The sequence below is a fragment of the Bacillus sp. SIMBA_154 genome, assembly GCF_046536015.1.
GTDB lineage: Bacteria > Bacillota > Bacilli > Bacillales > Bacillaceae > Bacillus > Bacillus pumilus_P.
The window spans coordinates 229,826-345,168 of sequence record NZ_JAWJBV010000003.1 but is presented as its reverse complement, the minus strand read 5'-3'; the positions used below and the strand labels follow the sequence as shown (position 1 = coordinate 345,168).

The window sequence follows — 115,343 nt, the reverse complement described above, 5'->3', positions numbered from 1 at the left end:
CGTCTCCGGCTTCCGTAATGCTGACCGCCTCGTGTATTCAAGTGACTGGCTCATCTACAAAACAACGGACCACTATGCGACATTTACACGTATTCGTTAATCTGAGACAGCCCGCTTTTATAGGCTGTCTTTTCTATGATGTTGGCAAAATGAGGGTTTGTTTCAAAAGGCGATGGAAGCGAATTTTTAAATACGAAATATAGATATATGGGAATGTCAGTTGTCATGTAAACTTCAGGAATGCTATTTAAACCGTTTCATATCTTTCAACAATCATTGATCTTGATCAATTAGATAGCCATTATATCCTTTGTGTTAGATTTTAATATTTTATATCGTTTATTTTATTCATGTTTATTTGTTCATCTTCAATCATATTTTCACTACGTGCAATACATAGTGTACTTACTACGTCACCTGTAACGTTAAGTGAGGTGTGTCCCATATCGATTATTCTATATATCCCAGCAATCACCCCAACTATTTCCATAGGAAGTCCTAATGTAGTTAACAGCATAATTGTCATAACGATACCACCTCCAGGAATACCGGGCGATCCAACTGATATTAAAGTTGTCATTAATATCACTAATAATTGCTGACTAATTGGCATGTCAATCCCATATATTTGGGATACAAATATGATGGCAGCAGAGTAATAAACAACGGCACCATTCATGTTCATAGTTGCTCCAATAGGAAGTGTGAATTGCGCTAGTTCCTCTTTTACCTTAAAGTCTTCTTTCGTCACAGAGATAGTAACAGGTAAAGTTCCCGAACTACTTGTCGTACTCGCAGTCACTACCCAAATCTTACCGATTGACTTAAAGAACTTTGATAATGGAATTTTAGCTATGAATTTTAACATAAACAAGTACATCAAAATGATTACAGAAATCAAACCTATATAATCAACTAAAATAAATTTGCCCAAAGGTCCAAATATTTTCAAGCCGTATTCCCCAATGGTACAAGCCATTAATGCAGCTACACCTATAGGTGAAAATGCCATGATGATTCCTGTCAATTTATACATTACCTCTGTACCCTCTTCAAAAAATTTTCTAAGGGTTACAGATTTGTTTCCTATTAAAACGATGGATATCCCCAAGAACAAGGAAAAGATGATAATTTGTATGAGATTTCCTTCTGCTAGAGCCTGAACAGGATTTGATGGAAATAGCCCTAATATTGTCTCTCCAAACGTAGGAATATTTGCAGCTTTATATTCAGACGATGTCTTTATACTATCAATCTCTATTCCATTTCCTGGTTTAAATAAATGTGCAATCAAAAGACCTATTCCACCTGCTATTAAAGTCGTTCCAATATAATAGATTAAAGTTTTTGTTCCGATTCTCTTTAATTTTTGAACATCACCAATACTAAAGATTCCAGAAGTTATGGAGAAAAAAATAAGCGGAACAACAATCATTTTAATAAGTGTTAAGAATATATCCCCAATAGGTTTAATGATTAATATTTTTTCTTTAAAAATTAAACCTAGTACTATACCGATGACAAACCCAATAAATACTTTTGTACCGAGACCTAATTTCTTCATTAATCGTTATCCCCCTATTTTATGAATTTGCTAATCTCTTAGTGGTAGTAGTGGCAGATAATTCTTTTGTGACACATAAAAAATGATCGATATCATTTTCTGTATGACAATGGAAAGGCGAAACTCTTATAGCACCTGTTAAGCCAATGGCTTCAAGTATACGTTTTGAATAAACACTAGTATTCACTCTTTCATATACAGTAACTCCTCGATCTTGATAATCCTTTCTAAGTTGTTCATCATCTCTTCCCTGAATTCCAATCGCAACAATGAGATCTCTTTTCGTTAAATCTGGATAATCTGCAAAAACTTTTACGTTATCCATGTATCTCAATCCTTCGATCTTATCACTGCCTTCAAGCAGTCTATGCAGTAGTGCTCTTTCATGTAGAACTATTTTTTTCATACCCTTTAGATACATATCTCTTCTAGACAATTCTCCAATACTGTCGTATGAACCCAGCCAGCATACATAATCGATAACAGCTGACACGGATGCAAAAAGGGAAGGTGTTGGTGAACCAAGTTCCCATACACTGTCATCCTTTGCTATTAGTTTTTGATGCGGAAGTTTCGATAATCTTTCTGAAACATAAGCAAATCCAATACCTCTTGATGCCATAAACTTATATGGTGCAAAATTTGCTCCATCTATACCGAGTTTTTCCACATCAAGGGTTCCATGAGGCATATGCTGGACAGCATCCACAATGATATATAAATCTGGTTTTATCTCTCTGGCGGCTTTTATAATTCCCTCAAGATCCATTATATTTCCTGAAATATTACTAGAAGCAATAACGCTTAACAAAATCGTATTCTCGTCAATTTTATCAGCAATAGATGCTGGATCAACAAACCCTGTATTTACATTTGCCTTAGCAACTCTAAATTCTTTATTGTTCTTTTTACAGTAAAATTCTAATGAATCGTAAGCAGAAGGATGTTCAATATTAGTAGTGACTGCATTAGTTCCCTCAACATTTTCAATAATAGTTGAAACCATTTTAAACATTGTTTGAGATGCTGTTAGATCCGTTATTAAAGAACCGGATTTTGATCCGAACATTACATTCAATACATCATTCTTACATTTGTCCATAATGTCATTCAAATCTGTTGCTCTTTGATGATATCTTTCCGGACAATCAGGTAACAAATCAATTTTTTCTTTCACTTTAATAGCTTCCTTTAACCTTAAAGAGCCACCTGAATTTTCAAAAAATAGTCTTTCTCCATAGTCTGGATCGAAGGAAAGAAACGAAAATTTTTCACGTAATTCCTTTAATAGATGCCGATCCATTAATTTCCCATTTTTATTATCATTCAAAATTTTTCCTCCTCTACAAACACCAAAATGTTTTCTTTGTGTTCATAAATATTTTATATTGAATTAATTTCTTCGTCGTTAATATTATCAAAGGTAATTCGTCTGTCAGTTATTTTGTAAAAAAACATGACACGCTTCTTTAGAGTAAACATCTCATCCACAGCAATTGATTTACCTTTTAAGTCATGTTTGATCTTTACAATCATAAAAAATTAACTAATATCGAATGACAGATTCTTTCTTTTTGTATTTGGTTTAATAACAAATCGATCTTCTCTTATATCAGTTTGTAAATTTGACATCAATCATAATTACATATCCCTCCATAATAGTAAGCGTTTTCATTTCTTCTTTTTTTAAAAAATATGAAGAATTTATTTCATTATGATTTTATCATACGCCTTTTAATTTTCATAATATTTTTTAAAAATATTATGAAAATTAAGAGCTGAGCTTAGAAAATGATAAATGAAAGGACATAACAAATAGAGCTTTGATTGAGATTGCCTTTTTCACTATAGTACGCCGTAACACATGAACAGTTTATCAGAGGAATTTACCCACAATTAGGATATTGCTAAATATTAAATCTTCCTTTACTACTTAGAATGCTGAATTAAAAAGACCGGCTTGTAGTTCTAGCCGGTCAGTAGATGTCTAATGAAACAGCCCCTAAGATTCAAGTAGTTTAAAATAGACATCTGACAACATAGGGTACATTCAGTTTCATATAAATTTTTCTAGTTATTTAAAATCTAAAATTTATTTATATTCACACCCAATTTCCTTTAATTTTTCATCAACCCAAGGGCGATCATAGATTCCTTCTTCTAGTATTTTTTCCATGATGGAGGTTTCTTTCTCACTTACATTACTTGTCTGTTCTGCTAATTCTCTAGCATATTCAGGTTGAATAACAACAACACCATCTTGATCACCAACAATGATATCTCCAGGACAAACAACCTTTCCACCTATGGAAATTGGTGTATTGATTTCACCGGGACCATTTTTATAAGGGCCATTTGGAGTAATACCTTTTGCATAAACAGGTATATTCATTTCTCCAAGTGCCTCTGCATCTCTTACACTTCCATCAATAACAACACCAGCGATACCTCTTGATTGACAATATGAAATCATTAATTCACCAAATATAGCTCTATTTGTATCCCCACCGGCATCAATCATAATAACGTCGCCAGGTTGGGCCATATCCATAGCTTTATGAAACATTAGATTATCGCCTTCTGGGACCTTTACTGTAAAAGCAATACCTAATAACGTTTTTTTATTCATAGGAAAAATTTGCGGATCAATAGCCCCAATTCGATTCATACAATCATCAATATTTGCTACTGGCAACCCTTTAAATAAGTTCACTAATTCGATATCTGGCCTATTAATTTCACTTACTATTACACATCCTGCATTTTTCATTGTTTCAGTCTCCTATCCAAAAATAAATTCAGTATTTACATTACAAATATCTTTGTTTGCAATAAACTTCTTCTGTATCTTTTTTTCATTTAATGCTTGATTAACAAGTTCAAAGGCCAAGTTTAGTTGTGTTTTTTTAGAACCTTCTCCGTAAAATGCACTGTGACAAGTAAGGATGACATTATCCATTTTTCGAAGAGGAGATTCTCCATCCAATGGCTCACTTTCAAATACATCTAATCCTGCAAAACGAATTTCGCCTTCTTGCAAAGCTATTATTAAAGCCTCTTCATCAATTAAAGGGCCGCGTGCAATGTTTACAATCATTGCATCATTCTTCATTTTCTTGAATGCTTCGCGGTTGAATATGTGTCTTGTCTCATTATTAAGCGGGGCATGGATAGAAATGACATCAGACTCATTTAACATCGTATCAAAGTCAACGAATTCAACATCAAACTGTTCTCTAACTGATTCGGGTACAAATGGATCGCAAGTTATGACTCTTGAATGAAAGCCTTTTCTAAAAATTTCATACAAAGGTTTTGCGGAGCCGCCAAACCCATAAAGCCCAAGAGTAATCTCTGATATAGACTTGGGGGCATAATACTTGGCCTTTGGCCAATTTCCATTTCTAATTTGACGGTCATAATAGGCTGTATTCCGAATCAGACCAAGAATTAGTGATGCAGCATGCGCTGCCAGCTCTTCTACACAGAACCCAGGCATATATAATGCAACTGTATCAGCTTTTGTTGCAGCTGATAGATTAATAGAATTAACACCTATACCAAACCTTTGAATAATTTTCAGGTTGGGCAGTGCTGATAAAACTTTTTTTGTCATCGGAGGATTACCCGTCCCTAAAATTGCCTCAGCATCTTGACATCCTGCAATAATCTCATCCTCGGAATGAAAATGTGCTAATTCTAGTTCAATACCAGCATTTGCAAATCTTTTTTGTAGTACAACTAAATCTTCGGCAGTCACACTTCCATAGTCTTTATCAATGACAATAGCTTTTTTCATATTAATTGAAACCTCCAAATTATTTTGGCATTACAATGGCCAGAAAATCGGAATAATCACCATAGAACCTATTAACACAACAGCAGTAAGTCCAATGCCTGGCACGAAGAAATCTCTAAATGTAAGATTTCCGGGTTTAATAATTAATGTATTAGTACCTGATCCTACAGGTGTTAGAAAAGGTGCAGAAGCAGCTACACAAATGGCTACTCCCACTGCGACTGGATTTACACCCAGTGTTATAGCTATCGGGATAAATAGAGGTGTAACTAGAAGTACTGTCGATGTATTCATCATCATGTTAGTTAGAAGAATTGTTAATAGTAGAACAAGGAATAAGAAAACAAGTTTATTTGGGTGATCCCCTAAAATACTGACTACACCATCGGCAATCATGGCACCTGCACCACTATCTGTCATTGCCTTCGATACAGCACTCATTCCACCCACAATAAACAAAGTTGGCCAATCGATTGCTTTTATTGATTCTTTCTCAGTCATGCAACCAGTCAAGATAAGTAATGCTGCACCGACCGCTGCCACGAAATACATTGGAAAACTGTCACTATCAATGGCCATGGCGACTAACACTGCGACTAGGATGACACAAGCTATTGTTGCCTTGACAGGACTAAACTTGCTATTCTCATTCCTTTTCCGAGTGAATTTTTTTATATATTCTGGGTCAGAAGAGTCACCTTTAGTCAGCATCTTCTTTCCAATCGTAAGAAAATAAATCAAGAAAAGAATACATAAAGGTAAACCTACTTTACCAATCTCAAAGAAAGTTAAAAACGGAATTCCCATATTTTGAATTAGCCCGGCTGTACTTACATTACTTGCAGCACCGGCTAGAGTCAGATTGGAACCGATACTAGAAGCAAATGCAAGAGGGATTAACTGTCTTGAAACAGATATTTTTGCATTCATGCTCATTGCCATTACAATAGGGAGCATCATTGCCACTACTCCAAGACCACTTGCGATGGATGAAAGTAACAATGCAACCAAAATGGTGGCTACCATAATTCCATTTTCTGATTTTCCTGTTAATTTAGTAATTCCAATACTTAATTTTTCAGCTATTCCAGTATGGAATAGAGCAGACCCTAAAATCATCATGGCTGCCAACAAAACTATCGTTGACCCTCCCATGGAATTAAAGACATCTGACTTATCAATAATCCCTAGTGAAGCAAGAGCTAAAGCTCCAGTTACTGATACTACTGCCAACGGTATCTTCTCTGTTACAAAGAAGAAAACCATTATGACTAGGATTACTAGTGTAATGATAGCTTCAATATTCATAATTCCCTCCTCTTAGTTCTACTGCAGATTTAAATCCGTACAGAAAATTAAAAACAACATTCAAATTTCCTCACAAAATAGAATACGCTTACATTTTGAGTTGATTTAATTTACTGACTTGTTTTTATTTTATACCAGCAACTGCTTGAATTGTGATGAGAATAGTTCTATAGTTGATATAGACTTTTGGCTATATTATACGGGTGGGATCATGATGTTTTTTAAAAACTATGAATATTTTTTGGCTATTGTAGAAGAGGGAGGATTATCTAAGGCTGCAAAACGACTTTACATCTCACAACCATCTCTCAGTAAATATCTAAAAAGATTAGAAATGAATCTGGGGGTGGAATTGTTTGATCATAATAGTTCCCCACTAAAGCTGACTTATACAGGGGAACGTTACTATACATATATCATGCAAATTATTACTTTGGATAAACAGCTGCAAAAAGAGTTTTCAGAGATACAAAATAATGAACGAGGAAAAATTCGAATTGGACTGGCATTATGGAGAGGATCCTGCCTTTTACCAGATATCCTACCATCCTTTATAGACAAGTATCCCAATATTGAGGTATGTATTACAGAAGGTAAGTCTAATTTCCTTGTGTCTGAATTGCTCACAGAGAAACTGGATTTTGCTGTTATGAATCTGCCAACTAATATGGATTTTTCAAAACTAACCTATGATACTATTATGCAGGAACAGATATTGTTTGCAGGAAATAAAAACCACCCATTGGTAAAACAATCAAGTCGTACTCAGGATCATTCTAACGAATACCCTTCAATTGACATTACCGAATTGGAAAATGAACTCTTTATTATGACAAAAGCAGGCCAAAATTTAACCTCTGCCATTTTACACTACTTTAGTAAACGTCATTTAGATCCAAAAAAGATATTAGAAACTGAAAATTTAACTACAGCTATTAATTTAGTATCTGCTGGAATGGGATTCACATTTATTCCTGAAGCGGGTATAAAAAAGGCACAACCCCCAGAAAACATTACTCTCTTTTCATTAAATGATCCAGATCTCATCTGGCCATTAGCGGTTGTTTATAAAAAAAACACTTATATTACAAATTATGCTCATTTATTTATTGAAATTCTCAAGGATTATTATCAAAATTAAATTTTTATAATTTATATACTAACTAGTAGTTATATATAGTAGGACATCAGAAGGTCATTGTTATTTCGGCTTTCTGATGTCCTTTTTTATTAATACATACCAAACTGGCTAATATGTTTATTAATTCTTTCTAATTTTTCCTCACTACGAGTAACTGTCGCTCGACTTACATGTGTACAAATTAACTCAGCTAAGAATAAGACAGGAGTGTAAGAATTGAAGAATGCATTACTATCCACTGAGACTAAAAGTAAGACGTCAGCAAAATGTGCTATAGGTGCTGTGGCTTTATCAGTAATAATGACAACTTTTGCATTGATTTCTTTTGCCATTTTGGCTGCTGCAAAGTCTACATCAGAGTATCTTGGGAATGAAAAAATAAGGACACAATCATCCTTACTACATGAAGCTAACGTATCAAACGGGGTAAACGAGTGATGACTATTAATAACGACATTATCAATAATCTGATTTAGGAAAACTCCCATTATCTCTGTTAAACCAGTTCTAGCTCTACTCCCTAAAATATAAACTCTTCTAGCATCAATGATATATTTGATTGCCTTGTTAAACTCTGCAGATGAATTTTTCTCTGATATAGAATATATATTTTTTTCAAGGATTTTTAAGTTGTCATCCAGTAAATCAGATTGTATCACTTTATCATAACTTAATTTTAATCTTTCAGAAGGGACGGTGACATCATCAGATATTGCTAGGCTTCCTTCATAGTACTGTTCTCTAAGATATTTTTGAAATTCACTATATCCAGAAAAGCCTAACTTTTTCGGAAATCGAATAATCGTAGCATTACTCACTTTTAATCTATGAGCTAGTTCTATTGAAGTTACAAGACATGCTTCTCTTAAATTATTTAAAATGTATTCTGCTATTTCTTCTTCCTTTTTGGTTAGTTTAGAGTTACTTATCATTGTTTTCAAGGACTTTTGCGATAAATCCATTTGATATACCTCCATGTTCTTCTATTGGTTCATTATATTAAGGGAATAGAATGATTAAAAGCACAAAGTATTTTCATATGAAGTTCTCAATTCAATGATAAAGCAAGGGGCGATAGATAGCTTTTTATGTAAATACAAATATTTTTGTAGCAATGATGAGTAGTGAGTCATACGCATTAAAAGGGATTTGGTATGGCGATTCAGCCAGGCAAGCTATTATATTTCCCCCATTATTTGATTCGTAGTAGCCCAAATTGCTCCTGATCAAAAAAATAAATAAGGTTATGCTATCACAAAATACCCTGATCAATGCTACTAGGGTATTTTGATTGTTTTAAAACCCTTGAAGCTTAGAAAGGAAGGTCTACTCATGGGGAGCAAATTTAACATTCGTGAGTACCGGAGCACAGGACTGACAGCCAATACGAGGGTTTGTCTACACATGGAGACAGCCGATCTAATGGGCTGTCTTTTCTATGATGTAGGCGCAATATGGGCTTGTACGTATGTCTCAAAAGGTTGCGGAAGCGGCTTTTTTGATACCTCTTCATATTCATATATGGTCACATGTTCCCCAGTGACGACAACACGCCCTGTCAGCGTCAGCTTTGAAGCAAGCGGTCTTTTGTTAAAAGGGGATGCTTCATTTTCATAAATCTCCTGCCTCATTTGGACCAGAGTGTGCTCGTTGACTTCTTTTAATGTATAAGCATAGCCTGTTTCAGCACCTTCTCCTCTGTCTAATTGGAGCAGGTGTGTCCCTTTTTCGGTTTCCTCTGCTTTGACGCGAAAACGAATAGACGGTGCTTCTACCCATTCACCTGTAAAGGGTACAGGCTGAAGAGGTAAATTGACTCCGAAGCCTGCATCAATGAGAAAGCGTTTGTTGTGATGTTTCAGGACTATGGCTACGTGCGTGCCATCAATTGCCCATGCGCCCGCTTCCTTGTTATACACTGTCCCTTGAACGAGCTGTACAGCGAGTCCTGCCTGTTTTAACACATAATATAAGAGAGGATTGAGGTCATAACAAAGACCCCCTCTCTTTCCTTCAAGAAGATGCTGCTTCAACCCTTCTTGATTCAAGTCATAGGATTGTTTATTCAGCACAGATCTGTTTTCGAATGGAAAAGTATACGCCATCTTTTTTAATAAAGCAGGCAAGTGATCAAAGGTGATGGACTGACCTTCGTATCCGATCTTCTGTAAAAAGGCTGATTGAATCATCCACATTCCCTCCTAAAAAAACTGAGCCTGTGAAGAGACTCAGTTTTCTTGATTGATAAAATCCGTTAACGCATCAATGGCTTCCTGTTCATCCGCACCATCTGCAATCAGTTTGACAGTGATCCCAGAGCTGATCGCAAGACTCATGAGACCCATAATGCTCTTCGCATTGACCTTTTTCCCATCTTTCTCTAGAAAAATATCCGCACCAAAGCGATTGGCTTCTTGTACGAATAAAGCAGCTGGACGTGCCTGTAAACCTGTTTTCAGCTGGATTGTGACCGTTTTTTCCACCATATGATCTGCCTCCCTTTTTTATTTCCCTATTTAAGTGTAACAGCTTGTCCGTTTCGTAATTGTTCTGCAATTTGATCTAGCTTTCTTAAGCGATGGTTAATGCCTGATTTGCTGATCTTGCCGCTTTCCACCATTTCGCCAAGTTCCTTCAGCGTGACTTCTTGATAGTCGACTCGCAGTTTCGCAATTTCACGCAGTTTATCCGGCAGAGCATCCAGTCCAATTTTTTCATCAATGAATTGAATGTTTTCGACCTGACGCAGTGAGGCACCGATCGTTTTATTCAAGTTTGCTGTTTCACAATTGACGAGCCGGTTCACGGAATTCCTCATATCACGGACGATTCGCACGTCTTCAAAGCGAAGCAATGAGTTATGGGCGCCCACAACACTTAGAAATTCCGTAATTTTTTCAGCTTCTTTCATGTACGTAATATACCCTTTTTTGCGCTCAAGTGTTTTACTGTTGAGATGAAATTGATTCATCAGCTCACAAAGGGCATCATTATGTTCTTTGTATAGCGAAAAAATCTCAAGGTGATAGGAAGACGTTTCTGGATTATTCACAGAACCGCCTGCTAAAAAAGCACCTCTCATATAGGAGCGCTTGCAGCATCTTTTCTTCACAAGTTCTTCTGAAATATTGCGCTCAAATACAAATTGTTCACCTAATATTTTCAAATCCTCTAAAATGGTTTTCGCTCGTTCTACCAGTCTGACAATATACACATTATTCTTTTTTAATCTCATTTTCTTACGGACGAGCAGCTCGACTGTCACGTCATATTTCTTTTTAAGCAGCGTATAAATGCGTCTTGCAATGGCTGCGTTCTCTGTCTGTATATCTATAATCAATTTTCGATTAGAGAAAGATAATGAACCGTTCATATGGATGAGGGCAGAAAGCTCTGCTTTTGAGCAGCAGTCCTTCACGTCCAGATTAGTCAGCTCTTTTTTTGTTTCGGATGCAAATGACATCCTTGCCACCCCCATTCCTATTTTTTCTGATGCAGCAGGTCGACGAGCAGTGAGGCCACCTTGAGCGTGTCGTGACGAATCACATGTTGGTCATATGTAATGATTTCTCCAGGGATGACTTCCAGACCCATTGCTTTGAGTACATCGGTGTCGAACTGTACAGGCTGCGCCTGTTCTTCTGCATATTTTGCTTTGATTTCTTCTGGAATTTCTTTATTGTTCACAAAAATGATATCAATGAACGGTCGATCCATATGATCGTTTAATGCCTGCACATGATCAGCTGCACTGTAGGAAAGCGTTTCCCCCGGCTGCGTCATGACATTACAAATATACACTTTTTTCGCCTTAGAGCGAATCACTTCTTCTCCAATATGCGGTACAAGCAAGTTCGGCAAAATACTCGTATATAAGCTGCCAGGTCCAATGACGATCAAATCAGCTTCACGGATGACTTGAATGGATTCTTGGAGCGGCTCAATCGTATTTGGTGTGAGGAACACTCGTTTAATCCTTTCCCCATAGGTTGGGATTTTAGATTCTCCAGTCACCACTTGCCCATTTTCTAATTCCGCGTGAAGAACAACACTTGAATTCGCTGCTGGCAATACTTTTCCTCTCACATTTAAGACCTTGCTCATTTCTGTGACGGCATGAAAAAAATCACCGGTTATATTTGTCATAGCCGCAAGAATGAGGTTGCCGAGAGAGTGGCCTGTTAAGTCATTCCCTTTGTTAAAACGGTGCTGAAATAAATCTTCTACAAGCGGTTCAACATCAGAGAGTGCCGCAAGTACATTTCGAATATCGCCTGGAGGCGGAATATTCAAATCATGGCGCAGTCTGCCTGAGCTGCCCCCATCATCAGCAACCGTTACAATGGCGGTAATATCCACTGGTTTTGTTTTTAGCCCTCTGAGCAATACAGATAAGCCAGTACCGCCGCCGAGAATGACAACCTTTGGTAGTGTCGTCATCTATTTTCTGCTTCTCTTTTCAATGTCCCGGTGAGTGACATGTGTATAGTAATCGTTTTTAAAATACTCCGCTAAATAGTTAGCGAGCGTAACAGATCGATGCTGGCCGCCCGTACAGCCAATGGCGATCACAAGCTGGCTTTTTCCTTCTCGTTTATAGGAAGGAAGCATAAAGCTGAGAAGATCAATTAATTTCTCTGTAAACCTTTGCGTTTCACTCCATTTCATCACATAGGAGCGCACTTCTTCATCGTTTCCAGTCTGTGGACGCATGCTCTCAATATAGTAAGGGTTCGGTAGGAATCTCACATCAAATACAAGATCAGCATCAATCGGCAGACCATATTTAAAGCCAAATGACATCACATTCACTGTAAACACCTGCCCTTGATTGGTGGCAAAGTGTGTGACAATTTTTTCTCGAAGCTGTTTTGGTTTCAGATCCGATGTGTCAAAAATCATTTGAGATCGGCCTTTTAACTCCTCTAACAGCTCGCGCTCCATTGCAATACCTTCGAGCGGCAGTCCTGTTGTTGCAAGGGGATGCGAACGTCTCGTTTCTTTGTATCTTGAGACAAGCACCTTATCGTTTGCATCTAAAAATAGAATCCTTGGTGTGATCCAGCCGATATCATTCATTTCATCTAAGGCAGCAACTAAGCTATCAAAGAATTCGCGGCCGCGCAAATCCATCACAAGAGCCACCTTGCTCATCTTTGAATTCGATTCCTTCATAAGCTCTAGAAACTTAGGTAAAAGTGATGGTGGTAAGTTATCCACACAGAAGTAACCTAAGTCTTCAAAGCTTTGAATGGCAACGGTTTTCCCTGCACCTGACATTCCTGTAATAATCACAAGCTGAATATCATCTTGTTTGTGCGTATTCATGCCTGCTCCCTCTCCTTCTTTATGAAAACGGTTCATTTATTAGTCTCCTTGAGGATCTAACCGATAAGCAATTAGTTCAAAATCGGGTGTATACGTAAAAGTGCCGTGGAGAAGTCCTTTTCCCTTTAGCATGAAGTCAAGAATATGGGAATCTCCAGGAGCCATCGGCAAACTAGGCACATCCTGTACGTCATGCCATTTTAAAATACCTTCCTCTGATTCTGTCACGTTTTTCCCGGTAAATGAATCTGCCATAAAGGTGAACATCATCCACTCTTGAACGATTTGATCGCCTTCTTTTATGATAAAGGTAAAAACACCTTTTAGCTGCGGATTTAAAATATAAATGCCTGTTTCTTCTCTATACTCTCGAACGACTGAATCCTTGACCGATTCTCCGCTTTCCATTTTGCCGCCGGGTGCTACCCACCAGCCGCGTCTTGGCTTTTGCAGCAAGAGAACTTGATCTTCGTGATGCAGCACACAATTGGTTACTCGTTGCATCAGCTGTCACCTACTCTTATATGTCTTTTTCTTATTATACAGGTTCATCCTGACTCCCACAATGAACATGCCCGTTCTTCACCGAAAATAGACAGGTTTTCGTCTGAATGATGTCACGTCCAATTTCTCTACTCTTTATTTTACAACATCTAACGGTTCTCCATGCGTCATTTGTGAACATCTCGTGAATTTCTGATTTTATGCAAAAAAAAGGACACGGATTCACATCCGTGCCAAACATATATTCCTTATAAAAGGGGGTCAATTACTAGTTTTATCATAACGGATAATTGTTTCACCCGTGTTACATTCCAGTTAAAAGCCCGTGACGCTATATTAAGGATTTACGACAGCCGTTTATTTCGCTGCTTTTAGCTTTTCAGCAAGCTCTTCTACATAATGCTGTGCGCTCTGTGCTGCAATACTTCCGTCACCTGTTGCTGTGACAATTTGACGAAGTGTTTTTTCACGAATGTCACCAGCTGCGAAAATGCCTTCTACTCTTGTTTCCATTCTTTCGTTTGTCTCAATATAGCCTTCTTTATTTGTAATCCCTAGGTTTTCAAATGGTTTAGAAAGTGGCAGCATACCGATGTAGATAAAGACGCCGTCTGTTTTGAAGTCTTCTTCTTCACCTGTCACGGTATCAATTAATGTCACACTGCCGACTTTTCCGTTTTCTTCATTAATCTGTTTTACGGTTTTATTCCACATGAAGTCGATTTTTTCGTTATCAAAGGCACGTGCTTGTAAGATGCTTTGGGCACGAAGTTTGTCGCGTCTATGGACAATCGTTACTTTTGATGCAAAGCGTGTGAGGTAAACACCCTCTTCTACCGCAGAGTCTCCGCCGCCAATCACAACAAGTTCTTTGTTTTTAAAGAAGGCACCGTCACATACTGCACAGTATGATACGCCGCGGCCGCCAAGCTCTTTTTCACCTGGTGCACCGATTTTTTTGTATTCAGCACCTGCTGCAATAATGACAGAGCGTCCTTTGTATTCTTTTGAACCGGCTTTGACGATTTTGTACTCTTCACCGTCAACAATTTCTTTAATATCGCCATACGCATACTCCGCACCGAATTTCTTCGCATGCTCAAACATTTTATTTGAAAGTTCCGGCCCTAAAATGCTTTCAAAGCCAGGATAGTTCTCAACATCTTCGGTATTCGCCATTTGTCCGCCTGGAATTCCTCTTTCAATCATTAATGTTGAAAGATTTCCCCGTGATGTATAAACAGCGGCTGTCATTCCGGCAGGACCCGCTCCAATGATGATCGTATCGTAGATTTTTTCTTCTGACACAACTGTCACTCCCTCTTCAATTGCTGCTAGCATTTCCTATTAGAATGCCCTTGGGTGATGCTTCCATTCATGACAGAAAGCATCATTTCCATTCTTAGCTTTTATTCCTTACCCATATCCTATTAAATCTGCGGGGAATAAGCGAATCATTTGCTCATATCTTCAAAAAAAGAAAAAGCTTCCTTAAACTGCTGTTTAAGGAAGCCTGTTTACGGTTATATACAAAGTAGTGATTTATTCAACGACTCTTCTTACAACGCCTTTGAATGCTTTTTTCCAGTATACGTTACTCATTGAGTCAACTGAAACACCGCTAGAGCTGTTATCGTTCAAGAATGTACCGTTTCCTAAGTAAATACCAACGTGTCCATTTACTTTATACGTATCGAAGAACACAAGGTCTCCGCGTTTCATGTCAGATGCACTTACAGCTCTTCCTTTACCTACAAGCGTATCTGTTGTTGTTCCGCCAACTGGTCCAAGGTTGATGCCTGCTGATGCGAATGCCCAGCGGACGAATGAAGAACAGTCAAAACGACGTGCGTTAATATCGGCTTGTGATCTGCCGCCGCCCCATTTATATGGAGATTGTCCAACAATGGTAGAACCTGTGCTGATGGCACCTTCGATTCCGCCTACGTTATTGCTGACAGGTGATCCACCACCAGAAGATGGCTTCTTGCTTGGTGAACTGCTGTTGTTATTAGATGATCCACTGTTATTTGAAGACGGGCTGCTATCGTTATTTGAGCTGTTGTCTTCTGTTTGAACACTAGCTTGACGCTGCTGTCTTTGTGCTTTTTCTTCTTTTGCTTTTTGAGCTGCTTCTCTTGCGTCTTTTTCAGCTTGCTTTTGTGCAGTAACTGTTGCGTCTTTTTCAGATGCAATGCTGTTAGCCTGGCTGTTTAATTCACTGATTTCAGAAGAAGCACTTCCTTTTTGCTTTTTCACTTGCTTGAATAGCTTGTCTTTTTCATCAAGCTGTTTATTCAAGTCCGTTTGAAGTGTTTCAAGCTTTGCAAGTGTCTTTTGAACATCTTCAAGCTTTGTGTTTAATTCGTTTTCAGACTTTTGGAGTTCAGCTTTGTCTCTTTCTTGCTCTTTAATGATTTCGCTGTCTGCGTTGATTAGTGTAGATACAGCACCTGCACGGCTGATGAAATCGCTAAAGCTTTTTGCTCCTAGTAATACATCTATGTATTTCGTAGAACCGCCGTTTTCTTGAAGCGCACGTACACGCTTTTTCAAAAATTCGTTTCTTTCTTCGATACGTTTTTCTGTATCAGCAATTTCTTTTTTCAGTGCTTTGATTTCTTTTTTTGTTTTTTCATTTTCTGCTTGTTTTTCTTCGATTTGATCACTTGTTTTTAAAGCTTTCTCGTCAATTTCTTTCAGCTTTAGTGCAAGTGCCTCTTGTTTTGCTTCAAGTTTTGAAAGCTCTTCTTTTTTCTTTTGAAGATTCTTGTTTACCTCAGATTGCTTGCTGTCTAGTTCTTGTTTCTTTTGTTCAAAGTCCTGTGCATTTGCTTCATGAGTAAATGGGATAAATAAACCGCTCGCTCCGATCACCGAAGCTAAACCGAAAGTGATAAACTTTTTCACGAATAGTTCCTCCTTTGACAATTTCCCAAGCGACATTAGAAAGCAGCAAATTCTCTGCGACCAATCTGTGCTCTCTATGTCTTTCTTCCTGATTGATCAGTCAGATGTTGACCAGATTGTTTCTATCACTAGGTGTTTCATTATGTATAGTAAAATATCTAAATATATGTCTTTGTTTTAATCCACGATTTTCATTATACATGAGACATCGACAAAATGAGCTAATATTTTTATTACATTTATGTTTCAAAAACATGTCGTGATTGTCATACTTCGCCAAATCCTTGCAAATCCCACCTTTTTATCCAAGAAAAAAGCATGACCTTTAGGTCATGCCAGATTGTTGACAAAGGGCTAAAATGATCTTCATTTTAGCCCTTTGTCTTCTTTTCAGCGTGATAGAAAACCTTTGCAGTCTAGGAAAGACGAGTACCGGAGCGGAGCGAATTTGACATTCGTGAGCACCGGCACGCAGGACTGACAAAGAATGCGAGGGTTTGTCTACACGCTGACATGACCTTTTGGGTCATGCTGCTATTCTATGAATCTATTTACCTATTAGTCGATGAACGTATAAATGACATTTTCATATTTAGACAGTGTCTGAACGCTGATCTGAAAAGAGGACGCTACCTCTTTTTTACTGACGGGTGATTCTTCTTGTTCATTCATCCATAGGTAATAAGAAGCTGCTGCCCATGCAGGCGCATTTTTCTTATCTACACCAGAAGCACGTGCCTGCTGAATAATATGGAATAACCAAAAATATGGCATGTGGTTATCAGGCTGCACGGCTTTTTCCAAAGCGGATGCCGCCTGTTTTGCGAAGAGCGCATCTCCTGAAAAAGACCGTTCTTCCATTTGATCTTCATATAAAAGCAGCTCGATGAATTGCTGTTCAAAGGCTGTTTTCGCTGCGCGGGCATCAAGGACAGACTGCAGAACGTCTCGTTCACCTTTTTGTTTACTGACATAGTACGCAGTTAGTCGTTCCTCAATTGAGACCATTGGTTCAGTCTCCTCTGGTTTATCCTGCCACGGCTTGATTTCATCTGCATCTATATCTTCTTCTACCATCTTATTCCAAACGGTTTGTGCCAGCGTTTTGTGGCCCGTTTGATAGGCTGCACTGGCAAGCCAGTATAAAAATGTACTATCTCCCTGAAAGCCTGTTTTATACAAAGAATAAAGCCATTTAAAGGCCCATTCAAATTCTCCAACGAGGGCAAATGTCGCACCAAGCTTATAACGCTGTTCACTTAATATTGGATACACGTGCGTTAATTGCTTCGCTAACACGTTGACCTTCTCTTCTTCTTTTTCATAATGATAGAACACGAGCTGGTTGCAAAGGGCATGCAGATTACCGGGATTTTCATGAAGGACCCGGTTCAACGTCTCTTTCGCTTGATGAATCTGACCAGAATAAAAATAGGCCAAAGCGAGATTATTATAAGCTGACCAAAATTCTGGATACTCAACAATCATCTGTTCTAGCATCTCAATAGCTTCGTCAAGCCTGCCGCTTTCTAACAAATGATTCGCTTGATCCTGCTTCACAATCAGGTCATCCTGATCATAAGGAAAATCTTCGTCCTCTTCGTCACTCATATCGAGCAGGTCGAGAAGATCATCATTTTCATCCGTAAATTCCCCATCCTCTTCCAAAGCGGCATAAGCAGTGGCTGACTTATAGGCCTCTTGAAAAAGTCCGAGATTGGCATAATTATTCGCTTTAAAATAGTGACACTCTGACATGTTTTCATCTACGTGTTCGAGGATGAAATCAAGCAGTTCATTTGATTGTTGGTAATGACCCATTTCAGTATAAATAATGGCAAGCTGTGACAGCATTTCTACATTTTCAGGCTCAAGTACAATAGCCCGCTGTATCAGCTTAACTGCCTTTGGCAGATTTCTTTCTCTATATGCTTTTAGACCTTTATGAAAAAAGTAATGCCCATCTTGGAATAGCTGGACGACTTGTGTGTGATGATTTTGAGAAGTGTATTTACTCACCGATACCCTCCATTTCGAACAGTGTACCGTGTGTAGTATAACATACTTCACGAGTCGTCACATAGAACAAAAGAAAAGGAAGGATTTGTTTTTCACTCAAAAGCAAAAAGCCAGGAGTGTCCCCGGCTTTTCATTCACCTTGGTGACGCTTTTTTAATACCTTTAATACATCATCTAGCGGCAATTGCTGCTCACGTAATAACACAAGAAGGTGATATAGGAGGTCGGCTGTTTCCCATTTCAACTCTTCTTGATCACGGTTTTTCGCTGCGATGATGACCTCGGAAGCTTCTTCCCCTACCTTTTTCAGGATTTTATCGACCCCTTTTTCAAATAGATAGGTTGTATAAGCTCCTTCCGGCATTTCTGCCTGACGCTTTGCAATGACCTGTTCAAGCTCATTTAAAATGGCAAAGCGGTCCTGCTTTTCGCTTTGGGGCTTCACGCCTTCTTCCGAAAAACAGCTATAGCTGCCAGTATGGCACGCTGGGCCACTTGGTGCCACGAGTACAAGCAGAGCGTCCTTATCACAGTCATAGCGAATGGATGTGACTTGCTGAGTATGTCCAGATGTGGCGCCTTTGTGCCAAAGCTCATTTCGCGAACGGCTAAAAAACCATGTTTCGCCTGTTTCCAACGTTTTTTCATAGGATTCTTGATTCATATACGCAAGCGTCAGCACTTCCTTGCTCTGTTCATCCTGTACAATCGCAGGAATCAGGCCTGCCTCATTAAAAGTTAATTCGTTTGCCTGTTTCATCTGACCTTCACCCCGTGTTCTCTCAAGTATGTCTTCACCTCTTGAATCGAGGTCTCTTTATAATGGAATATGGAGGCTGCTAATGCTGCATCAGCTTCTCCTTTTGTAAAAGCCTCCAGCATATGCTGCGCATTGCCCGCGCCTCCAGAGGCAATGACTGGCACTGTGACTGCTTCTGACACAAGCTTCGTCAGACGATGATCAAAGCCTGTTTTCTCACCATCGGCATCCATGCTTGTCAGCAAGATCTCCCCTGCTCCTCTCAGCACTGCTTCTTTCGCCCAGTCGCTGACTTCTATTTCCGTTTTACGGCGCCCTCCGTGGGTATAGACCATGTATGCTTTTTTCTCTTCATCGTACTTCGCATCGATCGCGACGACGATGCATTGAGAACCAAAAAAATCGGCTCCTTTTGAAATCAGCTCTGGCCTTAAAACAGCCGCTGTGTTCACCGATACTTTGTCTGCACCCGCTCTTAATATACGCTTCATGTCATCAAGATGGTTAATCCCGCCGCCCACCGTAAACGGTATAGCAAGAGTGGACGCTACTTGCTTGACCACATCCACCATCGTTTTTCGTCCTTCATGAGAGGCTGAAATATCAAGAAAGACGAGTTCATCCGCGCCTTCCTCATCATAGATCTGCGCTAATTCTACAGGATCACCTGCATCCTTTAAGCCTAGAAATTGTACACCTTTGACAACACGCCCTTCCTTCACATCGAGACATGGGATGATACGTTTTGTCATCATATGCTGTCAATCCCTTCAAACGCTTCTGCTAAAGTAAACTGCTTCGTGTAAAGCGCCTTACCAATGATCGCACCAGAAACACCGGCATGCTTTTGCACTGACAGCTTTTGAATATCAGCGACAGCACTGACTCCACCTGAGGCGATGACTTGTTTTCTGGTCGCTTCTGCTAATCGGACCGTACTTTCCACATTGGGACCAGAGAGCATGCCATCCATTTGAATATCGGTGAAAATAAAGACCTCTGCACCTTCCTTAGCCAGTTCCTTGCCAAGTTCCTCTGCCTTCACTTTCGACGTTTCAAGCCAGCCTTCAGTCGATACAAAGCTATTTCGTGCATCAATTCCAATCGCTATTTTCTCACCATATTGTGCAAGCATTTTTTTCACAAAGGCTTGGTTAGAAACAGCAGAACTGCCAAGAATGACTCTAGATACGCCATTGCTCAAATAAAATTCAACGTCCTCTTCTGTCCGAATGCCGCCGCCTATTTGTACATTCACATCTAAGGAGGAAGCAATCGCCAGCACATGCTCATGATTGACGCGCTTTCCAGCTTTTGCACCATCTAGATCAACGAGATGAATCCATTTCGCTCCTTCATTTGCAAACCGCGCGGCCATATCTAGCGGTGAATCTCCATAAATGGTTTCTTGATCATAGTCTCCTTGCACAAGTCGTACACATTTGCCATTTCTCATATCAATCGCTGGATACAGTGTAAATTCACTCATTTGTTCACCCTCTGTTCTTTTGCTAATTGAATAAACTGTTTGAGCAGTGCCATTCCCGTTGTACTGCTTTTTTCAGGGTGAAACTGTGCCCCAAGCACATTCCCCTTTCCAACAACTGCTGGTACTTGTACGCCATAATCCGCACTTGCCAATTGCTCTTCTACATTCATGTCACTCACATAATAAGAGTGAACAAAGTACGCAAATCCTTCCGGCACACCGTCAAATAATGGAGACGGCTGATGAAATGCGAGCTCGTTCCACCCCATATGAGGTACCTTCAGCCTTTGTCCGTCCTGATCGCCATCCTTTAAAAGAACGACACGTCCTTTTAACAGCCCCAATCCTTTTGTCATTCCTGCCTCTTCACTTTCTTCAAACAACAGCTGCATGCCGAGACAAATGCCAAATAACAGCTTTCCTTCCTGCACGACTTGGTGGATAAACGCCTCTAGCCCTGTCTGTCTTAGCAGCCGCATCGCATCACGAAACGACCCCACCCCTGGCAAAATATAAGCATCTGCCTTGTTGAGCTCCTCCACTTCAGAGGAAACAATATAAGGGGCGCCAGCTCGTTCCAGCGCTTTTGATACACTAAACAAATTTCCCATCCCATAATCAATGACTCCGATCATTAGAGCATCCCCTTTGTCGAAGGAATCCCTTTCACACGCGGATCAATGGTTGTTGCTTCATCTAGGGCACGTGCCATCGCTTTAAAAATCGCTTCAATCATATGGTGCGTATTGGTTCCGTAGTGAACGATCACATGGAGGTTCATACGGGCTTCAAGGGCAAATTTCCATAGAAACTCATGAACGAGCTCCGTATCAAAGGTGCCGACCTTTTGACTCGGGAAGACCGCTCTCATTTCCAAATGAGGACGATTGCTTAGGTCGACTACGACCTGGGCAAGGGTTTCATCCATTGGAACAAAGCTAGATCCGTACCGCTTGATTCCTTTTTTATCACCTAATGCTTCCTTAAACATTTGCCCAAGCACGATGCCGATATCTTCTGTTGTGTGGTGATCATCGACATCTGTATCTCCTTTCGCATCTACAGTCAAATTAAAATGTCCATGCTTCGTAAATAAATCAAGCATGTGCGTCATAAAAGGGACATCTGTCTGAATATCCGCTTTTCCTTCTCCATCAATCTCTAACGCTAACGAAATGTTCGTTTCATTTGTTTGTCTCGCAGTTTCCGCCTGTCTCATTTTGATTCCTCCCCTTTCTCGCTTCAATCGACCTTGCATGCGCTTCAAGCCCTTCTAATCTTGCAAAAGCCGCAATGCTTTCCCTATGTGTCTCAAAGGCTTCTTTACTATATGAAATAATGCTCGTTTTCTTTTGAAAATCGGTCACGCCTAGCGGGCTTGAGAATCTAGCTGTTCCATTTGTTGGCAGCACGTGATTCGGTCCTGCGAAATAATCTCCCACTGGCTCTGGACTATAACGCCCTAAGAAAATCGCCCCTGCATGCTTGATTTGACCAAGAAACGATTCTGGATAAGCGGTCAGCACTTCTAAGTGCTCTGGCGCTAATTGGTTCACGACATCTACTGCACGATCAATTGATTCTGTCACGTAAATACGGCCATGATCTTGTATGGATTGTGCTGCGATTGATTTTCTTGGCAAAGTGTCCAGCTGTGCCTGCACCTCAGCCTGCACTTTTTCAGCAAGTGTCTTAGACGGTGTCACCAAAATACTGGATGCTAACGCATCGTGCTCTGCCTGCGAAAGCAAATCAGCCGCCACCTCATGCGCAAGTGCCGTTTCGTCTGCCAGGACAGCAATTTCACTTGGACCCGCAATCATATCGATATCAACCTGACCAAATACCTCTCGCTTTGCAAGTGCTACATAAATGTTTCCTGGACCTGTGATTTTATCAACAGGCTGGATGTTGTCAGTTCCATAGGCAAGAGCCGCAATCGCCTGCGCACCGCCCATTTTGTACATTTCTGAAATACCCAATTCCTTTGCGGCAACTAGTACAGCGTCAGACAGACGGCCGTCTTTCCCTGGTGGTGTCACAAGGACAATTCGTTCAACGCCAGCGACAAGTGCCGGGATCACATTCATTAAAACCGATGAAGGATAGGCGGCTGTTCCGCCGGGGACATACACACCGACCGCATCGAGCGGCGTCACCTTTTGTCCGAGCATCGAGCCGTCCTGCTGGTGATAAAACCAAGAGGATGTCAGCTGACGCTCGTGGTATGTTCGAATATGACGGATAGCCGTTTGGATAATCTGAATCATCTCCTGCTCCAAACGTTCGTAGGACCTTGCCATTTCATCCTCTGTCACAAGCGGCTCTTCAATGGATACACCGTCAAATTGTTTCGTAAATGACCGTACAGCTTCATCACCATTTGTTCTCACTTCTTGAATAATGCGCTGAACAGCCTGACGCTGCTCTCCCGTTCCTGTATCTAAAGACCGCTTAAGTGAGAGAGTGTCTGTCTCACCTTCTTGTATATAGGTGATGTTCATGATGACTCCTCCCCTTCCCCTTCAATGATTCTTGCCAGACGCTGCGCCATTTCATCGATCACCGCATCCTTCATCCGGTAGCTCACAGGATTGACAATAAAGCGTGACGTAATATCACAAATATGTTCAGTTTCGACAAGTCCATTTTCCTTCAGCGTTTGACCTGTGGAGACAATGTCAACAATTCGATCGGCAAGGCCGATGAGCGGTGCTAATTCAATGGAACCATTCAGCTTAATGATTTCTACCTGCTCACCTTGCTCTCTAAAATAGGACGAGGCTACGTTTGGGTACTTCGTTGCCACACGCGGCGCGACACCGCCCCAGCTGGCTCCTGGTAATCCGGCAACGGCTAAATGACATTTGCTGATGTTTAAATCGAGCACTTCGTATACATCACGAGCTTCTTCGAGCATGACATCCTTCCCTGCAATACCAACATCCGCCACACCGTGCTCTACGTAAGTCGTCACATCCATTGGCTTGGCTAAAATAAAGCGGAGGTTTTCTTCCGGTACATCAATGATTAACTTTCTTGAATCCTCGAATTCCTCTGGCAGCTGATACCCCGCCTGCCTTAACAGCCCTGCTGCTTCTTCAAATATCCGGCCCTTTGGCATCGCCATCGTCAACACTTTACCCATTTTGCTCTTCCTTTCTAGCGCCGATAAAATAAGTCACTTGCTCAAATGCCTTGGTCATCGCGTCAATATTTTCAATACCGGCTAAGTCTTGCAGGACGATCTTTTTCCCCTTTGACCGCTCCTTTTCTGCAAAAGCAAAAGCTTCCAGTCTTTGTTCTTTACTAAAAATCACAGCCTCCTGCGGTTCATTGGTTTCTTTTGCATCTAGCGCTTCAAGAAGGCGGTCTAATCGAAGACCGAACCCTGTAGCTGATGCAGGTGCATCAAAATGAGCAAGTAATTGATCATACCTTCCTCCACTCCCGATGACAGACCCAACATGATCTGCAAATACTTCAAACAAAATGCCTGTGTAGTAGCTCATATGACTGACCATGCTTAAATCTAAACGGATATATTCTGTACAGCCGTAATCTTCAAGTGTCTCCCAAAGTGCCTTTAACTCAGCGAGCACCTCTTTTCCCTCTTGTGAAACCACGATTTCCTCTGCCTGCTGCGTGACTTCCTCGCCGCCGCGTAAATCTAAAAGCTGTAACAGCCTCATTTTATCGATCGATGAGAGGGGTAATTGCTTTACATGCTGCCGGTATCCCACATAATTCTTTTCATATAAAAATCGCCGAAGGACGTTTGCACGCTCTGTATTTCCCAGTACATCTACAAATAACGTCTCGGCTAAAGCAACATGCCCGATCGCTATTTTGAAGGATTGAAGCCCGGCATTTTTTAATGCAAATACGACAAGCGCAATGACTTCAGCGTCTGCGCTAATTGAACCATCACCAATCAATTCAATTCCGACCTGCTCAAATTCAGATGGTCTTCCGCCTTCTCTTTCCTGAGCCCGGAACACATTGGCTGCATAACCAACCCGAAGTGGATACGCCTGCTCATGAAGCTTTGAAGCCGCCACTCTTGCAATCGGCCCCGTCATATCAGGTCTCAGCACAAGGGTTTGACCGTTTTGATCAAGGAGCTTAAATAGCTGTGTATCTGTAATCGCCGATTGAACACCGACTGTATCGTAAAATTCAAGCGTTGGTGTCTCCATCAAACGGTAACCCCAGCCATTCATGACCTCTGTTAATGAATGTCTCACTTTTTTCTTCGTCTCATACAATCCTGGCAATGAATCCCGCATACCATATGGTTTCTCAAACATAAACATGTTCTTCCGCACCTCCAACACATTAAAACGAAAAATTCCGAATCCTTTAGTTCGCTAATATGATAATATGCTAACAAAATAAAGTGATTAAATCAATCATTTTTATTTTCTCTCTATTTTCATTAAAATTTTGTGGAATTATTACATTCAAGTGACACCTGAACCTTTTCTACATATTCAATGAAGGAACGTGCTATAATACATAAAAATATTGAATAACACAGGAGATTACAGTGAAGTTCATCCAGACATTAACCTTAACTTTATTGTGCGCATGTCTTGTTTATTTCGGCTTTATTTATATTTCACAAATCGACCAAGTCAAAAAAACAGCTTCGCTACACGAAGCAGCAAAAGAAAACGAAACCGCACTTGCGGCAGAAGAGACACGTTCAACGAAAAAAACGGATGCCACACACCAGTCTTTAAAAGGAAGCAAAAAAGCCATGGATGTCATCCTCTATAATCAAATGGATGCACCAAAGCTATATAACGGCTGCGAAGTCACAAGCTTAGCGATGCTGCTTCATTACAGCGGCTATGAGCGAGTGACAAAAAACACATTGGCAAATGAAATCAAGCGCGTTCCACTAAATTATGAGAATGGTTTAAAAGGAGACCCGAATGATGGGTTTGTAGGCGATATGGAGAATGGGCCAGGTCTTGGCGTATACCATGAACCTATTTATCAACTTGCGAAAAAATATGCGGGTGATCAAGTCGTCGACTTAACTGGAAAGCCTGTCAAAAAGGCCATCTACCAATCACTTGAAAAGGGCTACCCTGTATGGGTGATTACGACATCCACCTTTGACAAAACAGATAACATCGAAACATGGAATACACCAAATGGCAAAATAGATGTGAGCTTTAATGTGCATAGCGTCGTCATCACAGGCTACGACGAGGAGTACGTCTACTTGAATAACCCATACGGAGAAAAGAATCAACGAGTCGATCGTGACCAGTTTGAGGATTCTTGGAAACAGATGGGCAGTCAAGCGATGATCATTAAAGCATAGAATACATTTCTCATTGATTGATGAGAGGGAAACGCTATAAAAAAACAGCCTCTATATGGGGGACTGACCCCCGTTTTTGAGACAGGGATCAAAGCACCTTTATACAGCCAATTGCCGATAGTTTATCGTTGATTGGTTGTTTTTTAGTTTCGTTTCGTTTCGTTTGAATACGAATGTTGTTATAATAATGAATGTATTCTTTGACAGTGCGTTCTACGATGGTTGTCGTCGTTCGATCAATGCTGTTAAGATAGAACGTTTCAGACTTTAGTGAGGAATGAAACGATTCGATGGAGGCATTATCAGCGGGCGTCCCTTTGCGGGACATGCTCATGATAATGCCTTTTATATGAACAGCTTTCTGATACTCGTAAGATGTATACACAGAACCTTGGTCGCTATGTAACACGCAGTTCTCAGGCAGTGCTGGGAGCTGATGAAGTGTGTTTAAGACAAAGTCTGTGTCCTGCTTATCACCTATCGGAAAAGCAATCACTTCTCCATTATATAAATCCAGTATACTGGAAAGGTACAATTGTTTCTGTCCATAAGGTAAATACGTGATGTCCGTTACTAGTTTTTCAAGAGGGCGATCAGACTGCAAGTTCCGATCCAGTATATTACCGGCCACGGCATAGGGTTGCCCATTCTTCTTACGCTTTTTCATTTTAACCCGGCACTGCCGCTGGTTTTTCTTCATGATACGTTGAACAGTTTTATGGTTAATACGCATTTTCATTTTTAGTATGGCTGTGATTTTTCGATTAGATGCCTAAAGGGACACAGATGTCCTGTACCGTCATCGTTTTGCGCAATTCTTCTACCAGTTCGATTGACGTTTCCTTATCAACTTCCTTTCCAATTCGTTGTACTTTTTTAAAACTTCATTCTGTTGTCTCAGATAGCGATTTTCTGCCTGTAGTCTCTCTAATTCGGAAGAGTACTCGGGACCCTTTCCATAGGTATATTGTTTTCCAACAGGCTGTTCGAATTGGTGTATATCCCCAGCCTTATACCACCTCATCCATGTCTGAACCTGCGTCTTATTCCTGATATTCAATTCCCGCATGATCTCTTTCATAGGTATGCCTGCCAATCTCATTTCTACAGCCTTCCGTTTGACTTCAACCGGATAACTCACTCTTGTCCCCATAGAAAAAACACCTCCACGTCTTATTTCGGATAACAACGATCCGTTTTCAAACTTGAAGGTGTTTATTATTTGTCTCACATTATGGGGTCAGTCCCATGGGTTAGAGGCTGTTTTTTTATTGATCTATTTTCTCTAGAATTTCCTTCAGGCGGCCTTCAAGCTTTTCAGCCGTCATCGCACCTCCGCCTAAGCTGAAGTATTCATCACCTTTTTTTAACAAAAGTGTAGGATAGCCATTCACGTTTAGTTGCTGAACCTTCGCAAAGTCGGCATACGCATCATTGATTGTTTCTTTTTCCTTCAACCGTTCAATCACTGCATCAGGATCAAGATGATGAGCCATAGCAATCTCTCGATAAGTTTCTTCATCACTCAGGCTTTTTCCATCTTGATAAAAAGACTTTTGCATGGATGAAGCCAAATACAATACCCGCTCTGGCGCGATCGATCTTAATGCTGAAAACCCAATGGCCGCAGCCTCAGAGTCTAAAAGAAATGTGCCGTTTGCTAGCAGTTCCTCGTAACGTTCACCAAATTCAACACCAGTCAACTGACTGATACGCTGATTTGCTTCTGAAATGTGTGGATAATCCTTTATCGGTAGACTTCTATCTCCTACAAATAAACCGCCCGACACAAGTGTCAGTGGTATTTCCGGGTGAATTTCGTGTAAAGTACGGATACTGTTAGAAAATCCATAACACCAGCCACAATATGCATCCCATACATATATAAAAGACACTTCTTGATCATTCATATGAAAGGCTCCTAACTCAGCGTTCCTCATTCGACAGCGAAACGCTTGTTTTTTCTCTTTATTCAGCTTCAGATACAACAGTAAATCGTTCTCCAACATGGGCAGCCTGCTCAATTTCATCAACTAGCGCAATGGCATAGTCAGCATAGCTCACATAGCTGTCACCCTTTGAATTGACAATTAGATGGTCTTTTCCTTTCACATAAGAACCTGTGCGTTTGCCTGCTGGGTCAAAGAATGCAGCTGGACTGAGGAATGTCCATTTTAATCCTTCGGTCTTTTGAAGATCCTTTAGGTTTTCTCCTTGCTGTGAAGCAGTGGCGAAATATTCTTTTGGAAACTCTGGTGTGTCAACAAGCCTCATTGTTTTGGCGTCATCTACAAATAGACTGCCTGCTCCGCCCACAACGATTAAACGAGTGTCTGGTGCCTCTTTCAAGATATCAATGAGCTTTTTCCCAGCCTCTACGTGAAGATGCTCTTGTCCAGCAGGTGCGCCAAATGCATTCACGATGACATCAAAACCTTTGATGTCTTCTGCCTCCAAGTGAAACACATCCTTCTCTAAAACGGCTACTGATGTATCTGTCACCTTTTGTGCATCTCGGACGATTGCCGTCACTTCATGTCCTCTTGATTGAGCCTCTTTTAAAATTTCTTGTCCTGCTTTACCTGTTGCGCCAATGATTCCAATTTTCATGTTAACTCCTCCTACAATATGGTTTTATTTTTATAACGAGAGGTGTAACTAATTAAGTTACAACAGAGGTAAAAAAAATTGAATAGATCATCCAATTTTTTTGATTAACACCTGCGTTAGTTCACTTAATTTGATCTCAGCAAGCACTTGCTCCATCGCACTTTGGGCGCGGCACAAAATTAATTCGAGTACCGCTTGAATATTTGCCCCGATCGGACAGTCAGGATTTGGGCTTTCATGGATTTGAAACAATTCCCCCTCATCCACGACTTCAACCGCTTTATACAAATCGAGCAGTGTGATGTCGTCTTCACTGCGGTTCAACTGAGAACCACCTTTGCCAAGACTCGTTGAGATTAGGCCTGCTTTTTTTAATTTACTCATAATGCGGCGGATGACCACTGGGTTTGTATTCACACTTCCTGCGATATCCTCCGATGTCTGTAATGATCCTTTTTCAAGTGATAGCAAGGCCAGAATATGGACAGCGACAGTAAATCTGCTGCTGATTTTCATGTTTTCTCACCTCTGTTGTAATCATTATAGTTACACCGTGTCAGAATGTCAACAAAAAAGTCTGCCGAGCTACTCAGCAGACGTAGATTGACGTGCTTCCATTTGTTCTTTCGAATAAATCATGCGCATTGGATTTCCTCCAACAAAGGAGCCTGCTGGGACATCCTTATGAACAAGTGTACCCGCCGATACGATCGCACCATCACCGATCGTCACTCCAGGCAGAATGGTTGAATTTGCTCCAATTAAGACTTCATCACCAATATAGACTTCCCCAAGTCTGTACTCTTTAATCAAATACTCATGGGACAAGATGGTCGTGTTATAGCCGATCACACTATTTCGACCGACAGTAATTTTCTCAGGAAACATCAGATCAACCATAACCATTAAGGCAAACGCCGTATCCTCGCCGACTTTCATACGAAGGAAAGTCCGATAAATCCAGTTTTTCATTCCCATAAAGGGCGTGTACCTTGCCAATTGAATAAAGATAAAGTTTTTCACAACTTTGAAAAAGGGGACCGTCCGATAGACTTGTCTAAGCGAATTGACCCCTTTTACAGGATAACGATCTGTTTTTCTCAACTTAATCAGCTCCAACAATCGCCAAGAGATCATTCATTTTCTTCAGCATGAAATCAGGGCGATGCTTTAAAAGAGCCTCTTCTCCCTTAATGGACCAAGCGACACCTGCCGTTTTTGTCCCTGCCGCTTGACCAGACAAAATGTCGTGATAATTATCACCGACCATCACCGCTTCATGTGGATCACTGCCAAGTTTGGATAAAGCCAGCTGGACTGGTTCCGGATGCGGCTTCTCATTTTGTACATCATCCAGTGTCACAATCACCTCAAAGAATGGCTCTAAACCTGTCAGCTTCAATCCCATTAAGACCGTATCACGTATCTTCGTTGTAACAATTCCGAGCTTAAATCCTCGATCCTGAAGGATTTTCAACGTATCTATAACCGTCTCATACTCAGTCACAAGCAGATCATGCTGTTCATGATTAAACGTCCGATACATCTGAATCATGTCATCCGTCAGGTTCGGGTCCATCGCAGAAAATGTATCAAACAGTGATGGACCAATAAAATGAAGGATATCCTCACGACTGTACTGACCAGGATAATAATGATCCAGCGTATGCTGAAATGAAGCAATAATTAATTCATTTGTATTGATTAACGTGCCATCTAAATCAAATAGCACTGTGTTGATAGTTGATTCGTTCATATAGCTTCCTTTCTAACAGCTGCATGTTCCCGCTTCCGCCAAATATAGCTAATGGCAGCTGTCAATAAAATGGCAGAAATCAGGCGGATGACAAGAAGCGGCCATACTGGAATGCCAAGTGGAATAAAAATCAGGGTATCTTCAACCACCGCATGACAAGCAACAAGGAAAATGAAGGCAAGGGTTAAATCCTTTTTGCTCACACCGTCCTCTTCCACTGCCTTCATCATCACTCCCGCTCCATAAGCTAGACCAATGGTTAATCCAGCCACCATCGTCATAGACGTATTTTCTTTCATTCCAAGCATTCTAGTAAAAGGAGACAGCCACTTAGACAAAGTATGCAGCCACCCTAAATCTCTCATGAATTGAATGATGATCATGAGAGGGATGACGATACAAGCCAGCTGGAGTACACCAAGAAAGGCTTTCTGTACAGCAAGAAGAACGATCATATACCAGCTTGAAGGCACATCAGCCGTCTGAGCTGCTGTAAGCAATCCATATTGCGCAGTTTCTTGGCCGCCCTGCCAAACGAGATGAATGACAATAGCTGAAACAACGGCAAGACTGATTCTGACTAACAAAATTACAGACACCCTCAGTCCAACCTTTGCCGCCACTGTCGATTCGATAATCAGGTTATGACAAAAGGATAGCATCACCGCTAAAATGAACACTTCCTTCACAGGAAGCTCTAATGTCAAGATAGCGGCAATACCCGCATACAAGTTCAGCATATTTCCTAATACAAGCGGAATCGCCGCTTCCCCCGAAAGACCAAACAACCCCATAAATGGCCGTATGAATTGTATAATCCAATCCATAACAGGCGTATGCTGCAAGATACTGACGAGAATAGTAACCGGAAAAATGACTTTTCCAAGTGTCCAAGTCGTCGACAGCCCTGCTTTAAAGCCGTTTTTCCATGTCTCCCCCATCTCTTCTGATCCCCCCTGCTTAATTCGATGAGTTGTTCTCTTTATACGGAATGGATGCGTAGCCTTTGATTCTTCTAAAGACAATCAGCAAAACAGCTGCTACCAATATCGCAATTGAAATCATCTGTGCGATTCGAAGATGGTCTGTCAGCATTAAGCTGTCCGTTCTCATTCCTTCAATGAAGAAACGGCCAATTGAATACCAAATTAAATAAGACAAGAAAATTTCGCCTCTACGCAGTGATGTTCTGCGTAATAAAATCAAAATCACAACGCCGGCAAGATTCCATAATGATTCGTATAAAAACGTTGGGTGATAATAGGTCCCATCAATATACATTTGATTAATGATAAACTCAGGCAGATGCAAATTTTCTAAAAAGGCTCTTGAGACAGCCTCACCATGCGCTTCCTGATTAATAAAGTTGCCCCAGCGCCCGATAGCCTGCCCTAGTAAAATACTAGGTGCTGCCACATCGGCGATTTTCCAAAAGGATACCTTTTTCACTTTTGTAAATACAATGGCTGTCAGCACTGCACCTATCAGCCCGCCGTGTATTGCAATTCCGCCATTCCAAATCTTAATGATTTCATTTGGATGCTGCTGATAGTAGTCCCATTCAAAGGACACATAATAAATTCGTGCACAAATAATGGCGATTGGAATCGCAAATAAGATTAAGTCAATAAACGTATCTTTATTGATTCCTCTTTTTTCACATTCTCTCAGTGCGAGCCAGAGTCCAAGCAAGGCTCCGACCCCTATAATCACACCATACCAATGAACCGATATAGGTCCGAGCTGAAAAGCAATCGGATCAATTGGTTGAATTGCTTCGTTCATATAGACAACTCCTATTCATCCTGGCCATTGTCTTCAATGACATCGGCAAGTTTACTTGTAAATTGTTCCGCTGCATTATGCCCCATTCGTTTCAATCTGAAGTTCATCGCAGCCACCTCAATAATGACCGCTAAATTTCGTCCTGGACGTACAGGGATGGTCAGCTTCGGTACATCTGTATCAATGATCCGCATTTTTTCTTCTTCAAGCCCTAAACGATCATACTGTTTGCCTTGTTCCCAAAGCTCAAGGTTCATCACAATCGTAATTCTCTTATAGCTTCTGACGGCGCCTGCTCCAAATAAGGTCATCACATTAATAATACCTAATCCACGAATTTCCAGAAGGTGTTCAATCAGCTCTGGTGCGCTTCCAACTAACGTATCCTGATCCTCTTGACGGATTTCCACGCAATCGTCTGCGACCAGCCTGTGTCCCCTCTTTACTAGTTCTAAGGCTGTTTCACTTTTTCCTACTCCGCTTTTCCCAATTAACAAAACACCTACACCATATACATCTACGAGCACGCCATGAATGGCAGTCGTTGGTGCAAGCTTACTTTCTAAAAAGTTGGTTAATCGACTCGAAAGTCTTGTCGTTTTTAAGCTTGATCGTAAAACCGGCACCCCATTTTCATTTGATGCTTCAATTAATTCCTTCGGCACTTCACGATCTCGTGACAAAATAATAGCAGGGGTAATATCTGTACAAAGAGACATCATTCTCTGCTTTCGTTCGCGTTCTGGAAGTTGTTCAAAAAAGGAAAGCTCTGTTTTCCCTAAAAGTTGAACTCTTTCTTTTGGGTAATATGTAAAATATCCAGCCATTTCAATACCTGGTCTGGAAAGATCACTGATTGTAATGGGACGATTAATCCCTTCTTCCCCACTTACCAGTTCAAGATGAAATTGTTCCATTATGTCCTTCGTACGAACTTTCGGCACGCTTCTTCCTCCTTTTATCACAGGCGTTTCAGAAATACAGCTCTATTTTATCACTTTCAATGATGAACCCAAAATAGTATTTTATCCTGATCCTGTCTCACCCCCTCCACTGGTATAGACAACTATACATAAAAAGGGTAAACTAAAGATAAAGATAACGAATAAGGGGGCACAACCATGAGCAGCTCTTTATTGCTCTCCAATATTCATATTGTGACAAAGGCACAGATCATTGAACACGGTTTTGTCGGTTTATGCGATGGCAAGATCGACTATATTTCAACATCACCACCGACAGGAAATTATGAAAAAGTATATATTTCCCGGGAAAACTTTTATTTACTTCCCGGAATGATTGATATTCACATCCATGGCGGATATGGTGCAGACATGATGGATGCGACACCAGAAGCCATGAATACACTTGCTGACAATTTACCGTCAGAAGGAACGACAAGCTTTTTAGCGACAACCATTACCCAAAACCATCAAGAGATTGAGCAAGCACTTAAAAATGTCGCTCATTGGAAACAGTATAATGAAGAACAAGCAGGAAGTCAGGCACAATGTTTAGGTATCCACCTCGAAGGTCCATTTATTTCTAAGGATAAAGCAGGTGCACAACCTGCTCAATGGATTAAACAGACGGATCTCCCGCTTTTCGAGAAATGGTTAGATGCATCTGAACAGCTCATTCAAGTTGTCACGTTTGCACCTGAGGAAGACCTTGAATTTGCTTTTCTTTCCCTGTTGCAAGAAAAGAACATCATCCCTTCTATTGGACATACGAATGCTCATCATGACATGATTGAATTAGCAGCAAAGCATGGTGCACGCCATGTGACGCACCTTTATAATGCAATGAGTTCGTTTCAGCATCGTGAGCCAAATGCTGTAGGTGCTGCTCTTACAAACGAGAACCTTCATATTGAGCTGATCACAGATGGTATTCATTCACACCCTCTTTCTATAAAGCTTGCGTATCTCGCAAAAGGAAGTGATCGTTTGATAATGATCACAGACTCAATGCGTGCAAAAGGTCTAGGGGATGGAACATACGAGTTTGGCGGTCAGACTGTCACAGTCAGCGGTGAAAAGGCATTGCTGTCAGATGGGACACTTGCAGGGTCGATTTTACGAATGAAAGATGGCGTCAAACGAATGAGACAGATCACTCATTGTGAGTGGACCGAGATTGCAAAGATGACCTCAACCAATGCAGCCACTCAGCTAGGGCTTGATCATCAGCTCGGTTCTATCGAAGTTGGAAAACTGGCGGACTTGGTCATTTGGGATCAATCTGGCGAACTAATGATGACGATCTGCCGCGGGCAAATCGTCTTTGAAAAAAAGGAGGCCAACCACTGATGAACATCATCGAATTTGAAGATAAAGATCAATTAGGAAAAGAAGCAGCTGCCCTCATTGCACGTACAATCGCATCTAAACCAGATGCAGTGCTCGGCCTAGCAACTGGCGGTACACCTATCGATACCTACAAAGAATTAATTCAACTTCATCAAGCGAAGCAACTGTCTTTCAAACAAACAAGAACAGTCAATTTGGATGAGTATGCAGGACTTCATCCCGATGATGAAAATAGTTATATGACCTATATGAAACGTCATTTATTTGATCATATTGATCTCCCTCAGGATCAGTATTTCCTGCCAAATGGCGCTGCACCTAATTTGGAAGAAGAATGCTTAAGATATGATCAGCTCATTCAAGATGTAGGGGGCATCGACCTTCAGCTTCTTGGAATCGGACAAAATGGACATATTGGTTTTAACGAACCAGGTACCTCTTTCGACTCAAAGACTCATGTTGTTCAATTAGATGAAAACACCCGTCAAGCAAATGCAAGATACTTTTCTTCTATTGATGAGGTACCTACACATGCCATCACAATGGGAATTGCGAGCATTCTTTCAAGCAAAAAAATTCTCCTTCTTGCATCAGGAAAATCAAAAGCGAAAGTGATACAATATTTAGAACAGACAGAGATTCACCCAGACTTCCCTGCATCTGCCCTTAAACATCATCAAGATGTGACGATTTTCATTGATCGAGAAGCTGGTTCACTACGCTAAACACGAGAGGATTTTCACATGTTTATTGATAAACAGTCACCTATTCCGATGTACCATCAGATTATGGAGAACTTGAAAAAGCAGATTGAGGATGGAACATTAGCACCTGATACACTCATTCCTTCTGAAAGAGAGTATGCCGAACGCTTTGATATTAGTCGAATGACTGTCAGACAAGCCTTATCGAACCTTGTGAACGAAGGATATTTGTATCGCCAAAAAGGAAAAGGCACCTTTGTTAGCCGAAAAAAGTTTGAACAACCGCTTCAAGGCTTAACAAGCTTTACAGAAGATATGCGCCAGCGAGGGCTCAAAGCCTCAAGCCAGCTGGTTGATTTCAAAAAAACCGTATGTCCAGAGCACTTGCTGCCAGTCTTACAACTTTCTAATAGCGATGCTGTATATGAACTAAAACGAATACGTCTTGCAAATGATGAACCAATGGCGATTGAAACGAGCTATATACCCGAAACATTCGCTGGAGAATTAACCAAGAAACATTTAACTGGCTCTTTATATGAATATATAGAAAATCACACTGGCCTTGCAATTGCCCATGCAAAACAGGAGCTTGAAGCCAATGTTGCCTCAGAGCAGGAAGCACACGTGCTGTCTATTTCAACTGGCTCGCCTGTGCTATCAATTGCAAGAACAACGTATTTTCAAAACGACCTTCCATTCGAGTATGTTCTTTCCGTTTATAGAGGGGATCGTTACAAACTCATTCATACAATGGAAAGATAAACTGTGCTCCTACATCGAAGCACAGTTTCTTATTTCCGAAGATATGTTGTTTCGTCATCATTTTTTGTATGAATTTTCCATATAGGTGAAACAGCTTTCCCTTGAAAACGATCTTTTGCAACAGTATACCAATAATAGTCTTGATTTGGCTTTAAGCCTTTCCACTTAAAGCTTGCTTTTTTGCCGCTTTTTACGCCTCGTGCTTCTCCTAGAAGGACGTTTGTATATACATTGAGTTCAAAATAATTGGTTTTGACGGATTTCATTTTCGGCGTCAAATCCACATCAATTGAAAACTCATCCTGATCTCCATACGTTTTAGGATCATAGAAATGCTCTTGATTCATGTAAGGTGAGTATGTTGTAAAATGAAGTTGATTTTTTTCTTGATCCGCTGTAATCAACCTCATAAATCCTTGACCGCCCTCAGGACCTGACTGATAATCAGCAAGGATTTGATATACTTTCCGGTCCACTTTTCCATCATGGTCATCATCAAGCTCATCTACTTTCCTGCTCGCTCCGTGGTAGTGCCCGCTAAATACTGCCACAATATTAGGGTGACGTTTTACCACTTGGTGGAAGATGAGGTCGCCTATCGGACTTCGGTTGCCACTCACTAACAAATACTCGTGAAAGTTTAAAATGACGATACGATCTGGATGCTCAGAAATGACACGGTTTAACCAATCGATTTCATTTTGCTTAATCCCCCAGCCCATGTACACCATCATATAATCATTGCCACCGGCAGAGATGAGATCATAATGACCTCGATTATTTTGATAGGATTCACCATAATAAGGTTTTTCTGCAAAGCGTTTCGCTCCAAAGTATCTCCCATATTCCGCATAAAAACCATCCTTGTGTCTGACATCATGATTTCCTGCTAAAACACCATAAGGAATATGATGATCATCTAACACACGCATAAATGTATCGGCACGATTCCATTGCTTATCCTTTGAATCATCCACAATATCGCCTGTATGGAACACATATTGAATGTTTAACTTATCTCTTTGATCTCTGATCCATTCGACCATTTGTTTAAAGATATGAGGATAGCTCTTTGCATAGTATTGTGTGTCAGACATCCATACCATCCTATATGGCTTTTGCACTTTGCTGATTTCATCCTGTACAAGCAAATCAAACGTTTGATTCTTCATGTACTGTCTCACTGACAGCAGGCCTTTAAGGTAAAATTCCTTTTGATCCTTTGCAAAGTGATGAGTGATTTTATCCCATTTTTCATGCTGATGATTCCATGCGTACATTGTCACCTTTCTCCCTGACAATGATCCTCCTTTCCAAACAGCCTCGACGACATCCTTTTCACGTACATGATGATGCACCTTGATTTGAAAACGATGGTAGGGAAAACGCTGTAAATCCTTCGTCTCGACTGCCTTACCATCAGCAAATGCAATGCGATTCCTTTCTTGATCAGAAAAGATCATTTCCCCCGTTTGGTTAAAACTCTTTGGCGGTTCAGTCTCAGCTGCATATTTAAAAATCTTCATTGATGGATGCAGCGATGTATATTGGTAGGCACGATAAAATGAGTAATCTAACTTATCATTTGTTGGGTCCTTGGTTAACACGGTTTGCTTAGACGATTCCACTTTTGTCTTATCTGACACTCGTTCTGGTATCTCGGGGTGTTCATGTACCGTCTTGAATTCTTTTTTCAAAGTAGACATGTTCCCTGCGGCATCTTTTGCTTTGATTGTAAACGTGTGCTCTCCAGGGTCTAATTCACTAGAAGATGTCTGATAAGGCAAGGAAACCGGTTTACCATCTAAAAATGCCTTCATGTCCTCTATGTCACTCCAACGATCAGTTACCTTTGCCTTTAACGTAAAGGCTCCTTTATATTGTTCATTTGCTTGTATGTTGGTCTTGATTTTCGGACCTGTGTTATCGACTTTTACACGTACAGATGCATGCTCGCCTGCGGTTTTGGCCTCAATAAGATGCGTTCCTTCTTTCAGCCTTCTTGTATCCCACTGAATATAGGTTGAAACATAAGCCTCTTTTGGGATTTCAAATTGAAACGTTCTTACCTTTTTGGCGTTACCACCGTCTCCCATCTTCCATTCTTTTTGCGGCTTGGAATTCACTGGAGCAATTTGTGTTCCATTCGATAAAATCATCCTGACATTTTTCAATTCAAAATCATCGTGATTCTCCCCAGGCAGCCGGTCAACCGGGGAAGACTTCGTTCCAGCATGAATAGAAATCGTTTGTGAACCTGACTGATTCATCTCTGCTTCTGGTATTGGCATTGTATAGGTACGATACACTTTTGTCGAATCATCAAAAATAGAAAGTAAGTGCTTACCTATGGACACTCCATTTCTAAAATATAAATTTGTCCCTTTGACATCAAATGCAATATATGGATCTGCTTCAAGGGCCGAAAATGCTTGTCGACTTCGCTTTCCATCTATCATCAATTGGATGTTTTTTTTCTGATCAGATGTTGCCTTTAATGAGAATATACCTGAAACTGTATCTCCCTCTTCTACATTGAATCGCAGACCGTGGGTTTTGCTGACCTGCTCCACATCAATCGTTTTCTTCATCGTCATTGCTTGATTTTCGCCGTCTGACGCTTCAAGCTGATATTCCAACTGTTCTTTACCAATCAGCTCAGGCGAATAAATAATATGATGAAATAGCCGGTCATTATGATCTTTTTGAAGCAGAATCTCTTTAAAATCATCTTTCCGATTCGTTCGATAACGCAGCTTGACGGTTTTGACGAACTGATCATCCTGTACATCTGCTTTAATCTCTATACTTTCAGTTGGTTTCACCGGTTTCTTGTCCGTCATATCTTCAATGACAGGTTTATGAATATCTTGAGAAATTTCCTTTTTTTCAGATGGAATTTGTGCTTTTAACACTTTTCCAGGTGTTGGCTCTTCCTCAATTTTCGAGATCAGCTTCATTTGCGGCGTACCATCCATCGGATACTTGAACAGCAAGGATTTATGCTCGCTAAACAATGATGGCTTTAAACGAAATGCTGCTGAAGAAATCTCCTCACCTATATTTGTTGTGATCGAGACAAGACGAGATTTGGAATTGGACAGCCCTTTGCTCTCGATCACTGAGATATGCTCTCCTTCTTTTAATTGGCTTTTGTACATAGCATTAAAGTCCGCTACTGTTAAATGCTCCTGCCCTTTTTTTCTTAACCAGAAAACATAAGGCTTTCCAGGTGAAAGGGTGACTGGATTTGTGTGAAATGAATAAACATCATCCATCTCGGTGCCTTGTGCAGGATTGCGGTAGCGCAGCTGATAATGCTGAAGAGAGATAGGAGCATGCGTCGTGTTATAAACTTCTATAAATTCAAATGCATCTTTGCCTTTTCGATTTTTTGAATTAACGACAATCTCCGTGATGAGTAAGTCCGGAATATGTGAGAGATCCTCTTCAAATCCGTTTAAGTGAACAGATTGTTCCGCCGTTTTGATCACAGATTTCTGCGTAAGAAACTCTGTATAGTAATGAACCGTTGAATTCCATAATTGATCTGGCGGGATTTTCGCTGTAAATTCTGGCTTCATTCCAGGTAACCGTTCCATTGGAATCAATCGGTACCCCAGTTCATCACTTTGTTTATAGTACAAGTTTGCAGACAAAATTTGTTCTGACTGACTAATAGACGCCCGAAACTGAAGATCACGGCTTTTTCCTTGAACTGGACGAACGTCCACATGAAATTGGTCAAAAATAAAAGGTGAAAACGGCTTGTCCGGTATATTCACTTGTGTTTGGATAAAGGGCCCTGCTGAAGCAGGCTGACTAAAACAAAAAAGAATGATAAAAAAACATAAAAGCATGATTTGTCTGCTCACATTCACCATCTGCACCACCTCCCTTCGGATTATTGTGTCTCCTGAAGGTGGTTTTTATGACAGATGGAACGGGAAAATGAGACAATTTTACACAAAAAACCGTTAGCTTTTTTTCGCTAACGGCTCCACGATTCCTTTTTGTATCAGCAGATGGAAAATGGATAAAATGACAGCCATCCAAATGGCCGTTCCAAACCCATCAATGTTAAAACTATCGCCCATAAAGCTCGATGTCATCATCAGTGTGATGGCATTAATGACAAATAAGAACAATCCTAGTGAGAGTACGGTCACTGGCAGCGTTAAAATGATCAAAAACGGCTTCACTAAAATATTGAGCAAGGACAAAATGATACTTGCCACAATGGCTGCACCAAATCCTTCAATATACACACTTCCGAGCCCCGGCAGAATGCCCGAATCAAAATATCCAGCAATGACAATTAAAAGTAATGCATTTACTAAAATACTGACGATCCATCTAAGCATTTAGTTAGTGCCTTCTTCCGGAACAACAAAATACCAGATGAAGTAAACAAGGAAGATCGGCATAAATGCTGTCATAAATCCGATAATCACTGTTAAAATGCGAAGCAGGGATGCATCAACACTTAAGTATTCGGCAAGTCCACCAACAACACCCGCTATTTTTTTATTTGTTGCTGAACGATAAAGCTTCTTCATGTAGAATCACTCCTTGTCTGATTGGTGCTTTACTTGTATTGAACCTGTTTTTGTTTCTGCAAAAATGGATATACTGTGCACTGCCTGTTGATTGGCTTTGATCATTTTCTCTTTTTGCAACGTTTCATTTTTCTCTTTCACCATATCTGCATCAAGCAAATCGTGAGAGATAGACCCGAGATTGCTTTTCAGCTCAGCGGTCACTGCACATGCACGCGGGATCTGAACGTCCACACTGCCTGTTGTGGTTTTCGCATAGATCGAACGGCACTCATCCGACAGCTGGACAGCAATGTTCCCGTTAAAGCTCTGGGCATCAATTGATTCACTTTTCCCACGCAGGTCAATGAGCCCATTGATGGTTTCTACTTCAATCATACCACACTCGTGATCAGCCAGTTTAATTTGTCCGTTTGCTGTTTCAATTCCGACTTTATCTGCCTGTAAAGAGGCAAAAGAGACAACACCATTTGTGGTTTTCGCAGCAAGTTCTTTTGTCATTAGCTTTTCCCCGCGAATCGGTCCATTAAACAGCTTGACCTTGATCTTATCGTATTGGATACGCGGTACATATAAGGTGACATTGACTTTCATCGTCTTCTTTTCGGTTCGAATAAAAAATTTATCCCCTTCAAGCCCGCAGTCCAATTGATTGAGAAATTGCTGTCTTGCCTGCTCTCCATCCTCTGCGCGGTAGATTTTCGCATGGCACTCTGCTCGAATATCTCTATCGTCCCAAGGCATCACATTGAGACTGCCGTTAGCCAATTGAATATCTAAATGAGAGAGTGAGGCATCTTTGAACTGAAAAATGTGATCAACATCGACTGACTGTCCAAAGTTCAAATCAAGATCCACATCTTTTACCTTTTTCACCGCAGAATCTAACCAGCCAAACAGCTTTGCCCCAAGATTCTCGGTGGCGTTTCCGTTACTTTCTGCTCCAGCTTTTTCTTCATGAAAGGTATGATCGGCTGTAGACTTCTCTAATGATACAGACTGACTTTCTTCTAGCTTTTCTAAAAGCGTAATCGCTTCTTTTGCTGATAATGTCCCGTCTTCTACTAATTTTAAAATTCGTTCTTTTTCATTCATACAAAGCCCTCCTACGATTTGATGGATTGAAGTACTTTAATACCTTGAATGATATTCCAAATGACAGAGATCAAAAAGCCAATAGCTACTAAAAAACACAAAATAAGCATCGTCATGCCTGGAATGAGAGAGTCACTCGCCTGCGTCGCAAGTAAAAATGGGATAGACCCAAAAACCAAAATAATGCCCGCTGCAATTGGCAGCAGATGTGACCAAAATGCCCGCATCGCATGCCGTTTCGTTTCCTTTTGGTCTACTACAAAATACGCCACAATCGGTAAGATAAACGGCATAAAAAATACACTAAAATAACAAATAGATGCAATGATCGACTGATCTCTATTCATATATATTCGCTCCTTCATGACGAAAATTCCTTTCTAAATCATACGTTTATTGCGTATAAAAAGTTTCAAAATCATCCGAATTACATATGACCTTAGACACAAATTATTTCTTTTTCCCCCTAAGTGTAGATTCTTCACGGATTACCCTTTAAAATATGTTGAAAAGATGGTGATTATCATTATAGGGGGTAATTATTTTGACAGATCATCATAATTCTAACCACACAGTCCAAACGCTTTTAGACCTTATACAGAAACAGAAAAGCATGAACAGCGAAATGATCAAGGAGCTGGAGACGATTCATCCGTCTCATCCGAAATATGGTGATATCCGCTATTTAAAAGTACTGCTCGACAGCAGCAGCACCCATATCTTAAAGGATTTAACGCACCTCAGTAATTTAATGCCGAAGGAAGATGCGCAATAAAAGGAAAACCCCTCGGATAAAGAGGGGTTTAGACCGGGGAGAAAGGGCTAAAATGATCTTTATTTTAGCCCTTTCTCTTCTTTTCAGTGTGATAGAAAACCTTTGGCGAATACCGGAGCGCAGACCTGACAAAGAGTGCGAGGGTTTGCCTACACGCTGAAACCCCGATAAAGAGGGGGTTTTTCTTATGATGATGTCACACTTTCCGTTTCTTTGACCAACTGTTTCATTCGTTCGCGGTCACGTTCTAAAATAGGCTTCAAGTATTGGCCTGTGTAAGAAGCTTCTTCTTTTGCAATGTGCTCAGGTGTTCCAGTGGCAATGATCGTTCCGCCGCCTGCACCGCCTTCTGGTCCTAAATCAACGAGGTAATCAGCGGCCTTGATAATATCAAGGTTGTGCTCAATGACCAAAACCGTATCCCCGTTTTCGACCAAACGCTGAAGCACTTTTAATAAACGGGCAATATCATCGACATGCAGACCAGTTGTCGGCTCGTCTAAAATATAAAGAGACCTTCCGTTTGAACGGCGGTGAAGCTCAGATGCCAATTTCACACGCTGCGCCTCTCCCCCAGACAACGTCGTCGCAGGCTGTCCAAGTGTAATGTATCCTAGCCCAACATCATAAATCGTTTGTAGCTTTCGCTTAATTTTCGGGATGTTCTCGAAAAATTGCAGTGCGTCCTCCACAGTCATTTCAAGAACATCAGCAATGTTTTTTCCTTTATACGTAACCTCTAGTGTCTCTCGGTTATAACGTTTCCCGTGACACACCTCACAAGGTACATACACATCAGGTAAAAAGTGCATTTCAATTTTAATGATTCCATCTCCACGACACGCCTCACAGCGGCCGCCTTTGACGTTAAAGCTGAATCTGCCTTTCTTATAGCCTCGTACCTTTGCTTCATTGGTTTGTGCAAAGACATCCCGCACGTCATCAAATACACCTGTATAAGTGGCAGGGTTGGATCTTGGTGTACGGCCAATTGGAGATTGATCAATATCAATGACCTTATCTAAATAATCCATTCCTTTGATTTCTTTGTGCTGTCCTGGCTTCGCCTTCGCTCTATGCAGTTTTTGCGCAAGTGATTTCAATAGAATTTCATTCACAAGCGTACTTTTCCCTGAGCCAGACACACCTGTCACCGCTGTAAAGACGCCTAAAGGAAACTTCGCATTAACGTTTTTCAGGTTGTTTTCTTTTGCACCTTTTATTTCGATGTAGCGGCCGTCAGGCTTTCTTCTTTCAATTGGAAGCGGGATAAATTTCTCACCAGATAAATATTGGCCTGTCAAAGATTTCGGGTCCTTCATGACTTCTTCTGGCGTTCCAGCCGAAATCACTTCTCCTCCATGAACGCCTGCTCCCGGTCCAATATCAATCAAATAATCAGCGGCAAGCATTGTATCTTCATCATGCTCCACGACAATCAGCGTATTCCCGATGTCACGCATGTTTTTCAAGGTTCCAATCAAACGGTCATTATCCCGTTGATGCAGACCAATAGATGGTTCATCTAATATATAAAGAACACCTGTCAGTCTTGACCCGATTTGAGTCGCAAGACGAATCCGCTGCGCCTCACCGCCTGATAGTGTGCCAGCTGATCGGCTTAATGTCAAATAATCTAAACCTACATTATTTAAGAAGGACAAACGTTCTTTGATTTCTCGTAAAATGAGCTGGGCAATCTGCAAATCTTTCTCAGATAACTCGATTTTTTCATAGAGATCAAGTGCATCAGAGACAGATAAATCGGTAATTTCTCCGATGTGCTGGCCATTGATGAGAACCGCAAGCGTTTCTTTTTTCAAGCGATACCCTTTACATGTCGGACAAGGCTGATTGGCCATATATTTTTCCATTTGCTCACGGATATAATCAGAGCTTGTTTCCTTGTAACGTCGTTCAATGTTACGAAGGACACCTTCGAACTCAATTTCATTTTCACGAACCTGACCAAAATCATTTTCATATTTAAAATAAATCAGCTCAGAGCCGCTGCCATATAAAATTTTATCGAATAAATGCGGCGGTATATCTTTGACTGGAATGTCCATGTCGATTCCATAGTGTGTACATACAGCCTCAAGAAGCTGCGGATAGTATTGTGAGCTCTGCGGCTCCCATGGTGCAATGGCATGCTGACGTAAAGTCAAATCCTTATTAGGAATCACAAGCTCAGGGTCGACTTCTAGTTTAGAACCGAGTCCATCACAGCTCGGACAGGCACCGAAAGGACTGTTAAACGAGAACATTCTCGGCTCAAGTTCACCAATAGAGAACCCGCAGTGCGGACAAGCATGATGTTCACTAAATAACAGCTCTTCTTGTCCAATCACATCAATCATGACCCGGCCTTCTCCTAGACGAAGTGCCGTTTCAAGGGAATCAGACAGCCTAGCGGCAACGCCTTCCTTCACCACAATCCGGTCAATGACGACTTCAATGGAATGCTTTTTATTCTTTTCGAGCTCGATATCTTCTGAAAGGTCTTCCATCTCTCCATCGACTCTCACTCGAACATAGCCCTGCTTCCGAATTTGATCAAGTACTTTGACATGTGTTCCTTTGCGACCAGATACGACCGGTGCAAGCACTTGCAGCTTCGTTCTTTCTGGATATTCTAAAATGCGATCTGTCATTTGCTCAATCGTTTGTGACGTAATTTCAATCCCATGTATAGGACAAATAGGTTTTCCGACTCTAGCATATAATAGACGTAAGTAATCATAGATTTCAGTGACAGTTCCAACCGTTGATCTAGGGTTCCGGCTTGTTGTTTTTTGGTCAATACTAATCGCCGGAGAAAGACCTTCAATGGCATCTACATCTGGTTTATCCATTTGACCGAGAAACTGGCGTGCATATGCTGAAAGAGATTCAACGTACCGGCGCTGACCTTCTGCATAAATGGTATCAAAGGCAAGCGACGATTTTCCTGAACCAGATAAACCCGTAATGACCACTAGCTGGTCACGCGGGATATTCACATCAATATTTTTAAGGTTGTGGGCTCTAGCACCTTTCACCTCTATTCGTTCCATAGCCATCTGGCAATCATCCTTCCGCTTTTAGCTCTAGCAATAGATCTCTTAATTCTGCTGCTTTTTCAAAATCAAGCGCTTTTGCTGCTTCTTTCATTTCCATCTCGACTTTTTCGATCACTTTTTCTCGTTCTTTTTTGCTCATTTTCGACAGCTTTGGTGCTGCTTTTGTTTCATATTCTTCCGATTCCTCATGTATCTTTGTTGCCTTAATGACATCTCGGATTTTCTTATGAATCGTTTGCGGGGTAATCTCAAATTTCTCGTTATATGCTTCTTGCTGTTCTCGTCTTCGCTTCGTTTCTTGAATCGCAATGTCCATTGATTTCGTCATTTTGTCTGCATACATAATGACCCGGCCTTCTGAATTTCTTGCTGCACGGCCTATCGTCTGGATGAGGGATCTTTCAGAACGTAAAAAGCCTTCTTTATCCGCATCTAAAATAGCCACGAGCGACACCTCTGGAATATCGAGCCCTTCACGAAGAAGGTTGATTCCAACGAGTACATCATATTTACCGAGGCGTAAATCACGAATAATCTCAATCCGCTCAAGAGTCTTAATTTCTGAATGCAGATAATTGACCTTGATCCCAATTTCTTTTAGATAATCTGTGAGATCCTCAGACATTTTTTTCGTCAAAGTGGTCACAAGCACACGCTCATTTTTCTCCATTCTTGTATGAATTTCTCCAATTAAATCATCGATTTGTCCTTCAATCGGACGGACTTCAATGATCGGATCCAGTAAACCAGTTGGGCGGATAATTTGTTCCACGACCTCTGGCGTTTTCTCAAGTTCGTACGGCCCTGGCGTTGCGGATACATGTACAATATGATTGATATGCTTTTCAAACTCATCAAAGGTGAGCGGTCTATTATCAAGTGCTGATGGCAGACGGAATCCGTGATCAACCAACACTTGTTTTCTTGCTTGGTCCCCGTTGTACATTGCTCGGATTTGCGGGATGGTCACGTGTGACTCATCAACAACAATCATAAAATCATCCAGGAAATAATCAAGCAGTGTGTAAGGTGTTGAACCAGGAGGACGCAAGGTCAAATGTCTTGAATAGTTCTCGATTCCTGAACAAAAGCCCATCTCCCTCATCATCTCAAGGTCATATCTTGTCCGTTGCTCAAGACGCTGCGCTTCAAGCAATTTGCCGTTTTCACGAAGCTTTTCCAGCTGTTCCTCAAGCTCTTGTTCAATATTGATAATCGCTTTTTCCATTTTTTCTTCTCTTGTGACGAAGTGGGATGCTGGGAAAATAGCGACATGCTCACGATCACCGAGAATTTCTCCAGTCAGTGCATCCACTTCACGAATACGTTCAATTTCATCACCGAAAAACTCCACTCTGATACAATGCTCATCTCGTGAAGCAGGAAAAATTTCAACGACGTCGCCCCGTACTCGGAAGGTTCCGCGCTGAAAATCTATATCATTACGAGAATACTGAATATCCACCAGCTTACGAAGAAGCTGATTGCGTTCAATCTCCATTTCAGTGCGCAAAGACAGTACAAGCTCTCGGTATTCCTCAGGCGAACCTAAGCCATAAATACAGGATACACTAGCAATGATGATGACATCTCTCCGCTCAAATAACGAGGATGTGGCGGAGTGTCTCAATTTATCTATCTCATCATTGATGCTGGCATCCTTTTCAATAAATGTATCAGTCTGAGGCACATACGCCTCTGGCTGGTAATAATCATAGTAACTCACAAAATATTCGACAGCATTATTCGGAAAGAATTCCTTGAACTCGCTGTATAGCTGACCGGCAAGTGTCTTATTATGCGCAATGACAAGTGTCGGTTTGTTCACTTCTTTGATCAGGTTTGATACAGTAAAGGTCTTTCCCGTACCTGTAGCACCTAACAGCGTTTGATGCTGTTTCCCCTGATGGATCCCCTCCACGAGCTTTTCAATCGCCTTTGGCTGATCTCCTTGGGGCTGATAGTTAGAAACTAATTCAAAGCGGTCACTCACATCAAAGCCTCCGTTTCGTTACGAAATCTATCTAATGAATATATTATCATAAAAGAACACAAAAATACGAACTAAAGTTCGTGTATCACTTGATTTTTATTTCCAATACAGTCATACCCTCTCTCCCATAGCAAATAACCCTCTAAAGAAACCTTCCTTTCAGTATGGAACATTTTGGAGCGGGATATTCGATGAGCAGAAAAACATCACAAAAAAGAAAGCTGCACTCACTAGAAATCGTAAGCACAGCTCATGTATAAAAAACGTCACCCTTCGGCCTATCACGATCACATCAATGATGTTTTTCAGCCTTCTCTCTTTTTTCAATTTCTTTCTTAGCCATAAACAATGCCCCAGCTACTAAAGAAATAATATCTAATCCTACGATAAAGTAGGTTTCTGTATAGCCTTTCATGTACGAGGCAAATAAAAGCGCTGCTGTTAATGCAATGCCCACATAATGATTATAAGTAACCTTTGAAAATAAAATAACGAGCAGGAAAGGAAAAACAAGTGCAAATATGGCTTTTGTAATCAAAAAAACCCTCCCTCTTCATGGTCTACTCCCTTGATTATAGTAAAGATTGGCATATTGAACAATTCACAGTTTTCGATTTCACCTTTTTTTCTTCACGTTTGGAGACTTTTGTTATAGATATAGAAGAAAATTAGTGAGAACGTCCCCTTTGTAAAGATAGGTCTTTACGTCTTTGACAGTAACATCCAATAAAACCTATGATTAAAATGATAGTGCGCACTATCATTTTGAAAAATAGAGAGACAAACAAACCATTGGCTATTTGGATAAGGGGGCATTCCCATGTATTCAGTGTTATTTCATGCGGCTGAAGAATCCGCATCACTCGCAGGGGCAAAAGGCGTGAATTTGATCAAATTAAACAATCACGGCCTGCCAGTCCCAGATGGATTTATTATTAAAACCAACAGCTTTGCAAGCTTTCTTTCATATCACAACCTGCATTCAACTGAGCAAAACCTTGCACAAAAAATCAAAAAAGCTTCGTTTCCTTCACAAATGGAAGCAGAGTTACTTTCGTCCTTTCAATCATTGCTGAAGGCATATCCCTCAGTTGCTGTTCGATCCTCTTCTGTTGCTGAAGATCTCGAAGGTGCCTCATTTGCAGGACAGTACGAAACCTATTTAAATATCAAGACAAATGAAGAATTTTTGCAGGCTGTCAAAGAATGCTGGGCTTCTTATTTTGCAGCAAGAGTCACAGAATATAAGAAAGAGATGGATGAAAACGAGGAAGAGATGCCGCTCATGGCTGTCGTCGTTCAAGGATTGATCCATTCTGACGTTTCCGGTGTCATCTTTAGTGAGAATCCGGTATCGGGAAAAACAAATGAAATCATGATGACAGCAAGCTACGGACTAGGAGAAGCCATCGTGTCTGGTCTTGTGACACCAGACACGTTTATTGTAGACAAAGAGACGTTTTCTATTGAAAAATCACTAGGGACTAAAGAACTACTAATTGTTCCTTATCAAGAGGGCGTCATTGAACAGCCAGTATGTAAGGAAATGGCTGGCCAGTTTTGCCTGCATGATGATCAATTGGAAGAAATTACGCAAATCACCAAACAAGTAGAAGCACTTTACGGACATGGAGTAGATATCGAATTCGGAATATCAAATGGTACTTTTTATTTGCTTCAAGCAAGACCGATTACCGCTTCTCTACCAAAAACAGCAAATGAAGCAGCAGGTGCTTCTTTTCAAATTCAACCAGAAGAGCTGCAGGATTTCTGGATTTCAATGGACGATCATATGCCCGGCCCAACAAGTCCTCTTTTCTCAAGCTTGATCATACCTGCTTTAAAAAGCGGGATGAAGAAAAATGGAGAAAAGTATCAAGTACCTGATCTCAACATCAAAGATATCAAGCTCTATAGAGGTCACCTGTATTCTGCACCGTCTATGCCTGAAGCGGGAACAGGAACTGCACCAGTTTTTGACGAGAGCATATTTGAGTTATTTCCCCATTTGAGTGAACGTATGTATGAAATTCTAGAGCAAAACTTCTTTCCATTTTACGAAAAACTCGATCGTCAAATGAACGAGCCTATGACCATTGAAGAAGCAATCATTGGCTTCGAAGAATTAAAGTTATTTTATATACAAGCGTACGAGGATCATTTTGATATCGTCATACCACAAGTCATTCTATCTGCTATGATTGAAGACATGCTTGTAACGTATACCGGTGATCAAAAACAAGTCGTCTTGTTACATGAGATGATGATAGGCGTGATGAACAAATCTCTTGAAACAGACCAGAAGCTATCTGATCTAGCAAAGGATGTCCTTCAAGATAAAGAACTTCTTCAAGCATTTACAAATCATGAAGCGAATCCAGAACTATTATATGCACTTAATCACACGGATAAAGGAAAACACTTCATTTCGAAGATGGAGGAATTTCTCCAAATCTATGGCTGGCGATCTGTTAAAAGTCATGACCTTACAGAAGAGACATGGGTAGAGAACCCTGAATTTGTCTTAGACATCATCAGAAATAACATTCAGTACCAATGTGATTTTGATGAAGAATTTGCACAAGCAATGATCAAAAGACGTGAGACTTATGAGCAATTTATGAGTGAAGTGAAGGATGAGTCTTTTAAGACTAAATTTGAAACACTTTATCACTTTGCCCTTCAGGCAGCCAATATTCGAGATGATCATCACTTCTACATTGATGCCATGTTAGATGCAAAAGCTAGACTATATCTATTAAAAATTGGTGAACTCCTTGCACAAAAAGGAGCCATTCCTCATCAAGAAGATCTATGGTATCTCTACGATGAAGAAGTACACAAAGCGCTCACAACTTCTATCACATACGATTCGGTCATACAGCAAAGAAAAATTGAAATGAAAGAAAATGAAGCCGTTCAACCACCAGCTTATACAGGCACTCCATCTGAGGCTGAATTGGAGCAAGTGGAAAGAATGCTCGGTTCATTAAGAGAAAATGAAAACAACACAGACGATGTGATCCATGGAATTGGAGCGTCTAGCGGCATTGTTTCCGGAAGAGTAAGAATCATTACATGCGCTGATGAATTTTCACAATTTCAAAAGGATGACATTTTAGTTTGCAAAACAACCACACCTTTATGGACCAGCTTATTTAGAGACGCAAAAGCAGTGATCACCGATTCTGGAGGCATTTTGTCACATTCCGCTATTATCGCTAGAGAGTATATGATGCCTGCTGTTCTAGGTACAAGAATAGCCACTGAAAAACTCCAAACAGGTGACCTTGTGACAGTAGATGGTGCGAATGGACGTATTCAGTTATTAAAGCAGCATTCACGGGCATAACCCTATCATTTCGGATCATATTGGCGGTCATGGATTTTATCGGTATACTTACTTTGTTGCAAACACATTCATAACCTGAGGTGAGTATGCTTGTTAAAATCAACAAATCAACGAATCATTCGCGCAACGATGGACTTATTGTCTGAAAAGGGCTATCAAAAAACAACAACAAAAGAAATTGCGACAAAAGCGAATGTGAGTGAAGCGACCATTTTTCGTAACTTTAAAAACAAACGCGGCGTCATTGCTGCCATTATGAAAATGAAATCAACACCAACTAAAACGCTAGAAGCAGAATTCAAAGGAGATCTATACACTGATTTAAAATTTCTAGGCAACTATTTCCTTGAAGATTTGACTTCAAAAAAAGAATTTATCTATATCAGCATGAGAGAACCCACTATGTTTAAGGATATAACAGATCATGAAAAACTTTATCCTCAAGAACTGAGGGAAATGCTGACACAATATTTCAAAACGATGGGTGCTCAGCATCATGTATTAAAAGGAAATGAAGAAATCTATGCAGACATTTTCATTAGTACGTATTTCGGTTTTTTCATTCAACAGCTAGAACAAGACTTACAGCTCGTTTTAACACAGAAAGAAGACTTTATCGAGACATGCACACACATTTTCATGAGAGGAATTTCTCCCGCTTAAAGGGTGAAATTCTTCTTTTTTACAAAAGGTGGTATACACAATGAAGTTAAAAAAAGAGAACTTGATCATCTATTCTTTGTTACTTGGTGCTATTTTAGTTCCGGTCAACTCAACCATGATCGCAGTCGCTCTATCATCCATATCAACTTATTACGATCAATCCATTTCAAACATTACTTGGGTTGTCACAATTTATCTTATTGTCATGGCGGTTACTCAACCTATCGCTGGTAAGCTAGGAGATATATACGGCCACCGCAACATGTATTTAGTCGGTGTGACACTCTTTTTAATTGGCTCCATTGGATGTGCTTTCGCACCTAATCTTGCTTTTCTCATCACCTTTCGATCAATCCAAGCAGCAGGTGGAGCTATTTTAACACCGAACAGCATTGCGTTAATTCGTTCAACGGTATCACCTGAAAAACTGTCTAAAACAATGGGGTTCTTTGGTTTTGGAGCAGGAATTGGTGCCGCACTTGGGCCTTTTATTGGCTCGATTCTCATTCAGAGTTTTGATTGGCATTCTATATTCTTAGTAAATATCCCATTTTTGTTCCTTACACTTGTTACCGGTGTTTTACTCATTCCGAAAATGAAGCATATTCGCTTACAAGCAAGTGTAGACATCATCGGTTCATTGTACTTAACCATTGGGATTACCACACTCATTCTGTGCACAAAAAGCCAATTATTAACTGAATACTTGGTCTATGGGATTCTAGCATTGAGCGTGATTCCTTTATTTTTTAAACATGTACGGAAAGTAAAGAATCCGATCATCGATTTGTCTCTATTTAAAAACAGTTCTTTTACAAATGCTAATCTTTCTATCATGCTAAGCAATTTTGTCATGTACGCCATTCTTCTCATTATGCCGCTGTTTATGGAACAACAACTTGCACTTTCTCACACACATAGCGGTATTATTCTTTCTGTCTTTTCACTTTGTATGTCTATTAGCGGCTTGCTCGGAGCAAAGCTCCATCCGATAAAAGGCGCAAAAAAAATGATTCGATTTTCATTTCTCTGCCTTACTTTATCAGGCATCATGCTTATCACACTAAGCAGTTACCCAAGTTTACCACTTCTCATTATCACATTAGTCGCAGGTGGAATTTCATCAGGAATTGGTATGACCAGTATGCAGATGGCTTCTTTAACATCCGTTGATCAAAACTTATCTGGTTCGGCATCTGGTATATTCTCTACCTTTCGATATTTTGGGAGTATCATATCGTCTACATTGATTGGTATCATAAGTGGTTTTCAAGCTCTATTTATTGTATTAATGGGCGCGGGTATCCTTGGTTTCCTTTTATCTCAACGCGTAAAAACAAAATCCACCTCTCCATCATCGGGACATTCTGCCTAATGACTCCCTTCGCTCTATGTTCATTTAGGGCGGGGGAGTTTTGATATTTGTATCACTGTAAGCTATAAAGATCATGATAATCAAACCGTGAAAATCATCTTTTATAGATAGAAAAATGTCATATGATTAGACGAAAAAGGGATTTCAGCTGAAAATTGTCCCACTTCCCCATCTAAAAGCTTTTTTTCATATCTTCCAGCAATAATAACTTCGATTTTTTTTCACAATTTTTGTGGTATGCTTTTTGAAAATAGAGGACGCAAAGGAGCGGAAGGATGGAACGTTTGAAATATTATTTGATCTGTTTGTCAGCTCTACTGATTTTCCTGTCAGGCTGCGGAAAAGACCAGCAATTTACGCCACCTGGCAGCGCGCAATCGGTCGCTGTGATTTCTCAATTAAAAAAAGCCTCCTTTTCAATTGTTGATTTACAAAAGAATAAAATTGTCTCTTCCGTTGATTTAAAACATCCACTCACTGATCTCATTCAAATCAACAAAGACGTCATCATTGCGACAAGTAAAGAAGAACAATCCCTTATAGAAATCAATTTAAAAAAAGGAACAGCAACAGATTATATGGACGTGAATAAAGGGCTGACTTCACTTACATATGATGCAGCTTCTCACACCTTACTTGTAGCGGATTCAAAGAAGAATGTCGTTTATTTTATTGATACACAGAGCAAAAAAATAAAAGCCACTGTGAAGACCGGAAAATCACCCTCTTCTATGGCGCTTTCTTCTTCAGGAACTTTGTTTGTTTTAAATGCAGAAAGTCATACAGTTTCAGTCATAGATATTGAAAAAGAAAAAAATACACGTACGATTTCTGTACTAGAAAGGCCTTCTGGCATTCATTTTGATGGACATTCCATTTGGATTGGCGGACACGGTAAACCTGGCACCTTAAATAAAAGCATTTTTGCTTACGACCCTAAAACAGGTAAAAAGCAGCGCGAAATCAAACTAGGCGTCATGCCAGTTGCATTTTTCTCAGAGAAAGATTCCTCTACTTTATATGTACTATGTCATGGAGACCATACGCTATACAAAGTAGATACAGAGACGAATAAGCAGCTTGCTTCTGTTGAAACCGGTCAAAATCCGAATTATATCACCGCCGATACCGCATCAATATATGTAAGTAACTTAGATGACAATTCAGTATCAGTCATCGATAAACATACATTTATGATGAAAAATCGACTGAATGTCCCATCAGGGCCTTATGCTATCGTGTTGGAGGAAAAAAAATGAAAGAACAGATGCATATTTTAATAGTAGATGATGAGTTAGATATGCTTGAGTTAATCGGCTCCTTTTTGCAAAAACAAGGCTTTCATATTATCACTTCAAATAATGGAATGGATGCCTTACGTCAGCTTGAAAAGGAACCCGTTGACCTTGTTGTATTGGATATCATGATGCCTGATATGGATGGATTCGAAGTCTGCCAGCGTATCAGGCAAACATCCCAAATCCCCATATTATTTTTAACAGCTAGAAGTTATGAGGAGGATCGAATTAGAGGGCTTGAAATTGGAGCAGATGACTACATCATGAAGCCCTTCAGTCTGCGTGAGCTTGCAGCAAGAATTGAAACGACCTTAAGACGAATTAGGGGTCTTTCGCTAAAGCGCAGCCGAATGCAGATCGGCGACTTGGAGATAGATCAAGATGGCAGACAAGTCTACCTCCATCAAGAGCCCATTAATTTAACAAGAAGAGAATTTGATTTACTCATGTTTCTTCTGCTTAATCAAAGCCACGTGTTTTCCCGTGAACAACTCTATCAAAAATTGTGGGAATCACACTCAACCAGTGGTTCTTTAAGAACAGTCGATACACATATTAAAACGCTACGACTGAAATTAAAGGGAGCGGAACGGCACATTAAAACCGTTTGGGGTGTCGGCTATAAATTTGAGGAGGACGAATGAAGCCATTATCCATTAAAAAGAAAGTACTCTTCTTAATCCTTGCAGTTACCGGAATTGTTGCAGCCTCAGCCCTCGCACTTACCTATTATTTATACCAGCACTTATATATTGATAAACAAATTGACTCCTTAAGTTTACAAGGAAAGAAGCTGGCAGAAATCTATCACAAACACGGTAAAGACACGTATTTTACCAATATAATCGAATGGGCAAATGGCTCAAGTGAGGCGAACATTATTTTCACAGATGACCCAATGGAGCTTTCAAGTGGTATCCCTTTTGATACGAACACCAATGATAACCTCATCACGTTCAAGGAACGCCAAAAGCTTCTTCAAGGGGAAACCGTCGTGTTAATTAGAGAACATCCACAGTTTCATCAAGATATTCTCGGTATCGCCATCCCTGTTTTCTCAAACAAAGATGATCTATCGGGGACAATTTTTCTCTCGATGCCCTTATCCGATGTTTATGAGCCATTTGTCCAAATCAGATTGACACTTGGCGTATCCATTTTATTTATCCTTCTGCTGATTTTCTTTATCGGATATAAGAGTTCCAATAAAGTCGTGCGGACGATTAATAAAATGAAAGAAATTGCAATGGAAATGGAATCTGGTGATTTTTCAAAACGCATGGCTGTGACTAAAAAAGGGGATGAGTTAAATCAGCTTAGCCGTTCCTTTAATAAACTGTCTTCTACCCTCGAAAAGGTTGAACAGCACCGCAGAGAATTTCTTGCCAATGTGTCTCACGAACTTAGGACTCCTTTAAGTTACATGAAAGGATATGCAGAAGGAATTGAAGAAGGCGTCATTGATCAAAAAAAAGGAATGCAAATCATCCAAGATGAAGCCACACGTTTAAGCCGGCTTGTTCACGATCTTTTAGACCTTGCGCAGTTAGAGGGGGATTCTTATCCACTAACGACGGAGCCAATCGTCTTTGCACAGCTTATCCATGATGTTCTTGATCAAATGGCATTCATCGCTAATCAAAAAGGCATTTCTCTCAAACGGACACTTGAAGAGGATTGTATTGTTTATGGTGATAGCGATCGCCTACAACAAGTGGTCCGTAATTTACTGGACAATGCCATTCATTACACTCCATCTGGGAAGTCAATTTCGATTGAATTACATGTTCAGCAAAACACGGCTGAATTGAGAGTGACGGACGAAGGCAATGGCATTCCAAAAGAAGATCTCCCGCATGTTTCCGAGCGATTTTATCGAGTAAATAAAGCACGTACGAGAAAGGATGGCGGCTCTGGGCTTGGACTAGCTATTGTCTATCAAATTATCAAAAAACATCATGGCATATTCATTATTCAATCTAAGCCCGGACTCGGAACAACAGCCATCATTCAGCTGCCTAATGCTTCATTCAATGAGAGCTTGCCTACTCAATAACAAATCACAGATCTTGTCATACTCTCATTTGGAACCTCTCCTTTCTCTTATAGATCAGTATCAATAGCATATGTATACAACTTGAACAGTTCTTTTCAACAAGAGCTGTTTTTATTCCACTAAAACATAAAGAATTGGTCTTTTTTTATTAACAATTTATTCATATTTGCTTGTTACACTTTTTTCAAGTTAAGAAAAAGGAGTGACATGCTTTTGATCAGACGTTTTCAGAAATTTGATATTTATTTATTTTTCATATTGATCTTATCTGCCATCTTAAACATTTATCACATTTGGAAAGATGATACGGTGAATGCGTATTATACTGCCGCTGTCACAAGTATGATGCAAAGTTGGCATAATTTCTTCTTTGCTTCATTTGATCCAGCAGGGTATGTCACGGTGGATAAACCACCGCTCACCTTCTGGCTGCAAACGATCAGTGCCAAAATTTTTGGTTTACATGGATGGAGTGTGATTTTGCCTCAAGCTTTGGCTGGCATTGGATCTGTTTATTTAATCTACCGTCTTGTCAAACCTACATTTGGTCAGGCCGCTGCAAGACTGGCTGCACTCATTATGGCTTGTACACCAATCGCAGTCGCTGTATCTCGTACAAATAACATTGACAGCTTACTTGTTTTTATCCTTTTACTAGCAACAGGAATGATGTTCAAGGCTGTGAAACAGCAAAAGGTGCTTTGGGCGATCGCTTCATTTGCAATGATCGGCGTCGGATTTAATACAAAGATGCTGCAAGCCTATATGATTGTACCAGCACTCATCCTTTTTTACATCATAGCTTATCGCACGACATGGAAGAAAAAATTGCTTTCACTGATGATTTCAATGATTGTTCTTTTAGGTGTATCTGCTTCGTGGTCGATAGCCGTTGATCTCACCTCAAAAGACAATCGCCCTTATATGGGATCAAGTCAATCCAATTCTGCATTAGAACTAGCCTTTGGCTACAACGGTCTCCAGCGGCTGACTGGTCAACAGTCTGGCGGAATGGGCGGCGGCTCAAGTGAGAGTGGAAGTCAACCAACTTCACAGCAGGGTGATCAGCAAAACGATAATGATTCATCAACCATGCCTCAGCCGCCATCTAATGGAAATCAAAGCAGCTCAGACAGCTCAAATCAATCTTCCGGTCAGGGACAGCCGTCTATGCAAGGACCGCCAAGCAGTACAAATGGCACGACACCACCTGATATGCCTTCTGGTGGCGATGGAGGAAATGGTGCCGGCCCGCCTAATGGTGGTGGCGGAAAAATGGGAAATGGTTCTGGCATGTTTGGTACAGGAACAAAAGGTCCATTACGTCTGTTCCAATCTGAACTGTCCGATCAAATCAGCTGGCTGCTTCCATTTGCACTCTTTGGCGCTATTGGTATCTTCCTCTCAACAGCATTTGAAAGAAGACGTCTCAATACAAAACAAAAAGAAACACTATTTTGGTTAGCTTGGCTTATACCCGTTGCTGGATTTTTCAGTGTAGCTGGATTTTTCCACCACTATTATTTAATCATGCTGGCACCGCCAATTGCCGTATTAGCTGGAGCAGGCTGGGCCTCTATGACTCAATTATTCCAAACAGGAACCGGCTTTAAAAAATGGCTGCTTCCGATTGCTATTTTGGTAACAACATCATTTGAAGTCTTTATCTTATCCACCTTTACAAGCACGATTGGTTTTGGATTAAGCATTGCGGTCGGTCTCATTGGCGTTGGATCCTTCCTTGCCCTGCTCTTTATAAAAGGAAAAGAAAAGCTAAAACAACTGGCGTCTCTCATCGCCATCCTTGGCATGCTGATCGCACCACTGTTCTGGGCAAGCACACCTCTTCTTTATGGAGGAAACAACATGCTGCCAGAGGCTGGTCCTCAGCTTGCAACTTCAAGTGGCATTATGGGTTCCCAGGTGAATGAGAAGCTGATCAGCTACCTTGAGAAAAACAATACAGGGGAAGCCTTCCTGTTTGGTACAACAGATGCAACCACAGCTTCCCCTTACATTATTAAGACAGGGAAAGCGGTTATGGCATTAGGTGGATTTAGTGGCTCCGATAACATTTTAACGCTTAGCGAATTTAAACAGCTCGTCAAAGACGGAAAAATCAAATACTTCTATCTCTCTGGTATGAGAGGCGGAAGCTCAGACATTCTGAACTGGATTCAGAAAAACGGCAAAGAAGTGGCTGCTTCTAAATGGCAGAACACTTCTACATCCAAAACGAAACAACAAACAGGCAGCACTGACAGCAAGCAATCTGAACAACCTGATCAGTCAAATGGACGAATGGGCGGAATGGAGAGTGGCACCCTTTACGAACTATCCGTTGATTCATTCATCTATCAAAAGGAGGAAAATGGCTGATGGAAAAAAGCATACAATATTCGATTGTTGTCCCAGTTTATAATGAAGAACTTGTCATCCATGAATCGTATCAGCGGCTCAAAACCGTCATGGATTCGACGGGAGAAGCATATGAGCTTCTCTTCGTCAATGACGGCAGTATGGATCGAACAGCTGAGCTGATTAAAGGATATTGCCAAACAGATCCGAATGTGAGACTCATTGATTTTTCTCGTAATTTTGGACATCAAATTGCGATCACAGCTGGCATGGATTACGCAAAGGGTCAGTCCATCGTGGTGATCGATGCAGATTTACAAGATCCGCCTGAATTGATATTAGAAATGATCGCAAAATGGAAGGAAGGCTATGAAGTGGTCTACGCCGTCCGCACCAAACGAAAAGGCGAATCGGTTTTCAAAAAGTACACCGCCTCCCTTTTCTATCGGGTTCTACGTCAAATCACCGAAGTAGACATTCCCATCGACACAGGTGACTTCAGGTTGATGGATCGTAAGGTGTGTCATGAAATGAGAAAAATACGCGAGAAAAACCCATTTGTCCGCGGCTTAGTCAGCTGGGTCGGCTTCAAACAAATTGCGGTAGAATACGTTCGAGATGAGCGGCTAGCAGGAGAAACGAAGTATCCTCTCAAAAAGATGCTCAAGCTCTCGATGGACGGAATTACGTCTTTCTCCTATAAACCTTTAAAACTAGCCAGTGTGGCAGGCATTGCCCTTTCTGCTATTGGATTCATTTCTATGTTTCTTGTTTTGTACTTAAAGCTTTTTACCAATAGCACGATTACTGGCTGGAGTTCATTAATTGTCATTCAGCTGTTCTTTAGCGGCATCATCCTCTTCATGCTGGGAATGATCGGAGAGTATATTGGCCGAATCTACGATGAAGCGAAGGACCGGCCGCTTTATATCGTCAAGGAGAGCTACGGGCTTCAAGCAAAGCCGCACCCGGTTCAATCCCCTGTTCATTTCAAGCACTACAAACAGCATTAAAAAAAGCGTGCGAGACCTTCTTGATAAGGTCCAGCACGCTTTTTTGTATTAAGCGGCTGTTTCAAACCGCTTTCTGTTGATGAAGAAAGAAAGTGTAATGATGAGATAAATGCCCATTGTGACCATCGTTTGTACAATTGGAGTTGCTGACACAACGCCGATAAAAATGGCCATGATCGCAATCACAGAAAACCATGTTGTGAAAGGATACAGCTTGACGCGATATCCCCCTGGTTCTGCTACGCTTCGAGATTTCAAATGACCAACAGCAATGATAAACCAGATGAATAAGACTGTATAACTTAAAGATCCCATCAAATAATTAAAGGTTTGACTTCCCACAAAAAGAGAAATCAATACCGCTGCATACAATGTGGATGTACACACAAGGATTGCTCTGACAGGCACCTGCTGTTTTGATAGCTTGGAGAAGCCTCTCCATATACGCCCATCCATCGCCTGCGTATAAAGGACCCTTGATGAAGCATACAGTCCAGAGTTCATAGAAGACAAGATCGCTAGTAAAATGATACCGTTCATGATGTCACTTGCATACGGCACGCCAATTGTTGCAAACACTGTGACGAATGGACTCACTTGCTCATTGTTCACTTGATTCCAAGGGATTAAGCTGACAATGATAAAGAACGGCAGTACATAGAAACCGATGATTCGTACAAATGTACTTTGAATGGCCTTTGGGATGACTTTTTCAGGGTTTTTTGTTTCCGCTAATGTAACCCCAATCATCTCAGTTCCGCCATAGGAATACACTACAACCAGCATTGCCGCAATTAAGCCGCCAGTTCCATTAGGGAAAAACCCACCGTGGTCGGTTAAGTTGGATAATCCCGGTGCTGCATGCTGTCCGAATGAGACAAACAGCATCGTTAACCCAATGATAATAAATAAAATAATGACTGCAATTTTAATGGAAGCTAACCAGTACTCTGTCTCAGCAAACATTTTGACTGAACAAACATTGATCAATGTCACTACAAGTGAAATGATTAACACAAGCGTCCAAATCGGCATTTGCGGGAACCAGTACTGAATAAAGATCGCAGACACAATGGCTTCTGCTGCAATGTTCAGCACCCACATTTTCCAATAGATCCAGTCTAAGAAATAGGCCGGATATTTTCCTAACACAGGTTCAATTAAATCACGGAATGTTCTTGCACCAGGTCGTGCAACAGTCATTTCGGCAAGTCCTTGCATAATAAATAATAAAATAAGACCACCAATCATATATGCCAAAATGACAGCAGGACCTGCAATATCAATGGCAGAACTGCTTCCTTTAAACAGACCGGCACCGATTGCACCGCCAAGCGCAAGCATCATAATATGCCTTGACGTCATTGTTCGTTTTAACTGCACATGTTCCTTTTCCATTTTCTATAGCTCCTTTAAATTTGAATCTTCAGATAAACATAGGATAAAAGCATATAAAAAGGCCAGCCATCTCCTTGAAGAGACGACTGACCCTGCAACCGCGTTACCACTCTTATTGATCCAGCTATAGCTGAATCCAACTTAAAACCCGATAACGGAGGTCACACGTAAAGACTTACAATTCATTCAGTCTTACCGCTCTTTGAGCGAGTTCAATGATTCGTTTTACTGCGTTGCACCGACCCGCAGCTCTCTTAAAAAACGGATGTTCATCTACTATTCTCAAGTCAAAACGTTTATAGTCAATTTATATATTCATCAAAGATTTTATTTTTTAAATATACTGACTAACCACGCAATTGTCAACATCCTTTTTCAGACAGCCTCTATTAACGAATCCAAACAGCTACTTCATCCATCGGACGTCGTGTTTTGCCGCGTTTTGGCTCAGTGACACGATAACCAAAGGCTGCCATCACAGAAACGTCGTACTGACCATCCTCAAGCAATCCTTCTTCATCTAGAATACGATGAATCTCATCGTAGCTAAATCCTTCAACTGGGCATGAATCAATGCCGATTTGTGCAGCAGCTGTCATCATGTTTCCAAGGGCAATATACGTTTGTTTTGAAGCCCAATCAAAAAGCGTACGGTCATTTTCTAACAAATGGAGATCGTTCTCTTGGAATTCTTTGTAGCGTCCCTTTACCATATCAAACGTCTCGTCTGTCATTCCTTTGATTTGCTTGTTGATGTATTCTGCATATGCTGAATCATAGCGGGCATCGGTTCTTGCCAAGATGATCACAAAATGGCTGGCAGTTGGAAGCTGTTTTTGCGCCCCCCATGTATACTCTTTTAATTTTTCTCTAAAAGCTTCATTTTGAACGACGAGGAACTTCCAAGGCTCAAATCCTACAGAACTTGGGGAAAGTCTTCCTGTTTCTAAAATAAACGCAAAATCATCCTCTGAAATCTTTTTCGCTGGATCAAACTCTTTTGTCGCGTGCCGGAACTCATACGCGTCAATGATTTCTTTTTTTAATTGCTCTTTGTCTCGCATTTTATTCATCCTTTCTATTGACAGATAGGGTGTGTGTTTCATCAATCCAATTTCTTTCCATTCTCATATAGAAATTGTTATGATAAGAAAACAAACAGCCCGAATGTGTGATGTGATATCTCTATGGTAAAAGAAAAGCTTCCATCGATTCAAGTACGCACATTTTTGTTCGTTAGGTACAATCATGTTCGTTTATCACCATTTTCGTCTTAGAAAGGAGTGTAAAGATGAGTGCACCATCCAATCCAGTCAGCATTGTGAATCATGGCTGTCCTGTTTCGGTCACAACGAGTGTCATTGGAGGGAAATGGAAAGGAGTCATCCTTTATCATTTGACTTGCGGTCCAAAACGATACAACGAATTACGCCGGCTTCTGCCAAGAATTTCGCAGCGTGTTCTCACGCTACAATTACGTGAGCTTGAACAGGACGGTGTTGTTCACAGAGAAGTCTATGAGGAGGTTCCCCCTCGTGTCGAATACTCACTGACTTCTCTTGGAGATACATTAAAGCCCATCATCTTCGCCATGCGTGAATGGGGCGAATCATACGGAAAAGAAACACGCACAAAAGAAAAAAGCTGCCATCTCTAGCAGCTTTTTTTTAAGATGAAATCGCTGTTGGTTCTTGCTGTGGATCATCCTTCACAAACAGGATGCCAAGCTGATGATGCTCTCCTTCGTAAGAAGCGCGTTTCTCAAACCTTGTCTGACCGTTTAAGCCAATGATCTCAAGCTTTGCCAGAGCACGGTTGGTTTGTAGAGCTTCATAAAATTCTGAAACCGTTTTGACTTCAATTCCATTTACCTTTGTAATGACTTCTCCGATCTCAAGCTTTAAATCAGCCGCAGGTGTATTCGGAATGATTCCAAGCACCATCAGCCCTTGATTCCGCTTAGAGAAGTAGAACGGCGCAGCATTGTCATTGACCCTCTGCTTCCATGAAAGAAAGGCTCTTCCGACAATCGCTATCACAACAGCTCCCCAAGCTATAGGCTCAAACCAAATACTTGCAGCACCTAGTAAGGCAACAGCGAGTCCGAGCATAAGAATGCGACGAGCCGTAATTTGAATACTGACAATTGGCAGCGATCCTTGAATCCGCTGGCCGAAGCCGATGATATAGGGAATCAAAATAAATGAAAAGCTTTGATCATGCACTTGAAGCACCGGCCACCATGGCAGGGAAGAAGTCAATTCACCTGCCGGCATCAGCAAAACAAGCGGTAAAAGCCACAGACGGTTTGCCCGCTGCTGACCAATCAAAAGTCCTCTCGCACTCATCACCATTGCAGGCGATGTACGTAAATGCGCCGTTCGGTATGCTAGAATCCCCTCGGTCATTAATAGGAGCCCTAGCAGAATGACAACGGCTGATGCATTCATCATTGAGAGCTGCGGAAGCCAAGAATGGCTCACTTGGAAATACATCAGTCCAAGTGCCGCAATAAAACTGAAACCGAGTGTGTATGCAGACGAAAGCGCACTCGCCTTAAAGAATAAAGAGAATACGATGGTCATTGCTGCAATCAGCACGATGAATCCAGGCGGGAGGGCAATCCCTAAGCCTACTGAAATGACGGATAGACAAACTCCTAAAACCCATCCCTTTGAATATGTAAATTTAAGCTCATCGTAAACATCTTCTATTCTTGTTTGAAACGCTTTTCTCTCCCGCTTTACGCGGATGTAGCCATACAATAGACTGATTAATATCATGAAATAAAAAAGAGGATGAATTAAAAACAGACCGACCGCTTTTAATCCGGCTCCCATCCACTCCGAGCTCATTATCGTTCACCGCCCAAGTCAAGCATTTTCTCTTATTCTATCAAATAAATCGATGCTTGACATCAGGTTTATTTCTCCTGATTCATCCAAAGTGTGACATTCGACAGTGAAAAATCTTTTAAATAGTGATTCACATCTACATCTAGTATGCCGCCGAGAAGCTGCATCGACCTCTTGATGTCGGTTAAGTTTATACCAAGTCTCTTATGATTATCCATTAAATAATTGAAGTATATCTCAGCACAGTCTTCATCGATTTCGTCGACTGATTCTACCGTTGTGTAATTGACCAAGTATCTGCTTAACAGCATGAGCAGACTTAATGCCTTTGTAGCGGAAAACGTCACATCTTTCGAACGACTCTTAAGTTCCTCTACCAACTCGTAATATTTTTTCTCTCTCACAATACTTGCCCTTTTCAATTGTGTACCCCCATTTACTAGTTCTTTTAAGAAAAGCGCAAACCTCGGTACAGCTTAAAGCTCAAGCTGAATATCCGCAAAAAATAAAATATTTAAAATGAGTGCTACTTTTTATTGTAAGAATTATTTATGTAACATACAACTTTCAAAAGTTTCATTTTCATGACATGTTTAAATCAACAGAAAGTCTCTTATATAAATATGTTATCGGGTAAAATCGAAGGAATGTTATGTTTTTTGTAAAATAAATGAACATATTTCTCGATATAATATATTTTTAAGAATAAATTATTACATGTTCGTGACACTTATGAACCAAAAAAAAGAGGCTTTTATTCGCCTCTTTATTTTTTAAGATATAGTGCTTTTAGTGCAGTCTGCAGCTGGAGATCATTTTTTTCGTAGGATTTTACTTCATCCACCATTTTGTTCATCATTTTCGCTGTCTTCAAATCAATAACACCTGACTTTTCCAAATTATATGTGCTTTGGAAGGCAAGTACGGCTTTTTTCGTTTCTTCATCAAAGTATCCATCTACTCTGCCAGGATCAAATGACAACCCTTTTAACAGCGTCTGTGCTTGTCTAACTTCTTCGTTGTTCATATCAAGCTGAAGCGGTTCTTTTAGCTGTAGCGGACCGGCAGTAAAGTAATCTGGCTGATGAATCGCAATAGTGGGCACGACACCTTTTTTGTGAATCCAATTCCCTTTTGGTGTCAGCCATTTATACAGCGTTAATTTAATATTACTTCCATCTCCCATTGGAACCGCCTGCTGCACAGTTCCTTTCCCAAAGGAGACATCACCAACCACTTCATACTTTCCGGCTTCTTTCATTGCACCAGCAAGTATCTCAGAAGCAGATGCACTGCCTTTATCAATTAAGACGTTGACCGGGTAAGGTTTCTGTTCTTTCCGTTTTGAAAAATATCGTTTTCGGTCGCCGTTCCGTTCTGCGATTTGAATATATGGCTGATCCTTCGTAATAAAATGCTTCAAAATATCTTCTACACTTTGTAGATAGCCGCCAGGGTTTCCTCTCACATCCAATACAAGACCCTCCATGCCCTTTTTCTCGAGCTTATCCAGGCTTGACGTGAAATCCTTCGCAGTGTCTTCAGAAAAGCTAGAAATCGCAATATAGCCCGTTTTATGACCATTTACCTCTTTCATAGAGGAAGTCACTGTTTCAAGCGGGATTTCTTCTCGTTTGATATGGAATGTTAAATCTTTTTCAATCCCGTTTCGTCTGATTTTCAAGGCGACAGACGTTCCTTTTTTTCCTCGTATTTTCAGCACAGCATCGTTTAAGCTTTTTTCTTTCATCGGCTCACCATCAATACTGATGATTTCATCTTTCGGCTTAAGACCTGCTTTGGCTGCAGGGGATTTTTTAAAGGCAGAGACGATAATGATCTTTCCTTCATCCATCCCTACTTCTGCCCCAATTCCCTCAAAGGAGGAATCAAGCGAATCAGAAAATTGTTTTGCAGTTTGCTTGTCCATGTATACTGAATACGGATCATTTAAAGTTGAAAGCATCCCTTGAATGGCGCCTTCAAGCAGCTTTTGGCGATCCACTTCCTCTACATATTCATTTGAAATGAGGTCATAGGCTTTCTCGATTTTCTCCATTCCATTTTCTTTCGCCCGATCACTTGATTGAGCTTGTCCAGCCATTGCAGAAGCTGCTTTCGGTGACTCCGCATGAGTCCCCTCTTTATGCGTGATAACCCCTGCACTCATTAATAGAACGACACTTACCATAATAGATGCGATTTGTTTTTTCATATTTGGCCTCCTTCTTCAACTCTTCCTGATGACCTGAGTTATTATATGCCAGAAGAAGGGATTTCATGTAAGGACATTCTCCCGCGAAAGCTTGACTAATCATTTCATTAGGTGTAATTTTTATTTTGTTATGATCGAGAAGGAGTCTTTGCAATGTATATTATATTAACTATGCTTTTTTTAGGAATTTTATTAGGATTTGTAGGAGCTGGCGGGGCTGGTTTTGTCATCGCATTGCTTACGTTAATATTTGATGTACCAATCCATACAGCACTAGGTACGTCTTTAGCCGCTATGGCATTTACGACATTATCAGGTGCTTACAGTCACTACCGGGAAGGAAATATTCAGCTCAAATCTGGTTTGATTGTCGGTGCTTTAGCTTGTATTGCATCTTTTGCGGGAGCAAAGGTTGCTCCTTTTATTCCAGAGGAAAGCTTGCACTATTTAACAGCCGGTATGCTCTTTTTATCTGCTGTTTTTATGATGATCAAATTATTTGTCCTCAATGAAGAAGCAGAGCAGCAGCCGCTTTCTTCACGTCAGCTGCTGACAAGGGGCATCATTTTAGGACTTGTATCAGGTATGCTGTCAGGCATGTTCGGTATTGGGTCTGCCCCATTTATTCAAGTGGGACTTTTAATTTTGCTGAAGCTGTCTATTAGACAGGCTGTTGGCACGACCATGCTTGTCATTATTCCGATCTCCATTGGCGGTGGAATTGGTTATATTTCAGAGGGCTATGTTGATTTTATTTTGCTGATTCAAATCTTAATTGGAACAGTATTAGGGGCATTTATTGGCGCGAAATTCACACGACTTGCACCGAAGGTCTTATTGAAATCCGCTGTACTGTTAACCCCTATTATTGCCGGGTTACTGCTGTTATTTTAATTTTATCTAGATTAAAAAAGCCGATAACATCACGTTATCGGCTTTTTGTTAGCGGATATATTGCGCTGGATTGACTGCATTTGATTTTGCGCCATTCCATAATCCTTTATGAAGTTCAAAATGAAGATGCTGGCCATGCGATTGACCAGTGTTTCCCATATACCCAAGGAATTGTCCTTGCTCGACTCTCTGCCCTGTTGAAACACTTCTTGTTGACAGATGGGCGTATACCGTTTGATACGTCTGTCCATTGATGTTGTGTGTAATAAATACAACATTCCCGTAGCTTGACGAGTAGCTTGAGTTCGTGACTGTTCCAGATGCTGCTGCAACGACAGAAACGGTGCCTTTTGCCGCAATATCTAATCCGTAATGATGTCCGCCAGAACGTCCACCAAAGCCTGATGAGAATCGGCCTGCAGCCGGCTTAATGAAGCCTGAGCTGCTTGCTGGTGTATCTGACACTTGATCAGACCCGCCACTTGATGCAGGTGCATTTTTTTTAGCAGCGGCTTGCTGTGCTTTTTTAGCTTCTTCCTTTTGACGGCGTGCTTCCTCAGACTTCACAGCCGCTTTTTGATTCGCTAGAATTTCTTTTTCATTTTCAAGCTTGCCCAGTTCATCATGTGCATGTTCTTTTTCTTCCGATACATGACCAAGGACTTTTCCTTTTTCTTTTTGCTGTTTGGATAGGTCCTTTTTCAGGGCTTCAAGCTCTTTCAGTGATGTTTCAAGTCCACTTAGCTGATTATTTAGCTCTGCTTCTTTTTGCTCCACCAGCTTTAAATCATTTTCATGTTCTGTAATCATGTCTTTATCTGCTTCGACAATCGTTGTGACAGCTCCAACACGACTGACAAAATCACTAAAGCTGCGAGCACCTAGCAGCACATCTAAATAGTTGATCGTACCGCCGCTTTTTTGCATAGAACGAATTCGGTCTTTGAAAATCGCTTTTCTTTTTTCAATTCGCTCGTTGATGACTTGAATGTCTTTTTTCAGTTTCTTGATCTCTTGTTTCGTTTGTTTGACTTCTTTTTCCTTTTCAGCGACCTTTTCAGTTGCAGCACTTACCTTTTGGTCAATCTTTTCAATCTCTTGTTTTAGCTTTGTTTCTTTCTTTTCAAGCTTTGCCAGCTCTGATTTCTTTTTCTTCAAAGTTGATTCAGTCTTTGATGTTTTCTCTTCGATTTGTTGACGTTTTTGATCTAGGTCTTCGTATGCGAATGCACGATTTTCGTTTCCTGGAATGTATAGCCACGTTGTTCCAATAAACGCTGCCATTCCAGCCATCATCAGCTTTCTTTTCAAAACGATATTCCCCTCCCATGACAACTGTCGACATGAAGAGTCGACCGGATGAATCGGATCAACCGGTCGCACCTTCTATAGAAACCTCGAGTGCTGCCATCAAATAAGATATATTTATACTTTTAAGAATTTACGGATGGACGTTAAGCTTCCCCACACACCAATGAATGCACCGATCAATAGAAGAATCAGTGATACTTGAAAGACAAACGGGTTATAAGGAAGCATTGAAATAAATGAGCCTTGTACTCTCGGCGCCACCCAGCCCACAACATATTGATACGTGCTAAGCAATAGAGCGATTGGTATAATGGAACCAAATACACCAAGCAGTAATCCTTCAATGAAGAATGGCCAGCGGATAAACCAGTTCGTTGCACCTACTAGCTTCATAATCTCAATTTCTTTCCGTCTAGCAAAAATCGTAATTTTGATCGTATTGGAGATCAAGAACATCGCTGTAAATAAGAGCCCAATAATGAGCGCAATGCCGACATTACGAGCCACTCCGACCACATTAAAGAGTCGGCTGACCTCTTCTTTTCCATAGGTTACTTTATACGTACCCTTTAGGTTTTCTAATTTTTTCGCTACTTTTGGTGTATCGTGAGGATCGGTTGTTTTCACAATAAATGCATCGTTTAATGGGTTTTCTTGATCAACAAGCCCCATAGATTGTCCATTTTCACCAAAGCTTTTAATCAGTGCTTTTAGTTCGTCATCCTTAGATGAGTATTTCACATCACTGATTTCAGGAATCTTTTCAATTTCTGCTTTTAATTCATCCTGCTGCTTTTGATTTGCCGTTAAATCGATTAATACTTTTACTTCTACTTCTTTTTCAGCGTTCGATGCCATGTTATTCAAGTTGAGCATAATGACAAGAAATACCCCAACTAAAATCAGTGTGACAGTAACCGCACTAATTGATGCAAATGTCATCCACGTGTTTCTTCCAAGTGAACGGAAGCTCTCACGTAAATGACGCGAGAGAGTTTTAATCATAAATTCCGTACTCCCCTCTTGCTTCGTCACGCACAATCATACCATCTTCGATTGCGATGACGCGTTTCTTGATGCTGTTTACAATCTCTTTGTTGTGTGTCGCCATGACGACTGTTGTACCGCGGTTATTAATCTCTTCCAGTGTCTTCATGATTTCCAATGATGTATCTGGATCAAGGTTTCCTGTAGGCTCGTCTGCAATGACAACCTCAGGACTATTGACGATCGATCTAGCGATAGATACACGCTGCTGTTCACCGCCAGAAAGCTGGTCAGGAAATTGGCGCGCTTTGTGCTTTAGCTGCACCAAATCGAGTACATCAAGCACTTTTTTCTTAATGATACTTGGCTGTTCACCAATAACTTCAAGAGCAAATGCCACGTTCTCAAACACTGTGAGGGACGGCAGCAGTTTGAAATCTTGGAATACCACGCCGATTTCTCTTCTCACATAAGGAATTTCTTTTTCCTTAATCGAGCCTAAATCTTTGTTATTAATTAAGATTTTCCCTTTGGTTGGCTTCTCTTCACGATACATCATTTTGATGAAAGTGGATTTACCAGCACCACTGGGACCAACAACATACACAAATTCTCCTGGATGGATAGAGACATTGATTCCATTGATCGCCTTTACGCCATTAGGATAGATCTTGTAGACTTCCTTCATTTCAATCATGTAATCACCTAATCTTTTCTTATTCGCTGACTAACAGCTTATCATGATGTTTTGACACTTATCGTCAAAAAACGTTATGTATGGTCACGCACATACCCTTCGATACGTACAAGCAATTTATGTCCTTTTCATCCAAAAAGATGAAAAAAATGATCATCTAAATTTCAACAACTCCAATTATACGTCATGAATCGACGCAATGGTATTACATTTATATTTCAAAACTTATAAATAAAAGGTAAATAGAACAACCAAAACCGAAAAACATGCCTTTTTACCCTTATTTTTTAAATAAAACTTAATATAATACGCTTTCATACTATTCAAAAGTCTTTTTCTACATATAAAAAAATAAAACCTTGTCGATTAGACAAAGGTTTTATTTTTTCTCTGCAAGCCATTTTGCGACTTCTTTCGCTTGCTTCTCATCTACCATCCCGCTTGGCATAGACCCTTTACCGTTCTGTGCAATGTCTGCGATTTGGCTTTCGTTATATTTCTTCCCTACTTCTTTCAGGCTTGGTCCGCCGCCGCCAGATAAATCTTTCCCATGACAGCCAATACAGTTTTGCTGATAAACTTCCTCCCCACTGCTCACAGTAGAAGTACTCTTACTTCCTTCTTTATCACTGCTGCTTGAATTTCCTCCACAAGCCGCAAGTACAAAAAACATGGCCACAAATAGAAGTGTTAATCCGCTCTTTTTCATCTATTTCCCTCCCTTACAATCATTTGGTCAACGCTATTATATCCTTGTTTACGCCCTTTTAAAACCCTCACCAAGCACCTCTTTTGCGTCCATCACGATGACAAATGCTGATGCATCGATTGCTTTCACGACTTGTTTCAACTTTGTGAATTGTGTTTGCCCAACGACACACATGAGAATCGGACGGTCATGATCGGTATATCCTCCGACTGCCGAGATCTTCGTCACACCACGGTCAATTTGATCAAAAACCGCTTGTCTGACCTCATCCTCATGCCCTGTAATGATCATTGCCATTTTCGAATGACTGAAGCCGGCCTGTACCACATCAATTGTTTTACTCGAGATAAATACACCAATGACAGCGTAAAGTCCTTCTTCGATTCCAAAAACAGTCATGGCAGCGAGGACAATCAGGCCATCCATCATCGCTAAACATGTGCCAAGCGTCAGTCCTGTGTATTTATTAATGATTTTGGCAGCGAGTGCCGTTCCACCCGTTGATCCATTCCCGAGGAACACGAGCCCTATCCCGATTCCAATCACCACTCCACCAAAAATGGCTGCTAACAGTGCTTCATGTGTTACAGGAGCAATTTGTCTTGTTAAGAACACCATCAAAGGTAAAAAAATAGAGCCAACGAGTGTTTTCACACCAAATGTACCGCCTAATAAATAAAAACCAGCGATAAACAGCGGAATATTAAGTCCCCACTGCACATATGCCGCTTCAAAACCGAATGACTGCATAATGGTACTAATTCCGCTCACACCCCCAGCGGCTATCTGATTCGGTAATAATAACGTATTAAATCCAATCGCCACGATGGCTGATCCTATTAAAATGAACAGATAATTTTTCACTTCGATCAAAAATTGAGAATGATGTCCCTGCTTCATGTCTTTCTTCCTCCGTTACTTCTGAATGCACCCCTATTTTAAGCCCTCCTATACAGAATGTAAATAACAGCCAAATGCAGTGCTAATGGATTAATACTTTATCACACAGCCGGATCAGCGTATTCGGCGGTTGGCATGAGAGAAAGTGATGGTATATTTAATATGTACATGAGAAAGAAGGGACATGCGATGAAGAAAATACTGCAGATTACTGGCATTACATTACTTGTACTGATGATCTTAGCTTTTGGTGCCTTCTATACATGGAGCCGCTTTACGTATGGACCATCCGAAGGATTAAAAAAGCAAGTGAACATCGAGCAAGTGGAACATAAAAATGGGGTTTATGCATTTGAGGCTTCAAAAAGCGATACAGGCATCATTCTCTATCCCGGGGCAAAGGTGGAACCACTTGCTTACGCCTATATAGGGGATGCGCTAATGAAAAAAGGCTATTCTGTCTTTATCCCCAAGATGCCGTTTTCCTTTGCGATCTTCAATACAAAGAAAGCACAGGACATCATCAAGGATCATCAAGCCATCAAACACTGGTATATTGGCGGTCATTCACTTGGCGGGACAGCTGCCGCTATGTATGCAGAAAAAAACCAAAGCAAGCTGGACGGACTCTTTTTCCTTGCTTCCTATCCAGCATCAGATGATCTGAAACAAGCGTCCTTCAAGGTACTATCTATATCAAGCGAAAAGGATGCGCTAGCGACACAAGAGAAAATCAAGCAGTCGAAAAAACAGCTGCCCTCTCAAACGGTGTACCATGAGATACAAGGCGGGAATCATGCGCAATTTGGCATGTACGGCAAACAAAAAGGTGATCAGCCTGCTGATATTCCAGCCCTAGCGCAGCAAAAAGAGATCATTCAGAGGGTGATTGAATGGTTAAAGCCAGCAAAAAAGCTCCCGTAATGGGGGCTCAGCGTGTAAACAGACCCTGGCATTCGGTGTCAGTCCTGCGTGCCGGTGCTCGTCCTTCCAAGACGGCAAAGGTTTTCTATCACACTGAAAAGAAGACAAAGGGCTAAAATAAAGTTCATTTTAGCCCTTTGTCAACAATCTGAAGCTCCCGTAATGGAAAGCTTTTCATTTATTATTTTTTCGTCGCTTCTAAAAACTCTTCGGCATCTGCTACTGCCAGAGAAATGGCTTCTTCCCAAAATGCTTTTTGGGTGAGGTCGACGCCTAAATGCTTATATGCTAAATCTTCTACTGTCATTGAAGCTGTATCCTTTAATAAGGCGATGTATTTCTCTTCAAACGATGTACCAGCCTGCAATGCTTTTGCATAAATACCTAGCGAGAACATGTAACCAAATGTATAAGGGAAATTATAAAATGGTACACCTGTAATATGGAAATGCAGTTTAGATGCCCAGAAATGCGGATGGTATTCATCTAAAGAGTCCCCGAAAGCTTCCTTCTGCGCTTCTACCATCAGCTCATTTAGCCGGTCAGCCGGCACTTCTCCATGTTTACGCTCTTCATAAAAGCGCTGTTCAAATAAGAAACGAGATTGAATGTTCATGAAGAACGCCACACTCCGCTGCAGCTTATCCTCTAACAAACTGAGACGTTCCTCTTCATTTGCCGCCTCTTTTAATGAAGCATCAGCCACAATCATTTCTGCGAATGTCGACGCCGTTTCAGCTACATTCATCGCATATTTACGATTGAGAATGCGAACATCCTGCATCACTTCCTGATGGAACGAATGACCAAGTTCATGCGCTAGTGTCGCAACATTGGATGGACTTCCTGAGAAGGTCATAAAAATGCGCGATTCTCCGCTGTCAGGGAAATTTGTACAAAAGCCGCCTACACGTTTGTTTGGACGATCCTCAGCTTCTATCCAGCGTTCATTAAAGGCTTTTTCCGTAAAGACAGCAAGCTCTTCTCCAAATCCAGCGAAATGTTTCACAATAAAAGCAGCTGCTTCTTGATAAGGATAAATTTTGGTCTCACTGCCAATAGGAGCCCCAACATCGAACCAGCTCAGCTTGTCAACCCCAAGCAAGTCAGCTTTACGCTGTAGGTAATCAATGAATGGCTGCTTATGTTCATCAATCACAGACCACATCGCATCAAGGGTTTCTTGTTTCATCCGGCAAATATCAAGCGGCTCTTTTAAAATATGATCCCAGCCTCTTGCTTCATACACTTGCAAACGAAAGCCAGCGAGATGATTGAGCGTGCTTGCAAATATATGTTCATCCTGCGTCCATGCATGCTCTAGGTTATGATAAACGGCCTTTCTGACTTCACGATCTGAATCATCCATCGCATTTTCCGCTTGGCCGACAGAAATCATTTGCGTTTCACCATTTTGCTCAAATGGAATGGAAATCTTATTCACTAAGCTAGAATAAAGCTCATCCCATGCGTGATATCCATCTACGGCTAATTTTTGAATCAACGTTTCTTGTTCAACAGGAAGTTGATCCTTCACACGCTCTCTGCGTTCATTTAATATGTAGCGAACATCTGAGAAGGCTTCTGCATTCATCAGTTCTTCCCACTTGTTCGAAGGAATTGCAGCAAGCGCTTGATCAAGCAGCGCAAGAATGGTTCCTAGTTCGGCTTCCAGCTTGGCAATCTTCCCTCGAAGACTGCCTGCCTTCATATCCTTTGTATTTTGAGATTGTAGACAAGATACAAATGAACCTGCTTGAGACAGTTTTTTATATGTGGTTTCATACGTGTCAAGGACAGACGTTAACCTGCTTTCAATGTGTGTATCTTCTTTTGAAAAGGCATCCACCTTTTGGCGTAATTCATCTAGCAGCTGCTGAATGTGCTGCAAGTATGTCATAAATTCTGGTGAAGAACTGCCTCCTTTAAAAAAGGCATCTAAATCCCACGTCTCTTGTAATGGTTTTAATCCCAAAGTATTTCCCCCTTTATTTGCTAATTTCGTCATACAAAGGATATAGAGTCAGTATGGCGTATGTATTCCTTTATATTCATTATATTTTCTCACAATTAAAAAAACCCAGCAAGAAGCCGAGTTTTTATGATAATTTCGAACGTAAATAAGCATCGATAAATGAATCTAAATCTCCATCCATGACCGCTTGAACATTTCCCATCTCCGTATTGGTTCGATGGTCTTTCACAAGAGAATATGGGTGGAATACATAAGAGCGAATTTGGCTTCCCCAGCCAATTTCTTTCTGTTCTCCTCTGATTTCATCCAATTCTGCCTGCTGTTCTTCGATTCGCTTTTGATAGAGTTTCGATTTCAGCATTTTCATTGCACGTTCTCTGTTTTTGATTTGTGATCTTTCTGTTTGGCATGTCACCACGACATTTGTTGGAATGTGTGTGATACGAACCGCAGAGTCTGTCGTATTGACGTGCTGACCACCTGCACCGCTTGCACGATACGTATCAACTTTAATGTCCTCTGTACGAATATCAATATCTATTTCTTCATTGAATTCTGGCATGACATCACAGGAAACGAAGGATGTATGTCTACGGCCAGATGAATCAAAAGGAGAAATACGCACCAAACGATGGACACCTTTTTCAGCTTTTAAGTAACCGTAGGCATTATGCCCTTTGACCAGCAATGTCACAGACTTAATTCCAGCTTCATCGCCAGGAAGATAATCAAGTGTTTCAACCTTAAAGCCTCTGCGCTCCGCCCAGCGAGTGTACATTCTCAGGAGCATAGAACCCCAGTCCTGTGATTCAGTACCGCCTGCACCTGGGTGAAGCTCAAGAATGGCATTGTTTTTGTCGTATGGTTCGCTTAAAAGAAGCTGCAGCTCAAATTCATTAAACTGCTTCGTTAAGTTCTTCAGCTCTTTTTCAAGCTCTACATGAAGCTCCTCGTCATAATCTTCCTTTAATAAGTCATGCGTCATTTGCAGCTCTTCATGTGACTCACTGAGCTCATGATATGTATTGACATAATCCTTCAGTGCATTGGCTTCATTAATGACACCTTGCGCCTTTTGCTGATCATTCCAAAAATCAGTCTCTGACATCGTCGCTTCAAGTTCTGCGATTTTGGCTTCCTTTGTTTCTAGGTCAAAGAGACCCCCTAAAATCAGCTAGCCTGCTAGCCATATTTTCAAGCTCTTGTCTAATTTCTACTAATTCCATATCCTTCACCTCATAGATGTATGGGGGCTGACATGAATAGAAAGAGGTTTTCACCTCTTCCCATTACTTATTCTGTCTTCCCATGACAATTTTTATATTTCTTGCCGCTTCCGCAGTGACATGGTGAATTACGCCCAATGTCCACAACTTTACGTACCGGCTTCTTCTTCACTGTTTTCTCCTCATCACCCTCTTGAGGCTGATGAGCCGTTGTTTGCCCTTGAACAACTTCTTCACGTTCTAGGTTGTTTTGGATTTCTGATTTTAGGACATATTTGGCTACATCATCTTCAATTGAAGCCACCATATGCTCAAACATCGCAAATCCTTCCATTTGGTATTCACGAAGCGGATTCGTTTGTGCATACGCACGTAAATGAATGCCTTGACGCAGCTGATCCATTGCATCAATGTGATCCATCCACTTCGAATCTACCGCACGAAGGACGATGACTTTTTCAAATTCACGCATTTGTTCATCGCCAAATGTTTCTTCTTTTGCATCGTATTTCTCTTTAATACGATTCATGATGAAGGACGTGATTTCATCTGCTTCTTTACCGAAGATATCTTTGACCGTAATGGCTCCTTCATCTAAATAGTTCGTGTTGATTAATTCAACAAGACCATCTAGTTTCCACTCTTCTGGAAGCTCTTCTTTCGGTGTATAAGATCCAACAGCCCGCTCAATAGAGGATTGAATCATATTGATGACAATCGATTTCAAGTTATCAGAATCGATCACTTCAAAGCGCTGTTTGTAGATCACTTCACGCTGTTGACGCAGCACATCATCATATTGTAGAAGCTGCTTACGGGAATCAAAGTTGTTCCCCTCAACACGTTTTTGAGAAGATTCAACGGCTTTAGATACCATTTTACTTTGTATTGGTGTCGAGTCATCCATGCCAAAGCGATCAAGCATCGCCATCGTCCGCTCTGCACCGAATCGGCGCATCAATTCATCTTCCATGGATAAATAAAATTGTGTAATCCCTGGGTCTCCTTGACGACCAGAACGTCCACGAAGCTGGTTATCAATACGGCGTGATTCATGACGCTCTGTCCCAACAACAGCAAGACCGCCCAGTTCTTTCACACCTTCGCCAAGCTTGATGTCTGTACCACGGCCCGCCATGTTTGTCGCAATCGTGACGGCACCTTTTTGACCAGCTTCCTCAATAATTTGTGCTTCACGTTCATGATTTTTCGCGTTTAACACTTGGTGAGGAATACCCTTATTTTTGAGCAGTTTAGAAATGAGCTCAGATGTCTCAACAGCAACCGTTCCAACAAGAACTGGCTGCCCTGTCATATAACGCTGAGCAACATCCTCAGCCACTGCTTTAAATTTACCCTCCATTGTGCGGTAAATTAAATCAGGTCTGTCATCACGAACCACTGGTTTATTGGTCGGGATTGTCACAACCTGCATGTTGTAAATGTTACGGAATTCCTCTTCTTCCGTTTTCGCTGTACCTGTCATACCAGATAACTTTTCATACATACGGAAGTAGTTCTGGAACGTAATCGTTGCAAGTGTCATGCTTTCATTCTGCACTTCAAGACCTTCTTTTGCCTCGATGGCTTGATGCAGACCTTCACTATAGCGGCGTCCTTTCATCAAACGTCCTGTGAAGGAGTCAACAATGACGACTTGGCCATCTTCCACGACATAATCAACGTCTTTTTGCATCGCAACATGTGCCTTCAGGCCCTGAGCGATGTGATGGTTAAGCGCGACATGTTTGACATCAAACAGGTTCTCGATGCCGAATGCTTTTTCCGCTTTCGTCATTCCGCTTTCTGTCAGCTGTACACTTTTTGTCTTAATATCATACGTGAAATCGTCTTCTATTTTTAATGTACGTACAAAAGCATTTGCTTGTACGTACAGTTTCGTCGATTTCGCTGCTTGTCCCGAAATAATAAGAGGTGTTCTCGCTTCATCAATTAAGATGGAGTCAACCTCATCGATGACGGCATAATGAAGTGGCCTTTGAACCATTTGTTCTTTGTAAAGCACCATGTTATCTCGTAAATAGTCAAAGCCAAGTTCATTGTTTGTTGAATACGTGATATCAGCGGCATACGCTTCTCTTTTTTCATCTTTGTCTAAACTGTTTAAGTTTAAGCCAACCGTTAATCCAAGAAATTCAAAAATCTTGCCCATTTCCTCCGCATCACGGCTTGCCAAATATTCGTTGACTGTCACAATGTGGACGCCTTTACCAGAAAGAGCATTTAAATAAACAGGCATCGTTGATGTCAACGTTTTACCTTCACCTGTTTTCATCTCAGAGATGTTGCCTTCATGGAGCGCGATCCCCCCCATGAGCTGCACCTTAAATGGGAACATTCCTGTCACGCGGCGTGATGCCTCGCGAACCGTTGCAAATGCTTCAACCAACAGGTCATCCACTGATTGTCCTTTTTCCAGTTTTTCTTTCAATTCGATCGTTTTATTTCGTAAAGCCTCGTCAGATAATTTCTCAAAATCTAGAGCGAGAGCTTCAATTTCATTTGCCTTTTTTTCATATCGGCTGATCGTACGTTTCGTAGGATCAAACACTTTGTTTAAGATTCCAAGCATATAATAACGCTCCTCTATTTCATGCAATTTTTCGGCATGTCCAAAAGTTTGACAGGTCCATATTTACCTGCATTTATCATACCATACCTTCCTTCATTTCCAAAGAATTTGCAATGATTTCGCACAAAAAACCCGCCCCTGATCAAGGGAACGGGTTTACTTTTTTTAGGTTGTTTTTAGATCAGCAGAAGCTGATGATTAAGCGTTTGGCTCAATGAGTCCATATTTACCGTCATTTCGGCGATAGACCACATTGGTCAAATTTGTCTCAGCATTTGTGAAGACGAAGAAACTATGACCTAACATGTTCATTTGGAGAATGGCCTCTTCACTATCCATCGGTTTTAAGTTGAAACGTTTTTGTCTGACGATTTCTGTTTCATCAACTTCCTCGTCATCTTGAACCGCTACATCGGCAGTGCCGTTTCCTCCAGCAAATAAGTGCTTTTTCGCACCTTGCTCGCGGAATTTACGGTTTACTTTTGTTTTGTGTTTTCGAATTTGACGTTCTAGTTTACTGGCTGCTAGGTCTACTGCATTGTACATATCCTCATTATGCACCTCAGCTCGAAGTGCTAGATCAGTCATTGGAATGGTAACCTCAACTTTAGATTCTTGATCGTTGTAAAATTTCAAGTTTACGTTGACTGAAGCATCTACATCTGACTCAAAATAACGCTCCAGCTTTCCAATTTTTTTCTCGACATGATCTCTTAGTGCAGGTGTTACTTCGATGTTTTCTCCTCTGACATTGTAATTCATGTAAAGAACGCCTCCTTTAAAATTAAGGATATGTAAATCTATTTCTACTTTTCCCTCCTTTTCTCCTGCTCAAACGTAAAAAAAATGTGAATATTTATTGAAATTTGTCGAATTATGCGGTGCTTCAACTATTGCTTGATAGGTGATGAATATATATTCGGTTGATTCTTGAAAAAGACCAGCGCGCTTTTAAATGTTGAAAGATGAAATAGATGTTTTCAGCGATTGAGACAAGGACTTCAAATCCTCCGCAGATGCTTTCATTTCTTCGTTCGCCGCTAGTGATTCTTCAACAGCTGCCGACATATATTCCGTCTCTTCGGAGTTCCGTTTGGCTCCTTCTTCAATGACACCAACCGTTTGAGAAATTTCCTCTGTACTAGCTGAAATTTGCTCTGCAGTGGCTGAAAGCTCCTCTGCTTTCATCGAGATATCACGAATGGATGCCAGGATTTCATGGAAGCTCTGTTCAGACAATTGCGATACTTTCACACCTTCTGCTACATCTCGTTCAACCTTCGTCATCGATTGTGATGACCTTTCAGTATCTTTGTTCACGTTCACGAGTAATTGACTAATTTGATCGGTCAGCTGACTAGATTCCTCTGCCAGCTTCCTCACTTCATCTGCTACAACTGCAAAGCCCCTTCCATGTTCTCCTGCTCTTGCCGCTTCAATTGCTGCGTTTAAAGCAAGCAAGTTTGTCTGGTCGGCAATGGCGTGGATATGCCCTAACAGATCTTGAATGCCTGTAAACTGTGCTTGTACATTGACCATTGTGGAATGGTGGTCATTCACAGACTCCTTAATAGAGCTCATTTGTTTCACAAACTGTTGAATGAGGGCTGCACCCTCTTCAGCCTTTTCAGTCACTGAAATTGAGTGACCCGAAACATCGGATGTGTGTTCAGCCGCATTTTGCATGCCAGTCGAGACTTCTTGAATGGCGGAAGCGACTTTTCCGACCGCATCTGATTGTTCACGTGAAGCTTCACTGACCTGTTCAATCGAGCTAGACGTCTGCTCACTAGCCGATATGGTTTGGCTGATGGTTTCTTCAAATTGAGCGGCAGAATCAGCTAATTGCTTTGATCCGTTTTGCACCTGTAAAATGAGCTCACGCAAATGAGTCGTCATTTGGTTAAAGGCTGTACCGAGCTGGCCAATCTCATTTTTAGAGGTGACTTCAATCTCTTCAATTGTGAGATCACCATCGGCCATTCTTTTTGCGGCATTTGTCACAGAGACAATCGGTTTTGTCATTCGCTGAACGAATCTGATCCCAATCACCAAAAAGGCGAGCACAATCGCTGCACTGACAAGAATGAGTGTGAGCAATAATTGGTTACTGTCTTGATTGAGCTGATTGATTTTTTGATCTCGTTGTTTCAATTGTGTTTGTGCGAATTCTTTTGTAAAGGTATGTATTTCTTGTTCGATAGGCTGTAATTCTTGATTGAGGCGGGTGTTGAATTCCTTTTGATTTTGCATATTCAGTGAATTAAATAATCGATTGGTTGAGGTGTAGTAAAGGTAATTTTGTTCAGAAATTTGCTCTAACAGATTTTTTGCTTGTTTAACAGCACTAAGTTTTGCAGCTTCATTTGTTTTCTTATTAATATCTTCATATGTTTGCTCAATCTTCTGTAAATTCTCAGCGTCTTGCACGACCACATATGTCTTGATCTGCGCTTCCTGCTTTTGCAGAAGTGCTTCTAATTCAAGTGATGTCTGATAAAGCTTCACTTCTTTGCTTAGAAGCGCCTTATAGGATTGATCTGTTTTGTAATAGATGAAGCTTGAAAACCCTAAAATACTGACAAACAGCACACATATGACAATAAGCCCAAATAAGAATTGATTTTTTAGTCTCATAATTTCCTCCGAATGGTCTGAATTGAACAAAAATTAATGAATGACATACGGCCTCATACAGGCATGTATTTCATCCATCCACTTTCTATATTCAGGTATAAAATATGATGTCAGGAATGATTGGAAGTGTATTGAAGGGAATGTATAGAAAGCTAGTATATCGAAACTTAAAAATATTTGATCAAACGAACGAATCGTTTTGGCAAAGTGCTCATTTTCAATAATTGAAAGCAGAAGGGGATGCGTTGTCTCTAAATGAAAGAAGGCATGGATCAGATCATTAAAGATCCGATCCCCCTCCGTTTTAGCAAAATCCTTCTCAATTTCATCTAAATATCTTAGACTCTCTTCTATCGTATATAGAAGTTCATAATATGTGGTTAATAAAATATAGTCATCTGAACGATACGCCACAGGTCTCACCTATTTATTTCCGTTTATCGTAGTATACGCCGTCACTCGTCAAAGGCTGGTATGGGTTTTGATAATTCAACTGTTTCGTTTTCTTTCTTTGAATCGCTTGAATATCTGCTTTTATCCCTTTTTGGATCACCGTTAATTGCTTCGCCATCTGCTGATCCGTTTGAATGATTTCTTTGATCTTCTCTTTTTCTTGATCGGACAGCTCATGCTGTATATCTCTCATTAATTCGTCTCTCTCAATTAAAAAGGCGTCAAAGTCTTCAACCAACGTTTCACTTTGCGGATTTGCCTCTATTTCTGCTGCCATTTTTAATGTTTGGTCATGCAGCTGGTCTACAATACTCATAGAGATCCCCCAATAGAGTGGTGACGCCCTTTTCGATCCGTTTGAATAACTTCCTTCCAAGCATCTCGGAAATCAGTTACGTATTGCTCTACTTCATTCAACATCTCTTCGTCATTTTGAAGATTGGCTTCAATAAGTCTCCGATAGATGTAGTCATACATACTTGCCATACTCTTTGATACATCATACGTACGATTTAAGGTGACATTTAATTCTTGGATGATGTTTTGAGCCTTTTTCAGGTTCACATTTCTCATTTCGGCATCTTCTTTTTGAATGGCATGCTTTGCTAGTCTGATGAACTTTAAGCATCCTTCATAAAGCATAAGCGTCAACTCGGCAGGTGTTGCGGTCTCAATAGAATTTTTCTGATAGGCGGCATAAGGGTTCTGTATTGCCATATGTTATAAACCTCCAATTATTGTCCAAGCAGTTGAGAAAGGTAGCCAGATTGGTTGTTTAGCTTTTGAATCGCACTATCCATGGCATTAAACTTTGTATAGTAACGGGCTTCAACCATCTTCAAACGGTCTTGGAACGTACTCATTCGTTTGGTCAAAGAATCAAGGTCCTTACCAAGTCCGTATTCCTTTAATTCCATCGTTGTGCTTCCAGCCTTTGTTTGAATGCTCTTCGTGAAGGCTGATAAGGAATTTTTAACACGATAAATGATTCCTTGTTCTTGATATTGCTGCTGCGCTTTGTCTTGATCTTTTGAATCCACATTTAAACTACCTGAGATGAACATTTGACTGATCTTTTGTGGATCTGCTTCAATGGCTTCTCTTAGTTTCTTTTCATTAATTTCAAGCTTTCCACCATCTTTATACTTGGATGATGTCGTAATACCAATTTGTGTGATGTGAATTTTATTCGCATCACTTGTCGTAATATCAGCATAAAAATCACTTCTTATTTTAGAGGCACCAGCTCGTAAAATGGAATCACTTCTCAGCAAGCCAGACTTCGCGGTCGTTTCCCATAGCTCCACTTCTTTGTCAGACATCGCTTTTTTCTCTTCAGCCGTTAATGGATGATAGTCTCTGTTTTTCTTTTCATTGACTTTACCATTAATCTGCTCAACGAGCTCATTGTATTTATCAACAAATTGTTTAATCTTATCAAAAATTGTATCCACATCTGTTGAAACGTTTAAACTGACAGGCTCATCCGTTGTTCCTTTAAGCTCGTACGTAATACCAGCTTGCGTAAATGTATTGTTGTTATTTTCCATTTTCAGGCCGTTAATCTCGTATTGTGCCTTCTGTCCTTGCGTGGTCGCAACTAATTTGTTATCTCCATCTACTTGGAATCCTAATTGCGTCATAAATGAAGCCGAATTGCCATCAGTTGCTTTAATACTGACACCTTCACCCGTTGTCCGAGAAGTAAGAGCGATTGTATCTACATAGTTTGTCCCATCAAAGATTTGACCTTTATAAGCCGTCACACCTAATTGAGAGTTATTCAATTTTGTTACAATTGAATCAAGTGTATCGGTATCAGTCGTATTAATTGTTACTGTTTTTGGTTTCGTAGAATCTGGTGTGGTCACCTCAAACGTAAACGTACCGTTTGCAGCAGTAAATCCAGATGTACCAGAAGATTTGAATACGGAAGCTGTCGCTAGTTGGGTTACATGGATTGAGCCAGAGGTAGCATTTGTTGATCCTGTAGCTGTGACAGCAGATTCATTTGAGCTTGTCACTTTTTTAGCGCCATATGTACTTGGACGCGTTAAGTCTAAGTTGTAAATCAAATCATCTAATTCTTTGACTTTCGAATTCACCTCGCGATAGCTGTCTCTTTGCCATTCAAGTGTTTGTTTCTGGCGTGTCATTTTATCAAGTGGTGCTTGCTCAGTTTTCATTAGCTTTGAGACGATTTCATCAATATCAAATACATTTGAAAATCCAGTAATTCGATTCACCATTGTTTATGTTCTCCCTTCAATTACATTCTTTTATCTACAAATAAACCGACAATCTCAGTCATTGCTGCATAGAAATCAAGCCACTCCTTGGAAGGAATCTCTCTAATGACTTCTTCTGTTTGGTTATCTACGACTTTGACATAATATTCATTGAGTTTTTCATGTAATTCAAATTGCAGATGAAATTGCGTAGGCTCAATGAGCTTGTTTGCTCCTTGAAGCGTTTTTTCAATTTCCTCTTTTGAAACGACATTGCCATTTTCTTGTGATTCAGTGTTTACATTGTCATTCTGATGATTCGTAACACGGGTTTGAAATGCATCAATCAGTGGTTCTAGCGAAGTCAACTTACCAACAGACATAGTTATTCAGCTCCTGTGCTTTTATCTATCTTTTATATCGGCTTTGAATTTTCAAATTAAATATAGATGGACCGATTTGTTAAAGTTTCATATAGATGGTGAACATCCACATAGAAACGCTTTCACACGGAGAAGGATAGCTGAATCAGATGAAAAAATCCTCACTTTTGTTGTGAGGATAATTGAGAAAGAAGATCTAAGGACAAGCTCGCAGCACGATTGTTCTCTTCTTGAATAGACAGGTACACTTCTTTCCTGTGAATATCGATGTGCTTAGGAGCCTCAATCCCGACCTTCACTTGATCGCCTTCGATTGAAATAATCTTGACTTCAATATCATCGCCTATTTGAATCGACTGATTTAATTTCCGAGACAGGACTAACATGAGGATGCCACCTCTAACAAATGTTTTGTATGATAGGCAGAATCATGCAAAATCACTTGTTTTGCTTTCATATTTTTCCGGTTCACAATAATAGGCGCTCTTAAATTAGCTGTCGTTTTTTCAATAGATGATTCCATTGTTAAAATAACCATTACTTCCACATCATTGGCATCTTCTACTTCTAGAATGTCTACAACCGTTTCGTCTAAATCAAATTCGTATTGATTGAAGAATAAAAATGGGCTGCTGACAATAAAGCCTAATGCTGCGTTTTTCAATGATTGCAGAACTAAAAATGGAGACTCTTCTGATAAAGGCAAAATGACAAACTGTTTTTGATCCAGAAATCCTGGTATCCCATTTGAGAAGTTGATGATTTGCTCCTCTTTGATTGTCACTTCACCATGGTATTTTGTTTGAATGATCATAATTCACGACCTTTTTCGTTTTTCTTACCTATACCTTATCACCATTTTGACCCGTTTCGTCAACTTCTATTTTTAATTCTGGGTATTGCAACATATCAATATTTACTTTACCTTGCTGGTAGTTAACGATCGGTTTATGCGGTGTTGCCTCAATGATCGCTTTTTGAGGCTCAACATCAATTTGAAGCTCGGATGGCTGATAGTGAATTTTGACACTGAAGAATGAAGGAATTACACCGATGGTGAATTGCTTCGCGGGAGGACTACCATTGATTTTGGCAAACTCAGCAATGGGATTACCTCCATCCTCAATCTTAATCAGTTCGCTTCCTTCTTCCGCTCTTCGTCCCATTCCTTCGCCAACAGCACGTTTCCCTTCTGCTGCCCATTCCTCAGAACGCCTAAAAATCGACTTGATATCCATATCAGCAAATGCCTCTGATTGATCAATGGTTAATTTCGAAGGTGTCCTTGTGATGTTCATGACAGCTCTTGGCTGCTGAATCTCAAGATCAGCTCTTGGCTGCTCTACTTCTTGTCTAGATGGAGTCGTCGACATTTGCAGCTTTGCATAGGTTTGCTGCATTAACAATCTAGGGATTTGCATAAGTTCACCTCCATGATGCAAAAAAGCACCCAACGGATGCTTTTTATTATCTTAAGAAATCGACAAGGGATGGCTGAATGACTTTAGCTGTCGTCGCTAAAGCAGCTCTATTCACAGTTTCTTGTTGAAGAAGATCAAGAATCGCTTTTTCACTTTCAACATCTTCATTATCTGATTTAGCATTTTTCAGCACTTCGAATTGTGAAGTCAAGCGGCTACTTACTAAGTCAATCCGATTCGATCGGGCTCCAAGATCTGAGCGCTCGGCACTCATCACTTCTTTAAACTGATCAATGTTTCCTAATGCATCATCAGAATTCGCAAACGTCCCATTTTTTAATGAATTTTCTAAATCCGTCAGCATTTCAATCACATTTTGACCGCTGGCAGATTGTCCACCAAACGCTGAAATTGGATTTGAGTTCACATTTAATGTGATACCGTCAGAAATGTTCGATTGAACTGAGTTTGCATCAGTATAGTTTTCAAAGTTAAATGTATACGTACCATCTGCATTCTCGACGACTGGTTTTACATTTGTATTCGTCCCATTAAATACGAACTTACCTAGCATCTGAGTGTTCATTGCATCAATGATTTGTTTCTTCATCTGACTAATTTCCACTCCGATAGCTTCTAAATCTTCTGGCTGCTTTGTTCCATTAGCCGCATCAAGTACTTTGTCTCGTACATTTGACATAATATCAATGATTTCAGTGACACTCGTTTCAGATGTATCAATCCAGTTTTGTGCCTCATTTAAATTATTTTGATATTGTTCATTTCGAAATAGGGCTGTACTATACTGAAGACTTTTTACTGCTGCAACAGGATCATCAGATGTTTTCGTGAAACGTTTTCCTGTTTGGGCCTGCTCATTAATTTTAGAAAGTTTTTCATAACTTTTACTAATATTGCGAAGTGAGTTTTGAGAAATCATACCTTGCGTGACTCGCATCAGTTATCCCTACCTTCCTACGACACCCATGCCGTTGATTACTTTATCCAATACTTCATCTTGTAATGTCACAATTCTTGCCGCTGCATTATACGCATGCTGAAATTGGATCATATTCGTCATTTCTTCATCGATGGAGACAGCGCTAGTCGACATTCTACGTTCATTAGCTGAGTTGACAAGAGCCGCTGAACTGCTTTCCAGCGTCATGTTCTTTTTCCCTTGTATCCCCATTTCAGCAATGACATTTTGGTAGTAATCCTGAATTGTCGTTGTATTTCCGCCAATTGCTAGCTTTAAGTTTTGAATATTGGCTAATTGCGTAGCATTCGAACCATCACCCTGCGTTTGATTGACAGATGCGGCAATATTATCTGTTGATGCTAAAATCACATCACTCACTTTGATACGAGCTGCCAAGCCTTTATTCAGATCATTGTTATTTTCGATATCAAAAAAGTCTTGTCCGCTTGCCCCATTTAACGTGTACCCTTGCTTATGCACGTCGTTAAATGTATCCATGAATACTTGTGCTACTTCATCTAGCTCTGCAAGCATGTCTGGGTACATTCCTTTTTCAGCACCATTTGACATGTAGCCATACGCCTCAACAAGTGCTTTTACTTTACCATTCACCTGTAATTGATCTGCTGCAATGGTTGTTGTTCCGAATTGAAGTGAGTCGACAAGTCCCGTCGTATTATCGTAGGAGATTTGCAGTTCAGACTTTTCATTGGTAATGCCATTCAAAATCGTCCCAGCAGATTGTCCATTTGCACCGATAATGTCGATGTTGACGGTTCCTTCAGCAATATTGAGTGCATTTCCGCCAGATGGATTGTAGCTCACCTTAATATCAACAAGTGAGGATAACTGATCGACCAGCGCATCACGCGTATCATAAAGATCATTTGGAAGATATCCATTTGGCTCAACTGTTGCAATCTGTTTGTTCACTTCATCTATTTGAGATAAAAGAGTGTTCACATTTTTTGCTGTTGAATCGAGTTCTGTTTTCAAATTCTTTTGTATCGTTGTTAAAGAAGAATTGAGCAGACGGAATTGATCTACTAAAGCCTGTGCACTTGTTTTAACTACTGTACGTGCAGATGCTGTATCAGCATTTTTCGATTCTGATAGAACCTGTAATGATTTCCAAAGATTATCAAAGGCTCTGTTTAAGCCTTCATCTGTCAAATCATTCATAACCCCCTCCATTTGTGAAAGGGCATCAGACTTCGCTGAATAGTAAGACATATTGTTGTTATGATCTCTGTATTGTAGATCTAAAAAGCTGTCTCGAATTCTTTCAACGGTCCCAACTTGAACTCCTGTCCCCATTTGGCCGTACGTCTTGCCATCATAAACAGAAATTACAGGGTAAGGATTATCTGCTTTAAAGGTAACTCTTTGTCTTGAGTAGCCTTCTGTATTTGCATTGGACACGTTGTTTGATGTGACATAAAGCCCTGCACGCTGGGCTGTGATTCCTCTTTTTGCCGTTTCTAGTCCCATGAATGTAGAACCCATTGGTATCCTCCTTGTTTACGCCTTTGAATCAAACAAAGCCCTATGCTGTTTAGGCTTTGAATTCTCAAGACCATTTTGTCCGTAATTCATATGTTCTTTATTAGGGTTAACGAGATCGAATGTCAGTGAAATAAATTGAAGTGACTGCTGAATGAGCTGTTTGTTTAGTTCATTTACATCTTTCAATTCCACCATGATGTCATTTAGTTTCTCATATAACGAAATGAGCTCTTCTTGTTCCGTACCTTCAGCCTTTTCGATACATGCTGTGATTGTCGGCGGTTGATCACTTTGTAAAAATTGAACTGTAGCTTCAATACGCTTTTCTTCTAATTGAGAAATGGCCTGAATATATTTCTGCTCTAAATTCAGAACCTCTGAAAGAGCATCAATCTCATTGCTTTTCAGCATTTCTGTTTTATCCTTAGACAGCTTTAGAAGCTGTTCATGTAATCCATAGAGACGATGCAGCTCTTCAATAATTATTTTAACTGACATTCACGCTACTCCTTTTGTTATTGTTGTTTATAAAAATTCAGCATTTTATCTGCAATACCTTTTGTATCTACCTGATATGTTCCGGCTTCAATGCTTTTTTTAAGTTGGTCTATTTTATCTTGACGTTCTTTCATTAAATTCGGCACCTTTTGCATTTCGATTGCCTTTTTAGAAATTTCGACTTTATCAGTTGATTTTGCTTGATTCGATTGCAACGTTTGTTTCTCATATGTTTTCTTGTAAGGATTTACTGGTTGTGTTCCATATCGATTAATTTTCACGGGATTCCTCTCGCTTTCCGTTACAGTCTGTCTTGATTCTATCCATTTTATCGACCAAACTGCAACTTAGTTTAGGGAATCAGTCGTTTTTAGGATTAATGGCATAATAGGTGTCTTTTTTCCTAGATTCAATCTCCTTTTTACGCTCTTCTTCTTGGTTCATTTGGCTGATTTGCGAATGAATATCCTGTTCACATTTGCTGCACAGCTTGTTTTTCCTGATCGGTTGGCCGCATCTTTCACAAGGATAGTTGATATTCGGAAATTGACTAATTTGAAGCCTTTTCAAACGGATAAATTTCAGGATTAATTCTTCATCAACATCTGTTGCATCTACTATTTCAGCAATGGTTGATTGTCTATTACTTTGCTTCCGCAAAAATTTATAAACGATATCAAAAGAACGTTCTTCTTCTTCAAAGCATTTGTTACAAACCGTTTGGATGGTGGTTTTTAAAAATAACTGATTACATTGTGGACAGTTTGCCAATTGATTCATAACCAAAACCCCTTACGTTATTTTCTTTTCTTATTATCGGTTGATTATCATGATTTTTAACTACGTATCAACGTAAAAGAGGAAACACTTTTGGCACCTGCGTCTTTTAAAATTTTTGCCGCATCATAGATGGTCGCCCCAGTTGTATAGATATCATCAATTAATACAATATCCTTTTGAAGGATCGCATCTGACTGCTTTAATTGGAACAATCCCTTTTGATCTAGACGTTCATTTTTACTTTTCTTAGACTGCTTACTTTGATGAATTTTAACGAGTGGTTGCAATATAGGCATACCAATCAAGGAAGCTAGTACGACGGACTGATTAAATCCTCTTTCCTTTAACCTTTCTTTACTTAAAGGGATTGGAATCAGCACAGGTTTTTTAATTGAAAAGGAACGCTTAAACACTGCTCGTACATCTCTTTTAAACAACTCAGCTAAAGCTGTATCACCTCGAAATTTAAATCGAGCAAGGACGCCTTTCATAAAATCGTTGTAAGTATAAACAGACCTATTTTTCACAAGAACTTCAGAAAAATCGGGCCGTTCATTCCATCGGGAACAGTCCTGACACAATTCGTTATTTGACTGTGATCTTCCACATTTTGGACAAATGGTGCTATGAATCTTCACTAGGTGATCCTTACATGCTATACATAAGCTATCATCATTTGATAGAAGTAATGATTTCCATGTAAAAGCAGCCACAAAATGCCCCTCACAAATTGGGCAAATCAACTGTTTTCCTTATTAAGCGGTTGACGATTTTCGCATCTCGGAAATGTCGTGACCTTTGAAGCCGCTTCTGTCAAAATGACCAGCATGGCAGTATTCTTCTGTTTATCCACCATCTCGGATTTACTGTAAGATATTTTATCGATATCTGTTATATATTGCGGCTTCACTTGATTTAGTGAAATCGCTAATACATCTTCTATACACTTTTCACAATGACAAATCATGTTTAATTGATTGAGATATTGATAGAGGATTTCCTTGAGTAGTATTTCTTTTGCATTGAGTAACATATTTTGTCTCTCCTGCCATTTGTGTATTGTGAATATAATGTACCATGATTTAGTTAAACCCACACTATTTTTCAGAAAACTCCTGTGCAGCTGTATCATTCATTTTTACAATATGCTTCTTCGCTTGTTTCATCCTTCTCGTTAAACCAAAATGAAAAAAGAAAACATCTCCTGTAGAATATTCAGGATGCCTCCCCGCCCTTCCAGAAATTTGAACAAGTGCACTTTCTGTGAAAATAGTAGATTCCGCACCTAGTACACCCACCTGAACATTTTGAATGGTTACGCCTCTTTCGAGAATAGTTGTAGTAACCAGTACATCGTATGCGTAATCTCTGAAGTGTTGGACCTTTTGTTTCCTATCTTGATCATCAGCAGATACACCCTCTACATTTACATGATGCTCTCGAAGAATCTTCGTTACCTTCTTCATCGCGGAAATAGAAGGAACAAAAAGTAAAACCCTTCTCTTTCTTTTAATATGTTTCTCAAGCCAGTTCATTACAGCAGATGGCAGCTGATTCTTGTTTAATTTCTTTTTCCAATGTCCAATCCATTGAAATGACGGGACGGGTAAAGGTCGCCCGTGGAAACGCAGAGGAATTTTTATCGCTTCTAATTGTCCATGAACAACATCCTTTTTCATTTTTTTAGATGGTGTGGCACTTAAGTAAATCCTAATCCCTGTGTTTCTCATAGCCTTTAAAACAGCAAATTGAAGACGTTCATCGATTGAAAAAGGAAAGGCATCGACCTCATCTACAATGAGAACATCAAAAGCATTTTTGTATCTCATGAGCTGATGGGTTGTGGCGATCATAAGCGGTGCTATTTGGAACCTTTGAGGACTCCCGCCATAAAGCACAGCTATATTCAGCCCTTGAAATGCCTTTCTAATTCGCGGCTCGAGTTCAAGCACTACATCTGTTCTAGGCGTCGCGATACAGACACTCATTCCTTTATTTAACGCATATTCAATTCCGTGAAAAAGCACCTCCGTTTTCCCTGCCCCGCAAACAGCCCAAACTAGTAGATCAGATTTGTTTCTTATCGCTTCTATCATTTTTTCTGACGCTCTCTTTTGCCCTTTAGACAGCTCTCCCTGCCATGTTAATTCAGATTGAAACGTTTCTTTCATTTGCGGACCCGTCCATTCGTACAGAGAGCCACATTCGGTTACTTTTCCCATCATGATGCATGATCTACAGTACACACATTCTTTTTGGCATATTTCACAAGGTGAGAGAGCAAAGTACCGCTTGTTTGATACACCACATCGGCAGCATGTAAAACCGCTCGCTTTCCTCTCAATGGCAGGAGATCTATTTACTAACCCTTTCTCCTCCAGCCAATCCAAATGAGGCTTTGTGCATCGAGTTTCAATGGTAAGTAGGTGGCGTGATTGCAGTTGTTGCCTTAGTTCCATCGCTTTGTCCATGTTTCTCCTAACACCTTTCAACTGATGTTTGCCTATTATGTACAAAGACAAGACCTTTCGTCCAACTGTAATAATTGAAAAACAAACCCCCTTTTCCATGAGAAAAGGGGGTTTTTGAGATCTATCTAATCATCCAGCCAAGACCTAATGACCCTTCGCCTAGATGAGTACCAATCACGGCACCAAAGTAGCTTTTATAAAATTCGACATGAGGGTACTTTTCTGATAAATGTGCAATCAATTCTTCTGCTTCTTCTTCTCTATTTCCATGAATGATTGCAGCTCTCATCGGTACACCACGTGATGCATCTTCATCGAATAATTCAAAAATGCGTGAAATGGCTTTTTTACGTGTACGAATCTTTTCAAAAGGGACAATTAGCTTGTTGTCAAAATGAAGGATAGGCTTTACCTTTAAGAGGCTCCCAATAAAAGCCTGAGCACCGTTTAATCTGCCGCCCCTTTGCAAATGAGTTAAGTCGTCCACCATAAAATAGGCTTGTTCGCTTTCTTTCAGATAATTTAGATGTGCTAAAATCTCTTCTGGAGAAGCACCCTCTTGGATTTTTTCAGCAGCTTCTAATGCATAAAACCCCTGCACCATACAGCTAGTTTCTGAATCAAACGGGTAAATGTCAATTCCGTCAACTAGATCGTTCGCTGAGGCTGCACTATTATATGTTCCACTAATTCCGCTTGAAAGGTGAATACTAATCACAGCTTCGTATGTTTCACTTAGCTTTTCATATAATTCTACTAGTTCACCAAAAGCAGGCTGAGAGGTCGTTGGAAGATCTTTATGTTTTTTGACTTCTTCATAATACGTCTCCCAATCCATCTCTATTTCTTCACGGTACGATTCGCTGCCAAAGATGACGTTAAGGGGGATCATATGAATTTGATGTTTATCACGTAGCTCTTGTGGTATATAAGCAGTACTGTCTGTTACAACGGCTATTTTCATTCTTAAATACCTTCCTTATTCGTTACTCTTTTTTATTTTAAAAGAATGATCATTGTTTTTCATTAGATTTATAATAGTAATCAAAAAAGCCTGCCTAATCAATAGGCAAGCCTGCAATATCCGAAAAAGACTCCTTATCCTGCCTATCATTTCTCTCAAACTTAAAATGTGAGAGAACCAAAAACAGGTGAAAAAGGAGTACTTGTCCGGAACATTATCTCATTTCTACCCAGCCGTTTTTAATTGCTACAACAACAGCTTGTGTACGGTCGTTTACATTCATTTTTTGCAAAATGTTACTTACATGGTTTTTGACTGTTTTCTCACTAATAAAGAGCGATTCACCAATTCCTCTGTTGCTCTTTCCGTCAGCTAACATTTGAAGAACTTCACATTCACGTCTTGTTAAGATATGAAGTGGTCTGCGAATTTCAGGATATACTTCATGCTGTGGATGTGCTGAAACGCCGCTAGTTGCTAGGCGTCGGAACTCATTTACTAAGTTATGAGTGACTTTCGGATGTAAATAAGATCCTCCGTCAGCTACTACTTTCACTGCTTCAATGAGAGTGTCTGCATCCATTTCTTTTAACAGGTAACCTCTCGCCCCTGTTTTCAATGCATGTGTCACATAGTTTTCATCGTCATGAATAGATAGAATAATGACTTTTGATTCGGGATAAAGCTCTACTAGCTGCTTTGTAGCCTCTACACCATTTACATTCGGCATATTAATGTCCATAATGACAACATCCGGATGATAGTGCTCTACGATACGTGCAGCTTCGTCACCGTCGTCTCCTTCTGCAACTACTTCAAAAGTAGGTTCAAAATCTAAAATCCGTTTGACACCTTCACGGAATAATTGGTGGTCATCAATAATTACAATATTTACTTTAGTCACAAGCTACGCCTCCCCATGTTTATTGTTCTACACCTGAACTTTATGGTCAATATGTCTTTTGACTCTATTTTACAATTTTATTTTGCAATGTTAACGGCACCCGAATCATAACGAATGTCCCTAGACCTATTTTTGAGTCTATGGTCATTTTACCTTCTAGTAAGTCTACGCGTTCTTTCATGCCAAGTAAACCGAAGGATTTGTTTTTGTTTGTTTTAACATCTTTCATATCAAAGCCTTTTCCATCGTCTTTGATCATTAATGTCACAAAGTCTTTCGTTACTTCTACCTTTACAGAGATTTCTTCAGCTTCAGAATGTTTTAAGGAATTTGTGACAGCTTCTTGGGCTAGTCTAAATAGTGCCACTTCAAATTGAGAAGCAATTCTTTCGCTTTCTGTATCGCCTAGGCATTGGAACGTAATCTTGGTTTTCCCATCATATTCTTCGATTGTGTTTAAATATTTTCTTAGCGTCGGAATGAGACCCAAATCATCTAAAGCCATCGGTCTTAAATCATAAATGATTCTTCTCACTTCGTACAGAGCATTTCGCACATTCTGTCTGAGACTTCTAATTTCTTTAAAGCCTTCTTCTGTACCACGGTCTCTAAAGATCCGTTCAATTAATTCAGAACGCATCATCACGTTTGCCAGCATCTGAGCCGGACCATCATGAATTTCCCGAGATACCCTTTTGCGTTCTTCTTCTTGAGCTTCAATAATTCTTAGTCCAAAATCTTGTTTTGCCTGAGCATCTTCGAGTAAAACGCCTACCTGGCGTAAATCCTGGTTGAGATAGTTCAGAACAACCGTAATTTGACTCACAAGCGTTTCAGAGCGTTCAATGACGTCCTGTAAGCTTAATAATCGTCTTTCTAAATCGTCTCTTCTCTCTCTCAACTGCTTCTCACGCTGCTGGATCATGGTGAGTTCTACTTGCAGATTATGTGCTTTTTCGTAGGCCTCTCGTATTTCTTCTTCGCTGAATTTGTTAAAGTTTCTGCTGACTTCAGATAAGCGATTTCTAGCATGTCTCGTATGTACTTCTAGTTTATCCCCAAAATCAATTACCTCGTTTACTTGCTGCTTGATTTGCTTAAGCTCTTCAACTAGGCTCTCATATTGTTGACGGGACTGTTCGCCTATCCTAAATACTTCGTCCTTGCTGCCATCAACTGTACTTAGCATTTTCATGATGATTGAATCCAATAATTTCGGATCCATTTTGGGTGTTGTCATGGCTTTTCCCTCCCGTAACAGTGATGTCATCTTTTTTTATTATAAATGTCATTGATCTGCATTTTATGTCGAATTATAATGAAAGAATGCGTATAAATCTTGAAGTTTTTATGACGACCCTTTTTCCGCTCCTATCATCATAACAAAATACGCTGTAAAATTCTAAAACCAATGCAAATTTTCTCTAGTCTTACAATTTGCTTGTCAGGAGGGTATGTCTTTTGCTGAATCGCTATCTTACAGTAAAAAGTCGTGGCGAGCATGAGATCGTCATTGAAAAATCACGTTTTATTTGTCATATACAGCGTGCTGTCTCAGAAGAAGAAGCACAAGCATTTATACAATCCATTAAAAAACAACATTGGAATGCCACACATAATTGTTCAGCATATCTCATTGGTGAACATGACATGATTCAAAAAGCAAATGATGATGGTGAACCAAGCGGTACGGCAGGAGTGCCAATGCTTGAAGTGCTAAAAAAACGGAAGCTTAAAGATACAGTCGTTGTGGTCACTCGTTATTTCGGCGGTATCAAATTAGGTGCCGGTGGATTAATTCGTGCCTACGGAAAATCTGTATCAGAAGCTATCAACCATGTTGGTATAGTAGAGCGCTGTTTAATGCGTACGATGCACACAACAATAGATTATACATGGCTTGGAAAGGTAGAGAATGAGCTTAGAGCCTCATCTTTTCAGCTAAAAGAAATCCATTATGCCGAAGATGTTATTTTTGAGACGTATGTAGAAGAAACACAAACAGAGCAGTTCATTGAATGGATGACAGAGCTTACAAATGGGAAGAGTGTTACAAAAGAAGGCGAACTTATTTATTTAGAAAAGGACATTGGTCCGATAAAGGAGACAGATGAATGGCACAACGAGTAAAAGTGCGTGTACGAAAGAAAAAGAGTAAGAAGAAAAAGATTATCAAACGTATTCTGGTCTTATTTTTGCTTCTCTTCATCTGCATGGGCGGATTTGCAGTGTATAAAATTGTGAATACACTTCAGGCAGCTGACAAAACATATGATGAACTAGACCGCGGAGAGAAATCTAAGCTCCGTGATGCTGTCATTGATATTAAGAAGAAACCTTTCTCCGTTCTATTTGTCGGAATTGAGGATTATGCTACGAATGGTGATCATGGCCGTTCAGATTCACTCATTGTTGCAACCATTAATCCTCAAGATAAAACGATGAAAATGGTTAGTATTCCTCGGGACACACGGGTACATCTTGCAAGTGACACGACCGAAAGTAAAGATAAAATTAATGCGGCATTTGCTAAAGGCGGAAAAGACGAAACGATTGAAACTGTCGAACAATTCTTGAATATTCCGATCGATAAGTATGCAACAGTGGATTTTGACGGCTTCAAAGATGTCATTGATGAAGTGGGTGGAATTGATATAGATGTTCCATTTGACTTCAATGAAAAAAGTGACGTCAAAAAATCCAAAAAGATTTACTTCAAAAAGGGCAATATGCATTTAAACGGGGAAGAAGCACTTGCTTATGCGCGGATGAGAAAACAAGATCCACGAGGTGATTTCGGGCGTAACGATCGTCAGAAACAGATTTTACGAGCCATGATTGATCAAATGGCGAAGCCAAATAATATTGCAAACGTGGATAATATCGCCAAAGAAGTAAGTGATCACATTACGACCAATTTCCGTATCACGGAAGGACTTGCTCTTCAGCAAATCTACAGTGGATTTAAAGGAGACGACACAGAAACGCTTTCTATTAAAGGAGACGACCTTTATCTAGGACCAAATCGAACATATTACTTCGAGCCAGATCAAACCAATTTAGCTAATGTACAGAATGAATTAAGGACGCATTTAAAGCTTCCTTCTGAACCTTCGACTGAAACAGATTCACAGACCACTCCATCATCTGGTGAAACAGGGACAGGAACGACAGATACTGCGCCCACTTCGCCAAATTCATCCGGACAATAAAGAAACAGCCCGATTCCTAGGAACGGGCTGTTTCTTTAATTTCTTTTGACCATGCGTTTATAGAATTTCGTAAATGGTTTGAACTCTTCGTTCACTAAACCAGTGACTTCCGCAATGACTTGCATAAACATGACCAATAAAAAAATAATGATCAGTGATAACCAAATGGTTGCACTTGTCAGCAATATTGCACTTAAGCTAAACACTAAACCAATCATGTAAATGACGATGACGGCTGTTCGATGAGATAAACCATAGGCCATCAGTCTATGATGAATATGCGATTTGTCAGGCGCTGAAATTGGCTGTTTATTTAATATTCGTCTAATGATCGCAAAGGTCGTATCAAAAATGGGGACACCTAAGATGATCACCGGAACAACGACACTAAACAAAGTGACACTTTTGTATAATCCTAAAAGTGACAGCACCGAAATCATATAGCCTAAAAACAACGAGCCTGTATCACCCATAAAAATCTTTGCTGGATGGAAGTTGTAAAATAGAAAGCCGATTGTACTGCCAATGACGACAAGTGATAAAGAAAGAATGAGAATCTTATCAGCAGAAAATGCCATCACTGCAATCGTGGATAAACCGATGACCGAAATCCCAGCAGCGAGTCCATCAAGGCCGTCAATTAAATTGATGGCATTTGTGATTCCGACAATCCATAACACGGTTAGGGGATATGCCATCCAGCCTAACTCAATACGATCTGTTAAGAAAGGAACAGAGAAAAAGTCCATTTTGAGGCCCGTGCTCACGATCAAACAAGCAACGAGAACTTGCACGAGAAATTTAAATTTTGCACTTAAATTATATTTATCATCAAATATACCTAAAATGACGATGAGTACGGCACCAACTGAAATCGCTGTAATTTTATTATGTAGAAACAGCCCGCCTGCTAATGCTCCAGCCGCTACCCCAATAAAAATCGCCAAACCGCCCATTCGAGGCATTACTTTATCATGAACTTTTCGTTTATTCGGCTGGTCCACTGCACCAATCTTAATTGCAAGCTTTTTGACGATTGGTGTCACAATTAAAACTGTAGCCAGAGAGACAAAAAACGCTAATAAGGCGCGTTCGTAATCCATAGGTCAGTCTCCTTCTAAATTGAAATCTGTATTTTGTATATTGGCCGCTCTTTCCATTATACAATTGAATATAGGATGATCACAAGCTCCCCCTGTGAAAAAGAAAAATAAAAACGCACAATCCTGAATGAATTATGCGTTTTCTTTAATATTCGTTAATTCCACCATGTTTGTGAACAGCGCGTGCCAATCTTTTTTCTTCGCCCGGCTTTGTCTTAGATGTCTATAGGTTATGTCATCTTTTTTGCTGATCACTTTCAGGCAGGCTTCTACGAAGAGCGCAGGATCTTCGCCCTCTAAATATTCATACACATCATTCTCTTTTAGCCTTTCCGTTGATGGAAGATTTAAACCGACAACAGGTATTCCTGCAGCTAGAAATTCATATAGCTTGAGCGGGAAAACGGCTTGATTATAAGGAGACTGTTTGTATGGCATCATCCCTACATCAATCAGTTTCATATAAGCAGGCACTTCTTCTGGTGCAACAGCCCCTGTCCAAATGACATTTGGCAGTTTGAGTGCATGCTGAAAAGATGGATCTCCATTTGTTCCATCAGGACCGACAAATAAAAATGTCCAATCTGGCTGCATGTGAGCAGCTTGCGCAATCATGTCAAAATCGAGCTTCGGCTTGATTCCTCCAATAAAGCCAAGGACGGTTCCTTCTCTTCCTTCCAGCACATCCTCCTTACAGGAAAGATTGCTTTTTGCAAACACATCGTACTCAACACCATTTTCTACTGTGAACACATCTTTCGGTTCACCCATGAGACGTTTTTTGATTTGATCATGTAAGTATTGAGAAGAGCATGTAATGCTGTGTGCGTATTTAATGATTCGGTTTTCTGCTTTTACAATGACACGCTGCCTCATATAAGAGAGTATGTTGTTTTTCCCGCTTATCGGCTCTCCCCACAGATCACTGCAATCATACACAATATGTTTCCATTCAAATAAAGAAGATAAGAGCGGAAAGCCAGGAAACGTATACCATAAGCAAACGGCTATCCCCTTCTTTTCCTCCTGCCGCAAATGCTCAAGAAGAGAGGACAATTTATGAATATAGAACATATCTTGATATCTTCCAAAGCGAAAAAATTTGCTCTTGAGCACATCAGGAATGGTCAATTGCTTCATTCGATCCGTTATGGGCTGAAAGGGAGCTGTATGACGGGTTGCAGACGGGCATACCCAGATGACTTCTTTCGTTTCTGGATCAGATGCTAGAAATTCCGCCAAACGATGCCGTCTGTACCTCAGGCCATCCTGTCCCCATTCTCCCGTCGCTACGATGACATGTATGATCGAGTCTGCTTTCACCTTTATCACCTTTTTTCCCTTCTATTTATAAGCGCTTCTTCACAGCATTTGTCGCATAATGCATAAAACACCATGACGCTTTGACAAAATGAAGCTGCTCAATTTCTCTGTAGACAAACCACGTTTTTTTCGCCGCTTTCCACTTGTTACTCGAGATAGAGTTTCCAACGATGCGATATTCACTGAGCGGCTCACTCATGCCATAGGCTGTAAATCCTCTTTTTAAAATAGACAGCCATGTGGCTAAATCCTGTCTTGTACGGATGTTCGGCATTTCTACATGTCCCACCTGCTGAAGATCGATCATGACCGTCAAACAGCCGATAATGGTATTTTTCAAGGCTTCATTGTAGTTCAACCTAGCTGGTGCAGTGACTGTTTTTTGTAACGGTTCTCCATTTTCGGCAATGATGTCATACGCCGTGAATGTAAAGGCATAATCATTCGCCAGCATAAAGTCTACCTGCTTTTCGAGCTTTGTCTCTTTCCACTTATCATCGCTGTCTAAAAAAGCGATAAAACGCCCCTTTGCCTGTTTGATGGCCGTGTTTCTCGCAATGGCGGCTCCCCCGTTTTCCTCTAAATAAATGACGTTGATTCGGTCGTCCGCCTGACTTAATTCCCCTAATAGCATCCTTGTTCCATCTGTTGAACAATCATCTGCAATGATCAGCTCCCAATTGGAATAGGTTTGGGCAAGGACGGAATGAACTGTATCCGTTAAATAACGTTCCGCATTATACGCCGGTGTAATAATAGATACTAACGGTTGATTGTTCACCTAAGACTCATCTCCAGTTCATCATTAAGATTCTTTGAACACTTCAGGTAACACCACAAACATGAGCGAGATGCTAAAGCCAATGATCAGTCCGAGCAGTGCCCGTTTTTTCGCTGACATGCCTTTATTGCCTTCATCAAGCACTTGAGCCGGGTCCACAATCTTTGCCTGCTTCATTCCGAGCTTTGTAGACTCCAATTCATATAAGAATCGTTCTTTATCCACTTTGGAATCATTGCTGACAGATTCGTCTTCAAGAGCGGATAACCTACTTTCAATGACCTGCTGCCTTTTTGTAAATAATGCTTTGTCTTGCTTTAGAAATGTATCTGACACCTGCTTCACGACAGCCAAGGCTCGATCCTTATCGGCATCTGTGAATGACAGCTGTAATTGTGTATCTGATTGATTGGTAAGGATCAGGCGGTTTTTCACATCCTGCCTTTCTTCTTCCTTTACATCACTGAGTGCTTCATTTAGAAATGCATCGCTTTTTAATAGAGATGTCACTTCTGCCATATTGTTATACACCCCGTCATCATATTTACCAAGCGTGAGGGTAACAGCGGCTGTGTAACTAGACTGCTGGACTGTTCCTTTGGCAAAAAAGAAACCAAAAGCGCCTAATACGACAGGCAGCAGCACGAGCCAGACGATATACTTTTTGATTCGCTTCCCTATTCTTAACATGAAACCAGACATGTTCATTCTCCCAACATTGACGTATTTGCTTTTTCACTAGTGTAGCCATACAAGCTCAGCACCACACACGATTTACCAAGGCTTGAAACGTTGTTTGTTTTTCAAGATGTTAACCGCTGCGATCACCAGTCCTAAAAATACCCAGTGGAAATATAAATTCGAGACGGAACTAGGACTGATACTTGAGACGAGAAAGCTCAGCATTGCAGCAAATAGACCTTCAATGATCATTTTTGCTGATCTTGTGTCAGCCCATTGGTATTGTTTGTACAGTGTGAACATGAGATAGGCGTACACTGAGATATAGCCTAGCATGACCGCAAAGCCAAAATTCGTCATCACCTCTAGCAGCCAATTGTGCACTTCAACGACTTGATCTGTATCAAAGATTGAAAAGTGGGCTAAATAGTAAGACACATTACCTGCTCCGACCCCGAAGCCGTATGAATTCGTAAAGAAATGCCATGCATTTTTGATCAAATTCGCCCTAGCGATGTTGGACGGGAGTGGTTCACTAAAAGAATGCGCGACCTGAGAAGCGAGAAACAAGTCATAAAAGACCGAATAGATCTTGGCCGAAAAGATGGCGATACAGATGACACCAAGTCCGCCTGCTGCGATGAGTGACCACTTTTTTAGAAAGCGCGGCATAAGCAGCCACACATAAATAGCCACTCCCGCAAATATGCCAAGCAAGCTGGCGCGGGATTCTGTTAACAAAATGAGATACAGAGCTGAGATTGCGCCTAATAATCCAAACGCTTTGATATAACCATTTTTCATTTGACGCATGCACGCCACATATAAGAAAAAGCTAATAGATAAAAACGTCGCAAAGTCATTTTGATTAAAGAATACAGATGTAGGATAGTGCTGTTTATACGCTGGCCCAAGATACAATGATGTGTTAGGTAAATGGTTCAAAGTAAAGTGATTATAGAACCCGATCCCCATCACAAATACGGTCATGACCAGCCAAATACTATAAAAGGTCACGATTTGATCCATTCGCTGAATGTACATGACCACAAGAAAGACAAACCCGATCCCCATCGCAAGCAGGGACATATATTTCAGACCGTCTGTAACCGAATGAGCCCAAAGCAGTGAGATGAGCCCGTAAAGAAACCATGCAGCAAAAAAACCGAGAATGCCTTTTACACGAATCTGCTGCCACTGTAATATGTACGTCCCCTTATCTCTCATTCGCCATATCAATAAAGCAAAGACGGCAATGAGCATGATTCGGTAGAGGAAAAGACTAAAGAACCCGACACTAATAGAAAAGAAAGCGTTATTGAGAAAGGTCAATGCAATTAAAAGATAGATGGCTGACATGAATACTTGCTCACCATTCATGTATTGCTTCATCAACACGAGAGCTGCCGTGAGGACCACAAGCAGAACCGGGATTGCCACCATCTTCTTTAACCCAACGGGCTGCGCGGATGCAATTTGTACAATCCCTATCCCTGCTGCAAACAAAATACATCCGATCATGATTTGCCATGCTGTTTGTTTCACACTCATACCCATTTTCCTCCTAAGCCATCCATCCGATTTGAGGGATTACGCCTTTACTTCCTGTTGATAGTAGGAAATGGTACGAGCCAAACCTTCCTGTAAAGTCACGACAGGCTCCCATGCTAAGACTTGTTTCGTTTCCTCATTCGCCAATGTACTATGCACAATATCTCCTGCACGCTGCGGCTTATAAATCGGTTCAAGATGTGATCTCGTCACTTGCTTCATCGTTTGAAACAGCTCATTCACAGTGATGGAATCACCACACGAGACATTTAAACAAACGTTTGATTGGGCTGTTAAAGCCGCAACATTCGCTGCTGCTAGATCTTCTACATAGATGAAATCTCTTGTTTGTTCCCCGTCCCCGAAGATGAAAGGTGCTTCATGCTTTGCAAACTTATCAGAGAAAATAGAGACAACCCCGCCTTCCCCAAGTGCATCTTGGCGCGGACCATATACATTGCTGTATCGCAGAATACAATAGTCCACATCATAGAGTGCTTTTGACATTTCTAAGTATCGCTCTACTGTGAGCTTTGCTAAGCCATAAGGTGAACCAGGCTGCAGCCGGTGAGCGGTGTCCACTGGCAGATAAATTGGGTCTCCATAGACAGCAGCCGATGAGGCAAATATCACCTTCTTGACACCAATCTCTGAAGCAGCTTTGATCACATGCAGAGATCCTTTAATATTCACTTCCTGATCATATATATAATCTTTGACCGATACTGCGACACTTACCTGTGCAGCAAGATGAATGATGTAGTCTGGTGCGATTTGTTTGATGATTTCAACCACTTCTGATTTTGTTATATCCTCTTCAATACATTGAACAGATAAATGGGCAATATTTTCCTTACTACCTGTCGAAAAATTATCAAGCACGATGGCCTCATATCCTTTTTCTATTAATTTTTCAACAGTATGTGAACCTATAAATCCACTACCTCCAGTAACCAATACTTTCTTCATCCAAGTTTCCTCCTAAATCAAGCTTCTAATAACATCTTAACATCCTGTACATGCGGACGACCGATTGAATGATAAATAAAGCCGTTTTTTCTCATTTGATCTGGTTCAAATACATTGCGTCCATCGATGATGACTGGACGTTGAAGAAGACTTCTGACTTTCTCCATATCCATTTTTAATACTTCTTCCCATTCAGTCAAGATTAAACAGGCATCTGAATTCTCTATTGTTTGATATAGATTGTTGCTAAATATCGTCTGGTTTCCAAGGATCTCCTTCGCTTCTAAGTGAGCAATGGGATCGTACGCTTTTACGTTAGCTCCCAGATCTTGTAGCATAGGAATAATATCAAGGGCTGGAGAGGATCTCAAATCATTTGTATTAGGTTTAAATGCCAATCCTAATACCGAAATGGTTTTTCCCTTTATTTCACCATAGACATCCATCAATTTTTTTACAAGGTACGCTCGTTGATGTGTATTTGTTTCAACAACTGATTCAATTAGTTTAAAACGATAGCCTACTGTTTCAGCTATTTTTAAAAGTGCCTTGGTATCTTTCGGGAAACAGGAACCTCCAAATCCCACTCCAGCTTTTAAAAATTTCTGCCCAATCCGGCTATCTAGGCCAACACCTTCTGATACTTTCTCAACATCCGCCCCCACTCGATCACAAATGTTGGCAATATCATTGATAAAGGAAATTTTGGTTGCAAGCATCGCATTTGCAGCGTATTTAATCATCTCTGCACTTTCTAAATTGGTTTCGACCACTGCTGTTTGAAATGGTTCATGTAACTCCTTAATGATCTCCAATGCATGAGAACTTGTAGACCCTATGACAACTCGCTCCATATTCATCGTGTCTTTAATCGCAGAGCCTTCTCGAAGGAACTCTGGATTGGATACGACGTCAAAAGGATATTTACTGCGTGACGCCTTTTCGACAATGGCTTGAACAAGGCGGCCTGTTCCAACTGGCACGGTGCTTTTATTGACGATGATTTTATAGCCATTTAAGTGTTCACCGATCGTTTGAGCGACGGCTTTCACGTAAGTTAAATCCGCTTCACCCTGTGGTGTCATCGGTGTCCCTACAGCAATATAGATAATCTCTGATTCCCGGATCGCGGCAGGAATATTGGTTGTAAAACACAGTCTTCCTGCTTCTGTATTCTTTTCAATCAATTCCTTTAAACCCGGTTCATAAATGGGAACGACACCACTTTTTAAGCTGTTGATTTTTGATTCATCGATGTCACAGCAGATGACGCGATTTCCGATATCAGCAAAACAAGTACCCGATACTAACCCGACATACCCTGTTCCAATCACAGCAATTTTCTTCAACATTTTTCATCCTCTCAGTAAAAGCATATTGACCGTTCCAAGCTGTTGATCTATCATTCTTTGCACATTTCATCCTGTTTAAACGATGGATATTGATTGAGCACCTTTTCATATTGCTGAATGAGATGCTTCGCATTATTTGTTGATGAATATTCTGTATGAACAATTTCATGAAGATCGTTCTTTACTTTCTCACTCCATTTGTTTTCATATAGGTAGGCGTGAATGGCCTCTTTTAGCTGACTCGTTGAACGTGGTTCAATGAGCAGGTGTTGATAGGTAGAAAATAATGATGGGAGACCACCAACTCGTGTTGCAATGACAGGTACTTTTAAAGCGAGCGCCTCAAGGACGACGGTCGGCATTCCTTCACTATAGGAAGGAAGTGCAAACAGATCGGCTGCCATCAAGTAATCTTTCACCTGATCGTTTGGCACCTGCCCTGGGAGTAAAATCGATTCCCCAGCCCGTTCGGTCAGCTCCTTTGCAAGGGGGCCCTTTCCGACAAAGACCACTTTCACTCCATCCATCCCACTGACAGCATCAGCTAATTCAAGTAAGCCTTTCTCTTTCACTAAGCGCCCCACGAAGACAATTAGCTTTTCGTGAAGCGGTAAGCCTAACTGCTTTCTGATGTCTTCTTGATCTCCATCCGTTTTAGAAAATGACTTGAGCGGAATACCGAGCGGGAGAAATTGCGCTTCCACCTTTGTCATATCATGTGTCTTTTTTGCCAGCTCCTCACTCACTGTCAGCACAGCAGATGCCTGTTTCACCGCTGTTTCAAAGGCTGTGAAAGCTCCTTTGCTATAGCTCGGATACACGTTCACATCACTGCCGTGTAAGGTCAGAAGATAAGGGATATGCGCTTCTTTTTGGATCACAGCCGCCGCTCCGCCAGACGGCATGGCAAAGTGTGCATGGATAAAATCTGGTGACAGCTGATGACGCTGCATTGTGCGCAGAACAGAATCCGCTATTCGTTTACTCGGCTGCGCCCATTTCAGCTGTCCAGGTAACGCTGTATAGGGCGGCCTGTAAACCGTCACTCCGCACCGCACTTCCTGTTCGGGAATATCTTTTTTCTGCCGATAGGATGCCTTGAGCATCCGCAAGACGGGCGGATTCACTGGATTGGGACAAAGGACGGTCACTTCAATTCCTTGTTTGATCAGCTCCTGCACTTGTGTTTCGTGAAAGACACCCTCACTCGGATGTTTTTCACTAGGATATACACTTGTCAGCCATAGCACCTTCATGAAGAACGACCTCTTCTCAATAATTTGCCTGCAATCTGTGGATACATTTTGACGAGCAGCAGGCCATACAAAGCAGCACTTAAACAAACAGTCAGTAATAATTGAAGCGAAATATCAGCTGACGTCAGCTTCATCCCTTGATGTAAAGCTACCGCACAGGCGGCCATCAATAGCGTCATGACAGCAGGCTTTCCGAGTGATTTCAAATACACCTTCATATCAAGCTGAATGACATAGGCCATCAGCCATCTGCCAACAATGAAATTCAACAGGCTGACACCTGAGTAAATCCAAGCCACCGTCAACAGACTGCCTGTGCTGACTCCTGCATATAACGCACATCCATAAACGATGAGCATCCCCGTATCCCAATAAAAGGATAAGTCCGCTCTCCCTTTTGCAAGGAGTATTGAACCGTTTGGATTCATGAGCACACGCAGTAGTCCGACTATGCACAAAATATTGAGAACCGGAACTGCCACTAGCCATTTCTCTCCAAACACAACTTCTATAAAGCTATCTGATACGGCAGCAAGGCCGATTAATAACGGAAAACTAATCAAGGCGAGCATATTCGTCATACTTAGGAAGCCCTCGCGCAGCATGGAGTGATCACGCTGACTTTTTGCAAAAACAGGGAAAGCCACCCTCGTCACAATCGGATTAATTTTCAGCACAGGAATCGTCACAATTTGATAAGCCAAGCTGTAAATACCTAACGCCTCCGCTCCAAGAAACCGGCCGATTAAAATCATGTCAATGTTCGATCCTGCCCGATTGACGAGCCTTGATGCCAGCTGGAAAGCGCCGAATGAGAAAAATTCTTTCACTTCTCCTATTGCAAAGACTGGTGCCGGACGCCACTTCTTCCAATAAGCCGCTGCATACAATAGACCTTTACTTGATTGCAGCAACACTTGAGAGATGACATAGGCAACAATCGGATTGATGAAAAAAGCTAAAGCGAATAAAACGAGCAGCGATATGATGGCCGCAATGGCTTCAATGGTACTTAATGTTTTAAAAGCTAAATCTTTTTGCATCATATATTGGTATTGCTGGCCAATTGGTGCAATGAGAAACATCATCGATAATAGCTTGAGCAGTCCTTCTAGCTCAGGACGGGCATAAAAGGCGGCAATCATTGGGCTTGCAAGGATAAGTAAACAAAACAAGACAAGACCTGTGAGTAAGTTGATCCAATATAATGTTGATAATTGACGTTCCGTTGTTTGTTCCTTTTGAATGATCGCTGCACCGATGCCTAGATCAAGTAAAATTTGCGTAAATATTGTGACAGTTGTGATCATGCCAACGAGCCCAAACTCTTTAAGTGACATCACGTTCCCTAGAAAGGCGAACTGTGCAATTTGGATGATGGTAATGATCAATGCGGACAAGCTTGTCCATTTTACCCCGCCTAGCATGCGATTTTTCATACTTGCCATTTCTCTTCCCTACTTTACTTATCTGGCTCCGTCACCAGTCATGATGACTTTTAACGTTTTTACCATAATCTTCGTGTCAAGAGAAAATGTCAAGTTTTGAATATACTGTAAGTCATGTGATAACTTTTCACTTGGACTCATTTCATATCCTCCATTTACTTGAGCAAGGCCTGTCAGCCCCGGCTTCACCGCCAGCCTTTTTGTAAAGCCTGGAATCGTGCGGTTAAATTCTGCGGTAAACATTGGTCTTTCCGGCCGCGGACCTACGATACTCATTTCTCCTTTTAACACGTTGATAAATTGTGGCAGTTCATCAATTCTTGTTTTACGGATGAATGCCCCCACTTTGGTGATACGCGGGTCATTTTTTTGGGCCCATTTCGCTCCTCCGCTTTCTGCGTCGGTTCTCATTGATCTGAGCTTCCATAATTGAAAGTAAACACCGTCTTTCCCGACCCTTTCCTGCATATAAAAGGCTGGTCCCGGTGTTTCTAACTTAATCAAAAGGGCAAACAGCAAAATGATTGGCGTACTCAAAATCAATCCGATGAACGAGAACACTAAATCTATGACACGTTTTGCAAATAAATAACGAACCATATGTTCTGTTAAGGCAAAAGAGTGGTTTCGTCTCACTTCATATTCTCTATAAAGATTCATCGCTTTCTCTGCACTCACTGACCTGCACCTCACCATTCAAAGTAGTTGTTGTGTAAAGAGATGTTCTATGAAAGTCAGTTTAGCAGAGCAACATTAAGCAAATGTAAATGGGCTGTTAAGTCTTGTAAAATTGTGTTAAGAATGTGCACTTATATCAAGTTATGCCCTTTTAAACGTAAAAAAGACCCGCAATTCTGCGGGTCTACGGGTGTTCTCTTTATTTTGCCTTTACGGATTCGATTGTTTTGAGTCTGAGTGTTCCGTTTGCATCTTTTGTATAGGTTACTTTCACTTTTGATTCTTCTTTCAAGCTGTTTACTTGTTTAGAAAATGTATTTCCAAATTGAATGGCTACTTCTTTTCCATCAATGTTGACAGCAATGGTATGTCCATCAGCCAAACCGACATATGTGCCTTCTTTGGTGAATTCTTTTTTTGTTGTGGACTCAGCTTTTGATTGATCCTTCGCAGGTTCTTCTTTTGTGATTTCTTTACTTGAGCTTTCTTTTGCATCTTCATTGGATTGACCTGCTTGGTCTTCTGTTTTAGCAGCCGTTTCTTTGCTTTGATCGTCTGTTTTTTCACTTGCAGACTTATCTTCCGTTTTTTCGTCTGATGCATTTTCTTTGTTTTGATCAGCCGCTTCAGTTGTTTCTTTTTTGCTGTTATCCGTATTGTTGTCGTTTGATTGATTTGTTGTGCCGCATGCTGTAAGCACTACACCTAGAAGCAATACTAAAAACGGCATTGTGATTAATTTTTTCAATATTGTCACCTCTTCAAGATTTGTCGATTTGCTGTTATCGGAAGGTAAACACGTAAAAAAGCTACCCTCTATGTTTCGATTATAACAAAAATAACCTAAATTGAAATGTATTTTTAACTTGACATACAAATGGTCGTTTTCATTTTCATCAAAGTAAGTGGAAACACTCCTGTTTGACCACTGACCCTCCATGGATCAATCTAGGCAGGTTATCCTCGTCACTGTCTGTTGCGCTCATACAGAGTTGTGTGCACGATTAGTAAAGACATTTGATAGCCTATGAAGACCGCATCCTTAGAGTGAATCCTTCATCCTAGAACCACTTCATATACCATTGATAAAAAAGGCTGCCGAGAGACGTTCTCGAGCAGCCTAAGAGGAGTATCTTAGCCACCCCTCATGTTTTTCTTATCTAAAATAACCTGAAACGCCGCTTGAAATACCAGCTGCTAATCTATCTTTATAAGTAGCAGATTTCAAAATATTTGAATCGACTGGACTGGAAACAAAGCCAGTTTCAAGCAAGACACTCGGCATCTTTGAATACTTAATGACATAGAAGCCAGCCGTTTTGACACCACGATCTCTTGTACCTAGTGCACTAACCATTTTAGGCTGGATGTTTTGCGCAAGCTTCAGGCTGTTCGTTGCCGCATATGTTTTGTCATAATACGTTTCTGTTCCATTTGCGCTGCTGTTGTCATTTGCATTCGCATGGACACTAATAAAGATATCTGCTTTCGCAGAAGCACCTTTGCTTACTCGTGTTTGAAGACTGTCAAATGTATCAGATGTACGTGACATGACTGGTAGTGCCCCAGCACTAGTCAATTTTGTATTTAGACGCTTAGCGACATCAAGGTTCACGTTCTTCTCAAGAAGACCATATCCAGCAGCACCAGAATCTTGATCTCCATGACCAGGGTCAATAAAAACTTTTTTTCCAACGACTGGATTTTTCAATTGGGAAGTCACAGTATTCGTCACAGTAGATGTACCACCTAGAACACTAAATGAAGTGATCTTCTTTGAACCAATGATTTTTCTTGTTGCTTTCGGTAATGTTTTTTCATTTGTGAAAATAAAGGCTTTACCCTGCTTGGCAGCAATACTAGCTCCTGAAGCGGCATCAGCATATGCAAAACCATTACTAATATACGTATTACTTGTACTCATATTGTATTTCGTCACAATATTTGCAGCGACTTCATAACGATTTGCCCCGCCAATTCTTCCAGGTGAAGGTAGTTTAGCATAAGTTGATTTATTTACACTAGACTCTCCACCAATGACAACGGTCTTTTTAATTGCTCGGCTTTTAATCACAGCTGAAGTTTCCGAACGTAAACCTTTATCATTTGTTAATAAGATTGGATAGCCTTGTTTTGCAGCATAAGGTGCAATGGCAACTGCATCTGCATAAGCAAAGCCATTTGCTACAACAGCCGTACTAGAGCTTTTCATTTGCTTTGCAATATTTGCTGCTAAGTCATAGCGGTTCTTACCACTAATACGTTTCACAGAGATACCCATTGATTTTAGCTGAGTTGTCACCTTGCTAGAGACACTCTTTGTTCCACCGAGAATAGTCACATTCTTTGTTTTTAGACTTTGAAGGCCTTTTTTTGTATCTGTAGATAAACTGCTACTGTTAGTAAACAGAACAGGGGCATTTTTTTGGTATGCATAAGGAACCGCACTTAATGCATCCGCATATGCATCTTTCCCTACAAGAACAGCCGTACTTGATGTTGTCCAGCCTTTTTTCGCCGCGTTCACCGCAACAACATACCGGTTCTTCCCATCAAGCCTTGTAACTGAATTGTCAGCAAGTGCAGATGGAAGAAACAAACACATGGTTACTACACTTAAAAATACAACTTTTATGATAGAGCGCACGTTTATAACCTCCTTTGATGTTTTAATTTGTTGTTAATTTTGCACCCGGATAATAGAATGACAAAATACTTGAGTATGAGCTTCCTGATTCAGCTCTCTTTTTCGCTCCATATTGACTCATTCCAACTCCATGACCATACCCTTTTCCTGAGATGGTAAAATCATTGGTGTTATTCTTCACTGATGCATACGTGCTTTTTAAATTAGTCGCTCCAAGTATGGATCTAAATTCAGTCATTTTAAAGCTAAGTGTCGCTGATTTATTCATACTATAAGAACCCGTTTTATTTTTTAAGTGATAGCTGATTTTCATAGAGGCTGTTTTTGCTCTCTGCCCTTTTGTCTTACCTGAAAAGGATAGGCTTGAAATTGTCGCTATCTTGATGTCTGAAGCTGAAGTTTCTTTATTTTTTAGAATCCAGTTCTTCAAGCCTTTCAACTGACTCACATTTGATTCTGTTGTCTTACTCCACCAAGATGCAGGTTCTGCTGTGCTAAGCGATTTACTCAATTGTGTTTTTGATAGTTTAAGTGTCCATGCATTCACTGGATCTTTTGTATCTGTTTTTGCTACTAAATAAGGAAATGCACTTGACCACACTTCTTCACTCGCCTCAGTGTAGCCTCCATTACTAGAATAGTAGGTAGCAGAAATCAGTTTATTATTATATTTTAGTACCTTACCTTTTGTAGCATCTACAGCTTTTGTAGAATTTGTATACCAGCTGTATCCACCGTACACTTGGAATGCTGTTGTATCTGGCACAACCTTCCCAATACTGTTCACAGAATATGTACGTGCTGCAACAGCCTGTGCTTTTAATGCCTCAACATGCCAGCTTGCTGGCATTTCATTCGGTACAACCCCTTTAAGATAATCTTCAAAAGGGATATTTTCATTTGTTGGACGAATATAGCCTGATTCTACAGCAAAGTTCATTTTCCCCAAGTATGCTTTCCCAGCAACTCGTATGACATTTTTAGTTGAATATTTCTCTGGAACAACTCTTACTGAAGATCTAAACGTCTTGATGCCCTTGATAGAAATTTTCCCGTTAGAAACATTCAATTGATAATCCTTATTATTCTTCAAATAAAATTCATTTGATAATTTTGTTTGTAAACTTGCTGAAATGGATTTTGTTCCGCCAGACAATTGAAACGAGTACGTCCCTTGTTTTTTCACAACTGATGTCACAGGTGATGTTAGACTATTGTCTTTTACAAGTACCATAGGACTGTTATTTTTGGCTGCTAAAAGCGAAAATGTAATAGCATCTGTAAAGATAGAACCATTTGCTAAGTATAGCTTATTAGCATTCATGTTTAATTCAGTTACAATATTTGCTGATACCTCATATCTATTAGCTCCACCGATTCTTTTCACTGTGGACGTTTTTTTGATTTGAGATTCAACTTTTTTGCTAACACTCTTTTCTCCACCAACAATGATGACTTTACTTGGAAGCTTGTAAGTTGGTAAGCTATCTTTCTTCGTTAACAGAATAGGATAGCCGTTTCTTGCAGCGTATGGTGTTACTGAAGCACTGTCAGTAAAAATGCTTCCTGTTGCCACTATAGCTTGACTATAGTTCCCCATCTCTTTTGCGATATTTTGTGAAACAGCATAACGTGATTTACCACTGATCCTTTTGATCTTCCCGTATTTCTTCAATGTTTTCTCTGTTGCTGAAGAAACACTTGTTGTTCCACCGATAATCAGAATATTGTCAGGATTCATCTTGTTAATTTGCTTTTCAGTGGTTTTTGTTAATCTTTCAGCATTCGTATATAAAATAGGTGCATTCAATTTATAAGCTAAAGGTGTAGCGGAAATTGCATCTGCAAACGCATCACGATTTACAATGACAATTGTAGATGGATTTTTCCAGCCTGCTGAAGCAATATTATTGGCTACCTCATAACGGTTCTTACCATCATATCGAGCTATTGAAGATACATTTGTACCAGTCACTTTGTATAAGCCGGATGATGATATGTTAAAGTTCGTTTTGTTTCCAACATAGTTTGATAATTTCACAGAAATTGTTGAGCTTGCCGCTGAAGCATCTTTTGGGATGAATACAAGCAAAAGTAAGATGAACATTGTGAAAGTTAGACTGATTTTTTTCAATTTAATGATCCCACCATCTCTCTATTGAACTTTTTTAATTTCTTGAATTTCCTTTTGGCCACTGTCATTTAGAATGTAAAAAATGTCTACGTGATCTCCTGGTTGAAATTCATTCAATACTTCATTGAAGTTTTCAGTAAATTCAAAATTCAAAGTAACATTTGACTTTTTCACTTCAATTGTATGGGAGTCTGCCATTCCTACATAGTTGGCTGTCTCCTTTAACGTTTGAGAAGTTGAACTGCTTGTCTTCTTTTCTTCTAAGGACTGCTCAGCCGTTCCACATGCTGTGAGCACGATACCTAGTAGTAGTATTAAGAACGGTAAAACGACGATTTTCTTCATTTTTTTCACCTCATGTCTTTGTATCGTCTTATAACTTAATATTTTAAGGTAAATTTAAGGTTTTTTGAAACCTTTTTTTGTTACAACGTCTATATCTAGGTTCAGAGTAAAAAAATAACTTGTTTATCAAGATTCATAAACCTATAATCATGGAAGAATCATAGAAAAGGTGAGGGACATTATGAGAGCTGAGAGAAAAAGAAAGAAGAAAAAGGTTCTTTGGATTGTTTTATCGATTATTGGCTTATTCGTATTAGCAACTGGCGGATACGCATATCATCTTTGGAACACAGCAGCATCAACCGTCGCAGGCATTCAGGAGAACTTAAAGAAGTCAGATAAGCGTGACAAAGATGTCGATTTAAATAAAAAGGACCCGATCTCCGTTTTGGTTATGGGTGTCGATGAAAGAAAGAATGACCGCGGCCGTGCAGATACATTAATATACATGACAGTGAATCCAAAAACGAAAACAACTGAGATGGTGAGTATCCCGCGTGATACGTACACGAAGATTGTCGGGAAAGGCACAATGGATAAAATCAACCACTCCTATGCATTCGGCGGCACACAAATGGCAGCTGATACAGTAGAGGAACTGCTTGATGTACCTGTTGATTATTTTGTCAAAGTCAATATGGAAAGCTTTAAAGACATTGTCGATACACTTGGCGGCATTACCGTGAATAGTACGTTTGCTTTCAGCTATGACGGCCATTCATTTGGTACAGGAGAAATTAACCTGAATGGCGATCAAGCACTTGCCTATACAAGAATGAGAAAACAAGACCCTAAAGGGGATTTTGGCCGCCAGCAAAGACAGCGCCAAGTCATTGAAGGCATCATTGCGAAGGGTGCCAACATTTCGTCTATTACAAAATTCGGCGATATGTTCAAAGTCGTTGAAAACAACATGAAAACCAACATGTCCTTTGACGATATGTGGACGATGATGAATGATTATCGCGATGCAAGAAAGCATGTCAAACAGCACGAGCTGAAAGGAACAGGCACACGAATCAATAACATTTATTACTACCAGCTTGATGATAGCAGTTTAGCGAAAGTGAAGAAGGAATTGAAGGAAAGTTTGGAGCAGTAAAAAAGAAGACAAAGGGCTAAAATAAAGATCATTTTAACCCTTTGTCAACAAATCTGAGAAGGCTACAATGACGTAGTCTTCTTTTTTATGATTTAAACGGTACTGGCTTTTCCTCACTGAATCCAAAACGATGAAGGAGCTCTTGGACAATTCGTTTCGACGCTTGTCCATCACCATAAGGATTAGAAGCCTTCGACATTTTGTCGTACTCTTGCTGGTCTTCTAGCAGCTCTTTTGCCATCTGGTAAATGGTATTCTCATCTGTCCCTGCAAGCTTGAGCGTGCCAGCTTTAACGCCTTCTGGTCGTTCTGTTGTATCACGCAGCACCAATACTGGCTTCCCTAAAGAAGGAGCCTCCTCTTGAACACCGCCGGAATCCGTTAAAATAAAGTGTGAAGCTGCCGCAAAGTTATGGAAGTCAACCACTTCAAGCGGTTCAATTAAGTGCACCCGGTCGAGATCACTGAATTCCGTTTGAGCCGCATCACGAACGGCAGGATTTAAATGAACAGGGTATACGACCTGTACATCTTCGAACTCTTCTACAACACGTCTAATCGCTCTAAACATGTTTTTCATCGGCTGTCCAAGATTCTCCCTGCGATGAGCCGTTAACAAAATCATTTTATCTGTGCCTATTTTCTCTAAAATAGGATGTTGATATTGTTCTGTGACCGTTGTTTGCAGGGCGTCAATGGCAGTATTCCCTGTCACACAAATGGTCGCTTCTTTTTTATTTTCTATCAAAAGATTCTGCTTCGCCTCATCTGTAGGTGCAAAATGAATATCGGCAATAGTGCCTGTCATTTGACGGTTCAATTCCTCTGGGAATGGTGAATACTTATTGTGTGTTCTTAAGCCTGCCTCCACATGACCAACTGAAATTTGGTGATAAAAAGCGGCCAGACTTCCCGCAAACGTAGTCGTTGTGTCTCCATGAACAAGCACAATATCAGGCTTTTCCTCTTGAAATAACTGATCTAGCTTCAACAGTGCATTTGATGTAATTTCTGATAATGTTTGGCGCTGTTTCATGATGTTTAGATCATGATCTGGCGTAATAGAAAAAGCTTCAAGGACTTGGTCAAGCATTTCTCTATGCTGAGCTGTTACAGTGACAATTGAATTTATTTGTGGATGTTTATTAAGTTCAAGGAC

Annotated in this window: 109 protein-coding genes, 1 pseudogene and 1 other annotated feature (2 of these 111 running past the window's edge); of the genes and pseudogenes, 21 read left to right on the top strand and 89 right to left on the bottom strand. The window is 40.5% G+C overall.

All coding sequences use genetic code 11. From position 1 onward, the window contains the following. A protein-coding gene (locus R0K30_RS08140; protein ID WP_099727976.1) for a ribonuclease crosses the window boundary here: on the top strand, window positions 1-100 show its 3' end. 389 nt of this gene lie to the left of the window's left edge; the window shows 100 of its 489 coding nt (coding positions 390-489); its start codon lies off the left edge, out of view; its stop codon occupies window positions 98-100. A gap of 222 nt (window positions 101-322) precedes the next feature. Here R0K30_RS08140 and R0K30_RS08135 read toward each other — a convergent pair whose 3' ends face one another. The 5 genes from R0K30_RS08135 to R0K30_RS08115 all read right to left on the bottom strand — a co-directional run bounded on the left by R0K30_RS08135 (window position 323) and on the right by R0K30_RS08115 (window position 6,671). Further along, a complete protein-coding gene (locus R0K30_RS08135) occupies window positions 323-1,564 on the bottom strand; it encodes a dicarboxylate/amino acid:cation symporter (protein ID WP_410610004.1) in 1,242 nt (413 codons plus the stop codon). 19 nt (window positions 1,565-1,583) lie between these two features. Then, complete coding sequence (locus R0K30_RS08130; protein WP_410610002.1) at window positions 1,584-2,894, bottom strand: aminotransferase class V-fold PLP-dependent enzyme; 1,311 nt, start codon at window positions 2,892-2,894, stop codon at window positions 1,584-1,586. Between the two features lie 762 nt (window positions 2,895-3,656). Next, on the bottom strand, window positions 3,657-4,334 hold the full coding sequence (locus tag R0K30_RS08125; protein WP_410610000.1) for an RraA family protein: 678 nt from the start codon (window positions 4,332-4,334) through the stop codon (window positions 3,657-3,659). A 12-nt stretch (window positions 4,335-4,346) separates the two neighbouring features. Then, entirely contained in the window at window positions 4,347-5,363 is a 1,017-nt protein-coding gene (locus R0K30_RS08120) for a C-terminal binding protein (protein ID WP_410609998.1), read from the bottom strand. Between the two features lie 30 nt (window positions 5,364-5,393). Beyond that, window positions 5,394-6,671, bottom strand: coding sequence for an SLC13 family permease (locus tag R0K30_RS08115; RefSeq protein ID WP_410609996.1), 1,278 nt, complete (start codon window positions 6,669-6,671; stop codon window positions 5,394-5,396). 214 nt (window positions 6,672-6,885) lie between these two features. On the opposite strand from R0K30_RS08115, the gene R0K30_RS08110 reads away from it, so the two are divergent. Further along, window positions 6,886-7,812, top strand: coding sequence for a LysR family transcriptional regulator (locus R0K30_RS08110; RefSeq protein WP_410609994.1), 927 nt, complete (start codon window positions 6,886-6,888; stop codon window positions 7,810-7,812). 89 nt (window positions 7,813-7,901) lie between these two features. Here the strand turns inward: R0K30_RS08110 and R0K30_RS08105 are convergent, their stop codons facing one another. The 18 genes from R0K30_RS08105 to R0K30_RS08020 form a co-directional block, all read right to left on the bottom strand. Further along, window positions 7,902-8,774 carry a MurR/RpiR family transcriptional regulator gene (locus R0K30_RS08105; protein WP_410609992.1) on the bottom strand — a complete coding sequence of 291 codons (873 nt, stop codon included), beginning with the start codon at window positions 8,772-8,774 and terminating at the stop codon, window positions 7,902-7,904. A gap of 474 nt (window positions 8,775-9,248) precedes the next feature. Next, window positions 9,249-10,001, bottom strand: a complete 753-nt coding sequence (locus R0K30_RS08100; protein WP_410609990.1) for an arylamine N-acetyltransferase family protein — start codon at window positions 9,999-10,001, stop codon at window positions 9,249-9,251. 39 nt (window positions 10,002-10,040) lie between these two features. Next, window positions 10,041-10,298, bottom strand: coding sequence for an HPr family phosphocarrier protein (locus R0K30_RS08095; protein WP_099727978.1), 258 nt, complete (start codon window positions 10,296-10,298; stop codon window positions 10,041-10,043). A gap of 26 nt (window positions 10,299-10,324) precedes the next feature. Next, window positions 10,325-11,275, bottom strand: a complete 951-nt coding sequence (gene whiA, locus R0K30_RS08090; RefSeq protein WP_410609988.1) for a DNA-binding protein WhiA — start codon at window positions 11,273-11,275, stop codon at window positions 10,325-10,327. A gap of 17 nt (window positions 11,276-11,292) precedes the next feature. Beyond that, window positions 11,293-12,252: a gluconeogenesis factor YvcK family protein gene (locus tag R0K30_RS08085; protein WP_230030705.1), complete on the bottom strand. Its 960-nt coding sequence runs from the start codon at window positions 12,250-12,252 to the stop codon at window positions 11,293-11,295. After that, entirely contained in the window at window positions 12,253-13,140 is an 888-nt protein-coding gene (rapZ, locus tag R0K30_RS08080; RefSeq protein WP_180275536.1) for an RNase adapter RapZ, read from the bottom strand. A 39-nt stretch (window positions 13,141-13,179) separates the two neighbouring features. Next, window positions 13,180-13,644: an 8-oxo-dGTP diphosphatase gene (locus tag R0K30_RS08075; RefSeq protein WP_099727982.1), complete on the bottom strand. Its 465-nt coding sequence runs from the start codon at window positions 13,642-13,644 to the stop codon at window positions 13,180-13,182. Window positions 13,645-14,001: 357 nt separating this feature from the next. Further along, on the bottom strand, window positions 14,002-14,952 hold the full coding sequence (gene trxB / locus R0K30_RS08070) for a thioredoxin-disulfide reductase (protein WP_099727985.1): 951 nt from the start codon (window positions 14,950-14,952) through the stop codon (window positions 14,002-14,004). Window positions 14,953-15,186: 234 nt separating this feature from the next. Then, complete coding sequence (locus tag R0K30_RS08065) at window positions 15,187-16,554, bottom strand: C40 family peptidase (protein WP_410609984.1); 1,368 nt, start codon at window positions 16,552-16,554, stop codon at window positions 15,187-15,189. A gap of 558 nt (window positions 16,555-17,112) precedes the next feature. Continuing rightward, window positions 17,113-18,573: a tetratricopeptide repeat protein gene (locus R0K30_RS08060; RefSeq protein ID WP_230030703.1), complete on the bottom strand. Its 1,461-nt coding sequence runs from the start codon at window positions 18,571-18,573 to the stop codon at window positions 17,113-17,115. Window positions 18,574-18,703: 130 nt separating this feature from the next. Further along, window positions 18,704-19,333, bottom strand: coding sequence for a bifunctional phosphoribosyl-AMP cyclohydrolase/phosphoribosyl-ATP diphosphatase HisIE (gene hisIE / locus R0K30_RS08055; protein ID WP_230030702.1), 630 nt, complete (start codon window positions 19,331-19,333; stop codon window positions 18,704-18,706). After that, on the bottom strand, window positions 19,330-20,088 hold the full coding sequence (gene hisF, locus R0K30_RS08050) for an imidazole glycerol phosphate synthase subunit HisF (RefSeq protein WP_099728852.1): 759 nt from the start codon (window positions 20,086-20,088) through the stop codon (window positions 19,330-19,332). Before hisF ends, hisIE begins: the two co-directional genes overlap by 4 nt. After that, complete coding sequence (hisA, locus tag R0K30_RS08045) at window positions 20,085-20,822, bottom strand: 1-(5-phosphoribosyl)-5-[(5-phosphoribosylamino)methylideneamino]imidazole-4-carboxamide isomerase (protein WP_410609981.1); 738 nt, start codon at window positions 20,820-20,822, stop codon at window positions 20,085-20,087. The genes hisF and hisA overlap by 4 nt, the downstream gene beginning before the upstream one ends. Next, window positions 20,819-21,457, bottom strand: a complete 639-nt coding sequence (hisH, locus tag R0K30_RS08040; protein ID WP_099728850.1) for an imidazole glycerol phosphate synthase subunit HisH — start codon at window positions 21,455-21,457, stop codon at window positions 20,819-20,821. The genes hisA and hisH overlap by 4 nt, the downstream gene beginning before the upstream one ends. Continuing rightward, on the bottom strand, window positions 21,457-22,041 hold the full coding sequence (gene hisB / locus R0K30_RS08035; protein ID WP_099728849.1) for an imidazoleglycerol-phosphate dehydratase HisB: 585 nt from the start codon (window positions 22,039-22,041) through the stop codon (window positions 21,457-21,459). Before hisB ends, hisH begins: the two co-directional genes overlap by 1 nt. Further along, a complete protein-coding gene (gene hisD / locus R0K30_RS08030; RefSeq protein WP_410609978.1) occupies window positions 22,007-23,326 on the bottom strand; it encodes a histidinol dehydrogenase in 1,320 nt (439 codons plus the stop codon). Before hisD ends, hisB begins: the two co-directional genes overlap by 35 nt. After that, window positions 23,323-23,970, bottom strand: coding sequence for an ATP phosphoribosyltransferase (gene hisG / locus R0K30_RS08025; protein ID WP_099728847.1), 648 nt, complete (start codon window positions 23,968-23,970; stop codon window positions 23,323-23,325). The genes hisD and hisG overlap by 4 nt, the downstream gene beginning before the upstream one ends. Further along, window positions 23,963-25,138 (bottom strand): ATP phosphoribosyltransferase regulatory subunit, encoded by a 1,176-nt coding sequence (locus R0K30_RS08020; protein ID WP_410609976.1) that lies wholly within the window; start codon window positions 25,136-25,138, stop codon window positions 23,963-23,965. The genes hisG and R0K30_RS08020 overlap by 8 nt, the downstream gene beginning before the upstream one ends. Before the next feature lie 233 nt (window positions 25,139-25,371). On the opposite strand from R0K30_RS08020, the gene R0K30_RS08015 reads away from it, so the two are divergent. Further along, a complete protein-coding gene (locus tag R0K30_RS08015; RefSeq protein WP_099728845.1) occupies window positions 25,372-26,160 on the top strand; it encodes a C39 family peptidase in 789 nt (262 codons plus the stop codon). Between the two features lie 99 nt (window positions 26,161-26,259). Here the strand turns inward: R0K30_RS08015 and R0K30_RS08010 are convergent. From R0K30_RS08010 to hprK, 9 genes and pseudogenes are all read right to left on the bottom strand, one after another. Continuing rightward, window positions 26,260-27,313: pseudogene (locus tag R0K30_RS08010) on the bottom strand (IS3 family transposase). A 115-nt stretch (window positions 27,314-27,428) separates the two neighbouring features. Then, window positions 27,429-28,070 carry a DsbA family protein gene (locus R0K30_RS08005; protein ID WP_410609973.1) on the bottom strand — a complete coding sequence of 214 codons (642 nt, stop codon included), beginning with the start codon at window positions 28,068-28,070 and terminating at the stop codon, window positions 27,429-27,431. A gap of 58 nt (window positions 28,071-28,128) precedes the next feature. After that, window positions 28,129-28,770 (bottom strand): NAD(P)-dependent oxidoreductase, encoded by a 642-nt coding sequence (locus R0K30_RS08000; protein ID WP_256499042.1) that lies wholly within the window; start codon window positions 28,768-28,770, stop codon window positions 28,129-28,131. A gap of 87 nt (window positions 28,771-28,857) precedes the next feature. Beyond that, window positions 28,858-29,286, bottom strand: coding sequence for an Rrf2 family transcriptional regulator (locus tag R0K30_RS07995; protein WP_099726339.1), 429 nt, complete (start codon window positions 29,284-29,286; stop codon window positions 28,858-28,860). 69 nt (window positions 29,287-29,355) lie between these two features. Further along, window positions 29,356-29,874, bottom strand: coding sequence for an acyltransferase (locus R0K30_RS07990; protein WP_099726340.1), 519 nt, complete (start codon window positions 29,872-29,874; stop codon window positions 29,356-29,358). A gap of 1 nt (window position 29,875) precedes the next feature. Then, a complete protein-coding gene (gene ppaX, locus R0K30_RS07985; protein ID WP_410609970.1) occupies window positions 29,876-30,526 on the bottom strand; it encodes a pyrophosphatase PpaX in 651 nt (216 codons plus the stop codon). Then, on the bottom strand, window positions 30,523-31,467 hold the full coding sequence (locus tag R0K30_RS07980; RefSeq protein ID WP_249705590.1) for a nucleoside recognition domain-containing protein: 945 nt from the start codon (window positions 31,465-31,467) through the stop codon (window positions 30,523-30,525). The genes ppaX and R0K30_RS07980 overlap by 4 nt, the downstream gene beginning before the upstream one ends. A 19-nt stretch (window positions 31,468-31,486) precedes the next feature. Continuing rightward, window positions 31,487-32,311 (bottom strand): prolipoprotein diacylglyceryl transferase, encoded by an 825-nt coding sequence (gene lgt / locus R0K30_RS07975; RefSeq protein WP_099726343.1) that lies wholly within the window; start codon window positions 32,309-32,311, stop codon window positions 31,487-31,489. Between the two features lie 11 nt (window positions 32,312-32,322). Further along, entirely contained in the window at window positions 32,323-33,255 is a 933-nt protein-coding gene (hprK, locus tag R0K30_RS07970) for an HPr(Ser) kinase/phosphatase (protein WP_003212943.1), read from the bottom strand. A 177-nt stretch (window positions 33,256-33,432) separates the two neighbouring features. Here hprK and nagA point away from each other — a divergent pair, with 177 nt between their 5' ends. The 3 genes from nagA to R0K30_RS07955 are packed head-to-tail and all read left to right on the top strand — an operon-like array spanning window position 33,433 to window position 36,092. Then, window positions 33,433-34,623, top strand: a complete 1,191-nt coding sequence (nagA, locus tag R0K30_RS07965) for an N-acetylglucosamine-6-phosphate deacetylase (RefSeq protein ID WP_099726344.1) — start codon at window positions 33,433-33,435, stop codon at window positions 34,621-34,623. Then, window positions 34,623-35,348, top strand: a complete 726-nt coding sequence (gene nagB / locus R0K30_RS07960) for a glucosamine-6-phosphate deaminase (RefSeq protein WP_099726345.1) — start codon at window positions 34,623-34,625, stop codon at window positions 35,346-35,348. Before nagA ends, nagB begins: the two co-directional genes overlap by 1 nt. Window positions 35,349-35,366: 18 nt before the next feature. Then, a complete protein-coding gene (locus tag R0K30_RS07955) occupies window positions 35,367-36,092 on the top strand; it encodes a GntR family transcriptional regulator (RefSeq protein ID WP_099726346.1) in 726 nt (241 codons plus the stop codon). Between the two features lie 29 nt (window positions 36,093-36,121). Here the strand turns inward: R0K30_RS07955 and R0K30_RS07950 are convergent, their stop codons facing one another. From R0K30_RS07950 to R0K30_RS07930, 5 genes are all read right to left on the bottom strand, one after another. Next, a complete protein-coding gene (locus R0K30_RS07950) occupies window positions 36,122-39,976 on the bottom strand; it encodes a lamin tail domain-containing metallophosphoesterase family protein (RefSeq protein ID WP_410609966.1) in 3,855 nt (1,284 codons plus the stop codon). Window positions 39,977-40,069: 93 nt separating this feature from the next. Beyond that, window positions 40,070-40,456: a phage holin family protein gene (locus R0K30_RS07945; RefSeq protein WP_024423577.1), complete on the bottom strand. Its 387-nt coding sequence runs from the start codon at window positions 40,454-40,456 to the stop codon at window positions 40,070-40,072. Beyond that, window positions 40,457-40,651 carry a PspC domain-containing protein gene (locus tag R0K30_RS07940; protein ID WP_099726348.1) on the bottom strand — a complete coding sequence of 65 codons (195 nt, stop codon included), beginning with the start codon at window positions 40,649-40,651 and terminating at the stop codon, window positions 40,457-40,459. It abuts the gene before it with no gap. A 6-nt stretch (window positions 40,652-40,657) separates the two neighbouring features. Then, window positions 40,658-41,746 (bottom strand): DUF4097 family beta strand repeat-containing protein, encoded by a 1,089-nt coding sequence (locus R0K30_RS07935; protein WP_410609963.1) that lies wholly within the window; start codon window positions 41,744-41,746, stop codon window positions 40,658-40,660. Window positions 41,747-41,757: 11 nt separating this feature from the next. Then, entirely contained in the window at window positions 41,758-42,093 is a 336-nt protein-coding gene (locus tag R0K30_RS07930) for a hypothetical protein (protein ID WP_230030691.1), read from the bottom strand. Between the two features lie 197 nt (window positions 42,094-42,290). Here R0K30_RS07930 and R0K30_RS07925 point away from each other — a divergent pair, with 197 nt between their 5' ends. Continuing rightward, window positions 42,291-42,521: a hypothetical protein gene (locus tag R0K30_RS07925; RefSeq protein WP_099726351.1), complete on the top strand. Its 231-nt coding sequence runs from the start codon at window positions 42,291-42,293 to the stop codon at window positions 42,519-42,521. A 185-nt stretch (window positions 42,522-42,706) separates the two neighbouring features. Here the strand turns inward: R0K30_RS07925 and uvrA are convergent, their stop codons facing one another. From uvrA to R0K30_RS07910, 3 genes are all read right to left on the bottom strand, one after another. Continuing rightward, window positions 42,707-45,583, bottom strand: a complete 2,877-nt coding sequence (uvrA, locus tag R0K30_RS07920) for an excinuclease ABC subunit UvrA (RefSeq protein ID WP_099726352.1) — start codon at window positions 45,581-45,583, stop codon at window positions 42,707-42,709. Window positions 45,584-45,590: 7 nt separating this feature from the next. Next, entirely contained in the window at window positions 45,591-47,576 is a 1,986-nt protein-coding gene (gene uvrB, locus R0K30_RS07915; protein ID WP_410609960.1) for an excinuclease ABC subunit UvrB, read from the bottom strand. A gap of 292 nt (window positions 47,577-47,868) precedes the next feature. Beyond that, window positions 47,869-48,114 carry a CsbA family protein gene (locus tag R0K30_RS07910; RefSeq protein WP_034318699.1) on the bottom strand — a complete coding sequence of 82 codons (246 nt, stop codon included), beginning with the start codon at window positions 48,112-48,114 and terminating at the stop codon, window positions 47,869-47,871. A 282-nt stretch (window positions 48,115-48,396) separates the two neighbouring features. Between R0K30_RS07910 and R0K30_RS07905 the strand changes: the two genes are divergently transcribed. The 8 genes from R0K30_RS07905 to R0K30_RS07870 all read left to right on the top strand — a co-directional run bounded on the left by R0K30_RS07905 (window position 48,397) and on the right by R0K30_RS07870 (window position 59,691). Continuing rightward, window positions 48,397-50,928: a PEP/pyruvate-binding domain-containing protein gene (locus R0K30_RS07905; protein WP_410609957.1), complete on the top strand. Its 2,532-nt coding sequence runs from the start codon at window positions 48,397-48,399 to the stop codon at window positions 50,926-50,928. Window positions 50,929-51,018: 90 nt separating this feature from the next. After that, on the top strand, window positions 51,019-51,591 hold the full coding sequence (locus R0K30_RS07900; protein ID WP_230030688.1) for a TetR/AcrR family transcriptional regulator: 573 nt from the start codon (window positions 51,019-51,021) through the stop codon (window positions 51,589-51,591). Window positions 51,592-51,631: 40 nt separating this feature from the next. Beyond that, a complete protein-coding gene (locus tag R0K30_RS07895) occupies window positions 51,632-52,966 on the top strand; it encodes an MFS transporter (RefSeq protein ID WP_230030687.1) in 1,335 nt (444 codons plus the stop codon). Window positions 52,967-53,241: 275 nt separating this feature from the next. After that, complete coding sequence (locus R0K30_RS07890) at window positions 53,242-54,225, top strand: YncE family protein (RefSeq protein ID WP_249705596.1); 984 nt, start codon at window positions 53,242-53,244, stop codon at window positions 54,223-54,225. Continuing rightward, on the top strand, window positions 54,222-54,908 hold the full coding sequence (locus R0K30_RS07885) for a response regulator transcription factor (protein WP_099726358.1): 687 nt from the start codon (window positions 54,222-54,224) through the stop codon (window positions 54,906-54,908). The genes R0K30_RS07890 and R0K30_RS07885 overlap by 4 nt, the downstream gene beginning before the upstream one ends. Further along, on the top strand, window positions 54,905-56,320 hold the full coding sequence (locus tag R0K30_RS07880) for a HAMP domain-containing sensor histidine kinase (RefSeq protein WP_410609953.1): 1,416 nt from the start codon (window positions 54,905-54,907) through the stop codon (window positions 56,318-56,320). The genes R0K30_RS07885 and R0K30_RS07880 overlap by 4 nt, the downstream gene beginning before the upstream one ends. Before the next feature lie 213 nt (window positions 56,321-56,533). Further along, entirely contained in the window at window positions 56,534-58,699 is a 2,166-nt protein-coding gene (locus R0K30_RS07875; protein WP_410609951.1) for an ArnT family glycosyltransferase, read from the top strand. After that, window positions 58,699-59,691, top strand: coding sequence for a glycosyltransferase family 2 protein (locus R0K30_RS07870; protein ID WP_099726361.1), 993 nt, complete (start codon window positions 58,699-58,701; stop codon window positions 59,689-59,691). Before R0K30_RS07875 ends, R0K30_RS07870 begins: the two co-directional genes overlap by 1 nt. A gap of 48 nt (window positions 59,692-59,739) precedes the next feature. Here R0K30_RS07870 and R0K30_RS07865 read toward each other — a convergent pair whose 3' ends face one another. Together R0K30_RS07865 and R0K30_RS07860 are read right to left on the bottom strand one after the other, a co-directional pair. Further along, window positions 59,740-61,089: an amino acid permease gene (locus R0K30_RS07865; RefSeq protein ID WP_410609949.1), complete on the bottom strand. Its 1,350-nt coding sequence runs from the start codon at window positions 61,087-61,089 to the stop codon at window positions 59,740-59,742. 75 nt (window positions 61,090-61,164) lie between these two features. Continuing rightward, window positions 61,165-61,389, bottom strand: a binding site (T-box leader). An 89-nt stretch (window positions 61,390-61,478) separates the two neighbouring features. Next, window positions 61,479-62,153, bottom strand: a complete 675-nt coding sequence (locus R0K30_RS07860) for an NAD(P)H-dependent oxidoreductase (RefSeq protein WP_099726363.1) — start codon at window positions 62,151-62,153, stop codon at window positions 61,479-61,481. Between the two features lie 227 nt (window positions 62,154-62,380). Here R0K30_RS07860 and R0K30_RS07855 point away from each other — a divergent pair, with 227 nt between their 5' ends. After that, window positions 62,381-62,746 carry a winged helix-turn-helix transcriptional regulator gene (locus R0K30_RS07855; protein ID WP_230030683.1) on the top strand — a complete coding sequence of 122 codons (366 nt, stop codon included), beginning with the start codon at window positions 62,381-62,383 and terminating at the stop codon, window positions 62,744-62,746. Between the two features lie 10 nt (window positions 62,747-62,756). Here the strand turns inward: R0K30_RS07855 and R0K30_RS07850 are convergent, their stop codons facing one another. The 3 genes from R0K30_RS07850 to ctpB form a co-directional block, all read right to left on the bottom strand. Further along, a complete protein-coding gene (locus R0K30_RS07850; protein ID WP_230030682.1) occupies window positions 62,757-63,944 on the bottom strand; it encodes a PDZ domain-containing protein in 1,188 nt (395 codons plus the stop codon). A gap of 68 nt (window positions 63,945-64,012) precedes the next feature. Further along, the gene (locus tag R0K30_RS07845) at window positions 64,013-64,366 is read right to left on the bottom strand and encodes a swarming motility protein SwrAA (protein ID WP_003212923.1); all 354 of its coding nucleotides are present in this window, start codon (window positions 64,364-64,366) and stop codon (window positions 64,013-64,015) included. Between the two features lie 344 nt (window positions 64,367-64,710). Further along, window positions 64,711-66,159: a carboxy-terminal processing protease CtpB gene (gene ctpB / locus R0K30_RS07840; protein ID WP_099726366.1), complete on the bottom strand. Its 1,449-nt coding sequence runs from the start codon at window positions 66,157-66,159 to the stop codon at window positions 64,711-64,713. Between the two features lie 153 nt (window positions 66,160-66,312). Between ctpB and R0K30_RS07835 the strand changes: the two genes are divergently transcribed. Beyond that, entirely contained in the window at window positions 66,313-67,053 is a 741-nt protein-coding gene (locus R0K30_RS07835; RefSeq protein WP_256499048.1) for a sulfite exporter TauE/SafE family protein, read from the top strand. 48 nt (window positions 67,054-67,101) lie between these two features. Here the strand turns inward: R0K30_RS07835 and R0K30_RS07830 are convergent, their stop codons facing one another. From R0K30_RS07830 to R0K30_RS07810, 5 genes are all read right to left on the bottom strand, one after another. After that, window positions 67,102-68,364: a murein hydrolase activator EnvC family protein gene (locus tag R0K30_RS07830; protein WP_256499049.1), complete on the bottom strand. Its 1,263-nt coding sequence runs from the start codon at window positions 68,362-68,364 to the stop codon at window positions 67,102-67,104. Between the two features lie 114 nt (window positions 68,365-68,478). Next, window positions 68,479-69,369, bottom strand: coding sequence for a permease-like cell division protein FtsX (gene ftsX, locus R0K30_RS07825; RefSeq protein WP_099726369.1), 891 nt, complete (start codon window positions 69,367-69,369; stop codon window positions 68,479-68,481). Next, the gene (ftsE, locus tag R0K30_RS07820; protein WP_099726370.1) at window positions 69,362-70,048 is read right to left on the bottom strand and encodes a cell division ATP-binding protein FtsE; all 687 of its coding nucleotides are present in this window, start codon (window positions 70,046-70,048) and stop codon (window positions 69,362-69,364) included. The genes ftsX and ftsE overlap by 8 nt, the downstream gene beginning before the upstream one ends. 379 nt (window positions 70,049-70,427) lie before the next feature. After that, complete coding sequence (gene cccB / locus R0K30_RS07815) at window positions 70,428-70,757, bottom strand: cytochrome c551 (protein WP_249705602.1); 330 nt, start codon at window positions 70,755-70,757, stop codon at window positions 70,428-70,430. A 48-nt stretch (window positions 70,758-70,805) separates the two neighbouring features. Beyond that, window positions 70,806-71,657 carry a YitT family protein gene (locus R0K30_RS07810; RefSeq protein WP_099726372.1) on the bottom strand — a complete coding sequence of 284 codons (852 nt, stop codon included), beginning with the start codon at window positions 71,655-71,657 and terminating at the stop codon, window positions 70,806-70,808. A 189-nt stretch (window positions 71,658-71,846) separates the two neighbouring features. Here R0K30_RS07810 and R0K30_RS07805 point away from each other — a divergent pair, with 189 nt between their 5' ends. After that, entirely contained in the window at window positions 71,847-72,581 is a 735-nt protein-coding gene (locus R0K30_RS07805) for an alpha/beta fold hydrolase (RefSeq protein ID WP_367307945.1), read from the top strand. A gap of 181 nt (window positions 72,582-72,762) precedes the next feature. On the opposite strand, the gene R0K30_RS07800 is transcribed toward R0K30_RS07805, so the two are convergent. From R0K30_RS07800 to degS, 24 genes are all read right to left on the bottom strand, one after another. Then, window positions 72,763-74,556, bottom strand: coding sequence for a M3 family oligoendopeptidase (locus R0K30_RS07800; protein WP_410609942.1), 1,794 nt, complete (start codon window positions 74,554-74,556; stop codon window positions 72,763-72,765). A 124-nt stretch (window positions 74,557-74,680) separates the two neighbouring features. After that, window positions 74,681-75,782, bottom strand: a protein-coding gene (gene prfB / locus R0K30_RS07795; RefSeq protein WP_410609940.1) for a peptide chain release factor 2 whose coding sequence is annotated in 2 segments (ribosomal slippage) — window positions 74,681-75,709 and window positions 75,711-75,782 — 1,101 coding nt in all. Because the reading frame shifts where the segments join, the coding sequence is not laid out codon by codon here. A 67-nt stretch (window positions 75,783-75,849) separates the two neighbouring features. Next, the gene (secA, locus tag R0K30_RS07790; RefSeq protein ID WP_410609938.1) at window positions 75,850-78,375 is read right to left on the bottom strand and encodes a preprotein translocase subunit SecA; all 2,526 of its coding nucleotides are present in this window, start codon (window positions 78,373-78,375) and stop codon (window positions 75,850-75,852) included. A 198-nt stretch (window positions 78,376-78,573) separates the two neighbouring features. Next, entirely contained in the window at window positions 78,574-79,137 is a 564-nt protein-coding gene (hpf, locus tag R0K30_RS07785) for a ribosome hibernation-promoting factor, HPF/YfiA family (protein ID WP_099726378.1), read from the bottom strand. Window positions 79,138-79,326: 189 nt separating this feature from the next. Beyond that, a complete protein-coding gene (locus tag R0K30_RS07780; protein ID WP_410609935.1) occupies window positions 79,327-81,012 on the bottom strand; it encodes a methyl-accepting chemotaxis protein in 1,686 nt (561 codons plus the stop codon). A 33-nt stretch (window positions 81,013-81,045) separates the two neighbouring features. Then, window positions 81,046-81,426 (bottom strand): DUF8042 domain-containing protein, encoded by a 381-nt coding sequence (locus tag R0K30_RS07775; protein ID WP_099726380.1) that lies wholly within the window; start codon window positions 81,424-81,426, stop codon window positions 81,046-81,048. Window positions 81,427-81,439: 13 nt separating this feature from the next. Beyond that, complete coding sequence (gene fliT, locus R0K30_RS07770) at window positions 81,440-81,781, bottom strand: flagella biosynthesis regulatory protein FliT (RefSeq protein ID WP_367307943.1); 342 nt, start codon at window positions 81,779-81,781, stop codon at window positions 81,440-81,442. After that, a complete protein-coding gene (fliS, locus tag R0K30_RS07765) occupies window positions 81,778-82,182 on the bottom strand; it encodes a flagellar export chaperone FliS (protein ID WP_410609932.1) in 405 nt (134 codons plus the stop codon). Before fliS ends, fliT begins: the two co-directional genes overlap by 4 nt. 17 nt (window positions 82,183-82,199) lie before the next feature. Then, window positions 82,200-83,714, bottom strand: a complete 1,515-nt coding sequence (locus R0K30_RS07760) for a flagellar hook-associated protein 2 (protein WP_410609930.1) — start codon at window positions 83,712-83,714, stop codon at window positions 82,200-82,202. A 20-nt stretch (window positions 83,715-83,734) separates the two neighbouring features. After that, complete coding sequence (flaG, locus tag R0K30_RS07755; protein WP_099726384.1) at window positions 83,735-84,076, bottom strand: flagellar protein FlaG; 342 nt, start codon at window positions 84,074-84,076, stop codon at window positions 83,735-83,737. Window positions 84,077-84,237: 161 nt separating this feature from the next. Next, window positions 84,238-84,462, bottom strand: coding sequence for a carbon storage regulator CsrA (gene csrA / locus R0K30_RS07750; RefSeq protein WP_099726385.1), 225 nt, complete (start codon window positions 84,460-84,462; stop codon window positions 84,238-84,240). Further along, window positions 84,456-84,890 carry a flagellar assembly protein FliW gene (gene fliW / locus R0K30_RS07745; protein WP_041088051.1) on the bottom strand — a complete coding sequence of 145 codons (435 nt, stop codon included), beginning with the start codon at window positions 84,888-84,890 and terminating at the stop codon, window positions 84,456-84,458. The genes csrA and fliW overlap by 7 nt, the downstream gene beginning before the upstream one ends. A gap of 28 nt (window positions 84,891-84,918) precedes the next feature. Then, entirely contained in the window at window positions 84,919-85,497 is a 579-nt protein-coding gene (locus R0K30_RS07740) for a DUF6470 family protein (RefSeq protein ID WP_410609927.1), read from the bottom strand. Window positions 85,498-85,543: 46 nt separating this feature from the next. Next, window positions 85,544-86,455 carry a flagellar hook-associated protein FlgL gene (flgL, locus tag R0K30_RS07735; RefSeq protein ID WP_099726387.1) on the bottom strand — a complete coding sequence of 304 codons (912 nt, stop codon included), beginning with the start codon at window positions 86,453-86,455 and terminating at the stop codon, window positions 85,544-85,546. A 9-nt stretch (window positions 86,456-86,464) separates the two neighbouring features. Beyond that, window positions 86,465-87,985 (bottom strand): flagellar hook-associated protein FlgK, encoded by a 1,521-nt coding sequence (gene flgK / locus R0K30_RS07730; protein ID WP_230030676.1) that lies wholly within the window; start codon window positions 87,983-87,985, stop codon window positions 86,465-86,467. 15 nt (window positions 87,986-88,000) lie between these two features. Continuing rightward, complete coding sequence (locus R0K30_RS07725; RefSeq protein ID WP_099726389.1) at window positions 88,001-88,483, bottom strand: flagellar protein FlgN; 483 nt, start codon at window positions 88,481-88,483, stop codon at window positions 88,001-88,003. Window positions 88,484-88,500: 17 nt separating this feature from the next. Further along, complete coding sequence (gene flgM, locus R0K30_RS07720) at window positions 88,501-88,764, bottom strand: flagellar biosynthesis anti-sigma factor FlgM (RefSeq protein ID WP_034318592.1); 264 nt, start codon at window positions 88,762-88,764, stop codon at window positions 88,501-88,503. A gap of 79 nt (window positions 88,765-88,843) precedes the next feature. Next, on the bottom strand, window positions 88,844-89,263 hold the full coding sequence (locus R0K30_RS07715) for a TIGR03826 family flagellar region protein (RefSeq protein WP_099726390.1): 420 nt from the start codon (window positions 89,261-89,263) through the stop codon (window positions 88,844-88,846). Window positions 89,264-89,319: 56 nt separating this feature from the next. Beyond that, the gene (locus R0K30_RS07710) at window positions 89,320-89,676 is read right to left on the bottom strand and encodes a ComF family protein (protein ID WP_249705624.1); all 357 of its coding nucleotides are present in this window, start codon (window positions 89,674-89,676) and stop codon (window positions 89,320-89,322) included. Between the two features lie 326 nt (window positions 89,677-90,002). Further along, entirely contained in the window at window positions 90,003-90,296 is a 294-nt protein-coding gene (gene comFB / locus R0K30_RS07700; RefSeq protein ID WP_099726391.1) for a late competence protein ComFB, read from the bottom strand. A 64-nt stretch (window positions 90,297-90,360) separates the two neighbouring features. Then, the gene (locus R0K30_RS07695; protein ID WP_410609922.1) at window positions 90,361-91,434 is read right to left on the bottom strand and encodes an ATP-dependent helicase ComFA; all 1,074 of its coding nucleotides are present in this window, start codon (window positions 91,432-91,434) and stop codon (window positions 90,361-90,363) included. Window positions 91,435-91,855: 421 nt separating this feature from the next. Continuing rightward, a complete protein-coding gene (locus R0K30_RS07690; RefSeq protein ID WP_410609920.1) occupies window positions 91,856-92,698 on the bottom strand; it encodes a DegV family protein in 843 nt (280 codons plus the stop codon). A gap of 214 nt (window positions 92,699-92,912) precedes the next feature. After that, a complete protein-coding gene (degU, locus tag R0K30_RS07685; protein WP_008348273.1) occupies window positions 92,913-93,602 on the bottom strand; it encodes a two-component system response regulator DegU in 690 nt (229 codons plus the stop codon). Window positions 93,603-93,666: 64 nt separating this feature from the next. After that, window positions 93,667-94,842, bottom strand: a complete 1,176-nt coding sequence (gene degS, locus R0K30_RS07680) for a two-component sensor histidine kinase DegS (RefSeq protein WP_099726394.1) — start codon at window positions 94,840-94,842, stop codon at window positions 93,667-93,669. 221 nt (window positions 94,843-95,063) lie between these two features. Here degS and R0K30_RS07675 point away from each other — a divergent pair, with 221 nt between their 5' ends. Beyond that, a complete protein-coding gene (locus R0K30_RS07675; RefSeq protein WP_099726395.1) occupies window positions 95,064-95,732 on the top strand; it encodes a YigZ family protein in 669 nt (222 codons plus the stop codon). Beyond that, complete coding sequence (locus tag R0K30_RS07670) at window positions 95,717-96,814, top strand: LCP family protein (RefSeq protein WP_099726396.1); 1,098 nt, start codon at window positions 95,717-95,719, stop codon at window positions 96,812-96,814. Before R0K30_RS07675 ends, R0K30_RS07670 begins: the two co-directional genes overlap by 16 nt. 35 nt (window positions 96,815-96,849) lie before the next feature. On the opposite strand, the gene R0K30_RS07665 is transcribed toward R0K30_RS07670, so the two are convergent. The 14 genes from R0K30_RS07665 to R0K30_RS07600 all read right to left on the bottom strand — a co-directional run bounded on the left by R0K30_RS07665 (window position 96,850) and on the right by R0K30_RS07600 (window position 113,082). Then, window positions 96,850-97,917, bottom strand: a complete 1,068-nt coding sequence (locus R0K30_RS07665) for a glycosyltransferase family 4 protein (protein WP_099726397.1) — start codon at window positions 97,915-97,917, stop codon at window positions 96,850-96,852. 132 nt (window positions 97,918-98,049) lie between these two features. Next, window positions 98,050-99,246, bottom strand: a complete 1,197-nt coding sequence (gene tuaH / locus R0K30_RS07660; RefSeq protein ID WP_410610107.1) for a teichuronic acid biosynthesis protein TuaH — start codon at window positions 99,244-99,246, stop codon at window positions 98,050-98,052. Window positions 99,247-99,265: 19 nt separating this feature from the next. Beyond that, entirely contained in the window at window positions 99,266-100,021 is a 756-nt protein-coding gene (gene tuaG, locus R0K30_RS07655) for a teichuronic acid biosynthesis protein TuaG (RefSeq protein ID WP_099726399.1), read from the bottom strand. A gap of 24 nt (window positions 100,022-100,045) precedes the next feature. Next, window positions 100,046-100,723 (bottom strand): teichuronic acid biosynthesis protein TuaF, encoded by a 678-nt coding sequence (tuaF, locus tag R0K30_RS07650; RefSeq protein ID WP_099726400.1) that lies wholly within the window; start codon window positions 100,721-100,723, stop codon window positions 100,046-100,048. Window positions 100,724-100,795: 72 nt separating this feature from the next. Continuing rightward, complete coding sequence (tuaE, locus tag R0K30_RS07645) at window positions 100,796-102,253, bottom strand: teichuronic acid biosynthesis protein TuaE (RefSeq protein ID WP_099726401.1); 1,458 nt, start codon at window positions 102,251-102,253, stop codon at window positions 100,796-100,798. A 39-nt stretch (window positions 102,254-102,292) separates the two neighbouring features. Further along, the gene (locus R0K30_RS07640; RefSeq protein WP_327924324.1) at window positions 102,293-103,222 is read right to left on the bottom strand and encodes an NAD-dependent epimerase/dehydratase family protein; all 930 of its coding nucleotides are present in this window, start codon (window positions 103,220-103,222) and stop codon (window positions 102,293-102,295) included. 17 nt (window positions 103,223-103,239) lie between these two features. Beyond that, entirely contained in the window at window positions 103,240-104,574 is a 1,335-nt protein-coding gene (gene tuaD / locus R0K30_RS07635) for a UDP-glucose 6-dehydrogenase TuaD (protein ID WP_099726403.1), read from the bottom strand. Window positions 104,575-104,624: 50 nt separating this feature from the next. Next, window positions 104,625-105,830, bottom strand: coding sequence for a teichuronic acid biosynthesis protein TuaC (gene tuaC, locus R0K30_RS07630; protein ID WP_230030670.1), 1,206 nt, complete (start codon window positions 105,828-105,830; stop codon window positions 104,625-104,627). Continuing rightward, window positions 105,827-107,278 carry a teichuronic acid biosynthesis protein TuaB gene (gene tuaB / locus R0K30_RS07625; RefSeq protein WP_410609914.1) on the bottom strand — a complete coding sequence of 484 codons (1,452 nt, stop codon included), beginning with the start codon at window positions 107,276-107,278 and terminating at the stop codon, window positions 105,827-105,829. Before tuaB ends, tuaC begins: the two co-directional genes overlap by 4 nt. Window positions 107,279-107,296: 18 nt before the next feature. After that, on the bottom strand, window positions 107,297-107,956 hold the full coding sequence (locus R0K30_RS07620; protein ID WP_099726406.1) for a sugar transferase: 660 nt from the start codon (window positions 107,954-107,956) through the stop codon (window positions 107,297-107,299). Window positions 107,957-108,155: 199 nt separating this feature from the next. Then, on the bottom strand, window positions 108,156-108,704 hold the full coding sequence (locus tag R0K30_RS07615) for a hypothetical protein (protein ID WP_410609911.1): 549 nt from the start codon (window positions 108,702-108,704) through the stop codon (window positions 108,156-108,158). Window positions 108,705-109,112: 408 nt separating this feature from the next. Beyond that, window positions 109,113-110,603 carry an N-acetylmuramoyl-L-alanine amidase gene (locus R0K30_RS07610; protein WP_099726408.1) on the bottom strand — a complete coding sequence of 497 codons (1,491 nt, stop codon included), beginning with the start codon at window positions 110,601-110,603 and terminating at the stop codon, window positions 109,113-109,115. Between the two features lie 22 nt (window positions 110,604-110,625). After that, on the bottom strand, window positions 110,626-112,737 hold the full coding sequence (locus tag R0K30_RS07605; protein ID WP_410609909.1) for a SpoIID/LytB domain-containing protein: 2,112 nt from the start codon (window positions 112,735-112,737) through the stop codon (window positions 110,626-110,628). Window positions 112,738-112,758: 21 nt separating this feature from the next. After that, the gene (locus R0K30_RS07600; RefSeq protein ID WP_230030667.1) at window positions 112,759-113,082 is read right to left on the bottom strand and encodes a LytA; all 324 of its coding nucleotides are present in this window, start codon (window positions 113,080-113,082) and stop codon (window positions 112,759-112,761) included. Window positions 113,083-113,263: 181 nt separating this feature from the next. Between R0K30_RS07600 and tagU the strand changes: the two genes are divergently transcribed. Further along, entirely contained in the window at window positions 113,264-114,184 is a 921-nt protein-coding gene (tagU, locus tag R0K30_RS07595; protein WP_099726411.1) for a polyisoprenyl-teichoic acid--peptidoglycan teichoic acid transferase TagU, read from the top strand. An 85-nt stretch (window positions 114,185-114,269) separates the two neighbouring features. Here tagU and wecB read toward each other — a convergent pair whose 3' ends face one another. Then, on the bottom strand, window positions 114,270-115,343 hold the 3' portion of the coding sequence (gene wecB / locus R0K30_RS07590; protein ID WP_099726412.1) for a non-hydrolyzing UDP-N-acetylglucosamine 2-epimerase. The gene runs 66 nt beyond the window's last position; 1,074 of the gene's 1,140 nt are visible here — the last part of the coding sequence; its start codon lies beyond the right edge, outside the window — the gene reads right to left on this strand; its stop codon occupies window positions 114,270-114,272.

What these genes read in the sequence shown, in the direction of transcription:
- R0K30_RS08135 (WP_410610004.1), bottom strand. Translation starts at nt 1,564, where the DNA reads ATGAAGAAATTAGGTCTCGGTACAAAAGTATTTATTGGGTTTGTCATC.
- R0K30_RS08125 (WP_410610000.1), bottom strand. Translation starts at nt 4,334, where the DNA reads ATGAAAAATGCAGGATGTGTAATAGTAAGTGAAATTAATAGGCCAGAT.
- R0K30_RS08120 (WP_410609998.1), bottom strand. Translation starts at nt 5,363, where the DNA reads ATGAAAAAAGCTATTGTCATTGATAAAGACTATGGAAGTGTGACTGCC.
- R0K30_RS08115 (WP_410609996.1), bottom strand. Translation starts at nt 6,671, where the DNA reads ATGAATATTGAAGCTATCATTACACTAGTAATCCTAGTCATAATGGTT.
- R0K30_RS08110 (WP_410609994.1), top strand. Translation starts at nt 6,886, where the DNA reads ATGTTTTTTAAAAACTATGAATATTTTTTGGCTATTGTAGAAGAGGGA.
- R0K30_RS08105 (WP_410609992.1), bottom strand. Translation starts at nt 8,774, where the DNA reads ATGGATTTATCGCAAAAGTCCTTGAAAACAATGATAAGTAACTCTAAA.
- R0K30_RS08100 (WP_410609990.1), bottom strand. Translation starts at nt 10,001, where the DNA reads ATGATTCAATCAGCCTTTTTACAGAAGATCGGATACGAAGGTCAGTCC.
- R0K30_RS08095 (WP_099727978.1), bottom strand. Translation starts at nt 10,298, where the DNA reads ATGGTGGAAAAAACGGTCACAATCCAGCTGAAAACAGGTTTACAGGCA.
- whiA (WP_410609988.1), bottom strand. Translation starts at nt 11,275, where the DNA reads ATGTCATTTGCATCCGAAACAAAAAAAGAGCTGACTAATCTGGACGTG.
- R0K30_RS08085 (WP_230030705.1), bottom strand. Translation starts at nt 12,252, where the DNA reads ATGACGACACTACCAAAGGTTGTCATTCTCGGCGGCGGTACTGGCTTA.
- rapZ (WP_180275536.1), bottom strand. Translation starts at nt 13,140, where the DNA reads ATGAATACGCACAAACAAGATGATATTCAGCTTGTGATTATTACAGGA.
- R0K30_RS08075 (WP_099727982.1), bottom strand. Translation starts at nt 13,644, where the DNA reads ATGCAACGAGTAACCAATTGTGTGCTGCATCACGAAGATCAAGTTCTC.
- hisIE (WP_230030702.1), bottom strand. Translation starts at nt 19,333, where the DNA reads ATGAAACAGGCAAACGAATTAACTTTTAATGAGGCAGGCCTGATTCCT.
- hisF (WP_099728852.1), bottom strand. Translation starts at nt 20,088, where the DNA reads ATGATGACAAAACGTATCATCCCATGTCTCGATGTGAAGGAAGGGCGT.
- hisA (WP_410609981.1), bottom strand. Translation starts at nt 20,822, where the DNA reads ATGAGTGAATTTACACTGTATCCAGCGATTGATATGAGAAATGGCAAA.
- hisH (WP_099728850.1), bottom strand. Translation starts at nt 21,457, where the DNA reads ATGATCGGAGTCATTGATTATGGGATGGGAAATTTGTTTAGTGTATCA.
- hisB (WP_099728849.1), bottom strand. Translation starts at nt 22,041, where the DNA reads ATGAGACAGGCGGAAACTGCGAGACAAACAAATGAAACGAACATTTCG.
- hisD (WP_410609978.1), bottom strand. Translation starts at nt 23,326, where the DNA reads ATGAACATCACCTATATACAAGAAGGTGAGACAGACACTCTCTCACTT.
- hisG (WP_099728847.1), bottom strand. Translation starts at nt 23,970, where the DNA reads ATGGGTAAAGTGTTGACGATGGCGATGCCAAAGGGCCGGATATTTGAA.
- R0K30_RS08020 (WP_410609976.1), bottom strand. Translation starts at nt 25,138, where the DNA reads ATGTTTATGTTTGAGAAACCATATGGTATGCGGGATTCATTGCCAGGA.
- R0K30_RS08005 (WP_410609973.1), bottom strand. Translation starts at nt 28,070, where the DNA reads ATGAATGATCAAGAAGTGTCTTTTATATATGTATGGGATGCATATTGT.
- R0K30_RS08000 (WP_256499042.1), bottom strand. Translation starts at nt 28,770, where the DNA reads ATGAAAATTGGAATCATTGGCGCAACAGGTAAAGCAGGACAAGAAATT.
- R0K30_RS07995 (WP_099726339.1), bottom strand. Translation starts at nt 29,286, where the DNA reads ATGAAAATCAGCAGCAGATTTACTGTCGCTGTCCATATTCTGGCCTTG.
- ppaX (WP_410609970.1), bottom strand. Translation starts at nt 30,526, where the DNA reads ATGAACGAATCAACTATCAACACAGTGCTATTTGATTTAGATGGCACG.
- R0K30_RS07980 (WP_249705590.1), bottom strand. Translation starts at nt 31,467, where the DNA reads ATGGGGGAGACATGGAAAAACGGCTTTAAAGCAGGGCTGTCGACGACT.
- lgt (WP_099726343.1), bottom strand. Translation starts at nt 32,311, where the DNA reads ATGAACGAAGCAATTCAACCAATTGATCCGATTGCTTTTCAGCTCGGA.
- nagA (WP_099726344.1), top strand. Translation starts at nt 33,433, where the DNA reads ATGAGCAGCTCTTTATTGCTCTCCAATATTCATATTGTGACAAAGGCA.
- nagB (WP_099726345.1), top strand. Translation starts at nt 34,623, where the DNA reads ATGAACATCATCGAATTTGAAGATAAAGATCAATTAGGAAAAGAAGCA.
- R0K30_RS07955 (WP_099726346.1), top strand. Translation starts at nt 35,367, where the DNA reads ATGTTTATTGATAAACAGTCACCTATTCCGATGTACCATCAGATTATG.
- R0K30_RS07950 (WP_410609966.1), bottom strand. Translation starts at nt 39,976, where the DNA reads ATGGTGAATGTGAGCAGACAAATCATGCTTTTATGTTTTTTTATCATT.
- R0K30_RS07945 (WP_024423577.1), bottom strand. Translation starts at nt 40,456, where the DNA reads ATGCTTAGATGGATCGTCAGTATTTTAGTAAATGCATTACTTTTAATT.
- R0K30_RS07940 (WP_099726348.1), bottom strand. Translation starts at nt 40,651, where the DNA reads ATGAAGAAGCTTTATCGTTCAGCAACAAATAAAAAAATAGCGGGTGTT.
- R0K30_RS07935 (WP_410609963.1), bottom strand. Translation starts at nt 41,746, where the DNA reads ATGAATGAAAAAGAACGAATTTTAAAATTAGTAGAAGACGGGACATTA.
- R0K30_RS07930 (WP_230030691.1), bottom strand. Translation starts at nt 42,093, where the DNA reads ATGAATAGAGATCAGTCGATCATTGCATCTATTTGTTATTTTAGTGTA.
- uvrA (WP_099726352.1), bottom strand. Translation starts at nt 45,583, where the DNA reads ATGGCTATGGAACGAATAGAGGTGAAAGGTGCTAGAGCCCACAACCTT.
- R0K30_RS07905 (WP_410609957.1), top strand. Translation starts at nt 48,397, where the DNA reads ATGTATTCAGTGTTATTTCATGCGGCTGAAGAATCCGCATCACTCGCA.
- R0K30_RS07895 (WP_230030687.1), top strand. Translation starts at nt 51,632, where the DNA reads ATGAAGTTAAAAAAAGAGAACTTGATCATCTATTCTTTGTTACTTGGT.
- R0K30_RS07890 (WP_249705596.1), top strand. Translation starts at nt 53,242, where the DNA reads ATGGAACGTTTGAAATATTATTTGATCTGTTTGTCAGCTCTACTGATT.
- R0K30_RS07885 (WP_099726358.1), top strand. Translation starts at nt 54,222, where the DNA reads ATGAAAGAACAGATGCATATTTTAATAGTAGATGATGAGTTAGATATG.
- R0K30_RS07880 (WP_410609953.1), top strand. Translation starts at nt 54,905, where the DNA reads ATGAAGCCATTATCCATTAAAAAGAAAGTACTCTTCTTAATCCTTGCA.
- R0K30_RS07870 (WP_099726361.1), top strand. Translation starts at nt 58,699, where the DNA reads ATGGAAAAAAGCATACAATATTCGATTGTTGTCCCAGTTTATAATGAA.
- R0K30_RS07865 (WP_410609949.1), bottom strand. Translation starts at nt 61,089, where the DNA reads ATGGAAAAGGAACATGTGCAGTTAAAACGAACAATGACGTCAAGGCAT.
- R0K30_RS07860 (WP_099726363.1), bottom strand. Translation starts at nt 62,153, where the DNA reads ATGCGAGACAAAGAGCAATTAAAAAAAGAAATCATTGACGCGTATGAG.
- R0K30_RS07855 (WP_230030683.1), top strand. Translation starts at nt 62,381, where the DNA reads ATGAGTGCACCATCCAATCCAGTCAGCATTGTGAATCATGGCTGTCCT.
- R0K30_RS07850 (WP_230030682.1), bottom strand. Translation starts at nt 63,944, where the DNA reads ATGAGCTCGGAGTGGATGGGAGCCGGATTAAAAGCGGTCGGTCTGTTT.
- ctpB (WP_099726366.1), bottom strand. Translation starts at nt 66,159, where the DNA reads ATGAAAAAACAAATCGCATCTATTATGGTAAGTGTCGTTCTATTAATG.
- R0K30_RS07835 (WP_256499048.1), top strand. Translation starts at nt 66,313, where the DNA reads ATGTATATTATATTAACTATGCTTTTTTTAGGAATTTTATTAGGATTT.
- ftsX (WP_099726369.1), bottom strand. Translation starts at nt 69,369, where the DNA reads ATGATTAAAACTCTCTCGCGTCATTTACGTGAGAGCTTCCGTTCACTT.
- ftsE (WP_099726370.1), bottom strand. Translation starts at nt 70,048, where the DNA reads ATGATTGAAATGAAGGAAGTCTACAAGATCTATCCTAATGGCGTAAAG.
- cccB (WP_249705602.1), bottom strand. Translation starts at nt 70,757, where the DNA reads ATGAAAAAGAGCGGATTAACACTTCTATTTGTGGCCATGTTTTTTGTA.
- R0K30_RS07810 (WP_099726372.1), bottom strand. Translation starts at nt 71,657, where the DNA reads ATGAAGCAGGGACATCATTCTCAATTTTTGATCGAAGTGAAAAATTAT.
- R0K30_RS07805 (WP_367307945.1), top strand. Translation starts at nt 71,847, where the DNA reads ATGAAGAAAATACTGCAGATTACTGGCATTACATTACTTGTACTGATG.
- secA (WP_410609938.1), bottom strand. Translation starts at nt 78,375, where the DNA reads ATGCTTGGAATCTTAAACAAAGTGTTTGATCCTACGAAACGTACGATC.
- hpf (WP_099726378.1), bottom strand. Translation starts at nt 79,137, where the DNA reads ATGAATTACAATGTCAGAGGAGAAAACATCGAAGTAACACCTGCACTA.
- R0K30_RS07780 (WP_410609935.1), bottom strand. Translation starts at nt 81,012, where the DNA reads ATGAGACTAAAAAATCAATTCTTATTTGGGCTTATTGTCATATGTGTG.
- fliT (WP_367307943.1), bottom strand. Translation starts at nt 81,781, where the DNA reads ATGAGTATTGTAGACCAGCTGCATGACCAAACATTAAAAATGGCAGCA.
- fliS (WP_410609932.1), bottom strand. Translation starts at nt 82,182, where the DNA reads ATGGCAATACAGAACCCTTATGCCGCCTATCAGAAAAATTCTATTGAG.
- R0K30_RS07760 (WP_410609930.1), bottom strand. Translation starts at nt 83,714, where the DNA reads ATGGTGAATCGAATTACTGGATTTTCAAATGTATTTGATATTGATGAA.
- flaG (WP_099726384.1), bottom strand. Translation starts at nt 84,076, where the DNA reads ATGTCTGTTGGTAAGTTGACTTCGCTAGAACCACTGATTGATGCATTT.
- csrA (WP_099726385.1), bottom strand. Translation starts at nt 84,462, where the DNA reads ATGTTAGTCCTGTCTCGGAAATTAAATCAGTCGATTCAAATAGGCGAT.
- fliW (WP_041088051.1), bottom strand. Translation starts at nt 84,890, where the DNA reads ATGATCATTCAAACAAAATACCATGGTGAAGTGACAATCAAAGAGGAG.
- R0K30_RS07740 (WP_410609927.1), bottom strand. Translation starts at nt 85,497, where the DNA reads ATGCAAATCCCTAGATTGTTAATGCAGCAAACCTATGCAAAGCTGCAA.
- flgL (WP_099726387.1), bottom strand. Translation starts at nt 86,455, where the DNA reads ATGCGAGTCACGCAAGGTATGATTTCTCAAAACTCACTTCGCAATATT.
- flgK (WP_230030676.1), bottom strand. Translation starts at nt 87,985, where the DNA reads ATGGGTTCTACATTCATGGGACTAGAAACGGCAAAAAGAGGAATCACA.
- R0K30_RS07725 (WP_099726389.1), bottom strand. Translation starts at nt 88,483, where the DNA reads ATGTCAGTTAAAATAATTATTGAAGAGCTGCATCGTCTCTATGGATTA.
- R0K30_RS07715 (WP_099726390.1), bottom strand. Translation starts at nt 89,263, where the DNA reads ATGAATCAATTGGCAAACTGTCCACAATGTAATCAGTTATTTTTAAAA.
- comFB (WP_099726391.1), bottom strand. Translation starts at nt 90,296, where the DNA reads ATGTTACTCAATGCAAAAGAAATACTACTCAAGGAAATCCTCTATCAA.
- R0K30_RS07695 (WP_410609922.1), bottom strand. Translation starts at nt 91,434, where the DNA reads ATGAAAGAAACGTTTCAATCTGAATTAACATGGCAGGGAGAGCTGTCT.
- R0K30_RS07690 (WP_410609920.1), bottom strand. Translation starts at nt 92,698, where the DNA reads ATGAAAATAGCCGTTGTAACAGACAGTACTGCTTATATACCACAAGAG.
- degS (WP_099726394.1), bottom strand. Translation starts at nt 94,842, where the DNA reads ATGACAACACCCAAAATGGATCCGAAATTATTGGATTCAATCATCATG.
- R0K30_RS07670 (WP_099726396.1), top strand. Translation starts at nt 95,717, where the DNA reads ATGGCACAACGAGTAAAAGTGCGTGTACGAAAGAAAAAGAGTAAGAAG.
- R0K30_RS07665 (WP_099726397.1), bottom strand. Translation starts at nt 97,917, where the DNA reads ATGGATTACGAACGCGCCTTATTAGCGTTTTTTGTCTCTCTGGCTACA.
- tuaF (WP_099726400.1), bottom strand. Translation starts at nt 100,723, where the DNA reads ATGTCTGGTTTCATGTTAAGAATAGGGAAGCGAATCAAAAAGTATATC.
- tuaE (WP_099726401.1), bottom strand. Translation starts at nt 102,253, where the DNA reads ATGAGTGTGAAACAAACAGCATGGCAAATCATGATCGGATGTATTTTG.
- R0K30_RS07640 (WP_327924324.1), bottom strand. Translation starts at nt 103,222, where the DNA reads ATGAAGAAAGTATTGGTTACTGGAGGTAGTGGATTTATAGGTTCACAT.
- tuaD (WP_099726403.1), bottom strand. Translation starts at nt 104,574, where the DNA reads ATGTTGAAGAAAATTGCTGTGATTGGAACAGGGTATGTCGGGTTAGTA.
- tuaC (WP_230030670.1), bottom strand. Translation starts at nt 105,830, where the DNA reads ATGAAGGTGCTATGGCTGACAAGTGTATATCCTAGTGAAAAACATCCG.
- tuaB (WP_410609914.1), bottom strand. Translation starts at nt 107,278, where the DNA reads ATGGCAAGTATGAAAAATCGCATGCTAGGCGGGGTAAAATGGACAAGC.
- R0K30_RS07600 (WP_230030667.1), bottom strand. Translation starts at nt 113,082, where the DNA reads ATGAAGAAAATCGTCGTTTTACCGTTCTTAATACTACTACTAGGTATC.
- tagU (WP_099726411.1), top strand. Translation starts at nt 113,264, where the DNA reads ATGAGAGCTGAGAGAAAAAGAAAGAAGAAAAAGGTTCTTTGGATTGTT.